The 112112-nt window shown below is 72.8% G+C and carries 102 protein-coding genes (1 of these 102 only partly in view); 51 read left to right on the top strand and 51 right to left on the bottom strand.

What is annotated here, in order from left to right:
• Both Cs7R123_RS34030 and Cs7R123_RS34025 read right to left on the bottom strand, forming a co-directional pair.
• Positions 1–146: the 5' portion of a hypothetical protein gene (locus Cs7R123_RS34030; protein WP_212832698.1), read on the bottom strand. The gene continues 211 nt to the left of window position 1, outside the view; the window shows 146 of its 357 coding nt (coding positions 1–146); the start codon lies at positions 144–146; the stop codon falls past the left edge of the window.
• Between the two features lie 145 nt (positions 147–291).
• On the bottom strand, positions 292–1848 hold the full coding sequence (locus Cs7R123_RS34025) for an aldehyde dehydrogenase family protein (RefSeq protein ID WP_212832697.1): 1557 nt from the start codon (positions 1846–1848) through the stop codon (positions 292–294).
• 375 nt (positions 1849–2223) lie between these two features.
• Between Cs7R123_RS34025 and Cs7R123_RS34020 the strand changes: the two genes are divergently transcribed.
• Complete coding sequence (locus Cs7R123_RS34020; RefSeq protein WP_212832696.1) at positions 2224–3144, top strand: polysaccharide deacetylase family protein; 921 nt, start codon at positions 2224–2226, stop codon at positions 3142–3144.
• Between the two features lie 71 nt (positions 3145–3215).
• On the opposite strand, the gene Cs7R123_RS34015 is transcribed toward Cs7R123_RS34020, so the two are convergent.
• Positions 3216–3407, bottom strand: coding sequence for a hypothetical protein (locus Cs7R123_RS34015; protein ID WP_212832695.1), 192 nt, complete (start codon positions 3405–3407; stop codon positions 3216–3218).
• A 14-nt stretch (positions 3408–3421) separates the two neighbouring features.
• The gene (bioB, locus tag Cs7R123_RS34010) at positions 3422–4429 is read right to left on the bottom strand and encodes a biotin synthase BioB (protein WP_212832694.1); all 1008 of its coding nucleotides are present in this window, start codon (positions 4427–4429) and stop codon (positions 3422–3424) included.
• Between the two features lie 70 nt (positions 4430–4499).
• Between bioB and Cs7R123_RS34005 the strand changes: the two genes are divergently transcribed.
• Positions 4500–5636 carry an 8-amino-7-oxononanoate synthase gene (locus Cs7R123_RS34005; protein ID WP_212832693.1) on the top strand — a complete coding sequence of 379 codons (1137 nt, stop codon included), beginning with the start codon at positions 4500–4502 and terminating at the stop codon, positions 5634–5636.
• Positions 5633–6370, top strand: a complete 738-nt coding sequence (gene bioD / locus Cs7R123_RS34000) for a dethiobiotin synthase (protein WP_212832691.1) — start codon at positions 5633–5635, stop codon at positions 6368–6370. The genes Cs7R123_RS34005 and bioD overlap by 4 nt, the downstream gene beginning before the upstream one ends.
• 12 nt (positions 6371–6382) lie before the next feature.
• Here bioD and Cs7R123_RS33995 read toward each other — a convergent pair whose 3' ends face one another.
• A complete protein-coding gene (locus Cs7R123_RS33995) occupies positions 6383–7567 on the bottom strand; it encodes a cytochrome P450 (RefSeq protein WP_374707052.1) in 1185 nt (394 codons plus the stop codon).
• Between the two features lie 164 nt (positions 7568–7731).
• Here Cs7R123_RS33995 and Cs7R123_RS33990 point away from each other — a divergent pair, with 164 nt between their 5' ends.
• Together Cs7R123_RS33990 and Cs7R123_RS33985 are read left to right on the top strand one after the other, a co-directional pair.
• Positions 7732–8061, top strand: coding sequence for an immunoglobulin domain-containing protein (locus Cs7R123_RS33990; RefSeq protein ID WP_212832687.1), 330 nt, complete (start codon positions 7732–7734; stop codon positions 8059–8061).
• A gap of 126 nt (positions 8062–8187) precedes the next feature.
• On the top strand, positions 8188–8517 hold the full coding sequence (locus Cs7R123_RS33985) for a hypothetical protein (protein ID WP_212832685.1): 330 nt from the start codon (positions 8188–8190) through the stop codon (positions 8515–8517).
• 50 nt (positions 8518–8567) lie between these two features.
• On the opposite strand, the gene Cs7R123_RS33980 is transcribed toward Cs7R123_RS33985, so the two are convergent.
• Positions 8568–9614, bottom strand: coding sequence for a zinc-dependent alcohol dehydrogenase family protein (locus Cs7R123_RS33980; protein WP_212832683.1), 1047 nt, complete (start codon positions 9612–9614; stop codon positions 8568–8570).
• 64 nt (positions 9615–9678) lie between these two features.
• Positions 9679–11178: a beta-N-acetylhexosaminidase gene (locus Cs7R123_RS33975; protein ID WP_212832682.1), complete on the bottom strand. Its 1500-nt coding sequence runs from the start codon at positions 11176–11178 to the stop codon at positions 9679–9681.
• Positions 11179–11399: 221 nt separating this feature from the next.
• Between Cs7R123_RS33975 and Cs7R123_RS33970 the strand changes: the two genes are divergently transcribed.
• Positions 11400–12437, top strand: coding sequence for a LacI family DNA-binding transcriptional regulator (locus tag Cs7R123_RS33970; protein WP_212832680.1), 1038 nt, complete (start codon positions 11400–11402; stop codon positions 12435–12437).
• A 50-nt stretch (positions 12438–12487) separates the two neighbouring features.
• On the opposite strand, the gene Cs7R123_RS33965 is transcribed toward Cs7R123_RS33970, so the two are convergent.
• Positions 12488–13804, bottom strand: coding sequence for a peptidoglycan DD-metalloendopeptidase family protein (locus Cs7R123_RS33965; RefSeq protein WP_212832678.1), 1317 nt, complete (start codon positions 13802–13804; stop codon positions 12488–12490).
• A gap of 92 nt (positions 13805–13896) precedes the next feature.
• The gene (locus tag Cs7R123_RS33960; RefSeq protein WP_212832676.1) at positions 13897–15960 is read right to left on the bottom strand and encodes a S9 family peptidase; all 2064 of its coding nucleotides are present in this window, start codon (positions 15958–15960) and stop codon (positions 13897–13899) included.
• Between the two features lie 50 nt (positions 15961–16010).
• Between Cs7R123_RS33960 and Cs7R123_RS33955 the strand changes: the two genes are divergently transcribed.
• The 5 genes from Cs7R123_RS33955 to Cs7R123_RS33935 are packed head-to-tail and all read left to right on the top strand — an operon-like array spanning position 16011 to position 21835.
• On the top strand, positions 16011–17906 hold the full coding sequence (locus Cs7R123_RS33955) for an ABC transporter substrate-binding protein (protein ID WP_212832674.1): 1896 nt from the start codon (positions 16011–16013) through the stop codon (positions 17904–17906).
• Positions 17903–18916, top strand: a complete 1014-nt coding sequence (locus Cs7R123_RS33950; RefSeq protein ID WP_212832672.1) for an ABC transporter permease — start codon at positions 17903–17905, stop codon at positions 18914–18916. Before Cs7R123_RS33955 ends, Cs7R123_RS33950 begins: the two co-directional genes overlap by 4 nt.
• Positions 18913–19782 (top strand): ABC transporter permease, encoded by an 870-nt coding sequence (locus Cs7R123_RS33945; RefSeq protein WP_212832671.1) that lies wholly within the window; start codon positions 18913–18915, stop codon positions 19780–19782. Before Cs7R123_RS33950 ends, Cs7R123_RS33945 begins: the two co-directional genes overlap by 4 nt.
• Complete coding sequence (locus Cs7R123_RS33940) at positions 19782–20753, top strand: ABC transporter ATP-binding protein (protein WP_212832670.1); 972 nt, start codon at positions 19782–19784, stop codon at positions 20751–20753. Before Cs7R123_RS33945 ends, Cs7R123_RS33940 begins: the two co-directional genes overlap by 1 nt.
• Positions 20750–21835 carry an ABC transporter ATP-binding protein gene (locus Cs7R123_RS33935; RefSeq protein ID WP_212832664.1) on the top strand — a complete coding sequence of 362 codons (1086 nt, stop codon included), beginning with the start codon at positions 20750–20752 and terminating at the stop codon, positions 21833–21835. Before Cs7R123_RS33940 ends, Cs7R123_RS33935 begins: the two co-directional genes overlap by 4 nt.
• Before the next feature lie 223 nt (positions 21836–22058).
• On the opposite strand, the gene Cs7R123_RS33930 is transcribed toward Cs7R123_RS33935, so the two are convergent.
• The 4 genes from Cs7R123_RS33930 to Cs7R123_RS33915 all read right to left on the bottom strand — a co-directional run bounded on the left by Cs7R123_RS33930 (position 22059) and on the right by Cs7R123_RS33915 (position 27000).
• On the bottom strand, positions 22059–22526 hold the full coding sequence (locus tag Cs7R123_RS33930) for a hypothetical protein (protein WP_212832662.1): 468 nt from the start codon (positions 22524–22526) through the stop codon (positions 22059–22061).
• Between the two features lie 76 nt (positions 22527–22602).
• Complete coding sequence (locus tag Cs7R123_RS33925; RefSeq protein WP_212832659.1) at positions 22603–23628, bottom strand: aspartate-semialdehyde dehydrogenase; 1026 nt, start codon at positions 23626–23628, stop codon at positions 22603–22605.
• A gap of 175 nt (positions 23629–23803) precedes the next feature.
• On the bottom strand, positions 23804–25432 hold the full coding sequence (locus Cs7R123_RS33920; protein WP_212832657.1) for a glycoside hydrolase family 13 protein: 1629 nt from the start codon (positions 25430–25432) through the stop codon (positions 23804–23806).
• A gap of 467 nt (positions 25433–25899) precedes the next feature.
• Complete coding sequence (locus Cs7R123_RS33915) at positions 25900–27000, bottom strand: P1 family peptidase (RefSeq protein WP_212832655.1); 1101 nt, start codon at positions 26998–27000, stop codon at positions 25900–25902.
• A 75-nt stretch (positions 27001–27075) separates the two neighbouring features.
• On the opposite strand from Cs7R123_RS33915, the gene Cs7R123_RS33910 reads away from it, so the two are divergent.
• A complete protein-coding gene (locus tag Cs7R123_RS33910) occupies positions 27076–28140 on the top strand; it encodes a hypothetical protein (protein WP_212832653.1) in 1065 nt (354 codons plus the stop codon).
• 217 nt (positions 28141–28357) lie between these two features.
• On the opposite strand, the gene Cs7R123_RS33905 is transcribed toward Cs7R123_RS33910, so the two are convergent.
• From Cs7R123_RS33905 to Cs7R123_RS33895, 3 genes are all read right to left on the bottom strand, one after another.
• Positions 28358–28960, bottom strand: coding sequence for a TetR/AcrR family transcriptional regulator (locus Cs7R123_RS33905; RefSeq protein ID WP_212832651.1), 603 nt, complete (start codon positions 28958–28960; stop codon positions 28358–28360).
• Between the two features lie 53 nt (positions 28961–29013).
• Entirely contained in the window at positions 29014–30285 is a 1272-nt protein-coding gene (locus Cs7R123_RS33900) for an MFS transporter (protein WP_212832649.1), read from the bottom strand.
• A 361-nt stretch (positions 30286–30646) separates the two neighbouring features.
• Positions 30647–31240, bottom strand: coding sequence for a TetR/AcrR family transcriptional regulator (locus Cs7R123_RS33895; RefSeq protein WP_212832647.1), 594 nt, complete (start codon positions 31238–31240; stop codon positions 30647–30649).
• Positions 31241–31310: 70 nt separating this feature from the next.
• Between Cs7R123_RS33895 and Cs7R123_RS33890 the strand changes: the two genes are divergently transcribed.
• From Cs7R123_RS33890 to Cs7R123_RS33855, 8 genes are all read left to right on the top strand, one after another.
• Positions 31311–32360: a hypothetical protein gene (locus Cs7R123_RS33890; RefSeq protein ID WP_212832645.1), complete on the top strand. Its 1050-nt coding sequence runs from the start codon at positions 31311–31313 to the stop codon at positions 32358–32360.
• Positions 32361–32481: 121 nt separating this feature from the next.
• Positions 32482–33393, top strand: a complete 912-nt coding sequence (locus tag Cs7R123_RS33885; RefSeq protein WP_212834847.1) for a proteasome assembly chaperone family protein — start codon at positions 32482–32484, stop codon at positions 33391–33393.
• A gap of 98 nt (positions 33394–33491) precedes the next feature.
• Positions 33492–35081 (top strand): hypothetical protein, encoded by a 1590-nt coding sequence (locus tag Cs7R123_RS33880; RefSeq protein WP_212832643.1) that lies wholly within the window; start codon positions 33492–33494, stop codon positions 35079–35081.
• Positions 35082–35178: 97 nt separating this feature from the next.
• Positions 35179–36729, top strand: coding sequence for an AMP-binding protein (locus Cs7R123_RS33875; RefSeq protein ID WP_212832641.1), 1551 nt, complete (start codon positions 35179–35181; stop codon positions 36727–36729).
• Between the two features lie 120 nt (positions 36730–36849).
• Positions 36850–37785, top strand: a complete 936-nt coding sequence (locus Cs7R123_RS33870; RefSeq protein ID WP_212832639.1) for an AEC family transporter — start codon at positions 36850–36852, stop codon at positions 37783–37785.
• A gap of 175 nt (positions 37786–37960) precedes the next feature.
• Positions 37961–39577, top strand: coding sequence for a hypothetical protein (locus tag Cs7R123_RS33865; protein WP_212832637.1), 1617 nt, complete (start codon positions 37961–37963; stop codon positions 39575–39577).
• A gap of 54 nt (positions 39578–39631) precedes the next feature.
• Positions 39632–40108, top strand: a complete 477-nt coding sequence (locus Cs7R123_RS33860) for a peroxiredoxin (protein ID WP_212832635.1) — start codon at positions 39632–39634, stop codon at positions 40106–40108.
• Between the two features lie 133 nt (positions 40109–40241).
• Positions 40242–42005, top strand: coding sequence for an ABC transporter ATP-binding protein (locus Cs7R123_RS33855; protein ID WP_212832633.1), 1764 nt, complete (start codon positions 40242–40244; stop codon positions 42003–42005).
• Here the strand turns inward: Cs7R123_RS33855 and Cs7R123_RS33850 are convergent.
• From Cs7R123_RS33850 to Cs7R123_RS33830, 5 genes are all read right to left on the bottom strand, one after another.
• A complete protein-coding gene (locus Cs7R123_RS33850; RefSeq protein WP_212832632.1) occupies positions 42002–44245 on the bottom strand; it encodes a PQQ-dependent sugar dehydrogenase in 2244 nt (747 codons plus the stop codon). The genes Cs7R123_RS33855 and Cs7R123_RS33850 overlap by 4 nt on opposite strands.
• Before the next feature lie 102 nt (positions 44246–44347).
• Complete coding sequence (locus Cs7R123_RS33845) at positions 44348–44764, bottom strand: hypothetical protein (RefSeq protein WP_212832631.1); 417 nt, start codon at positions 44762–44764, stop codon at positions 44348–44350.
• A gap of 19 nt (positions 44765–44783) precedes the next feature.
• A complete protein-coding gene (locus tag Cs7R123_RS33840) occupies positions 44784–46130 on the bottom strand; it encodes an NAD(P)/FAD-dependent oxidoreductase (RefSeq protein WP_212832630.1) in 1347 nt (448 codons plus the stop codon).
• A 23-nt stretch (positions 46131–46153) separates the two neighbouring features.
• Positions 46154–47164, bottom strand: coding sequence for a LacI family DNA-binding transcriptional regulator (locus Cs7R123_RS33835; RefSeq protein WP_212832629.1), 1011 nt, complete (start codon positions 47162–47164; stop codon positions 46154–46156).
• Positions 47165–47362: 198 nt separating this feature from the next.
• Complete coding sequence (locus Cs7R123_RS33830; RefSeq protein ID WP_212832628.1) at positions 47363–47893, bottom strand: PaaI family thioesterase; 531 nt, start codon at positions 47891–47893, stop codon at positions 47363–47365.
• A 55-nt stretch (positions 47894–47948) separates the two neighbouring features.
• Between Cs7R123_RS33830 and Cs7R123_RS33825 the strand changes: the two genes are divergently transcribed.
• The gene (locus Cs7R123_RS33825; RefSeq protein WP_212832627.1) at positions 47949–48422 is read left to right on the top strand and encodes a helix-turn-helix domain-containing protein; all 474 of its coding nucleotides are present in this window, start codon (positions 47949–47951) and stop codon (positions 48420–48422) included.
• Between the two features lie 168 nt (positions 48423–48590).
• Positions 48591–49394 carry an ATP-grasp domain-containing protein gene (locus Cs7R123_RS33820; RefSeq protein WP_244872316.1) on the top strand — a complete coding sequence of 268 codons (804 nt, stop codon included), beginning with the start codon at positions 48591–48593 and terminating at the stop codon, positions 49392–49394.
• Positions 49395–49677: 283 nt separating this feature from the next.
• On the opposite strand, the gene Cs7R123_RS33815 is transcribed toward Cs7R123_RS33820, so the two are convergent.
• The gene (locus tag Cs7R123_RS33815) at positions 49678–50643 is read right to left on the bottom strand and encodes a LysR family transcriptional regulator (protein WP_212832626.1); all 966 of its coding nucleotides are present in this window, start codon (positions 50641–50643) and stop codon (positions 49678–49680) included.
• A 125-nt stretch (positions 50644–50768) separates the two neighbouring features.
• Here Cs7R123_RS33815 and Cs7R123_RS33810 point away from each other — a divergent pair, with 125 nt between their 5' ends.
• Positions 50769–52397 carry an MFS transporter gene (locus Cs7R123_RS33810; protein ID WP_212832624.1) on the top strand — a complete coding sequence of 543 codons (1629 nt, stop codon included), beginning with the start codon at positions 50769–50771 and terminating at the stop codon, positions 52395–52397.
• Here Cs7R123_RS33810 and Cs7R123_RS33805 read toward each other — a convergent pair.
• Entirely contained in the window at positions 52358–52933 is a 576-nt protein-coding gene (locus Cs7R123_RS33805) for a TIGR03086 family metal-binding protein (protein ID WP_212832622.1), read from the bottom strand. The two genes, Cs7R123_RS33810 and Cs7R123_RS33805, sit on opposite strands and share 40 nt — an antisense overlap.
• 206 nt (positions 52934–53139) lie before the next feature.
• Between Cs7R123_RS33805 and Cs7R123_RS33800 the strand changes: the two genes are divergently transcribed.
• Both Cs7R123_RS33800 and Cs7R123_RS33795 read left to right on the top strand, forming a co-directional pair.
• Complete coding sequence (locus Cs7R123_RS33800) at positions 53140–54393, top strand: SGNH/GDSL hydrolase family protein (RefSeq protein WP_212832620.1); 1254 nt, start codon at positions 53140–53142, stop codon at positions 54391–54393.
• Positions 54394–54684: 291 nt separating this feature from the next.
• Positions 54685–55962, top strand: coding sequence for an acetyl-CoA carboxylase biotin carboxylase subunit family protein (locus tag Cs7R123_RS33795; protein ID WP_212832618.1), 1278 nt, complete (start codon positions 54685–54687; stop codon positions 55960–55962).
• A gap of 3 nt (positions 55963–55965) precedes the next feature.
• Here the strand turns inward: Cs7R123_RS33795 and Cs7R123_RS33790 are convergent, their stop codons facing one another.
• From Cs7R123_RS33790 to polX, 4 genes are all read right to left on the bottom strand, one after another.
• Positions 55966–56829 carry a sulfotransferase domain-containing protein gene (locus tag Cs7R123_RS33790; RefSeq protein WP_212832616.1) on the bottom strand — a complete coding sequence of 288 codons (864 nt, stop codon included), beginning with the start codon at positions 56827–56829 and terminating at the stop codon, positions 55966–55968.
• A 127-nt stretch (positions 56830–56956) separates the two neighbouring features.
• Positions 56957–57475, bottom strand: coding sequence for a peptide deformylase (gene def, locus Cs7R123_RS33785; protein WP_212832614.1), 519 nt, complete (start codon positions 57473–57475; stop codon positions 56957–56959).
• Positions 57472–58131, bottom strand: a complete 660-nt coding sequence (locus tag Cs7R123_RS33780) for a DUF3105 domain-containing protein (protein ID WP_212832612.1) — start codon at positions 58129–58131, stop codon at positions 57472–57474. The genes def and Cs7R123_RS33780 overlap by 4 nt, the downstream gene beginning before the upstream one ends.
• 213 nt (positions 58132–58344) lie before the next feature.
• Positions 58345–60075 carry a DNA polymerase/3'-5' exonuclease PolX gene (gene polX, locus Cs7R123_RS33775; protein ID WP_212832610.1) on the bottom strand — a complete coding sequence of 577 codons (1731 nt, stop codon included), beginning with the start codon at positions 60073–60075 and terminating at the stop codon, positions 58345–58347.
• Positions 60076–60098: 23 nt separating this feature from the next.
• Here polX and Cs7R123_RS33770 point away from each other — a divergent pair, with 23 nt between their 5' ends.
• Positions 60099–60374 carry an acylphosphatase gene (locus Cs7R123_RS33770; RefSeq protein WP_212832608.1) on the top strand — a complete coding sequence of 92 codons (276 nt, stop codon included), beginning with the start codon at positions 60099–60101 and terminating at the stop codon, positions 60372–60374.
• A gap of 1 nt (position 60375) precedes the next feature.
• On the opposite strand, the gene Cs7R123_RS33765 is transcribed toward Cs7R123_RS33770, so the two are convergent.
• The 3 genes from Cs7R123_RS33765 to Cs7R123_RS33755 form a co-directional block, all read right to left on the bottom strand.
• Positions 60376–61299, bottom strand: a complete 924-nt coding sequence (locus tag Cs7R123_RS33765) for a dienelactone hydrolase family protein (protein ID WP_212832606.1) — start codon at positions 61297–61299, stop codon at positions 60376–60378.
• Positions 61300–61560: 261 nt separating this feature from the next.
• Complete coding sequence (locus tag Cs7R123_RS33760) at positions 61561–62637, bottom strand: hypothetical protein (protein WP_212832604.1); 1077 nt, start codon at positions 62635–62637, stop codon at positions 61561–61563.
• Positions 62634–63200, bottom strand: a complete 567-nt coding sequence (locus Cs7R123_RS33755) for an RNA polymerase sigma factor (protein ID WP_212832602.1) — start codon at positions 63198–63200, stop codon at positions 62634–62636. The genes Cs7R123_RS33760 and Cs7R123_RS33755 overlap by 4 nt, the downstream gene beginning before the upstream one ends.
• A gap of 104 nt (positions 63201–63304) precedes the next feature.
• On the opposite strand from Cs7R123_RS33755, the gene Cs7R123_RS33750 reads away from it, so the two are divergent.
• From Cs7R123_RS33750 to Cs7R123_RS33740, 3 genes are all read left to right on the top strand, one after another.
• Positions 63305–64570 carry an NAD(P)/FAD-dependent oxidoreductase gene (locus tag Cs7R123_RS33750; protein ID WP_212832600.1) on the top strand — a complete coding sequence of 422 codons (1266 nt, stop codon included), beginning with the start codon at positions 63305–63307 and terminating at the stop codon, positions 64568–64570.
• A gap of 310 nt (positions 64571–64880) precedes the next feature.
• Positions 64881–65735 (top strand): helix-turn-helix transcriptional regulator, encoded by an 855-nt coding sequence (locus Cs7R123_RS33745; protein WP_212832598.1) that lies wholly within the window; start codon positions 64881–64883, stop codon positions 65733–65735.
• 19 nt (positions 65736–65754) lie between these two features.
• The gene (locus tag Cs7R123_RS33740; RefSeq protein WP_212832596.1) at positions 65755–65955 is read left to right on the top strand and encodes a DUF397 domain-containing protein; all 201 of its coding nucleotides are present in this window, start codon (positions 65755–65757) and stop codon (positions 65953–65955) included.
• 140 nt (positions 65956–66095) lie between these two features.
• Here Cs7R123_RS33740 and Cs7R123_RS33735 read toward each other — a convergent pair whose 3' ends face one another.
• Together Cs7R123_RS33735 and Cs7R123_RS33730 are read right to left on the bottom strand one after the other, a co-directional pair.
• Complete coding sequence (locus tag Cs7R123_RS33735; RefSeq protein ID WP_212832594.1) at positions 66096–69098, bottom strand: carbohydrate-binding protein; 3003 nt, start codon at positions 69096–69098, stop codon at positions 66096–66098.
• Positions 69099–69188: 90 nt separating this feature from the next.
• Positions 69189–70256, bottom strand: a complete 1068-nt coding sequence (locus Cs7R123_RS33730) for a LacI family DNA-binding transcriptional regulator (RefSeq protein WP_244872315.1) — start codon at positions 70254–70256, stop codon at positions 69189–69191.
• A 192-nt stretch (positions 70257–70448) separates the two neighbouring features.
• On the opposite strand from Cs7R123_RS33730, the gene Cs7R123_RS33725 reads away from it, so the two are divergent.
• From Cs7R123_RS33725 to Cs7R123_RS40930, 4 genes are all read left to right on the top strand, one after another.
• Positions 70449–71738, top strand: coding sequence for an extracellular solute-binding protein (locus Cs7R123_RS33725; RefSeq protein WP_212832592.1), 1290 nt, complete (start codon positions 70449–70451; stop codon positions 71736–71738).
• A 77-nt stretch (positions 71739–71815) separates the two neighbouring features.
• A complete protein-coding gene (locus tag Cs7R123_RS33720; protein ID WP_212832590.1) occupies positions 71816–72715 on the top strand; it encodes a carbohydrate ABC transporter permease in 900 nt (299 codons plus the stop codon).
• Positions 72716–72725: 10 nt separating this feature from the next.
• A complete protein-coding gene (locus Cs7R123_RS33715; RefSeq protein WP_212832588.1) occupies positions 72726–73607 on the top strand; it encodes a carbohydrate ABC transporter permease in 882 nt (293 codons plus the stop codon).
• Complete coding sequence (locus tag Cs7R123_RS40930; protein WP_212832587.1) at positions 73604–75208, top strand: glycoside hydrolase family 43 protein; 1605 nt, start codon at positions 73604–73606, stop codon at positions 75206–75208. The genes Cs7R123_RS33715 and Cs7R123_RS40930 overlap by 4 nt, the downstream gene beginning before the upstream one ends.
• A 71-nt stretch (positions 75209–75279) precedes the next feature.
• On the opposite strand, the gene Cs7R123_RS33705 is transcribed toward Cs7R123_RS40930, so the two are convergent.
• The 6 genes from Cs7R123_RS33705 to Cs7R123_RS33680 all read right to left on the bottom strand — a co-directional run bounded on the left by Cs7R123_RS33705 (position 75280) and on the right by Cs7R123_RS33680 (position 78743).
• A complete protein-coding gene (locus Cs7R123_RS33705; RefSeq protein WP_212832586.1) occupies positions 75280–76515 on the bottom strand; it encodes an RNA polymerase sigma factor in 1236 nt (411 codons plus the stop codon).
• Positions 76512–76874, bottom strand: coding sequence for a YciI family protein (locus tag Cs7R123_RS33700; RefSeq protein ID WP_212832585.1), 363 nt, complete (start codon positions 76872–76874; stop codon positions 76512–76514). Before Cs7R123_RS33700 ends, Cs7R123_RS33705 begins: the two co-directional genes overlap by 4 nt.
• Positions 76875–76978: 104 nt before the next feature.
• A complete protein-coding gene (locus Cs7R123_RS33695; RefSeq protein ID WP_212832584.1) occupies positions 76979–77407 on the bottom strand; it encodes a VOC family protein in 429 nt (142 codons plus the stop codon).
• A 22-nt stretch (positions 77408–77429) separates the two neighbouring features.
• Positions 77430–77915, bottom strand: a complete 486-nt coding sequence (locus Cs7R123_RS33690) for a helix-turn-helix transcriptional regulator (protein ID WP_212832583.1) — start codon at positions 77913–77915, stop codon at positions 77430–77432.
• Between the two features lie 39 nt (positions 77916–77954).
• On the bottom strand, positions 77955–78455 hold the full coding sequence (locus Cs7R123_RS33685; protein ID WP_212832582.1) for an O-acetyl-ADP-ribose deacetylase: 501 nt from the start codon (positions 78453–78455) through the stop codon (positions 77955–77957).
• A gap of 42 nt (positions 78456–78497) precedes the next feature.
• The gene (locus tag Cs7R123_RS33680) at positions 78498–78743 is read right to left on the bottom strand and encodes a DUF5522 domain-containing protein (protein WP_244872314.1); all 246 of its coding nucleotides are present in this window, start codon (positions 78741–78743) and stop codon (positions 78498–78500) included.
• 78 nt (positions 78744–78821) lie between these two features.
• Here Cs7R123_RS33680 and Cs7R123_RS33675 point away from each other — a divergent pair, with 78 nt between their 5' ends.
• Complete coding sequence (locus tag Cs7R123_RS33675) at positions 78822–79301, top strand: GNAT family N-acetyltransferase (RefSeq protein ID WP_244872313.1); 480 nt, start codon at positions 78822–78824, stop codon at positions 79299–79301.
• Positions 79302–79520: 219 nt separating this feature from the next.
• Here Cs7R123_RS33675 and Cs7R123_RS33670 read toward each other — a convergent pair whose 3' ends face one another.
• Positions 79521–80315, bottom strand: coding sequence for a hypothetical protein (locus tag Cs7R123_RS33670; RefSeq protein WP_212832581.1), 795 nt, complete (start codon positions 80313–80315; stop codon positions 79521–79523).
• Positions 80316–80464: 149 nt separating this feature from the next.
• On the opposite strand from Cs7R123_RS33670, the gene Cs7R123_RS33665 reads away from it, so the two are divergent.
• Positions 80465–80698, top strand: a complete 234-nt coding sequence (locus Cs7R123_RS33665; protein WP_212832578.1) for a hypothetical protein — start codon at positions 80465–80467, stop codon at positions 80696–80698.
• Positions 80699–80709: 11 nt separating this feature from the next.
• Here Cs7R123_RS33665 and Cs7R123_RS33660 read toward each other — a convergent pair whose 3' ends face one another.
• On the bottom strand, positions 80710–81975 hold the full coding sequence (locus Cs7R123_RS33660) for a cytochrome P450 (protein ID WP_212832576.1): 1266 nt from the start codon (positions 81973–81975) through the stop codon (positions 80710–80712).
• A gap of 706 nt (positions 81976–82681) precedes the next feature.
• On the opposite strand from Cs7R123_RS33660, the gene Cs7R123_RS33655 reads away from it, so the two are divergent.
• Positions 82682–82915, top strand: coding sequence for a LuxR C-terminal-related transcriptional regulator (locus Cs7R123_RS33655; RefSeq protein WP_212832574.1), 234 nt, complete (start codon positions 82682–82684; stop codon positions 82913–82915).
• Here Cs7R123_RS33655 and Cs7R123_RS33650 read toward each other — a convergent pair.
• On the bottom strand, positions 82896–83147 hold the full coding sequence (locus Cs7R123_RS33650; protein ID WP_212832572.1) for a DUF6158 family protein: 252 nt from the start codon (positions 83145–83147) through the stop codon (positions 82896–82898). The genes Cs7R123_RS33655 and Cs7R123_RS33650 overlap by 20 nt on opposite strands.
• Positions 83148–83282: 135 nt before the next feature.
• Between Cs7R123_RS33650 and Cs7R123_RS33645 the strand changes: the two genes are divergently transcribed.
• The 4 genes from Cs7R123_RS33645 (at position 83283) to Cs7R123_RS33630 (ending at position 85847) form a co-directional block, all read left to right on the top strand.
• Positions 83283–84014 (top strand): CBS domain-containing protein, encoded by a 732-nt coding sequence (locus Cs7R123_RS33645; protein ID WP_212832570.1) that lies wholly within the window; start codon positions 83283–83285, stop codon positions 84012–84014.
• A gap of 23 nt (positions 84015–84037) precedes the next feature.
• A complete protein-coding gene (locus Cs7R123_RS33640; protein ID WP_212832568.1) occupies positions 84038–84226 on the top strand; it encodes a hypothetical protein in 189 nt (62 codons plus the stop codon).
• A complete protein-coding gene (locus tag Cs7R123_RS33635; protein ID WP_212832566.1) occupies positions 84223–84798 on the top strand; it encodes an N-acetyltransferase in 576 nt (191 codons plus the stop codon). The genes Cs7R123_RS33640 and Cs7R123_RS33635 overlap by 4 nt, the downstream gene beginning before the upstream one ends.
• A gap of 62 nt (positions 84799–84860) precedes the next feature.
• Positions 84861–85847 (top strand): aldo/keto reductase, encoded by a 987-nt coding sequence (locus Cs7R123_RS33630; RefSeq protein ID WP_212832564.1) that lies wholly within the window; start codon positions 84861–84863, stop codon positions 85845–85847.
• A 136-nt stretch (positions 85848–85983) separates the two neighbouring features.
• On the opposite strand, the gene Cs7R123_RS40925 is transcribed toward Cs7R123_RS33630, so the two are convergent.
• The gene (locus tag Cs7R123_RS40925) at positions 85984–86532 is read right to left on the bottom strand and encodes a hypothetical protein (protein ID WP_212832562.1); all 549 of its coding nucleotides are present in this window, start codon (positions 86530–86532) and stop codon (positions 85984–85986) included.
• Positions 86533–86930: 398 nt separating this feature from the next.
• Between Cs7R123_RS40925 and Cs7R123_RS41160 the strand changes: the two genes are divergently transcribed.
• Positions 86931–89228, top strand: a complete 2298-nt coding sequence (locus Cs7R123_RS41160; protein ID WP_212832560.1) for a fibronectin type III domain-containing protein — start codon at positions 86931–86933, stop codon at positions 89226–89228.
• A 163-nt stretch (positions 89229–89391) separates the two neighbouring features.
• On the opposite strand, the gene Cs7R123_RS33615 is transcribed toward Cs7R123_RS41160, so the two are convergent.
• A complete protein-coding gene (locus Cs7R123_RS33615; protein ID WP_212832559.1) occupies positions 89392–89577 on the bottom strand; it encodes a hypothetical protein in 186 nt (61 codons plus the stop codon).
• Positions 89578–89894: 317 nt separating this feature from the next.
• On the opposite strand from Cs7R123_RS33615, the gene Cs7R123_RS33610 reads away from it, so the two are divergent.
• The 5 genes from Cs7R123_RS33610 to Cs7R123_RS33590 all read left to right on the top strand — a co-directional run bounded on the left by Cs7R123_RS33610 (position 89895) and on the right by Cs7R123_RS33590 (position 96981).
• Positions 89895–91160, top strand: a complete 1266-nt coding sequence (locus Cs7R123_RS33610; protein ID WP_280517343.1) for a glutamate-cysteine ligase family protein — start codon at positions 89895–89897, stop codon at positions 91158–91160.
• A complete protein-coding gene (gene egtB / locus Cs7R123_RS33605) occupies positions 91157–92473 on the top strand; it encodes an ergothioneine biosynthesis protein EgtB (RefSeq protein WP_212832557.1) in 1317 nt (438 codons plus the stop codon). Before Cs7R123_RS33610 ends, egtB begins: the two co-directional genes overlap by 4 nt.
• Positions 92473–93207 carry an ergothioneine biosynthesis protein EgtC gene (gene egtC / locus Cs7R123_RS33600; RefSeq protein WP_212832556.1) on the top strand — a complete coding sequence of 245 codons (735 nt, stop codon included), beginning with the start codon at positions 92473–92475 and terminating at the stop codon, positions 93205–93207. Before egtB ends, egtC begins: the two co-directional genes overlap by 1 nt.
• On the top strand, positions 93204–94184 hold the full coding sequence (gene egtD / locus Cs7R123_RS33595) for an L-histidine N(alpha)-methyltransferase (RefSeq protein WP_212832555.1): 981 nt from the start codon (positions 93204–93206) through the stop codon (positions 94182–94184). The genes egtC and egtD overlap by 4 nt, the downstream gene beginning before the upstream one ends.
• A 100-nt stretch (positions 94185–94284) precedes the next feature.
• Positions 94285–96981 (top strand): PEP/pyruvate-binding domain-containing protein, encoded by a 2697-nt coding sequence (locus tag Cs7R123_RS33590; protein ID WP_212832554.1) that lies wholly within the window; start codon positions 94285–94287, stop codon positions 96979–96981.
• Here Cs7R123_RS33590 and Cs7R123_RS33585 read toward each other — a convergent pair.
• The 5 genes from Cs7R123_RS33585 to Cs7R123_RS33565 form a co-directional block, all read right to left on the bottom strand.
• Positions 96970–97467, bottom strand: coding sequence for a DUF6232 family protein (locus Cs7R123_RS33585; protein ID WP_212832553.1), 498 nt, complete (start codon positions 97465–97467; stop codon positions 96970–96972). The two genes, Cs7R123_RS33590 and Cs7R123_RS33585, sit on opposite strands and share 12 nt — an antisense overlap.
• 65 nt (positions 97468–97532) lie before the next feature.
• The gene (locus Cs7R123_RS33580) at positions 97533–99827 is read right to left on the bottom strand and encodes a bifunctional diguanylate cyclase/phosphodiesterase (RefSeq protein ID WP_212832551.1); all 2295 of its coding nucleotides are present in this window, start codon (positions 99825–99827) and stop codon (positions 97533–97535) included.
• Between the two features lie 7 nt (positions 99828–99834).
• Positions 99835–101049, bottom strand: a complete 1215-nt coding sequence (locus tag Cs7R123_RS33575) for an FIST signal transduction protein (protein WP_212832549.1) — start codon at positions 101047–101049, stop codon at positions 99835–99837.
• Between the two features lie 112 nt (positions 101050–101161).
• Entirely contained in the window at positions 101162–101650 is a 489-nt protein-coding gene (locus tag Cs7R123_RS33570) for a hypothetical protein (protein WP_212832547.1), read from the bottom strand.
• Between the two features lie 35 nt (positions 101651–101685).
• Positions 101686–103434 (bottom strand): VWA domain-containing protein, encoded by a 1749-nt coding sequence (locus Cs7R123_RS33565; RefSeq protein ID WP_244872312.1) that lies wholly within the window; start codon positions 103432–103434, stop codon positions 101686–101688.
• 216 nt (positions 103435–103650) lie between these two features.
• On the opposite strand from Cs7R123_RS33565, the gene Cs7R123_RS33560 reads away from it, so the two are divergent.
• The gene (locus Cs7R123_RS33560) at positions 103651–104217 is read left to right on the top strand and encodes a hypothetical protein (protein WP_212832545.1); all 567 of its coding nucleotides are present in this window, start codon (positions 103651–103653) and stop codon (positions 104215–104217) included.
• A gap of 109 nt (positions 104218–104326) precedes the next feature.
• Here Cs7R123_RS33560 and Cs7R123_RS33555 read toward each other — a convergent pair whose 3' ends face one another.
• Positions 104327–104728 carry a helix-turn-helix domain-containing protein gene (locus Cs7R123_RS33555; RefSeq protein WP_212832543.1) on the bottom strand — a complete coding sequence of 134 codons (402 nt, stop codon included), beginning with the start codon at positions 104726–104728 and terminating at the stop codon, positions 104327–104329.
• 89 nt (positions 104729–104817) lie between these two features.
• Between Cs7R123_RS33555 and Cs7R123_RS33550 the strand changes: the two genes are divergently transcribed.
• Complete coding sequence (locus tag Cs7R123_RS33550; protein WP_212832541.1) at positions 104818–105669, top strand: SDR family oxidoreductase; 852 nt, start codon at positions 104818–104820, stop codon at positions 105667–105669.
• Positions 105670–105727: 58 nt separating this feature from the next.
• On the opposite strand, the gene Cs7R123_RS33545 is transcribed toward Cs7R123_RS33550, so the two are convergent.
• On the bottom strand, positions 105728–107164 hold the full coding sequence (locus Cs7R123_RS33545; protein ID WP_212832539.1) for a hypothetical protein: 1437 nt from the start codon (positions 107162–107164) through the stop codon (positions 105728–105730).
• Between the two features lie 143 nt (positions 107165–107307).
• Here Cs7R123_RS33545 and Cs7R123_RS33540 point away from each other — a divergent pair, with 143 nt between their 5' ends.
• From Cs7R123_RS33540 to Cs7R123_RS33530, 3 genes are all read left to right on the top strand, one after another.
• Positions 107308–107568, top strand: a complete 261-nt coding sequence (locus tag Cs7R123_RS33540) for a Prokaryotic metallothionein (protein ID WP_212832537.1) — start codon at positions 107308–107310, stop codon at positions 107566–107568.
• A 143-nt stretch (positions 107569–107711) separates the two neighbouring features.
• Positions 107712–107912: a hypothetical protein gene (locus Cs7R123_RS33535; RefSeq protein ID WP_212832535.1), complete on the top strand. Its 201-nt coding sequence runs from the start codon at positions 107712–107714 to the stop codon at positions 107910–107912.
• A gap of 146 nt (positions 107913–108058) precedes the next feature.
• Positions 108059–110857 carry an AAA family ATPase gene (locus Cs7R123_RS33530; RefSeq protein WP_212832533.1) on the top strand — a complete coding sequence of 933 codons (2799 nt, stop codon included), beginning with the start codon at positions 108059–108061 and terminating at the stop codon, positions 110855–110857.
• 13 nt (positions 110858–110870) lie between these two features.
• On the opposite strand, the gene Cs7R123_RS33525 is transcribed toward Cs7R123_RS33530, so the two are convergent.
• On the bottom strand, positions 110871–112067 hold the full coding sequence (locus Cs7R123_RS33525; protein ID WP_212832531.1) for a cytochrome P450: 1197 nt from the start codon (positions 112065–112067) through the stop codon (positions 110871–110873).
• Positions 112068–112112 lie beyond the last annotated feature (45 nt).

The raw sequence follows: 112112 nt of genomic DNA, 5'->3' as shown, positions 1-112112 counted from the left end.
GTGAACGCGGCCGCCAGGCCGCTGTCGGTGTCGCCCACGGAACCTGCGGCGCTCGCATACTCGGCCGCGACGTCCGGCAGGTTCGTCTTGGCCATCGTGTAGAGCCGGAACAGATCAGCTCCGAGATCACGCCCGCTGTCGGGCATGCGCATCCCCTCCCCGCGTTTCGATCTCCCCGACCGAATGCGCTCACGTTAGTTGATGCGGCACGTTCGCACCGACCGCGTGGCGCAGCGGGGGCGCACGGGCGGTGCCCCGCCCCTGGTCGCGGCGCCAGGGGCAGGGCACGGCTCACACGCTGGGCGGCAGCGCCGTCCAATCCGGAAAGTTGCCGTAGAGGCGCTCGTCGGGGCCGCCGACGGTGACGGCCTGCACCAGCAGGTCGCCGCCGACGAACGCGCCCTTCCAGGAGGCGCCGCGGCCGCCGAACGGCTCCTCGCGGTCGCCGCGCGAGCGGGGCCGGTTCACCCCGACCTTGAACGCCTGCAGGTCCCCGGCGAGCTTGCCCGCCAGCTCCTCGTCGTCGCAGGCCAGGCTCGCGACCAGGGCGCCGTTGGAGGCGTTCATCGCCGCGAGCAGCTCCTCCTCGGTGTCGACGACCACGATCGTGTCGACCGGCCCGAACGGCTCGGCGTGCATCAGCCGGGACCGGCCGGGCGGGGCGAGCAGCGCGGTGGGGGCGGCGTACGCGGAAGTGTCCTGGCCGTCGAGGAAGCGGCCGTGCGACAGCCTGCCCCGGTGCAGCGGGACCGCGCCCGCCCGGACCGCCTCCTCCACCTTGCGGTGCAGCTCCTCGGCCTTGGCGGCGCTGATCAGCGGGCCGAAGTCGAGCTCGGGCAGCGGGTCGCCGGCCGACGCCACGGCCAGCGGGTGCCCGAACCGGACCGCCTTGACCACGGGCAGGTAGACGTCGAGGAACTCGTCGACCAGATCGCGCTGCACCACGAACCGGGGGTACGCGGTGCACCGCTGCTTGCCGTACTCGAAACCTTTGCGCAGGTGCCCGGCGAGCAGCTCCCACTGGGAGAACTCCCACACGCCCCAGGCGTTGAGGCCCTCCTGCTCGATCATGTGGCGTTTGTCCGTGTCCAGGAGCGCGGCCGCGACCTTGCCGCCGTTGGAGCGGCCGCCGACGAAGGCGACCGCGCCGATCTCGGGCGCGCGGACCAGCACCTCCGACAGCTCCTCGCCGCTGCCGGACAGCAGCGTGACGGGCAGTCCGGCCCGGTGCATCAGCGCGTGCGCGACGGTGAGGCAGATCGCGCCGCCCTGCGACGGGGTCTTGGCGATGACCGCGTTGCCCGCCAGCAGCTGCACCAGCTCGGCGTGGACCAGCACGGACATGGGGTAGTTCCAGGAGGCGATGTTGCTGACCGGGCCGGGCAGCGGCTCCCGCCCGGCCGTCTGGCGGTCGATCTGGTCCGCGTACCAGCGCACGCCGTCCAGGGCGCGGTCGACGTCGGCGCAGGCGAGCCGCCACGGCTTGCCGATCTCCCAGACCAGCAGCATGGCCAGCAGGTCGCGGTGTGCGGTGAGGGCGTCCACGGCGGCCGCGACGCGGGCCTTGCGCTCGGGCAGCGGGGTCGCGGCCCAGTCGCGGTGGGCGGCGGCCGCGTGGCGTACGGCGGCCAGGGCGGTCTCGGCGTCCAGGCGCGACAGGTTCGCCAGGGTGGTCCCGTCGACGCCGGTGGTGAGCGGGCTGGGGCGGCCGATCGGCCGCCAGTCGCCCTGGATCAGGTTGCGCAGGGTGGCCGAGCCCGCTGCGGGGTCGAACGCCTCGGGTGTGGCGGCGACGGCGCGGGCGAGAGTCGTGCTCCAGTCGGTGCCGTGGGCGAGCTGCGGTGCCATCCGGTCCTCCTCGTTGAGCCGCGGCACCGGCCGGGCCGCGAGTTGGTCGGTACTCTGCCGCCGCCCGAGCGGCGCGGGCAATGAGAAATTCCTCTCCCGCGATCCGGTGCACTCCGTCGACCTGCGCCGATGTCTGAGGGCGGTGACAAACCTCTCGGATTCCTACCGCTCGGTAACATGTGGCCGCGACCAGCGGCTCCGGGCCGTACCCCCTGGTCCTGCCCTTGCCATGGATCTTTCGGGGCGAGTCGGGCGGATCACTTCGGTGCCATCGGGCGGCTGTGCTGCGCGACCGGATGGTCTATGGTCGGGGCACGCTGCACCCCCGCACCACAGCTTCACCCCTTTTGCACCCCCGCTCATTGGAGTCCCGCCATGCGTCGTCGCATCGCGGTGTCCGCCGTCGTGGTCCTGCTCGGCCTTGCCGGGTGCACCTCGACCAAGGACCCGGTCGCCTCGCCGAGCGCCACGGCTCCGTCCGTCTCCGTGGCCCCCTCGCCCTCCGACTCCGCGTCGCCGTCACCCACGCCGACACCCAGTGCCTCGCCGAGCCCGTCGCCGTCCCCGACGCGCGGGCCGAGCCCGAAGCCGACCCAGAGCACCACGCCCGCCGGCGGCCCGATCTCCTGTACGGGCAAGGCCACCCTCAACCGCCCCCAGGCCACCGGCACCGGCCCCGCCGGCTCGATCCTGCGGACCGGCACCGACGCCGTCGCGCTGACCTTCGACGACGGGCCGGACCCGATCAACACGCCGAAGATCCTCGACATGCTCAAGCAGTGCGGGGTCAAGGCGACGTTCTGCCTGGTCGGCTTCCGGGCCCGGGACCGGCCGGACCTGGTCCGCCGGATCTACGCGGAGGGGCACACCCTCTGCAACCACTCGTGGCAGCACCTGACCGACCTGGGCAAGCGCACCCACAAGGCGATCGTCGACGACCTCACGGGCACCAACAAGGCGATCCACGCCATCGTGCCCGACGCCAAGATCGCGTATTTCCGCGCGCCGGGCGGGAACTTCACCGCCGAGATGGTGCAGATCGCCAAGGACCTGGGCATGGCCTCGATCTACTGGCACGTCGACCCGCGCGACTGGGACTCCTCGGCGTTCGGCAAGGGCTCGAAGATGGTGAACCACGTCATCTCTGCCGTCGAGGGCAACGTCCGGCCGGGTTCGATCATCCTGTCCCACGACAACGGCAAGCCGGACACGATCACGGCCTACCGCACGCTGCTTCCCTGGCTGGCGGCCCGCTTCGACCTGATCGCGCTCCCCGTGGACGCCCCACTCCCGTAGGGCCACGACCGGAAGAAGGGCACCTTCTCGTCGCCATGCGATGGAGAAGGTGCCCTTCTTGACGTCGAACCTCAGGCGGGGGAGCCGTGCACGGAGCAGGCGGCAGACCAGCCGGTCGGGACCACCTGGACCTTCATCCGGCGGCGGCAGTGCGCGCAGTAGCGCGGCGGCTCCAGCTCCCGCGCCGCCCGGCACGCCGTATGGTCGGCTGCGGCGGCGTCCTCACCACAGCGGTCGCAGTACGTCACCGTCGTCTCGGTCACGGTCGCTCCCCGGGCTACAGCGTCGCCGACAGGGCCTTGACCGGCATCTTCAGCTCGGTCAGCAGGTCCAGGTCAGCGGTTGCCGGGCGGCCCAGCGTGGTCAGGTAGTTGCCGACGATCACCGCGTTGATGCCGCCGAGCAGGCCGTCGCGGGTGCCCAGGTCGCCGAGGGTGATCTCGCGGCCGCCCGCGTACCGCAGGATGGTGCGCGGCAGCGCGAGCCGGAACGCCGCGATCGCCCGCAGCGCGTCCTTGGGGTCCATCACGGGCTGGTCGCCCAGCGGGGTGCCCGGCCGCGGGTTCAGGAAGTTCAGCGGCACCTCGTCCGGCTCCAGCTCGGCCAGCTGCGCGGCGAACTCGGCCCGCTGCTCCAGGGTCTCGCCCAGGCCGATGATGCCGCCGCAGCAGACCTCCATGCCGGAGTCGCGCACCATCTTCAGGGTGCCCCAGCGCTCCTCCCACGAGTGGGTGGTGACCACGTTCGGGAAGTAAGACCGGCAGGTCTCCAGGTTGTGGTTGTACCGGTGCACGCCCATGTCGACCAGCTCGTCGACCTGCTCCTGGGTCAGCATGCCCAGGCTCGCGGCGACGTTGATGTCCACGGCGGCCTTGATCGCGGCGACGCCGTCACGCATCTGCGTCATCAGCTTCGCGTCCGGGCCGCGCACGGCGGCGACGATGCAGAACTCGCTCGCGCCGGTGGCCGCGGTCTGCCGGGCCGCCTCCACCAGCGACGGGATGTCCAGCCACACCGAGCGCACCGGTGAGGAGAACAGGCCCGACTGGGAGCAGAAGTGGCAGTCCTCGGGGCAGCCGCCGGTCTTCAGCGACACGATCCCCTCGACCTCGACCTCGGGGCCGCACCAGCGCATGCGCACCTCGTGGGCGAGCTGGAGCGCGGCGGGGATGTCCTCGTCGGGCAGCTGGAGGACGGCGAGGATGTCCGCCTCCTCCAATCCGAGCCCCTGTTCGAGGACACGGATGCGGGCGCGGTCGAGCACGGATGAAGAGCTGGTGGACATGGGCGTACCCTACCAACGCGGCCAGGGCGGGTCTGCCGAAGGCCGAGCGATACGTGGATGAGTTGGGTTGATGGGCGACTGGCTGAGCACCCTGCGCCGCAAGGCGGAGCTGCGCGAACGCGCCGGACTGCGGCGCGAGTTGCGCCCGCGCGACGGCGGCGACGCGATGACCGACCTCGCGGGCAACGACTACCTGGGCCTGTCCCGGCACCCCGAGGTGGTGGCCGCCGCCGCCCGCGCCCTCACCGAGTACGGCCTCGGCGCCACCGGTTCCCGCCTGGTGCGGGGCAGCACCGACGCGCACACCGCGCTGGAGGACGCGCTCGCGCACCGGCTCGGCACCGACCGGGCGCTGGTGTACTCCAGCGGCTACCTGGCCAACCTCGGCGTCGTCCGGGCGCTGTCCCGGCCGCGTACGCTGCTGGTCTCCGACGCGCACTGCCACGCCTCGCTGATCGACGGGTGCCGCCTGGCCGGGGTCGAGACGATCGTGTTCGCGCACGCCGACCCCGACGCCGCCGCCGCGGTGCTGGCCGCCCACCCCGGCCGCCCCGCCGTCGTGCTCACCGAGTCGGTCTTCTCCGTCGACGGCGACCTGGCCCCGCTGCCCGAACTGCACGCCGTCGCCCGCGCCCACGGGGCACTGCTGCTGGTCGACGACGCGCACGGCCTCGGCGTGATCGGCCCTTCCGGCTCCGGGGGCGTGGTCGCCGCCGGGATCGCGGGCGAACCCGACGTCGTGGTCACTGCCACCCTGTCCAAGGCGCTGGGCGGCGCGGGCGGCGTGGTGGCAGGCCCGGAAGCGCTGGTCAGGCACCTGATCGACACGGGCCGTACCTTCATCTTCGACACCGCCCTGCCCCCGGCCGTGACCGCCGGGGTCGCCGCCGCGCTGGAGCTGTCCACCGTCCGCGACGATCTGCGGGTTACGCTGCACGAGCGTGCCCGGCAGATCCGTGACACCCTGCGCACCGCCGGGCTGGAGGTCACCGACCCCGCCGGTGGCGTGGTCTCGGCGACCGCCGACTCGGCCGAGCAGGCGTGGGCCTGGGCCGGGGCCTGCCGGGACAAGGGCGTGGCCGTGGGCTGCTTCCGCCCGCCGTCCACCCCGGACCAGCGGTCGCGGCTGCGGCTGACGGTCAACGCGGGGGTGCCGGCGGCGGAGTTCGCGCGGGCTTTGGAGATCATCGTGGAGGTACGGCCGTGAGCACGGCGCTACGGGGAATCGTGCTGGTCACCGGCACCGACACCGGGGTCGGCAAGACCATCGTCACCGCGGCGGTGGCCGCCGCCGCCAGCGCGGCCGGACTGCGCGTCGCCGTGGTCAAACCGGCGCAGACCGGCGTCGATCCGGCCTACGGCGAGGTCTCCGACATGGAGATAGTCCACCGCCTGGCCGCCCCGGCCACGGTCGAGACGCTGCACGAGTTCCCCGACCCGCTCGCCCCGACGGCCGCCGCCCGGGTCGCGCAGGTCGACCCGCCGGACATGTTCGACGTCATCGACCAGGTCAAGGGCATCGCCGCCGAGCACGAGCTGACCCTGGTCGAGGGCGCGGGCGGGCTGCTGGTGCCGATGGGCGTGCATCCCGGCGGCTCCCAGTGGACGCTGGCCGACCTCGCGGTGGCGCTGTCGGCGCCCGCGATCGTGGTGGCGCGGGCCGGGCTGGGCACGCTCAACCACACCGCGCTGACGCTGGAGGCGATGAACCGCCGCAGCATCCCGGCGTACCCGGTGCTCGGCGCCTGGCCGTCGCGCCCCGAGCTGGTCCACTACACCAACCTGGCCGACCTGCCCGACGACCTGTACGGCCTGCTGCCCGACGGCGCCGGCGACATCGATCCGGGCGTCTTCCGCCGCAGCGCCCCCGAGTGGCTCCACCCCGCCCTCCACGGCACCTGCGACGACCCCCGCCTGCTCGCCGAACCCGACGAGGACTGACCCGCCGCCCGGTCAGGGGCGGTGGATGGTGAAGGTGTCGGGCATGCGGAAGCTGAGGTTGTCGGGGCACCAGGGGGCGCGCAGGACCTCGGCGCCGCGTAGGAGCGGGGCGGTCTCCGCGACGACGACGGCGGCTTCCATGCGGGACAGCTGGGCGCCGACGCAGCGGTGGGCGCCCGCGCCGAAGGCCAGGTGGCGGCGGGAGCCGCGCTGGCCGGGCACGAGGTCGTGCGGGTGCTGCACCACGTGGTGACCGGCGCGGGCCAGCCACAGCACGATGCTGCGGCCGCGCGGCACGGGCAGGCCGTCGAGCTCGGTGTCGCGGGCGGTGACCCGGCGCCAGGTCGGGATCGGCGGCTCCAGCCGCAGCCCCTCCTCGACCACGTCCTCGACGCCGTACGTGCCCCGGACCAGCCCGTCCAGCACGGCGGGTGCGGTGGTGAGCCGGTGCAGCAGCAGCGTCAGGAACTGCGAGGTGGTCTCCTGCCCGGCTACGAGCAGGAAGAACAGCGCCCCGACCGGGGTGTCCCGGTGCAGGCCGTGGGAGGTCGTGTATTCGCGCAGCTCACCGACCATCCCCCCGGCGGTGGCGGCGAAGTCGCGCAGCATGGCGTGGAACCGCCCGACCGTGTCGGCCAGCGCGAGCTGGCGTGGGGCGTCCAGCGGCGCCCAGAACAGTTCGAGCGCGGCCCGGGAGAACTCCTTGACCACGGCGGCGTCGGCTGAGGGCAGCTCGACGAGCCGGGCCAGGACCAGCAGCGGCAGGTCGGCGGCGAGGTCGGCGTACAGGTCGACGGGCTCGCCCGCGCGCAGCCGGGCGGCGAGGGCGGCGACCCGGCGGCGCACCAGGCCGGTGAGCCACGGCTGCTGCTCGGCCACGCGAGCGGGGTGCAGGGCCCGCGCGGTGATCTCGCGGATGGCGGGGTGGCTGGCGCCGCCGTTGTTGGCCAGGGTCGGCGGCAGGCGGAAGCCGTACGACGTGAGCACCCGCATCACGCTCACCGGCATCGGTGTGATCGCGTCGAGCGCGTTGTCGGGGCGGAACGTGTCGGGGTCGCCCAGCACCTGCTTGATCACTTCAGGTCGGGTCACCACCACGTGGCGTACGCCGACGTGGTCGCTCACCTCGACGGTGGCGTCACCCGCCCCGTGGAGCGGCTGGTCCCAGGTCCGGAACAGCACCCGATCACCGTACAAGGCGCCGCCGCCCCGGTCCGGGGGAGGTCGCGCCGGGTGCGACTTCCCACACCCGGGCTCACTGCTGTCGAAACATTTACATTGTGCTATTTAACGGGAGACTCTTGATATTCGATACACGGTGCGCCGGAAGATCTCCGGCGCGAGTTTCACCTGGAGGACCCATGCGCATCTCTTCCGCTGCCGTCCGGGCCGGCCTGACCGTGGCCGTCGTCGGCGCGGCGCTGGCTGTTCCCACCGCGGCCCACGCGACCAGTACCGTGAGCTGCGAGTCCGGCTACAGCACCATCGAGTGCGGGGTGAGCGGCGGCCCGGTCGACAGTGTGCAGTGGACCAGGAACGGGACCTACATCCCGAGCTGGGACAACCAGATGACGATCACCACCGCGTGCACCAGTGGCCAGTGGTACACCTTCCAGGCCACGGTGACGGTCGGCGGCGTGGTCGAGACGCCTGTTCGCAGCATCCTGTGCTGGCGGGGCGCCTGGCGCTGACGCCTGACGCGCCCCGAACCGAGGGCTTGTCAAACATTTACATGTGAGCATGGATTGGCGCCTGGAGCTGCCTGATACTGGGCGGGCCGGAGATCCCGGCGCGATGAAATCCACCGTGGAGGATCGATGCGCACCTCTTCTGCCGTGCTCGGGGCGGGCGTGGCCCTGGCGGCCTTCGGCGCGACGCTGTTCGGCGCCGCACCGGCGCTGGCCGCGACCCACACCGTCGGCTGCGAGTCGGGCTACAGCAACATCGCCTGCGACCTGTACGGTCCGGCCGCCGACAGCGTGAAGTGGAGCATGAACGGGGTGTACATCCCGAGCTGGGACAACAAGCTGAGCGTCTCGACCGCCTGCACGGTCGGTCAGCGCTACTCGTTCAAGGCGACGGTGACCACCGGCGGCGTGGTCGAGACGCCGGTCTACAACGTCGTCTGCCGCCGCGTCCCCGTCTGATCCGGTGCCTGGCGAGCGCCGTCACCCGGGTCGGGTGGCGGCGCTCGCGCTCACTCCGGGCGCTGCGGCTCGATGACGGTGATGCCGGTCGGCGGGCGCTCGCCCATCGCGGCCAGCGCGGCCGGGACCGCCGAGAGCCCGATCCGGGCGGTGACCAGCGAGTCGGGGCGGATGCGGTCGAGCACCAGCGCCAGCAGGTCCGGGTAGTCGGCGGGGGACAGGCCGTGGCTGCCCAGGATCTCCAGCTCGTGGCCGATCACCCGGCTCATCGGCAGCGCCGGGTCGCCGACCGCCGACGGCAGCAGCCCGACCTGGACGTGCCGCCCCCGGCGGCGCAGGCTGAGGATCGCGGCGGTGGCGGTGACCGAGCTGCCCAGCGCGTCCACGGTCAGGTGGGCGCCGCTGCCGGTGATCTCGCGGATCGCCTCGACCGGGTCGTGCTCGGCACTGTTGACCAGGGCGACCGCGCCGTGGGAGTGGGCCAGGGCCAGTGCGCCGGGGGAGACGTCGACGGCGATCACGCGGGCGCCGTACGCGGTGGCGATCATGATGGCGGACAGGCCGACGCCGCCGCAGCCGTACACGGCGACCCATTCGCCCGGCGCGACCCGCCCCTGCGCCGTGACCGCCCGGTACGCCGTGGCGAAGCGGCAGCCCAGCGCCGCCGCGGCCCCGTACGACAGCTCCGGCGGCAGCGCGACCAGGTTCAGGTCGGCATGGTGGATCACGGTGTACTGCGCGAACGAGCCCCAGTGGGTGAACCCGGGCTGCGTCTGCCGCTCGCACACCTGGTGGTCCCCGGCCCGGCAGGTGGCGCACGAGCCGCACCCGCACACGAACGGCACGGTCACCCGGGCGCCGGGCTGCCAGCGCCGCACCCCGTCGCCGACGGCGTGCACCACCCCGGCCAGCTCGTGGCCGGGCACGTGCGGGAAGGTCGCGATGTCGGGGTCGTGGCCCATCCAGCCGTGCCAGTCGCTGCGGCACAACCCGGTCGCCTCGACCCGGATCACCGCCCCGGCGGGCGGCGCCACCGGATCGGGCACCTCCCGGACCTGCGGCATCGCACCGAACCGGTCGTAGACCACCGCACGCATGAAGCCATCCTCCCCCGCTGGGCACCGCACCGGGACCGGCGCGGTGTCCAGCAGGATATGTCGATCAGTCGAGCGGGCGGTAGGTCACGCCCATGGCGTCGAACCGGGCCAGCGCCCCCGCCAGCCGCTGCCGGAACTCGGCGAGCTCGCCCGCGGTGCCCCAGCCGACCTCGGCCACCGCGCACAGGCGCGGCAGCAGGTTGTACTCGGCCCGGGTCGGGTTCGGCAGGTACTCGGTCCACAGGTTGCCCTGGACGCCGAGCACCCGGTGGCCGTTGCGCGGGTCGTCGGCGGGTTCGGGGTCGTAGCCGTACACGGTCGACAGCGGGGTGGGGCCGGAGCCGATCGACGGCGGCTCGCCCTCGGCCATCGACTCGTTGTAGTCCAGGTAGACGTGGCTGGACGGGGTCGCGATCACGTCGTGGCCGTCGTGCAGGGCCGCGGTGACCCGGTCCACGCCGCGCCACGCCATGATCAGCGCGTCGGCGGGCACGCCCCGGCCGACCAGCTCGTCCCAGACCACGACCCGGCGGCCGTGCCCGCGCAGGTGGTCGGCGAGCTGGTTGATCCACCAGCCGAGCAGGTCCTCGGGGTCGGTGAGGCCGAGCTCGGCCATGCGGGCCCGCCCGCTCTCGCCCTCGACCCACTCCTTCGGCGGCACCTCGTCGCCGCCGAGGTGGATCAGCTCGCCCGGGAACACCGCGACCAGCTCGTCCAGCACGTCGCGCATGACCTGGACGGTGGCGTCGTCGCAGTTGAGCACCCGGTCGTGGATGCCCCAGCGGGTCGCGGTCTCGTGCCGCGCCTCGGGGAAGTTGCCCAGCTCCGGGTAGGCGGCCACCACCGCGACGGTGTGGCCGGGCAGGTCGATCTCGGGGACGACGGTGACGCCGCGCCGGGCCGCGTACGCGACCAGCCCGCGCAGCTCGTCCTGGGTGTAGAAGCCGCCGTGCGGGGCGCCGTCGGTCTGCTTGTCGCGCTCGTGCCCGGCCGGGGACGCGCTGCGCCAGGCGCCGACCGAGGTCAGCCTCGGGTGGCGGTGCGACTCGAAGCGCCAGCCCTGGTCGTCGGTCAGGTGCAGGTGCAGCGTGTTCATCCGGTGGATCGCCAGCAGGTCGACCACGGTGTGCAGCCACGGCAGCGGCTGGTGCCAGCGGGCCACGTCGATCATGATGCCGCGCCACGGGTAGCGGGGGCGGTCGGTGATCTCGGCGTACGGCAGGGTCCAGGCGGTGCCGGGCCCGGGCTGGGCCGCGTACGCCGCGACGGGCAGCAGCTGGCGCAGCGTCTGCACCGCCCAGCGCAGCCCGGCGAGCGTGGCGGCGGTGGCGCGCGCGCCCGACCCGTCCACGGTCAGCGTGTAACCCTCGGCGCCCAGGTCCGCGGCCGGGTCGACGGTGAACACCAGACCGCCGGGGCCGTCCGGCAGGGGCAGGCCGGTGGCCGGGGTGAGCAGCTCGCGCAGCAGCGCGGCGATCTCGGCGGGCGCCTCGACGGCCGTGCCGGCGGTCAGCGTCCACGCACCGGGGTGCGACACGTACGACGTGGGCTGGGGGATCAGCACGGCGGCTCCTTCTCGGACCCGCGCGGTGGCAGGTCGACGTGAAAACGGTTCCGATAGCCAGGCGCACCGCAGTACGCCGTCTTAACAGTAGCCAGGTCCACCGGTGTCGAGGCGGCGCGGTCGGGCGCGGTCGGGCGTGGACAGGCCCGTCGGCGCAGGGGTAGCGTAAACGCTTTCTCTGGCTGTTTCCGCTGCTCGTCCTGTACCGACTGGGGTTGGTGATGACCGCCAAGCGACCCACCATCCGCGACGTCGCGGCGCTCGCCGGAGTGTCGGTGGCCACGGTGTCGCGCGTGCTCTCCGGCGACTACCCGGTCGCCGGCCCCACCCGGACCCGCGTGCAGCGCGCCGTCCGCGACCTCGACTACGTCGTCAACGCGCACGCCCGCGCCCTGTCCGGCGCCACCTCCAAGGTCGTCGCCCTCGTCCTGTTCGACGTGACCACGCCGTTCTACGCGCACATCGCCGCGGGTGTCGAGGCCCAGGCCGCCGAGACCGGCCGCCTCTGCCTGGTCTGCACCACCGGCGGCGACCCCGACCGCGAGCTGGAGATCGTCAAGCTGATGCGGGAGCAGCACGCCGACGCGGTGATCCTGGTCGGCGGCGTCACCATGACCGACGACTACCGCGAACGGATGCGGCGCTACGCCAAGGCCCTGGAGGACGGCGGCAGCCGCCTGGTCCTGTGCGGCCGCCCGGCGCCGGCACCCGACTTCCCGGCGGTCACCGTCGAGTACGACAACACCGGCGGCGCCTTCGCCGCCACCAGCCACCTGCTGTCGGCGGGCCACCGCCGCATCGCCTTCCTCGGCGGCGCCGTCGGCAACACCACCTTCGACGGCCGCGACACCGGCTACCGCGCGGCGATGGCCGCGTTCGGGGCCGCGGTCGACCCGGCCCTGGTCAGCCACAGTCCCCGCCTCAGCCCCGACTACGGCGCCGACCGCGTCAACGAGCTGCTGGCCGCCGGGACGGACTTCACCGCGATCTTCGCCGCCAACGACCACGTGGCCGCCGGTGCGATGCGCGCCCTGCGCGCGGCGGGCAGGCGCGTCCCCGACGACGTCTCGATCATCGGGTACGACGACGCCCCGTTCGCCCAGGACCTGTCCACCCCGCTGACCAGCGTGCACCTGCCGCACGACGAGCTGGGGCGCACGGCGGTGCGGCTGGCGTTGCAGCGCACCGGTCCGGCCCGCCGGCACGTCATGCTCGGCACCCACATCACCATCCGCGACTCGGTCCGCCCGCTGGTCTGACCGGTCCGCCGCCGGTCCGCCGAGCGCGGACCGGCGGCGGGAGCGGCGGATCACATGACGAACTTGAAGGTGCCCCAGCCGTTGCCGATCTGCACCGGCGCGGACAGCCCGGCGCCGTTGTGCGGGTAGTACCAGAGGTCGCCGTCGGCGTCGACGCCGAGCACGTCGGCGGCCCCGTCGCCGCTGTAGTCCACCGCGTTGACCTGCTTGAAAGTGGCCCAGCCGGTGCCGATCTGAACGGGTGCGGACAGCGCCAGCCCGTTGTTGGGGTAGTAGAGCAGGTTGCCCGCGGCGTTCACGCCGAGCACGTCGGCATGCCCGTCACCGCTGTAGTCGGCGGCTGTGACCTGGAGGAAGCCACCCCAGCCGTTGCCGATCTGCACCGGTGCGGACAGCCCGGCGCCGTTGTGGGGGTAGTACCAGAGGTCGCCGTCGGCGTCGACACCCAGCACGTCGGCCGCCCCGTCGCCGCTGTAGTCGGCGGCCATGACGTGCTTGAAGGTGCCCCAGCCGTTGCCGATCTTCACGCGGGCGGACAGGGCCAGGCCGTTGTTGGGGTAGTACCAGAGGTCGCCGGCGGCGTCGACGCCGAGCACGTCGGCGGCGCCGTCGCCGCTGTAGTCGGCGGCCATGACGAACTTGAAGGTGCCCCAGCCGTTGCCGATCTGAACGGGCGCGGACAGCGCCAGCCCGTTGTTGGCGTAGTAGAGCAGGTTCCCGGCGGCGTTGACGCCGAGCACGTCGGCGTGGCCGTCGCCGCTGAAGTCGCCGACATGGTCGTGCGGGGCGGAGCGGCCGCAGTTGGCGCTGGTGGCGTTGCGGGCCGCCGACACCGGGCCGTTGACGTAGATCGGGCCGGTCGACGCGCTGCCGTCGGAGGTGATGCCCGACGGGGAGCCGTTGAAGTAGGCCTCGGTCTTGCCGCCGTCGCGGCCCACCTCGTAGTGCAGGTGCGGGCCGGTCGAGTTGCCGGTGCTGCCGACCCGGCCGAGCTGCTGGCCCTGGGCCACGGACTGCCCCGAGCGGACCATCGGAGTCTCGATCATGTGCATGTACGTGCTGCGCCAGCCGCCGCCGTGATCGACGATGACGTAGTTGCCGCCACCGCTGCCCCACCCCGCGAACGCGACCGTGCCCGCGGCCGAGGCCAGGATGGCACGCCCGCTGCTGGCGCCCCCGGTGTACGTCATGTCGATGTCGTAGTCGTCGTGACCGGCGTACGTCGCCATCCGCCAGGTCTCTCCGCAGGGGAAAGGCAGCTGGAAGTACGGCATCGGGCCGGCCGCACCGGCCGGGGCCGCCGCGACCGCCACGGCCCACAGCATGAGGCAGGCGCCCGCCAGGGCGCGCGAGATCTTTCCGGACAAGGGCGTTTCCCATCAGGAGAACGACATCGGCCGGGCGAGCATAGAAGTATCGACATATACGGCAGCGGATACGTTTCTGTTGCGGGCGGAGGTCAGGTGGTGCGGAGGTGGGTGAGGAGGAAGGCGGCGATCTCGGCTTCGTAGCGGGCGTGGGCGTAGCGGCCCGCGGGGCCCGTGTGGGCGCCTGCCCCCAGCTCCGTACGCAGGTAGACCGGCCCGTCGCCGGGGGCGGCGGTGGCGCGCAGCCGGGCCACCCACTTGGCCGGCTCGTGCACCATCACCCGGGGGTCGTGCAGCGCCGCCGTGGCCAGCAGCGGCGGCCGGGGCCCGGCGGGCGGGTTCTCATACGGCGAGTACGCCCACAGCCACGCGAACTCCTCGGCCCGCCGCGGGTCGCCCCACTCGTCCCACTCGTTGACGGTCAGCGGGATGTCGGGGTCGAGCATGGTGGTGACCACGTCCACGAACGCCACCTCGGCCACGACCGCGGCCCAGCGCTCGGGCCGCATCGAGTACACCGCGCCCTGGAGCAGCCCGCCCGCCGACAGCCCGCGCGTGCCCAGCCGGGTGCCGTCGGCGATGCCGTCGGCGAGCCAGTCGGCCACGGCGAGGTGGTCGGTGAACGTGCTGGCCTTGGCGGCCAGGCGGCCGCCGTGCCACCAGGCGCGGCCGTTCTCGCCGCCGCCGCGCGGGTGGGTCAGCGCGTAGACCACGCCCCGGTCGAGCAGGCTGGGCAGCACCGGGTCGAACTCGGGGTCCAGGCACGCCTCGTAGGCGCCGTACCCGTAGAGCAGGGCGGGGGCGGTGCCGTCGAGCGGGGTGCCGGCGCGCCAGGCCAGCGTGACGGGGACGGCGGTGCCGTCGGGAGCGGTGGCGTGGCGCCGCTGCGTGCGGTACGCGGCCGGGTCGTAGCCGGGCACCTCGTGGCGCTTGCGCAGCTCGCGGGCGCCGGTGCGCAGGTCTACGCAGTACCAGGCGGGCGGGTCGATCAGGGACTCGACGCGCACGGTGACGGCGGTGTCGTCGTACTCGATGGGGGTGGCCAGGACGACGCTGCCCGCCGCCAGGCCGGAGCCGATCTCCAGCTCGGCGCCGGTGGCCCGGTCGATCGTGCGCAGCAGCGGGAACCCGTCGCGGCGCAGCTCGCACAGCCAGTGGGTGCGCAGCGCGTGGCAGGCGACCAGGCGCTCGCCGGGCCGGGCGGCCAGCAGCGGCGTCCAGTGCCCGGGACCGGGGGTCCCGACCGGGGCGGTGACGACCCGGAACTCGGGGGCGCCGTCGTCGGTGGTGACGACCAGCTGCCCGTCGGCGTGGTCGATCCGGTATTCGACGCCGCGCCGCCGGGGGGCGACCAGGCTGGGGGCCGCGTGCGGCTCGTGCGCGGGGACCAGGTGCCATTCGCTGGTGTCGCGGCTGCGCGACTCGATCATGATCCAGTGCAGGTCCCGGCTGGCCCGTACGGTCAGCTCGTGGCGCGCGTCGTCCTCCTGGAGCACGAGCACGTCGGCGTCGGCGGGGGTGCCGATCGTGTGCCGCCACACCTGGTGCGGGCGGAACAGCTCGTCGTGCACGGTGTAGAAGAACGTGCCGGAGTCGGCGCTCCACGCCCCGGTGTAGTACGTGCGGGGCAGCTCCTCCGAAAGGTCCGTCAACGTCGCCAACTGGCGGAACCGCAGTCGATAGACCTCGTCGCCGGTGGTATCCACGGAGTACGCCAGGAGCGTGTTGTCGGGGCTCAGCTCCCGCAGCCCGATCTCGGCGAACCCGTCCGTACCCGCCAGAAGGGCGCCGTCCAGCAGCACCCGGTCGGCGTCGCCGTCATGACCGGCTTGTAAGAACTGCTCGTACTCACTTCCGGCGACGGTCCGGGTGTAGTAGAAACGTGAACCATGTCTCCAACTGACTGAGTCATCAGTCGGGAGGAGGCGTTGCTCCACCTCGTGGAACACCTCGGTCCGGGTGCGTTCACAGCGATCGGCGGCGGCATCGTGGTACTCGCGCTCGGCGCGCAGGTAGGCGAGAAGCCGCGGGTCGCCGTGGTCGCGCATCCATCCGTACTCGTCGGTCCACCGGCGTCCGTGCAGCTCACGCTCGTGCGGCTCGGTCGGGGCGACCGGCGGGACGGTGGCGTCGTGATCGTCTCGATCGTGCGGCATGACCGGGGACCTTACCCCCCACGCCCCCGGGCACCAAGGGAGAGAACCTGATGAGCAGCACCCCACCTGCTCCCAAATCCTGGCTGACCAATCAGTCAGTACGCGGAGTTCGCGCCCGGGTGGCCATGGTGGCCGCCGTCGCGCTGGCCGCGCTCGGGGCGCTGGCCGCCCCGGCCGCCGCGGACGAGTCGCCCTCGCCCGGTGCCGCCAACCCGCCGCGGAGCAAGACGAGCTTCGTCATCGGCGTCAAGCAGGACATCGACTCGCTGAACCCGTACGTCGGCGTGGTCGCGGCCGCGTTCGACATGTACCAGCTGATGTACGACTACCTCACCGTCTCCTCCGCCAAGGACTTCTCGCCCGAGCCCTCGCTCGCGCAGAGCTGGGAGACCTCGGCCGACGGCAAGACCTGGACCTACCACCTGCACCCGGGCGTGAAGTGGTCCGACGGCACCGACCTGACCGCCAAGGACGTCGTCTACACGTTCAAGCGGGCCAAGACCGACGAGACGGCCAACGGGCAGTACAGCAGCTACGTCGACAACATCACCGACATCACCGCGCCCGACGACGCGACCGTGGTCATGACCACGGAGAAACCCAGCCCGATCATGCTGCGCCTGGCCGTGCCGATCCTGCCCGAGCACGTCTGGTCGAAGGTCAGCGCCAAGGACGCGGGCACCTTCGCCAACGACAAGGATGTGGTGGGTTCGGGGCCGTTCCGGCTGGCCGAGGCGAAGAAGGGGCAGTTCTACCGGTTCACCGCCAACAAGTCGTACTTCGACGGGGCGCCGAAGATCGACGAGCTGGTGTTCACGGTCTTCGCCGACGACTCCGCGCTGGCCCAGGCGCTGCGCCAGGGCGAGATCGACATGGCGCAGGAACTGCCCGCCGCGATCGCGGACACCCTGGTCGGCAAGCCCGGCATCACCGTCAACGACGCCAAGTACTACGGCTTCAACGAGATCGGCTACAACCTCGGCGCCGCCACCGTCGACGGCAAGGCCATCGGCGACGGGCACCCGGCGCTGAAGGACAAGCAGGTCCGGCTGGCCATCGACACCGCCATCGACCGCAAGACCCTGGTCGACAAGGTGCTCAACGGCCACGGCAGCCCCGCCTCCGGCGTGATCCCGCCGATCTACGCCGACATGCACTGGAACCCCGGCGCCGACGCCCGCGCGTTCGACCCGGCCAAGGCGAACGCGATCCTCGACGCCGCGGGCTACGCCAAGGGCGCCGACGGCGTACGCGCCAAGGACGGCAGGAAGCTGGAGCTCCGCCTGTTCGGCCGCGACTCCTCGGAATACTCCAAGCAGTCCGCCGAGTACGTGCGCTCCTGGCTCAAGGACGTCGGCATCAAGGTCACCGTCTCGATCATGAGCGAGGACAACCTCACCAGCGTGCTGGGCAAGGGCGAGTTCGACCTGTTCGAGTGGGGCTGGGTCGTCGAGCCCGACCCCGACTTCCAGCTGTCGGTGATGACCTGCGACCAGCGCTCGTACGAGGAGGACGGCGAGATCGCGGCGGGCTGGTCGGACAGCTTCTACTGCAACCCCGAGTTCGACAAGCTGTACCGGCAGCAGCAGACCATGATCGACCCGAAGGCGCGGGCCGAGGTGGTCAAGGCGGCCCAGAAGCTGCTGTACGACGACGTCGCGTACTCGCTGACGTACTACTACAACCAGTCCGAGGCGTACCGGTCGGACCGGTTCACCGGGTTCGTCCCGCAGCCCAGCAACGGCGGCATCCTCGCCTTCCAGTACGGCACGCACAGCTACCGCCACATCCAGCCGGTCACCTCGGCGGCCCCCGCCGGCAACGACAGCCTGTCCACGGTGCTGGTCGTGCTGATCGTCGCCGGGGCGGTGGTGCTGCTCGCGCTGATCGTCATGGTGATCGTGCTGGTCAGCCGCCGTCGCAAGAACGCGGACGACCGGGAGTGAGCGGCGTCGGCGACGGGGCCGGTGCGGCGACGCACCGGCCCCGCCGGACCCTCTCCGCCGGGTACGTCCTGCGCAAGCTGCTCTCGGCGCTGGCCATGCTGCTGTTCGTCACGGTCGTCAACTTCTTCCTGTTCCGGGTGCTGCCCGGCGACCCGGCCAAGGCGTTCGCCCCGCGCGGGCGCAACGCCGACCCCGAGGCGCTGCGGGAACTGCGCGACCGGCTCGGGCTCACCGACCCGTGGTACACGGCGTTCGGCAAGTACCTGCGCGCGCTGCTCCAGGGCGATCTGGGCGTCTCGTTCAGCCAGCACGCCAAGGTCGTCGACGTGATCGGCGAGCGCATCCTGCCGACCGTCCTGCTGTCGGGCACCGCGCTGGTCCTGGCCGCCGGGATCGGCGTATGGCTGGGCGCGCGCAGCGGCTGGCGCCACGGCAGCCGGTTCGACCGGGTCGCCTCCAGCCTCGCCGTCACCTTCTACTCGGTGCCGGAGTGGCTGCTCGGCCTGGTGCTGCTGGTGCTGCTCAACAAGTACGGCGTCTTCCCGGCCCGGGGCATGAGCGACCCGCGCACCACCCTGCCCGCCGTCGTGGACACCCTGTGGCACATGGTGCTGCCGGTCACCGTCCTCACCGTCGTCTACGTCGCCGAGTACTCCCTGATCATGCGGTCGTCGATGCTGGACGAGCGGCGCGCCGACTACCTGGCCACGGCGCGGGCCAAGGGCCTGCGCGACGACCTGGTGATGCGGCGCCACGCGCTGCCCAACGCGCTGCTGCCGTCGATGACCCTGTTCTTCCTCAGCATGGGCTTCGTGGTGGCCGGGGCGATCACGGTGGAGACGGTGTTCTCCTGGCCGGGGCTGGGCCTGCTGACCTTCGACGCGCTGCGCGGACCGGACATCCCGCTGCTGCAGGGCCTGTTCCTGTTCTTCTCGGCCGGAGTGATCGTCATGAACCTCGTCGCCGACCTGCTCATGCCGGTGCTGGACCCCCGGGTGCGTGCGTCATGACGATCACTGCCCTGCGTGTCCCGACCTGGCGGCGCTTCCTGCGCGACCGCGAGGGCCGGTCCGGCCTGATCGTGCTGGTGCTGTTCGCGCTGGTCGCGATCTTCGCGGACCTGCTGGCCGACCCGGTCGGCCTGGAGATCACCAAGGCGCCCGGCCGCCCGCTCCAACCGCCGAGCTGGGCGTTCCCGCTCGGCACCGACAACGCGGGCCGCTCGGTGCTCACCATGGTCGTCCACGGCAGCCAGATCACGCTGCTGGTCGGGCTGGCCGCCACGGTGATCTCGATGGTGCTGGGCACCCTGGTCGGCATCACCTCCGGCCATTTCAGCGGCCTGCTCGGCGGCACGCTCAACCGGCTCACCGAGTGGTTCCTGGTCATCCCGTACCTGCCGCTGGCGATCGTGCTGGCCACGGTGTTCCCGCCGGCGGTGCCCAAGCTCGTCGCCGTGGTCATCGTGATCGGCGTGACGTCGTGGTCCGGCACCGCCCGGCTGGTGCGGGCGCAGACCATGGCCATCGAGGCGCGGCCGTACCTGGAACGGGCCCGCGCCCTGGGCGGCGGCCACTGGCACCAGATGACCCGGCACGTGCTGCCCAACGTGATGCCGCTGGTGCTGGCCAACACCACGCTGACCGTCTCCGTCGCGATCATCGCCGAGACCACGCTGTCGTTCCTCGGCCTCGGCGACCCGCTGCGGGTCTCCTGGGGCCGCATCCTGGAGCAGGCGTACGACCTCGGCGCGATCGACCTCGACGCCTGGTGGTGGGTGCTCGCCCCCGGCCTGTCGGTGGTGCTGGTGGTCCGCGCGTTCAACATGTGCGGCCGGGCGCTGGAGCGCATCCTCGACCCACGGCTGGAGATGTGATGGCACCCCTGCTGGAGATATCGGATCTGCGGGTGTCCTACCGCGACCGCGGCGTCGGAGTCCCCGCCGTGCGCGGCGTGGACCTGTCCCTGGACGCCGGGCAGACGCTCGGCCTGGCCGGGGAGTCCGGCTGCGGCAAGTCGACCCTGGCCGGGGCGATCCTGCGGCTGCTGCCGGGCACCGCCGAGGTGTCCGGGCGGATCGCACTCGACGGCGCCGACGTGCTCACCATGAGCTGGGGCCAGCTGCGCGCCGTACGCTGGAACGACGCCTCGATCGTGTTCCAGGGCGCGATGCACGCCCTCAACCCGGTGCGCACCGTCGGCCGCCAGATCGCCGAACCGATCCTGCTGCACGCGCCGAGGACCTCGGCCCGTACGGCGGCCGCCCGGGTCGCCGACCTGCTGGAACAGGTCGGGGTGCCCGCGTGGCGGGCCGACTCCTACCCGCACGAGCTGTCCGGCGGGCAGAAGCAGCGCGTCATGATCGCGATGGCGCTGGCCTGCGAGCCGCGGCTCATCATCGCCGACGAGCCGACCACCGCGCTGGACGTGATGGTGCAGGCCCAGGTGCTGACGCTGCTCACGGACCTGGTCCGGGAGCGGGGACTGGGCCTGATCCTGATCAGCCACGACCTGTCGGTGCTCGCCTCCACCTGCCACCGCGTCGCCGTCATGTACGCCGGCCGCGTGGTCGAGCACGGTCCCGGCCACGAGCTGTTCGCCGCCGCCGCGCACCCGTACGCGCGGGCGCTGGCGGCGGCGTTCCCGGTCATCGGCGACCCGGCCTCCCGCCGCGCCCCGCGCGGGCTGCCCGGCGACCCGCCCGACCCGCGCGACCTCGACGGCGGCTGCGCCTTCGCGCCGCGCTGCCCGGTGGCGCTGGGCGAATGCGCCGAGCACGACATCGCGCTGCGCCGCGTCGACGACGCCCGCAGCGCCGCCTGCGTCCACGTGGGAGGTCCGTCATGAGTGAGCAGGTCGCACGGCCCGGGGCGGCGGCCGGAGCCGCCGGCGCGGACCGGTTCTCGGTGCATCCGGTGATCGAGGCGCGAGGGCTGAAGGTCGGGTTCGGGGCGCCGGTCAAGGGGGTGCCGCCGATCCGGGCCGTCGACGGGGTCGAGCTGTCGGTCGACCGGGGCGAGATCGTGGCCCTGGCCGGGGAGTCCGGCAGCGGCAAGACCACGCTGGCCCGCGCGCTGCTGGGGCTCCAGCGGCCGTACGCGGGCCAGGTGCTGCACCACGGCCGGCCGCTGGACTACCGCTCGGCCGGGCTCAAGGCGCTGCGCCGCCGGGTGCAGCTGGTGCTCCAGGACCCGACCGGCGCCCTCAACCCGCGCCGCACCGTGTACGAGGCCGTCGCCGAGGGCCTGCGCATCCACAAGGTGCCCGGCGACGAGAAGGCACTGGTCGCCCGAGCGCTCTCGCAGGCGGGGCTGCGCCCGGCGGAGCGATTCTTCGGGCGGTACCCGCACGAGCTGTCCGGCGGGCAGCGTCAGCGGGTCGTGATCGCGGGTGCGCTGGTGCTCGAACCGGAGCTGATCATCGCGGACGAGCCGGTCGCGTCGCTGGACGCCTCGGTGCGCGGCGAGATCCTGGCCCTGCTGCTGTCCCTGCGCGACGAGCTGGGCCTGTCGGTGCTGGTCGTGACGCATGACCTCGGGCTGGCGTGGAACATCGCCGACCGGCTCGCGGTGATGTACCTCGGGCGCATCGTCGAGGTGGGGCGGACCGAGCAGGTGCTGGCGGTGCCGAAGCATCCGTACACGTCGGCGCTGATCTCGGTGCTGCCGGAGGCGGGGCGGGAGCCGATCGTGCTGGCGGGGGAGTCGCCGGACCCGTCGCGGATACCGGCCGGGTGCCGGTTCCATCCGCGCTGCCCCGCGGTGGCCGACGGCACTGCCCAGCGGGCCGGGATCGCGGCGCGCTGCGCGGGCGAGGCACTGCCGGTGCTGCCGCTGCACGGCGGCCACCAGGCGGCCTGCCTGCTGCCCCACGTGGGCGACGGCATCGCCGCCGCCGCGAACGGCACCCCGACCGGCCCCACCGCTTGACCTGCCCTGTCCCACCCCGCCCAGACCCCGCCTGATCCCGCCCCGACCCCGCCACCACGCCCGCCGCCCGCCCGTTTTTCATAAACGTTGGCCTATGTCGTCGAGTTCGATCTCGCTGGAGTCGATGAGATAGGCCAACGTTTATGAAAAACGGGAGCTGGGCGGAGGTGGGGGCGGTCGCCGTGAGTGATGGGGGTCGGGGGGCGGGGTCGGGTCGGGCCAGTCAGGAGGTGCTGCGCTCGAAGAAGCAGACGTCCTGGACGTCCGGGTCGCCCAGCAGCACCACGATCTCGTCGTCGCCCGCCTGCCAGCCCCAGCCCGCCCCGCTGTCGAACTCCAGCCACAGGTCCTGGTACGGGTCCAGCCGCTCCGGCGGCCCCAGCGTCCACCGCCCCGTGCCGCCGTCGGGCAGGTCGGCCATGTCGTGGCCGTGGTAGCGGCTGTTGTCGTTGTCGGCGCATCCGTGCAGGCGGTCGGCGTCGAAGGTGCCGTCCGAGTGCAGCACCAGCCGGGCCCCGCTCTCGCCGGTCCAGGTGTCCACCAGGTCCACGGGTTCGAGGTCGGGGGCGAAGCCGATCGGCCCGATCGAGCCGCAGCAGCACGCGCAGCCGCCGGTGAAGATCAGCAGTGCGGTCCAGGCGGCCGCCGCCCGCAGGCTCAGCCGTCGCGATACGCGGAAGAAGTCACGCACAGGTTCATGCAACCACCCGGATGCCGTGAAGGGCCGGTGCGTGCACCGGCCCTTCACACGATCCACACAGGCCGGATCAGCCCAGCTCGGCCAGCAGCAGCTCGGCGATCTGCACCGCGTTCAGGGCCGCGCCCTTGCGCAGGTTGTCGCTGGAGCAGAACAGCGACAGTCCGTTCGCGACGGTCTCGTCGGCGCGGATGCGCCCGACGTACGTCGGGTCCTGGCCGGCGGCCTGGAGCGGGGTCGGCACGTCGACCAGTCGCACGCCGGGCGCATCGGCCAGCAGCTCGCGGGCCCGGTCGGGGCTGATCGGGCGGGCGAAGCGGGCGTTGATCTGGAGCGAGTGGCCGGTGAAGACCGGCACCCGGACGCAGGTGCCGGAGACCGGCAGGTCCGGGATGCCGAGGATCTTGCGGCTCTCGTTGCGCAGCTTCTGCTCCTCGTCGGTCTCGCCGGAGCCGTCGGCGACCAGCGCGCCCGCCAGCGGCAGCACGTTGAACGCGATCGGGTGGGCGTACACCTTCGGGGCCGGGTAGTCGACGGCGCGGCCGTCGTGGGCGAGGCCGCGAGCTTCGCCGATCACGGCGCTGGCCTGCTCGTGCAGCTCGTCCACGCCGGTGAGGCCGGTGCCGGACACCGCCTGGTACGTGGTGGCGATCAGCCCGGTCAGCTGCGCCTCGTCGTGCAGCGGCCGCAGCACCGGCATCGCCGCCATGGTGGTGCAGTTCGGGTTGGCGATGATGCCCTTGGGGCGCTGCTTGGCCGCCAGCGGGTTGACCTCGGAAACGACCAGCGGCACGTCCGGGTCCAGGCGCCAGCCCGACGAGTTGTCGATCACGACGGCGCCGGCCTCGGCCACCTTCGGCGCCAGCGCCAGCGACGTGGTCTTGCCCGCCGAGAACAGCACGATGTCGAGTCCGCGGTAGTCGGCGGTGGCGGCGTCCTCCACCGTGATCTCGGTGTCGGCCCACGGCAGCGTCCTGCCGGCCGAGCGGGCCGAGGCGAACAGCCTCAGCTCGTCCACCGGGAACTTGCGCTCCGCCAGCACACGGCGCATGACGCCGCCGACCTGACCCGTTGCTCCGACGATGCCGATTCTCATGCGCCCAGGGTAACGACCGGCCTGGTCACGCGAGCTTCCCGTCTCGGAATTCGGGCTGGTGGGGCAGCTCAGCGGCCCTTCGCCGGGCGTGATCCCGGACACGGCCGCGCCGCGGGCGCCTGGTTCGGCCGTGTCCGAGCATCACTGCGGGGGGTCGTCCGCGGTGTCGGGCCGCTCAGACCAGCCGCAGCCAGACCGCGCTGTCCGGGGCGACCTTGAGCTCCTGTAGCGGGTCGCTGGCCAGCAGCAGGTAGCCGTGCGGCGGCAGCGGCACCGGCTCGGCGGACAGGTTGACCAGGCAGGCGAAGCCGTCGCCGCGCCGGAAGTACAGCACGCCGTGGGCGGCCGGGCCCGCGCCGTCGAGCCAGGTGAGGGTGCCGTCGCCGAGGTCGGGCTCGGTGCGCCGCAGGTGCAGGGCGCGCCGGTACAGCTCCAGCATGGACGGGCGGCTGCCCGCCTGGGCCTGCGCGCTCAGCGCCGCCCACGCCTCCGGCTGCGGCAGCCACGGGTCGGCGGTGGCCCAGTCGGGGCTGAAGCCGTACGGCTTGGCAGTGCCCGACCAGGGCAGCGGCACCCGGCAGCCGTCGCGGCCCCGGTCGGTGAAGCCCGACCGCAGCCAGCGCGGGTCCTGCAACAGCTCGGCCGCAATGTCCTGGACCTCGGGCAGACCCAGCTCCTCGCCCTGGTAGACGTACGCGCTGCCGGGCAGGGCGAGGCTGAGCAGCGCCGCCGCCCGCGCCCGCCGGGTGCCCAGGGCCAGGTCGGCGGTCTGCGTCATCGCGTCGGGGGCGAAGCTGTGCGAGGTGTCGGCGCGGCCGTAGCGCGTCACGTGGCGTACGACATCGTGGTTGGACAGCACCCACGTCGCCGGCGCACCGACCAGCGCGTGCGTGCCCAGCGTCTCGTCGATCACCGCCCGGAACGCCAGCGCGTCCCAGGGGCAGGCCAGGAACGCGAAGTTGAACCCGGTGTGCAGCTCGTCGGGGCGCAGGTAGCGGGTGAACCGGTCGGCGTTCGGTTCCCAGAGCTCACCGACGAACACCGCCTGCTGGGGGTACGTGTCGGCGATGGCGCGCCAGCTCCGGAAGATCTCGTGCACCCCGTCCTGGTCGCGCCACGGCCGGATCGCGGCGGGGTCGAGAGTGGACTGGTCGGGCAGCGCCGGGTCCTTGACCAGGTGGTCGGCGACGTCGATGCGGAAACCGTCCACGCCCCGGTCGAGCCAGAACCGCAGCGTGGTCTCGAAGTCGGCGCGCACCGCGGGGTGGTCCCAGTTCCAGTCGGGCTGCTCGGGGGCGAACATGTGCAGGTACCAGTCGCCGTCGTCGACCCGCGTCCAGGCCGGGCCGCCGAAGTGCGAGCGCCAGTCGTTGGGCGGCTGGTCGCCGTGCTCGCCCCGGCCGGGCCGGAACCAGAACAGGTCCCGCTCCGGGGCGCCGGGCGCGGCCGCCAGTGCCGCCGCGAACGCCGGGTGCCGGTCGGAGCAGTGGTTGGGCACGATGTCGACGATGACGCGCAGATCCAGGGCGTGCGCCTCGGCGAGGAACGCCTCGGCGTGGGCCAGGGAGCCGAACCGCGGGTCGATGTCGCGGTAGTCGGCGACGTCGTAGCCGGCGTCGGCCATGGGGGAGACGTACCAGGGGCTGAGCCAGATCGCGTCGATGCCGAGGTCACGCAGGTAGGGGAGGCGGTCGCGCAGGCCGTTGACGTCACCGATCCCGTCGCCGTCCCCGTCGGCGAAGCTGCGCGGGTAGACCTGGTAGATGACGGCGTCGCGCCACCACGGTCGGGAGTGCCTGCTCATGGGGTCTCCGGAGTTCGGCGTACGGAAACGGCATGGAAACCGCTTTCTGTATCGGATTCGAACCTTACTAGGCGGGTCTGGGCTGGGTCAATGGTTGCGGAAAGCGCTTTCCAGTCGTGATCGGAGACGCTACCCGGCTGCCGCTCGGGCGCGCTACCGCTTGGCGCTGCCGCGTGGGGCGCTGCCGCGGGTGGGTCGCGTGGAGATCGCCGTCTGCGGTCGAAACATGCGCTGCATCCGCACCATGCGACCGCAGACGGCGATCACCCACGGCGCCAATGTAGACGCTGGCCTATTACGTCGACTGAGGCAAGGTCAAAGTCCACGTAATAGGCCAGCGTCAATAAAAGACGGGGCGGGGCGGCGCAGGGGCAGGGCAGGGCAGGGCGGGGCGGGGCAGGGCGGGGGAGGGCGGGGTGGGACGCGGCGGAGCTGGGTGGGGCGGTGTGGTGTGGGGCGGTGTGGGGTCAGGGGTGGTGGAGGAGGGGGGTGAGCTGGTCGATCGGGAGGCCTTCGGAGGTGTTGCCGTTGCGGCCGGTGACCGTCGGGGCGTTGAGCAGGCTGTTCAGGACGCTCTCCTCCGTGGCCTCGACGACGGCCGCGAAGTACGGATCCAGTGCCCGGCCCTGCAGGGCCGTCCGCTCGCTCAGGCCGCCGCGCGGTGCCCGCAGCCCGGTGGCCAGGGCGAGGAAGATCTCGCCGCTGGCGTGGTGGGCGGTGGAGCCGGTACGGGCCAGGCCGAGCCCGGCGCGGGCCGCCAGCCGCCGGCAGCCGGCGGGGTCGATCGGCGCGTCGGTGACGATCACGACGACGCAGGACCCGGCCGGGGGCGCGGTCGGGGCGGCGGCCCCGGGCAGCAGCCGTCCGGCCGGTACGCCCGCCACCGTCAGCCGCTCGCGCTCGCCGAAGTTCGTCATCGCCAGCACGCCGACGGTGTGGCCGCTGGGCACGACCCGGGACGCGGTGCCGATGCCGCCCTTGAAGCCCAGGCAGCTCATGCCGGTGCCGGAGCCGACCGCGCCCTCGGCGGGCGGCTGCGGGACGCGCCCGGCGGCCCGGTCGGCGTCGGCGGCGGCCGCACCGGCGCGGGCGGCGGCCAGCGCGGCGGCGACGTCGTCGCGGGTGACCTGCATGCGGCGTGACTCGCTGAGGAAGCTGTCGTCGCACTCGGCGACCACGGGGATGATCACGTCGTCGTCGCCGATCGCGGGTTCCTCGGCCATCAGCAGTTCGCAGGCGGCGTCGTACACGCGGCCGAGTTGCATGGTGGAGGTGAGGAAGATCGGGCTCTCGACCAGCCCCCATTCCTGCGCGGACAGCAGGCCGGTACATTCGCCCGCGCCGTTGAGCACCGAGCCGCCCGCCGGGATCGGGGCGTGGAAGCCGCTGCCGCCGAGGTCGATGACGGTCACCCCGGTGCGCGCCGCGCCGCGCCCCAGCGGTGGCGGCTGCTCGTCGCGCCAGACGGTGGCGTGGCCGACGCCGACGCCGGGCACGTCGACGATGGAGCGGCTGGGGCCGCTGGGCAGGGAACCGATGGTGATACCGAGGTCAGTCACGCGGGGCATGGGCGGGAGCCTAGCTGAGTCTCGACTCAGTAACGACCCCTGTGAGGAGCCGATGAAGGCTGGCATCATGCCGGGATGGCGAAGCAGTTGGACCTGCCCGTGGTGTGGAGCGACGACGTGCTGCGGCACGTTCCCGACGCCGAGATCTGGATCGGCGTACGCACGCCCGGCACCGAACTCCCCGAACGCGCCACGGTGCTGCGCGCGGCGCTGACCGGCGCGGGCGCGCGGCTGGTCCAGGCCCGCCCGCTCGCCGACGACCTGCTCGTACAGGCACACGACCCGGCCCTGGTGGCGCACTTGGAGAACATCTATCGCGAGTGGTGCGAAGGCGGCTACCTGGACCACCAGAACCGCGTGGTGCCGTACGTCTTCCCGACTCCGGCGATGCTCGAAGGGCTGCCGGTGCGCCGCCCGACGGCCGTGCACGCGCGCGCCGGGCAGTTCTGCTACGACACGATGACGCTGGTCGGGCCGGGGACCTGGCCCGCCGCCCAGGCCGCCGCGCACGCCGCGGCGACCGCGGCCGACCTGGTCGCCGCGGGGGAGCGGGCCGCGTACGCCCTCTGCCGCCCGCCCGGCCACCACGCCACCCGCACCGGCTTCGGCGGCTCGTGCTACCTGAACAACGCCGCCGTCGCGGCGCTGGCGCTGCGCCGGGCCGGAGTCGCCCGGGTGGCCGTGATCGACGTCGACGCCCACCACGGCAACGGCACCCAGTCGATCTTCTACGACCGTGCCGACGTGCTCTACACCTCGGTGCACGTGGACCCGGGCGCGGGCTGGTTCCCGCACTACGCCGGGTTCGGCGACGAGGCCGGCACCGGCGCGGGCGAGGGGGCCAACCTCAACATCCCGATCGCGCCGGGCAGCGGCGACCAGACCTGGCTTGCGGGCGTACGCCGGATGGCCGAGTTCGTCGCGGGCCGCGCCGACGCCATCGTGCTCTCCCTCGGCGTGGACGCGGCCGCCGCCGACCCGGAGAGCCCGCTCCAGGTCACCGAACAGGGCTACCACGACACCGGCGCCATCCTCGCCGACCTGGGCCTACCGGCCGTAGCCGTCCACGAGGGCGGCTACCACCTCCCGACCCTCGGCGCCCTGACGGTCGCGACCCTCCAAGGCCTCACCACCCGCTGAACCCCACGCGGGTCTCGCACGCTCGCCGGCGGCGTCTGGACTGAGGAGCGTGACCGAGCCGAAGGCTCGGCAGCGACGAGGGAAGACGCCGCCTGAAAGGCGAGCGTGCCGCGCCCGCGGAGGCGGGCGCCAGCGGCAGAGCGAGCGTGCCGCGCCCGCGGAGGCGGGCGCCAGCGGCAGAGCGAGCGTGCCGCGCCCGCGGAGCGGGCGCCAGCAGTCAAGCGAGGTCGGCGGGATCTATGCCGACCTCGCGAGCAGTCACCATGCGCATCCATTCGAAGGCTTGTTTGCGGGAGATGGCCTTCTCGTGGACGGTGAGCTGGACGGCGAGACCGTCGATGATGGCGTTGATGCGCCAGGCGGCACCGGCCGGGTCGTCGCAGGTGAAGGAGCCGTCGGCGACCCCGGCCGCGATGACCTCGGTCAGCCCCTCCTTCCAGCGCAGATCCATCTTCCGGGACACCTTCTCCAGCTCCGGGGTGCGCAGCGCCTCGGACCAGCCGTCGATCCACATCAGCCACGACTTGGACCGCCCGGCCGGGGCGAGCAGCTTCACCAGCCGCTTCAGCTTCTCGGTGGATGTGGCGTTGGATTCGATGACCGCGTGCAGCCGGGCCACGTCCTGCTCGGCCGCATACGCGAAAGCCTGCGCCAGCAGGGCGTCCTTGCTGGTGAAGTGGTAGAACACCAGCGCCTGGCTGACTCCGGCGGCCTTGGCGACGTCGGCCGTGCGCGTGTTGGCGAACCCGCGCTCGACGATCACGTCGACGGCGGTGCGCAGCAGCGCATCGAGGCGCACTTCGGCAGTTCGTCGGGCCACGCGCCAAACCCTAACGCACAATCGACCATGGCGAGCATCGGCTGAGTCGCTGATCAGGCCCGTACCGGTGTGTCCGATGCGGCCGCGACCCCGCGGGCGGCGTCGGCGCCGATGCGCCCGCGCCCGGTCAGCGCCAGCAGCGCACCGAGCCCGACCATGGCGGTGGCGACGAGGATGACGCTGGTCAGCGCGGTGCCGCGGGAGATCAGCACGCCCGACAGCGACGACCCGGCGGCGAAACCGACATAGATCCCCGTCCCTACCAGCGTGAACGCCTCCGTGCTGCGCCCGGCCGGGGCGATGTCGGTGACGAGCGCGCACTCGACCGCTGTTGTCGGGGATATGACCATTCCGCCGAGGAAGAGGATCAGCGCCAGGCTCGGCAGGCCGTGGGCCAGCAGCATCGCGGCGAACCCGAGGGTGTTGAGGCACAGCAGCAGAGCGAACAGCCTGGCTTGACTAAGCCGCGGATTCATGCCTGAGAACCAGATGCCGCCGGTGATGGATCCGGCGCTCCACGCGGCGACCACCGCCCCGGCGAACTGGGGCGTGCCCAGGTCGGCGGCGTAGGCGGGGATGGCGACTTCCATCACGCCGTACGCGGCGGCTTCGAGGGCGCCGACGATGAGCACGATCACCATGCTGAGCAGGAGCAGCCGGGTGCGGTCGCGCCGGGCCGGGGCCGCGGTGCCCGCCCCGGTGTGGATCTCGCGGTAGCGGGCGGTGAGGCCCGGCGCGGCGGCCAGGCCCAGCGAGCCCGCGGTGGCCAGCAGCGCGGTCAGCACCACCGCCAGGTACGGGTTGGCCAGCGCGGTCACCAGCGCGATCAGCATCGGCCCGAGCACGTACGTCAGCTCGACCGTGATCGCGTCGAAGGCGTACGCGGTCTTGGCGTGGGCGGGCGCGAGCCCCGGCAGCACCACCCGGGTGACCGCGCCGACGGGCGGGTTGGCGGCCCCGGCGGCGGCCGCCAGCGCGACGACCAGCCACACCGGGTCGTGCCGCCACAGCACCACCACCATCGCGGTCAGCAGGGCGGCATAGAGCACGCCGGTGCTCCGCAGCACCGCGACGGCGTGGCCGCGGTCGCACAGGCGGCCCAGCCACGGGGCGGTGAACGCGGTGACGGCCGAGTGCGCGCCGGTGGCGATGCCGGCGACGGCGTACGAGCCGGTGCCGTGCTGCACGGCGAGCACGAAGACCAGGGTCGCCATGCCGTAGGGCAGGCGGCCGATCAGGGAGGGCACCGCGACCCTGGCGACACCCGGGCTGGCGATGAGGGCACGGTAACGGCGGGCAGCGGTGACGACCGCGAGGCCGGACATGGGAAGAGCTCCAAGCTGAGGAGAGAGGGAAGGGCGTTCGGTGTCGGAGTGCGTCCGGCACTCAACCGAACTGCCGCGCCGCCCGACGGCTCCAGCAGCGCTTGACGACGACCTGCTCCCGGACCTGCGTGCTCGTTCCCGTGGCCCGCGTGGCCATCAGACATCCCTCCCGGCTTCCCTGCCAGGCTATCCACTGACTGAGTCATCAGTCAATTAACGGCACCCGCCGAGCCCTTGATCAGGGAGGACGGAACCCCTCGCCGAGTTGCCGGGCAATCGGGCGAAAGAGCGGCCGCGATACGCCCGATTGCCCGGCAACTCGGCGAGGGGTTCCGGCGGCGGGTGGTGGGTCAGTGGTGGGTCAGCGGGTGGTGAGGAGGGTGTGCAGGCCCGCGATGTAGGTGTCGACGTCCGGTTCGCCGAGCAGCACGCGTTGCAGGGCGTAGCCGGGGATGAGGCTGAACAGCACGGTGCCGACGGCGTGGGGGTCGGCGCCGGGGGGCAGGTGGCCGGCGGCGATCTGGCGGCGGGCCAGGTCGTCGAAGTGGTGGCGGACGGTGCCGTACACCCGCCGCACGAACTCGGCCAGCTGCGGGTTGCGCAGCGACTCGGCCCAGACCTGGAGCGCCATCGGGAACACGCCGTCGGGGCCGAGCTGCGGTTCGACGGCACGCAGCACCCGGCTCATCGCCTCGGCCAGCGGCGGCACGGGCTCGTCCGTGCGGACCTGGTCCAGGATCTCGCCGATCATGCCGATGACGTCCTCGGCGATCGCCGAGATCAGCTCCTCCTTGCTGCGGAAGTAGCGGTAGAAGGCGCCGACGGACAGCCCGGCCTCGCTGATCACGTCCTGCATCGAGGTGGCGTGGAAGCCGTTGCGGGAGAAGCAGGCGCGGGCGGCGTCGATGATCTGGCGACGGCGGGCGGCGAGGTGGGCTTCCGAGACGCGGGGCATGTCCCAGATCATAAAACGAACGATCGTTCTTGACAGGCGGAAGCGGTACGGCACACTCTTCCGTAAGAGAATGAGCGTTCGTTTTAAGGAGTCGCTGATGCGCCGCACCCCACCCCCGGCGGCCCTGGCCCTGATCATCGCCGCGGCGGTGATGGCCCTGCAGTCGCTGCTGCTGCCGCTGTTCGCGGCCCCTGCGGCCAACCTCGGGCCGCGTGACCTGCCCGTCGTCGTGACCGGTCCGGCCCCGGCGGTCGCGGCGTTCACCGCCCGGATCACCGCGGCGGACCCCGACGCGTTCGAGGTCACCGAGGTCGCCGACGCGGCGGCGGCCGACGCGGCGGTACGCGGGCGGGAGGCGTACGCGGCCTTCGTCCTCGGGCCGCAGGGCGCGCAGCTGCACGTCGCCTCGGCCGCCGCACCCGCCGTGGCCAGCCTGCTGACCGTGGCCGCCCAGCAGCTCGGCGCGGGCGGGCCGCCGGTCGCCGTCACCGACCTGGCGCCGCTGCCCGCCGACGACCCGCACGGCGGCGGCTTCGCCTCCGGCTTCTTCCCGCTGGTCATCACCTCGATCCTGGCCGCCGTCGCGCTGTTCTTCGCGGTGCCGCGCTTCGGCGCCCGGATCGCCGGGCTGCTCGCCTTCGCCGCCCTGTCCGGCACCATCGGCGCCACCGTGCTGCAGGGCTGGCTCGGCGTGGTCGGCGGCGAGTGGCTGCCGGTCGCGGGCGTGATCGCGCTGATCACCCTGGCGATCAGCGCCACGGTCAACGGGCTGGCCAGCGTCGCCGGGCCGCGCGGCATCGGGCTGGGCGCGGCGCTGGTGCTGCTGGTCGGCAACGCGCTCGGCGCGGTGGGCGCCGCCCCCGAGCTGCTGCCGCAGCCGTGGGGGCAGTTCGGGCAGTGGCTGCCCATCGGCGCCGGGGCGACCCTGCTGCGCTCGGTCGCCTGGTTCGACGGCGCGGGCGGCACCCCTGCGGTATGGGTCCTGTCCGCCTGGGCCGCCGTCGGCCTGGCTCTGGTCGGCCTCGGCTGGCTGGGCCGCAAGGAGGACGCGCCGCAGGACGCGCCCGGGGCGGAGGCGCACGAGGCCGCCCGGCGCCTCGGCGCTACCGTGGCAGGCTGAGGCCCACGCCGGATCGCCGGACGCGCCCGCGTGTCCGGCAATCCGGCGGTAGCGCGCAGGAATGCCCACGGCGGCGGCGGTGTTGGCCTCGGTGGAAGTCCATCTGCAGGAGGCGAACGACGTGCTCGACCCACAGGAGCTGTACCAGCTGGCCGACGAACTGCCCGAGCTGGGCCGCCCGGTCCTGCTGCACGCGCTGTCGGGGTTCGTCGACGCCGGTTCGGCCGGGCGGCTGGCCCGGGAGCACCTGCTGGACACCCTCGACTCGCAGCTGGTCGCCACGTTCGATCTGGACCAGCTGCTCGACTACCGGTCCCGGCGGCCGCTGATGCACTTCGCGGCCGACCATTGGGAGTCCTACGACGAGCCCGCGCTGGAGCTGCACGCGCTGCGCGACCACGACGACACCCCGTTCCTGCTGCTCACCGGCCCGGAGCCGGACCTGCAGTGGGAGCGGTTCGTGGCCGCGTTCAAGCTGCTGGTCGACCGGCTCCAGGTGCGGCTGACCATCGGCGTCCACGCGATCCCGATGTCGGTGCCGCACACCCGGCCCGCCGGGGTCACCGCCCACGGCACCCGGCCCGAGCTGACGGTGGGCCACGAGCCGTGGATCGCCAACGTGCAGGTGCCCGCGAGCATGACCAACCTGCTGGAGTTCCGCCTCGGCCAGGCCGGGCACGACGCGATGGGCTTCGCCGCCCACGTGCCGCACTACCTGGCCGACAGCGAGTACCCGCCCGCCGCCGAACTGCTGCTGACCTCGGTGTCGCGCGCCACCGGCCTGCTGCTGCCGACCGAGGACCTGCGCGAGGCGGGCGAGCGGGTGCGGGCCGAGATCGAGCGCCAGCTCGTCGACAACCAGCAGGCCGCCGCGGTGGTCCGCGCGCTGGAGGAGCAGTACGACGCGTTCACCCGCGGCCGCGCCAGCAACCTGCTCACCGAGCCGACCCCGCTGCCGACGGCCGACGAACTCGGCGCGGAGCTGGAGCGCTTCCTCGCCGAGCACCACAACAAGGACAACCCCAAGGACTGACGGGCGCCGAGAAGGGCACCGTCCCACCGCTGTGCGGGTGGACGGTGCCCTTCTCGGCGCCCGGCGCGAGGTTGTGCGCGGCTGCGATCCTGGGGCGCATGTCGGACGGGGTGGGTATCGATGAGGGTCGGCGCGACGGGCTGGGGCGGGCGCTGGCCTGGCTGGCCCATCCGGTCAGCGTGGGCGGCCTGGTCCTGCTGCTGCTCAACGACCATCTGCTGAAGGCCTGGTATCCCGGCCAGGTCACCGGCAAGCTCAGCGACCTGGCCGGGATGCTGATGTTCCCGCCGCTGCTGGCGTGCCTCGCGGCGCTGGCGCCCCGGCTGCCCGAGCGCGTGGCCGGCCCGCTGGCCCTCGCCCTCACCGCGGCGGGCTTCACCGCGGTCAAGGCAGTCGAACCCGGCGCCCGGCTGGCGTCGCAGGCGTGGTCGGTGCTGCACGGGCCGTCGGTGGTCCGCGCCGACGCGACCGACCTGCTGGTCCTGCCCGCCCTGGCCCTGTCCTGGTGGGCCTGGCGCCGGGCCGGGCACGCGCGACGGCCTGCCGGGCGCACGCTGCGGACGGTCCGGGCTCTGGTCCTGGTCCCTGCCGCGCTGCTGGCGACCGTGGCCACCAGCGCACCGATGTGGCCCGAGACGAACTGGGTGGGCACGGACGAGGCGGGCGCGATCCTCGTCGAGACCGTCAACGGCTACCACGACAGTCCCTTCGGATACGTACGCAGCACCGACGGCGGCGCCACCTTCACCCCGGTGCCGCTGCAGGAGCAACCGGACGAGCGTCCGCAGGACGGACGGCGTGAGGACTGCCTCGGCCAGGTCTGCTACCGCGCGGTCGAGGGCGAGCTGCACGTGCAGTCCAGCCAGGACGGCGGCCGGACCTGGACCACCGCGTGGCAGGTGCGGGGCCGCCAGCTCGCGGCACTCGTCGACTGGTACGAGCCGAAGGGCTTTTTCAGCGACTCCGGCGAGACGGACCACCTCAGCTCGCAATCGCTGCGGGTGTTCCCGTCCGGCAGCGGGCACGTCGTGATCGTCGCCAACGGGCCCGACGGCATCTTGCGGCGTGACGTCGACGGCACCTGGACTCGGCTCGGCATCTGGACCTTCGACCGGTGGGACCCGGTACCGCCGCTGGCCGACGTCTGGGAGCCGACCATCGGCGCCCGGGTCACGGCGGCGCTGTTCACCGCTGGGGCGATCGGCCTGCTCGTGCTGCTCGTCGCGGCCGCGGCGGCCCGGACGTACGGACCCGGCGGCGGCGACCGCCGGTTCGTGCTGCTCGGTGCGCCGATCCTCGGCGGCACCGTGTTCCTCGTCGACACCCTGTACGCCTCGACGCCCGGCCCGGAGGGCGCCGGCGTCGTAGCCGGCCTGCTGCTCGCGGTGCTGAACCTGGCCGCGCTCGCGCTGGCCGGGTGGGCGCTGGCGCGGGCCCTGCGCCGGGGGCTGCTGCCGCCGGGACGGCTGGTGCCGGTGCTGCTCGCGGCGGTCGCCGCGATCGGGCTCACGGCGTGGTGGCATGACGGGGCCGTGGTGACCGAGCTCGACAGCCGGGCGCCGTCGGTGGCGCTGCACGTCCTCGCGGGGCTGGCCGCCACCGGTGTGGCGCTGGCGGCGGTGCGGCTGCGGCGGCCCGTACCGCCCGTACCGCCCGAACCGCCCGAACCGCGCGAGGAGGAGGGCTGAGCAGTTTGGAGGGATGTGAGCGCCGCCGGGTATTGCCCAGCGCGGCGACAGCTTGCATGCTGACCTGACTCTGTACGCGTACGAGAGTGAGGCGACGATGCCCTTCCGCAGTCCCATGGCCGACGTCGAGATCCCGCAGGTCTCCGTCACCGAGCTCGTCCTGGGCGGCGCCACGGCGCGCGGGGACCATCCCGCGCTGATCGACGGCCGCACCGGACAGACGATGACGTACGCGCAGCTCGCGCACAGCGTCGACCGGCTCGCGGCCGGGCTGGCCGCCGCGGGGCTGCGCCCAGGGCACGTGCTCGCCGTGTTCAGCCCGAACTCGCTGCTCTACCCGGTGGTCTTCCACGCCGCGATCGCCGCCGGGGCCACCGTGACCACGGTCAACGCGCTGGCCACGGTGAAGGACCTGCGGGCCCAGCTCGCCGACTCGGGCTCCGTCATCCTGGTGACGATCTCGGCGTTCCTGGACCGGGCCGCGGCGGCGGCCGACCAGGTGCAGGAGATCCTGGTCTGCGACGGGGCGGACGGATACCGCTCGGTCACCGAGCTGATGGCCACGGCCGACCCGGCGCCGCAGGTGGCGGTGGACCCGGCCGCGACGCTGGCGGTGCTGCCGTACTCCAGCGGCACCACCGGGGTGGCCAAGGGCGTCATGCTCACCCACGACAACCTGGTCGCCAACGTGGTCCAGTCGCAGCAGGTGGTCAAGTACGAACCCGCCGACCGGGTCATGGCCGTGCTGCCGTTCTTCCACATCTACGGCCTGACCGTGCTGATGAACATGGCGCTGTCGGCCGGGGCGACGCTGGTGGTGCTGCCCCGCTTCGACCTGGCCGAGTTCCTGGGCGCGCTCCAGGACCAGAAGGTGACCCGGGCGTTCGTCGCCCCGCCGATCGTGCTGGCGCTGGCCAAGCACCCGATGGTCGCCGAATACGACCTGTCCGCGCTGGAGGTCGTGTTCTCCGGCGCCGCCCCGCTGGACGGGGAGCTGGCGCAGGCGTGCGCGGACCGGCTGGGCTGCGTGGTCAAGCAGGGCTACGGCATGACCGAGCTGTCGCCGGTGTCGCACGCCCAGGTGCAGGGCGACCCCCGGGTCAAGCCGGGCACGGTCGGCCCGCTGATCCCGAACACGCTGGCCCGGGTGGTGGACGTGGCCACCGGCGACGACCTGGGGACGGGCCAGGCGGGCGAGATCTGGATCAAGGGCCCGCAGGTGATGCGCGGCTACCTGGGCCGCCAGTCGGACACCGACGCGACCGTCGACGCCGACGGCTGGCTGCACACCGGCGACGTGGGCCTGGTCGACGCCGAGGGCGACTGGTTCATCGTCGACCGGGTCAAGGAGCTGATCAAGTACAAGGGGTACCAGGTGCCGCCCGCCGAGCTGGAGGCGGTGCTGCTCGGGCACCCGGGCATCGCCGACGCGGCCGTGGTGGCCGGGCGCGACGCCGACGGCGAGGAGATCCCGCACGCGTTCGTGGCCGTGGCCCCCGGCGTGGAGCTGTCGGCGCAGGACGTGCAGGACTTCGTCGCCGAGCGGGTCGCGCCGTACAAGCGGGTGCGGGCGGTGACGTTCGTGCCGGCCATCCCCAAGAGCGCCGCCGGGAAGATCCTGCGCAAGGACCTGCGGGCGCAGCTTTAGAGCGTTACCCGATCGTGCGCGTCCCTCCTCCGCGCGCGAGTTGCCGGGCAATCGGGCGTTTCCGGACCTCCGGTCACCCCGATTGCCCGGCAATACCACGTCGGGGACTAGCGTGAGCTGGTGCTGGCCGCCTTCGCTCCGATCTGGATGATCACCGCGCTGGGGTGGGGGACGATCCGCTTCGGCGTGCTGACCCGGGCCACCCAGCAGGCGCTGGCGGCGTTCACGTTCCTGGTGGCGATCCCGGCGGTGCTGTTCACCACGCTGGCCAAGACGCCGCTGGGCGGGCTGCCGCTACGGCCGCTGGCCGCGTTCGCCCTCAGCACGCTGGCGATCGGGCTGCTGGCGTACATGCTGGCCCGGCGGCTGCTGCCCGGCCGCAACGGCGACCGGGTGATCGCGGCCATGTCGGCGGCGTACGTCAACTCCGGCAACCTGGGCATCCCCGTCGCCGTGTACGTGCTGCGCGACGTCTCCCTGATCACCGCCGTGCTGGTCTTCCAGACCATGCTGGTCACCCCGCTGATCGTGGGCCTGCTCGACGCCGACGCCAACGGCGGCCAGGGGCGGTGGCGGCGGATCGCGCTGCTGCCGCTGCGTACGCCGGTGATCCTGGGCTCGCTGTTCGGCGTGCTGGCCAGCGCGAGCGGCTGGCACCCGCCGGACTGGCTGCTGCACCCGCTGGAGCTGCTGGGCGGCGCGGCGGTCCCGGCGGCGCTGTTCGCCCTGGGCATGTCGCTGCACCGCGACCCGGCGGCGCCGGACGCGGAACCCGTGGCGGGCGCCGGGCGCGGCGCCGGGGTGGGCGTCGCCGTGGTGCTGAAGGTGCTGGCGCAGCCGCTGGCGGCGTACCTGGCGGGCCGGTTCCTGTTCCACCTCGGCCCGGCCGAGCTGGTCGCGGTCACGGTCGTGGCGGGCCTGCCCACCGCGCAGAACACCTTCGTCTACGCCACCGAGTACCGGGCGGGCGCCGACTTCAGCCGGGACGCGATCCTCGTCTCCAGCCTGCTGTCCATGGCCACACTGACCGCGATCCTGTACCTGACCAGCGGCTGAGCCCGGTGAGGGGTTGTTAGCTGTTGCTGACGGAGTGCGCATGACGGTTTATGCATGTATACGAGTGGATGTTATGGTCCGCTCGTGGTGGTCGGGACGTCGGTGTCGTTGGGTGCCTGCTGGTGCGGTCGCGGCTCGACAGGCAGCGGTGGCGGGCAAGCTGTAGCGGCTGGGCATGGCTGATCTGCGTTCGATCGCCGCACCGTTTGTGGCGTCCGGTCCGTCCGGCGTGGCGGTACGGGATCGGCTCAAAGGCCTGACCGGCGAGGACGAGCGGGTGCTGCGGCTGGTGGGCGTACATCTGGGTTCCCTCGCAGGTGGTGACCTTAGGCGGCGGTGTGCTGACGGCCTGTCCCATGACAGCACCCGGTGGGCAGAGCGTAAGCGGGGTCTTACAGCGGTGTCGTCGTCGCGGTGGGCTGGGTCGATCACGAAAGCGACCCACGATCAGTGGGCGCTAGCGCGGCGTGGTCTGGCCGCGCACATTCAGGGTCTGCGGGCGGGTATCGACATGCTCCGCCACCGGCTGGCCCAACCAGTGGGAGCGAAGGGAACCAAACGGACGCCGGGTGGCTACCGTTCGAAGAAGGAGTGGCACGCCAAGTCCCGCCGTTTGGCATGTCTGGTCGACCGGCACGCCGCGGCAGGCGCGGATTGGGACAGCGGCCGGGTCCGGGTGGTCCGCGGTGGCGGCCGGCTGCTCAACACCCGCCAGCACCTGGAGCGGGCGCAGCTGACGCAGGATCAGTGGCGGCAGCGCTGGACGGCCGCGCGTTGGTTCCTGTCCGCCGACGGCGAGTCCGGTAAACGGTTCAGCAACGAAACGATCCGCGTCACCCCCGACGGCCAGCTGTCCATCAAACTGCCGACGCCGCTTGCCCACTTGGCCAACGCGCCGCACGGCCGGTACCAGTTGGCCTGCCGGGTCGCGTTCGCCCACCGCGGCCCCGAGTGGGCCGACCGTGTCGCCGCCGACCGGGCCGTGGCGTACCGCATCAGCTACGACCCGCAGCGCGACCGCTGGTATGTGACCGCGTCCTGGCAGCACCCACCCGCACCCACGATCCCCCTTGCTGCGGCCCTGGTATCGGGGTGTATCGGGGTGGACATGAACGCCGACCACCTGGCCGCCTGGCGCCTCGATGCCCATGGCAACCCCGTCGGCGCACCGCACCGGTTCGGCTACGACCTTTCCGGCAACGCGGAGCACCGCGACGCGCAGGTCCGCCACGCCCTCACCCGACTGCTGCACTGGGCCACCACCTGCGGCGTCACCGCGATCGCCGTTGAGGACCTCGACTTCACCGCCGACACCACCCGGGAGAAGCACGGCCGGCGCAGTCGCTTCCGCAAGCTGATCTCCGGCATGCCTACCGCACGGCTGCGCGCCCGGCTGACCTCCATGGCCGACCAGACCGGCATCACGATCATCGCGGTCGACCCGGCCTACACGTCCAAGTGGGGTGCGCAGCACTGGCAGCAGCCGCTGCACACCCCCGCCTGCAAAACCACCCGTCACGACGCGGCTGCCGTCGTGATCGGTAGACGCGCCCAGGGCCACAAAGCCCGGCGACGGACGCCACCGCCCCGACACGACCGGAGTGATCGTGTTGGGCATCGGAGCGCCCAGGCCGGACCAAGTGCCGCTGGGTGTGAGGGACCCCGCCGCCGCGTTCCCGGACCGCGCACACGATGCCCGTCACCGGACTGCGGACTGAAAGCGGGCGACCAGTGTGCCCAACACCGTTCGGGGCACGCGGCTGAGCATGCACAACTCATGCACAGTCCATAGGAACGGTGACCGTTCAACCATCCGGTTGGTAGGCTTCGGCCGGGAGGTTCGATCATGGCCAAGAACACCGGACCGCAGGCGGGCGACATCGCGCCCGATTTCACGCTCACCTCGAACTCGGGCGAGTCGGTGACGCTCAGCGACTTCCGCGGCAAGCAGACCGTGGTGCTCTACTTCTACCCCAAGGACAACACGCCCGGCTGCACCGCCGAGGCGTGCTCGTTCCGCGACAGCTACGAGGTCTTCAGCGAGGCCGGTGCGCGGGTCATCGGGATAAGCTCCGACTCGGTCGACTCGCACGAGGGCTTCGCCAGCAAGTACAAGCTGCCGTTCCTGCTGCTCTCGGACGCCGGCGGCGAGGTGCGCAAGGCGTACGACGTCCAGGCGTCCCTGTTCGGGCTGCTGCCCGGCCGGGTCACCTACGTGATCGACCGGGAGGGTGTCGTTCGCCACGTCTTCCAGTCGATGAGCAACATCGGCAAGCACGTCAACGGTGCTCTCGAAGTGGTACAGCAGCTCAACGCCGCCTGACCGACCCGTGGTCGACCGGCCGGGTGGTACCGCACACCTCCGGCCGGTCGTTAGGCTCGCGGCGGACTTCGACGGCGAAGGGCTGCGCCCGTGTGTGCCGGCCCTGGGCAGAGCACACGGCAAGGAGCGCGAGATGGCGCTGGCGCAGCATCCCCTCGACCACCGATACCAGGGCGAGCATCCCGTCCGGACCGTCGCCTATCTGCTGCGCGAGGACCGGTGGCGGCTCGGGCTCGGCGTCTTCGCGTTCGCGGTCAAGCACAGCCCGACCTGGCTGCTGCCGCTGGTGACCGCCAACGTCATCGACGTGGTGGTGCAGCACGGCCCGGTGGCGCGGCTGTGGGTCAACGCGCTGCTGCTGCTGGCGATGCTCAGCCTCAACTACCCGTTCCACGTGCTGTTCGTGCGCTGCCACAGCGGGGCGGTGCGCCGGATGGGCACCCGGCTGCGCACCTCGCTGGTGCGCCGCATGCAGGAGCTGTCGATCGGCTACCACTCCCGGGCCAGCGCCGCGGTGCTCCAGTCGAAGGTGATCCGCGACGTCGAGGCCATCGAGCAGATGGTGCAGCAGGCCGGCGACGTCGGCACCGGCGCGACGATGATGCTGCTCGGCGGCCTGATCGTCATCGCGGTGCGGGCTCCCGCGTTCCTGCCGGTCTTCGCGGTGCTGGTGCCGGTCGCGTCGCTGCTGGTGATGAAGCTGCGCTCGCGGATGCGCACCGACAACGAGACGTTCCGGCACGAGGTGGAGCGGCTGTCGTCGCGGGTGGCCGAGATGACCGCGCTGATCCCGATCACCCGGGCGCACGGGCTGGAGCGGGTCGCGGTGCGCCGCGTCGACGGCTCGCTGGACCGGGTGCTGCGCGCCGGGCTGCGGCTGGACCTGCTCAACGGCCGTTTCGGCGCGCTGGCCTGGACCTCGCTCCAGGTGCTGGGCGTGAGCTGCCTGGCCGGGTCGGCGCTGGCGGCGTACTACGGCTGGGTGCCGATCACCGCCGGTGACGTGGTCATGCTGAGCGCCTTCTTCACCACCCTGACCGCGTCGGTGACCACCCTGCTCGCCCTCGGGCCGATCATCATCAAGGGGCTGGAGTCGGTGCGCTCGGTCGGCGAGGTGCTCCAGGCCCCCGACCTGGAGGACAACGCGGGCAAGGCGCAGGTCGGGCAGGTGCGCGGCGCGGTCGAGTTCCAGGACGTGACCTTCCGGTACGACGAGGGGGCCGACGCCGTCACCGACTTCAACCTGAAGGTGGCCCCCGGCGAGAAGATCGCGCTGGTCGGCGCCTCGGGCGCGGGCAAGTCCACGGTGCTCAACCTGGTCATCGGCTTCCTGCGCCCCACCCACGGGCGCATCCTGCTCGACGGGCAGGACATGCAGGACCTCGACCTGCGCAGCTACCGGCAGTTCGTGTCGGTGGTGCCGCAGGAGCCGATCCTGTTCGAGGGCAGCATCCACGAGAACGTCACGTACGGCATGACCGACGTGCCGCTGGAGCAGGTGCGCCGGGCGCTGGCCGACGCGAACGCGCTGGAGTTCGTCGACCAGCTCTCCGACGGGATGAACACCGTCGTCGGCGAGCGCGGCGCCCGGCTGTCGGGCGGCCAGCGGCAGCGGCTGGCGATCGCGCGGGCGCTGATCCGCGACCCGCGCGTGCTCATCCTCGACGAGGCGACCTCGGCGCTGGACACCCGCTCGGAGGCGCTGATCCAGCAGGCGCTGGCCCGGCTGGTCGCGGGGCGGACCGTGTTCACGGTGGCGCACCGGCTGTCGACCATCCGCAACGCCGACCGGATCGTGGTCATGCACGCCGGCCGGATCGAGGAGGTCGGCTCGCACGACGAGCTGCTGGACCGGCGCGGGACGTACGCCCACCTCCAGGCGGGCCAGCTCGCCTAACGGCCGTCCTGCTTCGCGAAGACGGCGGTGAACGTGCGCCCGCCCGCGGGCGCCTTCACCACGTGGGTGGCCCGGCCCTTGTCCGACCAGGAGCGCCAGGCGTACGTGTCGCCGCCGTCGCCCTGCGGGCTGCCCGCCGAGACCGTGGTGCTCGCTCCCTGGATCATCTCCCGGGTGAACGGCGTGCGGCCCGTGTACGACCCGACCGTCAGCTCCAGCCCCGCCGGCTCGGTCCGGAAGTCGAGCTCGACGGCCTTCGGGTCCAGGCGCCGCACCACGGTGCTGCTCAGCCCGTCGGCGTCGGTGGCGGTGAGGGCCAGCTCCAGGTATGACGGGTACTCGTGGTCCGGCCCCTCGATCGTGCCCTCGGCTACCCCGGTGACATCGCTGACGACGTGGGTGTGGCAGCCGCCGCCGTCGGCGCAGTGCTGCAACCGCAGCTGCCAGGTCAGCGCCGAGGCGGGCAGCCTGCCCTGGTCGGGGTCGGTGGCGTGGCCGCCGAAGGTCAGCTTCTCGCCGACGCCCCAGGTCCGCCCGGCCTTCGGCGAGTCGATGACCGCGACCGGGGCCGAACCTCCGGCCCGGATCGACACGGTGTGCTCGTCGTAGGCGCCCAGGGCGTCGGTGACCCGCAGCTTCGCCGCGAACCGGCCCGCCTGCGGGTACGTGTGGCGCACCGACCTGCCGTCGGCGTCCCAGCTCCCGTCGCTGGTGAAGTCCCACCGGTAGGTCAGCCCGGCGGCGTCGAAGGCGTCGGTGTCGCTGGAGGTGCCCGCGTCGAACTCGACGGTCAGCGGCACCGGGCCCGAGGTCGGGCGCGCGGTGAAGTACGCGGTCGGCGCCTCGTTGCCGTCGCGGTGCCGGATGCGGTGCACGCTGCCGGTGCGCGAGGTGAAGTAGACGTCGCCGTCCGGGCCCAGCGCCAGGTCGGTCACCGAGGTGGTGCCGCGCAGCAGCACCTGGATGCCGTCGGTCGAGGGGGTGTCGCCGGGGTCGTCGGCGAGCATCGCCCACACGCAGTCGCGCGGGTAGTCGGCGAACAGCAGCGCACCGCGGTACTCGTCGGGCCAGCTGCCGCCCTTGGCCGGGTAGAACAGCTCGGCCCCGGCCGCGCCCCCGGCGCTGGTGCCGCAGCCGTCGCCCGGGGTGACCGGCGCGGTGTGCGAGTACGCGAAGAACGGCGCCCTGGCGTCGCCGGAGGCGTACAGGGACTCGCAGATCGGCAGGTCGGCGTTGTCGTAGCTGCGCATCCGGTCCGGGCCCTCGTAGCAGGGCCAGCCGAAGTTCGCGAGCTTGTCGGTGGGCTTCTTCAGCCGGTTGATCTCCTCGTAGCCGTTCCAGCCGACATCGGAGATCCACAGCTCGTCGGTGCCGGGCCGGGCGGTGAACCGGAACGGGTTGCGCAGGCCGTACGCGACGATGCGCCGCGCGATCTCGTCGTCGGCGTCGTCGTCGGGGTTGCCCTTGGCACCCTTGCCGGTCTGCGGGTCCAGCCTCAGCACGGTGCCGTGCAGGCCGACCGGGTCGCCGCCGGTGCGCAGGTCCTGGGCGCGCAGCGCGCCGCCCTCGCGGTCGGGGTCGCCGCACGGGTCGGCGGGCTTGCCGAGCTGCCCGTAGTCGACCGCGGTGAAGCTCGCGCCGTCGCCGCCGGAGACGTACAGCTTGCCGTCGCGGCCGAACTTCAGGTCGCCGACGGAGTGGCTGGGGAACTGCTGGCACCAGCCGCTCAGCAGCACCTCCTCCTGGCCCGTCATCACGTCGCCGGAGGCTCTGAGCCGGGACAGGCGCGAGGTCACCAGGCAGGTGCCGTCGTTGGCCTGGCGGCACACGTCATGCCAGTACGGCGCGGTCCTGCCGGGCGGGGCGTCGTAGGTGTAGAGCACGTAGACCCAGGGGTCGTCCGGGAAGTCGGGGGACAGGGCCAGGCCGAGCAGGCCCCGGTCCCACTGGTGGTGCACCTGGGCGCTCAGGTCGGCGAAGACGGTGGGGGTGGGGTCGCTGAGGCTGTCGTACACCTTGACGACGCCGCGCTTCTCGGCCACGAACACGCGGCCGTCCCGGGCGAACTCCAGGTTGGTCGGCTGCGACAGCCCGCTGAGCACGACCTGGTCGACGAACCCGGTCGACTGCGCGGCCAGCGCGGCCGGGGCCGGTGGCTGTGCGGCCGCGGGTGACGTCAGTGCCGCTCCGAACGCGAGGAGCCCGGTGACGGCAGCGGCAAGACGGCGGTGGACCCGCATGGGCGCGCTCTCCTCAGCTGGTGACCGAGGGGCGGTGTGCTCCAGCTTAAGATCAGCGGCCGCGCGGCGGCCGGACCCGGGCCGCGTGTCCGCGTCCCGAGGTCATTGCCGGTCCGGCGGCAGCAGCGCCAGCCCGGCCAGCGGCAGCAGCACCCCGCCCGCCAGGATCGCGAGGCTGGCCAGCAGCGGGCCGTCGCCGAGCGTGCCGTGCCGGGCGGTGTGGAACACCAGGTGCAGCGTGTCGAAGACGAGCACGCCCAGCAGCGCCAGCCGCGCCACGGACCGCCGGTAGCGCACCGCGGGCGCGGCCAGCAGCACCGCCAGGGTCAGGAACGTGGCCCCCAGATCACTGGTCAGGTGCTCGTTGAACGGCGGGTACGCCGCCGTCCAGTGCTGCCCGAACCCGGGGAACACCGCGAAGAAGTGCGCCGGTGAGGCGTACGCCCAGAGGCCCCACCACGCCAGCACCGCCGCACCCGCCGCAAGCCCCGCCCGTGCCCAGCCCACCGGTATCCGCATGCCCCGCAGTCTGCCCGACTCAGTCCAGCCGGTGCACCGCGTCCTCGATGGCCCGGTGGAACGTCGGGTACGCGTAGATCATGTGCCGCAGCATCTCCAGCGGCACCTGGGCGTGCACGGCGACCGTCAGCGCGCCCAGCACCTCGCCGCCGGTCGGCCCGGCCGAGGTCGCGCCGACCAGGATGTCGCGGTCGGCGTCGGCGACCAGCTTGATGAAGCCGTCGTTGCCCGCCTTGTGGATGAAGCCGCGGCTCGACTCCGGCAGCGGGCTCACCGCCGTCTTCACATGGATGCCCTGGTGGCGGGCTTGAGCCTCGGTCAGGCCGACCGCGCCGATCTCCGGGTCGGTGAAGGTGACCCGGGGCAGCGCCTTGTAGTCGGCGGGCGGGCCGGGCTGGCCGAGGATGTCGCGGATGGCGATCGCGGCCTGGTACATCGACATGTGCGTGAACGCCCCGTGCCCGGTCACGTCGCCGACGGCCCAGATCCCGTCGGCGGCCCGCATGTGCCCGTCGACCGGGATGGACCGGCCGGCCGGGTCCAGCCCGACCGTCTCCAGCCCGAGCTGCCCCAGCTGCGAGGTGCGCCCGGTGGCGACCAGCAGCTTCTCCGAGGTGATCGCGGTGCCGTCGGCCAGGTGCACGGTCATGCCGTCGACCCGCACCGCCCGCGCGCCCTTGTGGATGTCGCCGCCGTCGCGCAGCAGCACCTGCTCGACCAGCTTCGACGCCTCCGGTTCCTCCATCGACAGCAGCCGTTCGCCCGACTCGATCACGCAGACGCGTACGCCGAACCGGGCGAACATCTGCGCCAGCTCGACCCCGATCGCGCCGCCGCCGAGCACGGTCAGCGACTTCGGCAGCGTGTCGGCCTCGATCGCCTCCCGGTTGGTCCAGAACGGCGTGTCGCCCAGCCCCGGGATCGGCGGGATCACCGGCGCGGTGCCGGTGGCCACGACCACGCCCCGGCTCGCCCGGTACGCCTTCCCGTCGACCTCGACCTGCCCCGGCCCGGTCAGCCGCCCCGTGCCGCGCAGGAACGTGCCGCCGCGCTTGGTGAACCGGTCGACGGCGACCTGATCGTTCCAGGAGTCGGTGGCCTCGTCGCGGATGCGCAGCGCGACGGGGGCCCAGTCGGGCGCGATCTCGGCGTGCCCGGCCATGCCGTCGATGCGCCGCCCCTCGGCGAGCAGCCCCGACGCGCGGATCATCATCTTGCTGGGGATGCACCCCCAGTACGGGCACTCGCCGCCGACCAGCCGGTTCTCGATGCCGAGCACGCGCAGCCCGGCGTCGGCCAGCCTGCCGCCGACCTCCTCGCCGCCGACGCCCAGCCCGAGCACGATTATGTCGAATTCCTCAGCCATGGTCCACGTATACCCGACTTCGGTTAAGCGGAAGCGCGTACCACGAGTTCGGTGGGCAGGATGGTGGCTGGGGCGGCCTCCTGGCCGGCGATCGCGCGCAGCAGCTGGCGGGCCAGCTCGCGGCCCAGGTCCAGGATCGGCTGCCGTACGGTCGTCAGCGGCGGGTCGCTGTAGCGCGAGAGCTCGAAGTCGTCGAAGCCGACCACGGCCACGTCCTGCGGCACCCGGCGGCCCATCGCCCGCAGCGTGGCCAGGGCGCCGTGCGCCATCAGGTCCGAGGCGGCGAACACCGCGTCCAGCAGCGGGTCGTCCTCCAGCAGCTGGCGCATGGCCAGCTGCCCGGACTCGCGGGTGAAGTCGCCGACGGCGACGATCGAGCGCCGGTCCGACCCGGCCAGCTCGGCCCGGTATCCGGCGAGCCGGTCGATCCCGGCGATCATGTCCTGCGGCCCGGCGATGGTGGCGATGCGGGTGCGCCCGGAGTCGAGCAGGTGCCGCACCGCGGCCCGTACGCCGCCGACGTGGTCGACGTCCACATAGGGCACCGGGGAGCGCCCCAAGGGCCGGCCGGTGACCACGACCGGGATGCCCAGGCGGGCGAGCTGCCCCGGCAGCGGGTCGGCGCCGTGTGTGGAGGCGAACAGCACCCCGTCGACGTGGCGGGCGGTGGTGTAGCGCTCGACCCGCTCGTACCCGGCGACGGTGTTGGTCATCATCAGCACGAGCTGCTTGTCGGCGGCGTCGAGCTCCTGGCTGACCCCGTGGATGATGCTCGGGAAGAACGGGTCGTCGGAGAAGACCCGGCCCGCGCTCTCCGGCAGCACCAGCGCCACCGAGTCGGTGCGCTGGGTGACCAGGCTGCGGGCGGCGGGGTTCGGGATGTAGCCGAGCTCGTCGACGGCCCGCTGCACGGCGGCGCGGATCGGTTCGGCGACCTTGGGGGAGCCGTTGACCACGCGCGACACCGTCGCCCGCGACACGCCGGCCACCCGGGCCACGGCTTCCAGGGTGGGGCGCTCGCGTGTGGGTTGCATGCCGCTTCCTTCGCCTGTCGGGTGCCCGCCGCCGTCGACCATACCGGGCACAGGGGCCCGACCGACGCTAGCGGTGAGAGCGCTTTCAATCCGAGAGCGCCCGGCACGGCCGGATAACACGACGATAATCGGCAGTTAACATCGTGCACAAGCGATAGAGGCGGTCATGCGAGAGCGCTCTCTGCCATGATCGCGCGATCAGGCCCCCGCCGGCAGATCGAAGATCAGGCACGTCGAGGTGGCGTGCGCGAGCAGGCGGCCCCGCTCGTCGGTCAGCTGGGCCTGCGCCAGCGCGGTCCGTCGCCCGCGCGAGATCACCGTGCCCTCGCAGCGCAGCATCCCGGACTCGACCGTGGCGGGCCGCAGGAACTTGCTGTTGAGGTCCAGCGAGGTGTAGCCGGTGCGCGCGGGCAGCGTGGTGTGCACCGCGCAGGCCGCCGCCGTGTCCAGCAGCGTGGACAGGATGCCGCCGTGCACGCTGCCCAGCGGGTTGTAGTGGAACTCCTGCGCCCGCATGGTCACCACGATCCGCCCCTCCTCGGCCTCGATCCCTTCCATGCCGAGCAGGTGCATCACCGGCGGGGCGGGCACCTCGCCGCGGCCCATCGCCTGCAGCAGCTCCAGGCCGCTGCGCCCGTCCAGCGCGGGCAGGCCGACCGCCGGGTCCTCCCAGGTGAAGGTGCGGCTGCGGGTGGTGCCGGCGGCGGACGGGTACTGGGTCTGCGTCATGGTCTGAGCCTCGCCCGGACTGGCTGAGTCTGTCAACAAGACTTAGCCTGGTGGGGTGAGACCTTCCGCACTCGACTGGTCGACGGAGAACTGCACCGTCGGCCGGGCCCTGGCCGTGCTCGGCGAACGCTGGACCCTGGTGGTGCTCCGCGAGGTCTTCAACGGGGTGCGGCGGTTCGACGACATGCGCGCGCACACCGACATCCCGCGCCAGGTGCTGGCCGACCGGCTGGCCCGGCTCGTCGGCGAGGGCATCCTGCGGCGGGTGCCCTACCGCGAGCCCGGCGAGCGCGAACGCCACGAGTACCGGCTCACCGAGAAGGGGTTCGACCTCTACCCGGTGCTGGTCGCGGTGCGCGAGTGGGGCGACCGGTACCTCGCCGACCCCGCCGGCCCGCCGGTCGAGATGGTCCACCGCGACTGCGGCGCGCTGGTCCACACGTCCCTGACCTGCGCCGACGGCCACCCGCTGGACTCACCCCGCCGGATCGCCACCCGCCCCGGCCCCGGCGCCATCCCCCGCGCCTGACGCGCTGTGCGCGGCGTCGCTCGTGCAGCGGCGTCGTTGGGTGCAGTTTCGGGGAAAGTGCTGGAATCTTGGCCGCCGTTCGCGCACTTTCCCCGAAACTGCACCGATGACGCCGCCCGATGGAAAGCGGGCGGCGCGGGGTGGGGGCGGCGTGGCAGCATGCTGGGCGTGACGGGGGTACTGGTGCTGGCGCCTCGGGTGACCGAGAGCGGCCTGGCGTACGCGGATGCCGCACGGCGGCGGGGGATGAGAGTCGAGACACTGCGCGAGTGGCGTGTCCCGGCGGAACTGGCGCAGGCGGAGGGGACGCACCTCTACGCGGGGCCGCTGTTCGCCGACGCGGTCGGCGCCGAACTCGGGCTCGGGCTGCTCGAACCCGACCAGGACTGGCTGGCCCGGCTGCCGCGCGAGGTGACCCGCCGCGGCATCGTCTTCACCACGCTCGCCCACGCCCGCGGGCTGCGGCGCGCGGCGTTCGTGAAGCCGCCGGACGACAAGAGCTTCCCCGCCAAGGTGTATCGCGACGGCACCGCCCTGCCCGGCCCCGACGTCGCCGACGGCGACAGCCCGGTGCTGGTCAGCGACGTCGTGCTGTTCCTGGCCGAGTTCCGCCTGTTCGTGCTCGACGGCACCGTGGTGGCGGCCACCCGGTACGCGGTCGCGGGCGAGGTGGACGCCGCGGCCGACGACCCGCGCTGCGCCGAGGCGATCGAGTTCGCGGCGGCGCTGTTCACGCCCGGGATGCCCGCGCTGCCCAGCGCGGTGGTGGTCGACGTCGGGCTGCTCGCCGACCCGGAGACCGGCCGTCCGGAGTGGGCGGTGATCGAGGCCAACGCGGCCTGGGCGAGCGGTCACTACGCCGCCGACCCCGACCGCGCGCTGGAGACGGTGCTGCGCTCGGGCGGCCCCCGGGCGCTGGTCCGGGCCGAGGACGAGCGCTACCTGCGCGGCCTGCCCGAAGTGGTCCGCTGACAGGGTCTGTGGCGGGGTGGACGGCCGACGGCCGACCACCCCTTCCCCATGCTCCCTCCGAACCGGCCTGGATCATGTGCCGGTCCACCCCGAGGGACGCTGCGCCGTACGTGGAGCGGCACGCGGTGCGGCACGGCAGAGGGGTCGCCGCCGCACCCGCGTCCCGCTACCGGACGGGTCACCACGGATGGCAGAGGTGACATCGGGAACGCTAACCGGGCCGCATTCGCCTCCGGCAGCTGTCGACGGGGTCCTACCGTCGCGATAGGACCCGGTGCGCGGGTCAGCGGTCGGGGGTGGGCTGGCTGGTGAGCCAGGCCTGGTAGCGGGGGCTGAGCAGGATCGCGTCGTCGTACGCCTCGGTGGCGTACCGGATGAGCTTGGCCGCGACCTGGGCGGCCGGGGCATCGGGATGCCAGCCGATCAGGTGCCGCCAGCGCAGCGGCGTGCCCGCCAGCGGCACCGCGCGCACCCCGGCGACCTCGCGGAACGTGGGCTGGCACAGGGCGACCACGTCACCGCCGCGGACCAGGTCGGTGACGCCGCCGACGTCGTTCTCGTGGATCGGGCTGGGCGTGAACCCGGCCCGGGTGCAGGCGGCGGCGAAGCAGTCGGCCAGGCAGCCGTCGCCGGGCGTGGCCGCCCACCGTGCCCCGGCCAGGTCGGCCAGCGCGACCTCGGTGGCGCCGGCGTACGGGTGGTCGCCGGGCAGCAGCACGAACACGGGCGCGACGGCGACGGTGTGCCAGGCCAGGCGGTTGTCGGGCGGCTGGGCCTCGCCGCAGGTGCCGATGAGCGCGAAGTCGAGCCGGCCGTCCCCGAGCATGCCCGCGAGCTCCGCCGCCGACCAGGACGGGTGCGTGTTGAGCTGCGCCTGCGGCTGGGCCGCGACCAGGCGCCGGACGACGCCGCCGATCAGCGGCCCGTTGACGGCGCCGATGCGGTAGCTGCCGAGCCCGTCGGCGGCCGGGACGCCCACCGCCCCGGCGAACTGCGCGGCCTCGTCCTGCAGCCCCTGCATCGCGGGCAGCAGCACCCGGGCGCGGGCCAGCACCAGTTCGCCCAGCGGGGTCGGGTGGGCGCCCCGGCGGTCGCGGACGAACAGCTGGCCGCCGAGCGCGCGCTCGATGCGCTGCAACTGGGTGGTCAGCGCGGGCGCGGCCAGGCCCAGCGACGCGGCAGCCTTGGTGACGCTGCCCGCGTCGGCTATCGCGCACACGACCCGCAGGTGCCGCAGCTCCAACCTCACCCGGTGATGCTAAGGCGACGAGCGTTGTCGCAAAAGCGTCGGCGATCGGCCGGAACGCACGATGGATCGTGATCGAACCGGTCGGTAGGGTGGCGCTGCGACCGGGCGACGAGGCGGAGGTGGCCATGGGGCGTAAAGCCGCACTCTTCGGCCTGCTGGGCGCCGAGCTGGTCTCCTCGATCGGCTCCCGGATGTCCTTCCTGGCCATTCCGTGGCTCGTGCTGGTGACCACGAACGATCCGACCCTCGTCGGCGTCGTCGCGTTCGCCGAGGCGGTGCCGTACATCCTGGCCGGGATCTTCGGCACCCCGCTGGCGGACCGCTACGGCGTGCGCCAGGTGTCGATCCTGGTGGATCTGGGCAGCGCGCTGACCGTGGGCGGTATCGCGGCGTTCGGCGGCAGCAACTTCGCGGTGCTGGTCACGCTGATCGCGGTCACCGGGGCGCTGCGCGGGGTGGGCGACAAGTCCAAGCGGGTGCTGCTGCCGCCGGTGGTGGAGGCGTCGGGCACGCCGATGGCGCGGGTCACCGCGGTGTTCGCCGCGCTGAGCCGGGTCGCGATGCTGATCGGCGCGGCCGTGGCGGGCGTGCTCATCGCCTGGCTGGGCCCGGTCGGGGCGATCTGGGCCGACGCGGCCACGTTCGCCGCCTGCGCCGGGGTGGTCACGGTGCTGGTGCGGCTGACCGCCGAGCAGAACAAGCCCGCGGCGGAGAAGGAGTCGTACTTCGCGAGCCTGCGCGCCGGGTGGGAGTTCGTCCGGCAGGAGCGCCTGGTGCGCAGCCTGGTCGGGATGATGTTCGTGACCAACCTGTTCAACCAGGCCAGCTCGGTGGTGTTCGTGCCGATGTGGGTGCGCGAGCACCTGGACTCGCCGGTGGCGCTGGGCTGGATCGGCGGGGCGTTCGCGCTGGGCGCGATCGCGGGCGGGGCGATGTTCGCGGCGCTGGTGACCCGGCTGCCCCGGTACGCGACGCTGGTGCTCGGCTACTTCATCGGCGGCTCGCCGCGGTTCCTGGTGCTGGCGCTCAGCGACGACCTGCGCGTGGCGCTGGTGGTGACGTTCGTGGCGGGCGTGGCCATGAGCTCGATCAACCCGACGTACGGCCTGCTGATGTTCGAGCGGGTGCCGCGCGGGATGCAGGCGCGCGTGTTCGGGCTGACCGGCGCGATCACGTTCGGCGGCATCCCGCTGGGCGGGGCGGTGGGCGCCTGGGCGGTGGAGACGTTCGGGCTGCGCGGCGGCCTGCTGCTGGGCACGGCGGCGTACTTCACCGCGACGCTGACCCCGATCGTCGGCTGGCGGCTGTGGCGCGGGCTGAACGACCTGCCCGCCACCCGCCCCGGCACCGAGCTGCCGCCGCCCCCGCTGTGGCAGGAGTACGCGGTGGAGATCGGCCGCCGGATCGGGCTGACCGACACCGGCCCGGCGGTGCCGGTGTCGGTGACGCTGGCCTACGCCGGGGGCGGCTGGACGGTGACGGCCCGGCGCGGCATGCGCAAGCTGGCCCCGCCGTATCCGATCACCCCGGCGGAGGCGCTCAAGCACGTGTCGGCACTGGACGTGCCCGCGGTGAGCGAGGCGGTGGAGCAGGTGCACCAGGCCGAGCGCGACGCCGTGGCGCGGCGCGCGGCCCTGGTGCGGGCCAACCTCACCGCGCTCGAACACACGATGGCGGATCTGGACGAGGCGACCGGGCCGGTGCCCGGCCCGCGTCAGCTGCCGCCGGGCCAGTCGGGGCGCCTGCCCAGGTAGGCGACGAGCTGGTCGCCGACGGGGGCGTCGGCGTCGGGCTCGACCATCAGCCCGAACGCCTTGCTGGGCCGGGTGGTGGGCCAGCGCCGGGCGACCGTCATGGCGGACGCGGCCAGCTCGGGGTCGAGGGTGCCGGGGGCGCCGACGGCGCGGGCGACGTCCCAGCCGTGCACGAGGAAGTCGACGAAGTGCATGCCGAGCACGGTGGCGGCGGTGAAGGTGCCGTAGCCGTACACCTCGATCTTGCGTTCGAGCAGGGTGCGCGAGCCGAACGCCTTGGTGACCTGGGCCACCGACTCCGTGTAGGCCCGGCGGGGGTCGGCGGGCGGGGTCAGGTCGTCCCAGACCTCGGCGCCGACCGGCCTGCCCGCGGCCGCCGCGGCGAAGCCGCGGTTGTGGCCGATCATGTGTCCGAGCAGCTCTCCCAGGGTCCAGTCCCCGCACGGGGTGGGCCGGCTGAGGTCAGCCCGCTTCACCCGGGCGATGGCGGCACCGGCTGCGGCCAGGGCGCGCCGATCCAGGTCACGAAGGTCCATGTATCGCACCTTATTCCGGCGTTCCGCTCCCGCACACCCCTGGCAGCCATTTCTTTCATGTATGTGTGAGCACATAGGACGGTCCAATAAGCTGACTGATCAGATGTTGACTGATGCAAACGCCTCTACGTACGTTGATTCGCCATGCTCTCTGGGCCAATCACGACGGGCGCGCCGGTGCGACGGGGCGCCCAAGGAGGTAACAAGTGAGACACCCCTCCCCGCGGCGGGCGCTGGTCGCCGCCGCCTCGCTGGCCGCCACCCTGTTCCTGCTGGCCGGCCCGGGTGGCGAAGCGACCGCCAAGCCGAAGGGCGAATGGGTCGGGACCTGGGCGGCGGCACCGACCGCGGCCGGCGGCGGCCAGTCCGGTGCGGGCTTCACCGACCAGACCATCCGCATGATCGTGCACACCTCGGTCGGCGGCGACGCGATCCGGATCCGCCTGTCGAACACCTTCGGCACCGCGCCCCTGACCGTCGGCCACGCCACCCTGGCCCGTCCCGACGCGAGCACCGCCACCCTCACCGACATCCTGCCCGCCTCGCTGAACGAGCTGACGTTCAACGGCGACGCCGCGGTGACCGTCCCCAAGGGCGGCCAGGTGCTCAGCGACCCGCTGACGCTGCCGGTCGCCGAGCTGTCGGACCTGGTGGTCAGCATCTACCTGCCGGTCGCCACCGGCCCGGCCACGTTCCACCTGACCGCGCGCCAGTCCACCTGGTTCGGCAGCGGTGACACCGCCGCCGAGGCGACCGGGGCGACGCTGACCCTCACCCGCAACTCGTGGTTCTACCTCAGCGGCGTGGACGTGCTCAGCCGCAAGGCCTCGGGTTCGGTGGTGGTCATCGGCGACTCGATCACCGACGGCACCCAGTCGACGCTGAACGGCAACGCCCGCTGGACCGACCGGCTGGCCGCCCGCACCCTCGCGCAGCACTCGTCGCACAGCGAGTGGGGCGTGCTCAACGAGGGTCTGGCCGGCAACACCCTGGTCCACGACGGCGCCGAGATCGGCTTCCCGGAGCTCGGCCTCAACGCGCTGGCCCGGGTGCAGCGCGACGTGCTGAGCCAGACCGGCGCGCAGACCGCGGTGGTGCTGCTGGGCGTCAACGACCTGCAGATCCACAACGAGTCGTCCGACCGCATCCTGGACGGCCTGCGCCAGCTCACCACGCAGATCGGCGAGACCGGCATCGACGTGGTCGTCTGCACGATCATGCCGTTCGAGGGCTACCCGTCGTGGACGCCGGAGAAGGAGGCCAACCGGCAGGCGGTCAACGCGTGGCTGCGGGCGCACGCGAACGACTACGCCGGTCTGATCGACTTCGACGCGCTGCTGCGCGACCCGGCCGCTCCGTCGAAGCTGCGGGCCGAGTGGGACAGCGGTGACCACATCCACCCCAACGACACCGGTTACCAGGCAATGGCCGACTTCGTACCGCTGTGGATGCTTTCCTGAGCAAGGAATGATATCGAAACATGCAATCGCTTGACACTCCGAGAGTGCGCACGTGAGGCTATGTCTACGGTCCCACCTGATGGAAGGAGTTCGTCATGGAGGTTGCGCAGCGTGAGGTCGCCCGTGAGGTGGCCCGAGAGGTCGCCCGCGAGGTCGCTCGTGAGGTCGCGCGTGAGGTTGCTCGCTGAGCTGGGCGTGCGCCCTTAGAGCTTGACCGGGTGAGCCCCGCCGTGGATTCCACGGCGGGGCTCACCGCTATCCGGACATCAATCGAATAAGAGGAGTGCATCGATGCAGACCGACGACCGGCCCCTTCTGCTCGTGGTACGCAGCGGCAACAAGGAGCTCCGGGAGTACCTGCTGCGCTCCTTGACGCGGGAATACCGCGTGCACATGTTCGTCACCGGCCAGGCCACCTGGGAGCACGAGTACGTCCAGGGCGTGACCGAGTTCGGCCCCATGTTCGACGTGGCGCCCCTGGTCGAGGCCGCCCGCGAGATCATCGCGCGCGAGCCCGTGGCGGGCGTGATGACCTGGGACGAGGCGCGCACCCCGCAGGCTGCCGAGCTGGCCCGCGAGCTCGGGCTGATCGGCGACCCGGCCGCGATCGCCCGCTGCCGGGACAAGCACCAGACGCGGCTCGCGCTCGCGGCCGCCGGCGTGGCCCAGCCCCAGTCGCAGCCGGTGGCCAGCCTGGCCGAGGCGGCGGAGGTCGCGGCACGGTTCGGGTATCCGGTGATCCTCAAGCCGAGCGAGCTGGCGCTCAGCGCCGGCGTGATCAAGGTGGAGCGCCCCGAGGACCTGCCCGCCGCGTACGAGTTCACCAACGGCCAGCGCCACGGCGCCCTGCCCGACTGGCGCCCGGTGGTGCTGCTGGAGGAGTACGTCGACGGCGAGGAGATCAGCGTCGACGCGGTGTCACACCGGGGCGAGCTGACGCCGCTGTGCCTGGCCCGCAAGGAGATCGGCTACCCGCCGTACTGCATCGAGGTGGGGCACTACGTGCACGGCGACGACCCGCTGCTGCACGACCCGGAGATCCTCGACCTGCTGCGCGGGGCGCACGCGGCGCTGGGCTTCACCGACGGGGTGACCCATACCGAGATCAAGCTTTCCTCGCGCGGGCCGCGCATCATCGAGGTCAACGGGCGGCTGGGCGGGGACATGATCCCGTACCTGGGCCTGCGGGCCACCGGAGTCGACGTGGGGCTGGCGGCCGCCGCGGCGGCGACCGGCCGTGCGCCGGAGACCGCCCCCGACCGCAAGCTGGTCGCGGCGGTGCGCTTCTTCTACCCCGAGCAGGACGGCACCCGGATCGAGTCGATCGGGTTCGACCGGGCCGGGCTGCCGGCCGCCGTCGACCTGACCGGGCTGCTCGCCGCGCCCGGCGACGTGCGCTCGGCGCCCCCGGCCGGCACGGTCAACGGCCGGGTCGCGTTCGCCACGGCGGTGGGGCAGACCGCGCAGGAGTGCCGCGACGCCCTCGACGCCGCGGCGGCCGCCCTGCGTGTCAACGGGGCAGCCGCCCAGCATGTCAACGGGGCAGCCGCCCAGCGGGTCGACCGCTGAGGTTCACCACTCGTAGCCGAGGCGCTCGACCAGGTCGCCGTAGCGCTTGCGGAACGCGGCGAGGTGGTCGTCGTTGAGGTGGTTGCGCCAGTCGCCGGCCACCCCGCGGCGGTAGTGGCTGTGCACGTCCTCCTGGCCGCGCTCGCGCCCCTTGGCCAGCTTGGCGAAGGAGAAGCGCGCGTTGGTGTCGGCCACATACGCTCCGGGCAGGCGCTGGAGCGGGATGCGGGGCAGGACCGTCCGGGGGTACGACATCAGCTTCGGCGCGCCGCGCCGGGCGGCGAGATTCCACCGCACCGCCGCCATCCGGGCCTTCTCCTCGCCGGAGCCGTCCGGGGTGAGCAGTTCCAGGTGGCCGAGGATGTTGGACCACATCTTCACCGGGTCGGAGGTGATGTCCTCCATCCGGGTCTCCAGCACGCCGGGGCGCTGGTAGTTCCAGCCCGCCATCGGGTCCAGGAACATCGAGCTGAACTCGATCTCGGCGAGCATGCCGCCGGCCTGGTCGAGCGTGCGCAGGTTGCGCCGGTGCTCGACCAGCTCCGGCCACGGGATGCCGCCGACCACCTCGGGGTGGCTGTTGAGGTGGCTGAAGTAGCCGGACACGACGATGTCGCGCGGGTCGCGGATCAGGTGGAACGCCCGCATCTCGGGCAGCGTGTCCACCCACTCCGGCATCGCGTTCGTCATGATCAGGATGTCGGGCTTCGTGGCGCGGACGTAGTCGCCGACGCTGGGGTACGGCGCCCACTGCTCCGGCACGTGGATCGTCACGATGTCGAGGTTCAGCGCGAACGCCGCCTCGTGCAGGATGGTCCGCGCCCAGGTGGACGCGGACTTGTGGCGGGCGAAATACGCACGCAGCAAGGCAGGCTCCGCTTCGGTTCCGAATGATGTGAATCGTCTGCCGCAGGGCCCCCTGAACCTGCGTTAACAAGAAATACATCTATTCAGGTTGGCGGAAAACTGTCAAGGATAGATCATCGACAGGTGGTCAGGAATGGGGCAGACCGGCCGCGGCCAGCATCTTCTCGCGTTCTTTAGTGGGCAATCTGTCCACATAGACTGTTCCGTCGAGATGGTCGCATTCGTGTTGAAGGCAGCGGGCGATCAATCCGGCCCCCTCGATGCGCACCGGCTCGCCGTGCATGTCGAATCCGGTGACCACCGCAGTGCCGGCCCGGGACAGTTCGGCGCGCTGGCCGGGCACCGACAGGCAGCCCTCGGCCCGGAGCAGCAGCGCGTGCGGCGGCTCGGGCAGCTCCAGCACCGGGTTGACCACGTGCGCCACCAGGTTGGCGCCGCCCTCGCTGTCGGGGCAGTCCATCACGAACACGCGCGCGTCGACGCCGATCTGGTTGGCGGCCAGGCCCACGCCGTTGGCGGCGTACATGCTGGCGAACATGTCGGCGATCAGCGCGTGCAGTTCGGGGCCGAACCCGGTCACCAGGGCGGTGGGCCGGTGGAGCACGGGGGTGCCGTACAGGGTGATGTCGCGGGCCGCGCCGCTCACTTGAGCGGTCCCGTCTCGGTGGTGCCGCCCGCGCACGGGGCGCCCGGCTCGGGACCGGCGTTGATGCGCGCCGCGGTGACGAACGCGTCGATGCGCGGGTCGTCGACCGAGTCGACCTTGAGCTGGTAGCCCCAGGCCTGCACCGACACCGCCGCGTCCAGGCCCGGGTATGGGCTCATCAGCATGTAGTCGTGCCCGGCGACCCGGTCCGACAGCTTCTTCACCTGCGCCGCGTCCAGGTCCGGCCGGTAGGCGATCCACACCGCGCCGTGCTCCAGGCTGTGCACCGCCCGCGCGTTCGGCAGCGGCGCCGAGTAGACCGTGCCCTGGCAGTTCTGCCACACGTCGGCGTGGTCACCGCCCACCGGCGGCGACTGCGGGTAGGTGGCGGCGTCCTCGGCCACGTGCTTGCGCGACAGCGCGCCCGGCGTGTACGCCTGCACCCCGCTGATCCCGGCGAGCTGCTCCTGCCACGGCACCGCCGGGTCACCGCCGCCCGGGGTGCCGGTGGCGGAGGCGCCGTGCTCGGCCTTGTCCCGCAGGGCCACGAAGCCGATCACGCCGGCGACCCCGCACAGGCACAGCAGCAGCACCAGCGCGCCGACCACGTAGGCCCACACCGGCACCGGCGACTTGCGGGGCGCGTTCTCCACCATGATCAGCCCACCCTGAACTCGGCTCACATCGACACGCCGATCCTATCCAGCCCCGCGCCGCCGATGCCCCGCCCCGGCCACCCGCTTTCCACAGACGTTGGCCTATCTCATCGAGTTCGATCTCGAATCAGTCGACGTAATAGGCCAGCGTCTATGAAAATCGGGGCGGCCGGGGCGGCCGGGGTGGGCGATGTTGGGGTGCCGGGGGGTGGATCAGGCTAGTTTGCGGCGTTTGTCGGCGATGAACTTGCGCAGGCGGGTCAGGGGCCAGGTGTTGATGACGTCGGCGGGGGTGAGCCAGCCGCGCTGGGCGATGCCGATGCCGAAGCGCAGGTTGGCCAGGTGCACGGTGGAGTGGGCGTCGGAGTCGACGGCGAACTTCACGCCCTTGGCGCGGGCCCGCCAGATCAGCTCGTCGTCCAGGTCCAGCCGGTCCGGGAACGAGTTGACCTCCATTGCGGTGCCGGTGTCGGCCGCGGCGTCGAAGACGGCGTCCCAGTCCGGCTCGATCGCGGGGCGGCGGCCGATCTGGCGGGTGGTCGGGTGGCCGATGATGTTGACGTACGGGTTCCGGCACGCCGCCACGAACCGCGCCGTCAGCTCCGCCGGGGTCTGCGTGAAGTGCGAGTGCACCGAGGCGACGCAGACGTCGAACCCGGCCAGGAAGTCGGCGTCCCAGTCCACCGCCCCGTCCGGGTCGATGTTCAGCTCCGTGCCGTGCAGCAGCGCCATCCGGCCCTGGTCGCCGAGTTCGCGCAGCTTGCGGCGCTGGGCCAGCATCTTGGCGTCGGTCATCCGCTGCATCGGCATGTTCTTGGCGTGGTCGGTGACCGCGTAGTAGCGGTAGCCGCGCTCGCGGGCCGTCGCCAGCATCTGCGCCAGCGTCGACACGCCGTCGGTGAGGTCGGTGTGGGTGTGCAGGTCGCCCTTGATGTCGGCCTCGGTGACCAGCTCCGGCAGCGTGCCCGCGCGGGCGGCGGCCACCTCGCCCCGGTCCTCGCGCAGCGTCGGCGGGATCCAGGGCAGGCCGAGCTGCTGGTAGACCTCCTCCTCGGTCCGCGACACGATCAGCGTGTCGTCCTCGGCGCGGAACAGGCCGTACTCGGAGAGTTTGAAGCCCTTGCGGACGGCCAGCTCGCGGACCCGGATGTTGTGCGCCTTGGAACCGGTGAAGTACTGGAGCGCCGCGCCCCACGAGTCCGGCGGCACCACCCGCAGATCCACCTGGAGGCCGCCCGCGGTGCGGATCGAGGTCTTCGTCGGGCCGCTCGCGATCACCTCGCCGACCAGCGGCAGCTGCGCGAACGCCGCCATCAGCGGGGCGCTGCCGACCGCCGCGGCCAGGATGTCGACGTCGCCGATGCTGTCGCGGTGCCGCCGCAGCGAACCCGCGTACGTGCAGTCCACGCAGCCGGGCACCTCGCGCAGGGCCGCCACCACCTGCTCGGCGGTCTCCAGCGCGGTCGAGATCAGCACCCGCCCCGCGCCCCGGCGCAGCACGTCGACGCCGTGGCGGATGTTCTCGGCCGTCTTGGCGCCGAAGCCGCGCAGGCCGGACAGCCGCCCGGCGTCGATGGCGTGCAGCAGCTCGTCCACCGAGTCCACGCCCAGCTCCCGGTGCAGCGCCATCGCCTTGGCGGGGCCGAGGCCCGGGATGTCCATCAGCTCGCGTACGCCCGCGGGGACCTTCGCGCGCAGCTCCTCCAGGGCGGTGATGCGGCCGTCGGCGCGATACTCGATGATCTTGTCGGCGATGGACTTCCCCACGCCGGGGATCTGCGCCAGCCCCTTGGCGTCGAGGGTGGACAGGTCGGCGCCGTGCCCGGCGACGCCGCGCGCCGCCTTCTCGTACGTCCGGGCCCGGAACGCGTCCCCGCCGGTGATCGAGATCAGGTCCGCGTACTCCTGTAGCAGCGACGCGACCACCTCGTTGGACCGGGCCATGCCGCCCAGTCTACGGTCTGCACATGATCCGTAAACGCGTTGTGATCACCGGTGAGGTGCAGGGCGTCTACTACCGTGACACCTGCCGGCGCGTGGCGCGGGCCGCCGGGGTGGCGGGCTGGGTGCGCAACCGGCCGGATCGCAGCGTCGAGGCGGTGTTCGAGGGCCCGGCCGAGGCGGTCGCCGACCTGGTGGGCTGGACCCGGGTCGGCCCTGAACTGGCCATCGTCGACCGCGTCGACGTCCACGACGAGCCCGTCGAGGGCCTGACCGGCTTCGACATCCGCCCCACCGGCTGAGTCAGCCGCCCAGGTGCTCGGTGAACCAGCCGATGAGCTGCGTGTACGCCTGCGCCGCGGCCGCCGGGTCGTAGCGCGGCCCGGTGTCGTTGAAGAACGCGTGGTCGGCGCCCGGGTAGGTGACCACCCGGTGGGTCAGTCCCGCCGCGCGCAGCGCCTGCTCGGCCTGGTCGCGGGTGGCGTTGACGCGGGCGTCGCGCTCGCCGTACACCGCGAGCACCGCCGCGTGCGGCGACCCGGCCAGGTCCGCGCCCTCCGGGAACGGGCCGTAGAACGGCGCCGCCGCGTACAGCCTGGGCTCGCCGGAGGCCAGCAGCGACCACACCATCCCGCCGCCGAAGCAGAACCCGACCGCGCCGGGCTTGCGCCCCGGCTCGCGCCGCAGCAGCTCGGTGACGCCCGCTTTGAGGTCGCCGAGCTTGCGCTCCATCGGTGCGGCGTTGAGCGCCGCCGTCGCCTGGGCCGGGTCGGTGAACGACGCGGTGCCGCCCTCCTCGGACAGCAGGTCGATCGCCAGCGCGGAGAACCCGCTGGCCGCCAGTCGCCCGGCCACCGAGGCGATGTGCGGGGTCAGGCCCTTGTTCTCGTGGATCACCAGGACCGTCCCCTGCGGCCGCGCGGCGGCGGCCCAGGCGCCCTTGAGCTGCCGGCCGTCCGGTCCGGCGAACGTGACCTCCTGCGTGGGCAGCGGCGACGGCCCGGCTGGCGACGCGGTCGGCGCGGCCACGGGGGTCGCGCTCACCGCGGCGGGGCCGGGATCGCCCGCCGCGCCCCGCTGGGCGTCGCACGCGGCCAGCAGGGGCGCCGCCACCGCGACGCCGACCCCGAGCAGGCCCAGCCGCCGCAGCGCCTCCCGCCGGTCGATCAGCCCGTCGGCGTAGTCCGCCACGACCTCGCCCCGCAGATACCCCTCAAACCCGGTCATCGCCACCTCCACCCCGAGTGTCTCGCGAACCAACACCATCCACACGGCACCACCCCGCCGCTCCACCCCACCCCCACCTCAACCCCGCCCCCGCCCCACCCCGCCCCACCCCGCCCCACCCCGTTTGAATAGACGTTGGCCTATGACGTCGAAGATGATCTACGTGAGACCATCGTCATGGGCCAACGTCTATCAAGGGGCGGAGTGGGGACGGCGCCGCACCGCGGCCGAGCGACCTGAGCCGGCGATCTGGGGCGGGAGTCAGTGGGAGTCGGTGTCCGGGACGATCGTCTGGGTCCAGGTGGCGTGGTAGTTGACCAGGGGGTCGAAGGCCGGGCCGGAGTCCGGCGCGGTCAGGGCCACGGTGCCGGGGCCCACGACCGTGCGGCGGCCCACCGCCCACGCGGTGACCGGGTCGAATAGGATCTCGTACCCCGTGTCCTGGTCGGTCTGGCGGATGGCGATCAGGCGGGTGCCGTCGAGGTAGACCTCCCCGGCGGTCAGCCCGTCCATCCCGGTGAACGCCCGCAGCAGCGCCGCCCGCAGCTGCGGGCTGAGCAGGATGTCGCACTCGGAGTAGAACTGCGACAGGTTGTCCCAGAGCTGGTGGTCGACGGTCCACGCCTTGCCGACCTCCGTCTCGGCGCGCAGGCGGGCCAGCAGCTGGGCCGGGTCGGTGGGCAGCGACGCCAGCCACTGCGGGGTCGGCTGGGCCAGGCTCGGCCCGTGCTCGGCCAGGAGCTGCCGCTCCTGCGCGCGCTCGGCCTCGGCGTTGCTGCGCGATCCGGCGTCGAGATCCCGGTCGCCCGCCAGCAGCTTGAGCGTGATCATGCCTGCCGGGTCGAGCCATACGCTGCGCGGCTGGTAGGTGACGCTGCCCGAGCCGCCGCTGAGCCGGGCGGCCCAGCCCGCGGTGTCGACGTGGATGAGCTGGCCGGGGCTGAGCGTGACCACGGCGGTGCTCTGCTCGGCGGTGTGGGCCAGCGCCTCCAGGGCCGCGACCGCCTCCGGGGTGGTCCGGGTCAGGCTGGGCTCATGCGTGGCGTGCTCGGTGGGTAGCGGCTGGTGGGAGGCGCTGATCAGGTCGATCTGCGGCGCGGCGAAGTCGGCGCCGCCGCCGCTGGTCCAGTTGATCGCGCTGATGGTCACCACGCCGACGAGCGCGGCGGCGGCGATCGGCACCAGCAGCCGCAGCAGCGGGCGGCGGCTGCCGCCCTGCGCGGCGGTCTGCCGGGCCGACAGCAGGTACCAGGTGCGGGTGACCGAGGCGTCGGTGGGCTCGGCAAGGCCGGGCGGCAGGTCGCGCACGGCGGTCAGGTCGGGGTCGGTGCGGTTCATCGGGTGCCTCCGGCGGCGAGAGCCTTCTTGATGCGGGTACGGGCCCGGTGCAGCGCGGACTGCACCGATCCCAGCGGGATGCCGAGCGCGGCGGCGATCTCGGCGTACTCCAGTTCGGCGACGGCGAACAGCAGCAGCACGTCGCGCTGGCGCCGGGGCAGGGCCGCCAGCGCGTGGGCCACCCGGGCCACCGAGCGCTGCGCGTCGACCCGTTCGGAGCCGCGGGCGTCGGGACCGTCCACGTGCTCGGGGTGCGCGCCCGCGGCGGCGGCCAGGGCGCGCAGGTGGCGCAGCTCGGTGCGGCGCTGGCGGCGCAGCAGGTTGGTGCAGATGCCGTACAGCCAGGGCAGCAGCTCACCCCGGTCGGGGTCGAAGCGGTGCCGCTGCTCGTACGCGGTGAGGAACGTCTGGGCGACCACGTCCTCAGCCGCCTGCTCGCCGACCCGTCGGGTGGCGTAGCGCAGCAGGTCCCGGGCATACCGGTCGAACACCGCCCCGATGTCGTCGGGGTCGGGCGGTGCCTGCGCCACCTCGGGCGGCCCGGCATCGGTCAGCACATTCATACCCCTTCTTGCCCGCCGGTGCCCGCCGTGTTCCCGTCGCGGCGCCGGCCGGAGAGCACGTGTTCGGGTGGCCCGTCGGGCTCCGGTGCGTCAGGCTGGAGAGCATGACAGCGGACGAGCGGGTATTCGTCATCGTCGGCGCCTCGCTGGCCGGGGCCAAGGCGGCCGAGGCGCTGCGGACCGAGGGTTTCACGGGCCGGGTGCTGCTGATCGGGCAGGAGCACGAGCCGCCGTACGAGCGGCCGCCGCTGTCCAAGGGCTACCTGCTCGGCGACGCCCCGCGCGAGCAGGCGTACGTCCACGAACCCGCCTGGTACGACGAGCAGCGCATCGAGCTGATGACCGGCCGCCGGGTGGCGGCCCTGCACCCGCAGGCGCACACGGTGACCCTCGACGGCGGCGAGCAGCTCCGCTACGACCGGCTGCTGCTGGCCACCGGTTCGGTCGTGCGCACCCTGGACACCCCGGGCGGCGACGAGGACGGCGTGCTGTACCTGCGCAGCATGGGCGAGTCCGACACGCTGCGTGCCGCGTTCACCGCCGACCCGCCGCCGCAGGTGCTGGTGGTCGGGGCGGGCTGGATCGGGCTGGAGGTGGCCGCCGCCGCGCGCCGGCACGGCTGCCCGGTCGCCGTGGTGGAGAACGACAGCGCGCCGCTGCGCCGGGTGCTCGGCGACGAGCTGGCCGCCCTGTTCCGCGACCTGCACGCCGCCAACGGCGTCGAGTTCCACTTCGGCACCGGGGTGCGCGAGTTCGGCACCCTGGACGGCCGGGTCCGCAGCGCGGTCCTGGACGACGGCACCGAGCTGGGCACCGACCTGGTCGCGGTCGGGGTCGGCATCCGCCCGCGCACCGAGCTGGCCGAGCACGCGGGCCTGGCCGTCGACAACGGCGTGGTCGTGGACGCCTCGCTGCGCACCAGCGATCCGGACGTGTTCGCCTGCGGCGACGTGGCCAGCTCGTACCACCCGATGCTGGACCGCCGGCTGCGCGTGGAGCACTGGTCCAACGCGATCGACGGCGGGCAGGCCGCGGCGAAGGCGATGCTCGGCCAGGAGGTCTCCTACGACCCCGTCCCGTACTTCTTCACCGACCAGTACGACCTGGGCATGGAGTACTGCGGCTGGGCCGGGCCCGGCGGCTACGACCGGGTGGTGTTCCGCGGCGACCCGGCGGTCGTGGACGGCAAGGCCCCGGAGACCATCGCGTTCTGGCTGCGCGGCGGCTGCGTGGTGGCCGCGATGAACATCAACGTGTGGGACGTCCAGGACGACCTGAAGGCCCTGGTCCGGGCGGGGTGGAGCGGGCACGCCGTCGATCCCGCGCGGCTCACCGACCCCGAGGTCCCCCTCGGCACCCTGCTCGCCTGAGCCCACAGCGGAGAAGGCCGGCCTCTGTCCTGGATGGCCGGTCGGGCTGATGCGTGCCCCTTGCCCGCACCGCGCCGACCGGCCGCGCGACGGGAGCCGTATCCCGGCGCTACCCCGCGTCGCCAACGGCTTCGTCGCCAGCAGTCGCCGCAGGGGTTCGTCCTGGCCGCCCCGAACCGCGGAACGGCTCGAACATCCACATTGTTGATTGGCGTCGTGCGGTTTGGCAACATTCCAATTCGAAGTTGGCCGATCATTTGACTTGGGTTTGGACTGTCGCGGCACGAGACTGGAGTGCGGAGGGATGCCCATGGTCAGCGCCAAGAGCCCCACCGTCCGCCGCCGGCGGCTGTGCGGCGAGCTGCGCCGCCTGCGCGAGGCGGCCCGGATGACCTGCGACGAGGTCGGGCGGGAGCTGGGCTGCACCGGCAGCCGGATCAGCCGGATCGAGAGCGGGCGGCTGGGCATCCGCCCCGGCGACGTGCGCGAGCTGCTGGACGTGTACAGGGTGACCGGCCCCGAGGCCGACCGGCTGGTGCAGCTGGCCCGCGACGCCCGCCAGCGCGGCTGGTGGTACGCCTACAACGACGTGGTCTCCGAGACGATGAAGACCTTCGTCGGGCTGGAGGCGGAGGCGAGCTCGATCCAGAACTACGAGGCGCACTTCGTGCCCGGCCTGCTACAGGCGGAGCCGTACGCGCGGGAGCTCTTCGAAGGGGTCCGCCCGACGCTGGATGCCGAGACGGTGCAGCGCAGGCTCGCCCTCAGGATGGCGCGCCAGCAGGTGCTGCACCGCGCCGACCCGCCCGACGCGTGGTTCATCCTCGACGAGGCGGCGCTGCGGCACCGGGTCGGCGGGGCGGGCGTGATGCGGGCCCAGCTGGACCACCTGCTGGAGATCGGCGAGCTGCCCAACGTCACGGTGCAGGTGATCCCGTTCGCGGCCGGGGTGCACTTCGGCATGGGTTCCGGCTTCGTGGTCTTCGACTTCCCGGATCCGCTGGACACCTCGGTGGCGCACACGGAGAACCTGGTCGGCGCGGTCTTCTGGGAGGAGCAGTCCGAGGTGGACCGGTGCCGGGTGGCCTTCAACCATCTGCGCTCGGCCGCGTTGAGCGACGTCGGTTCCCGGGTATTCATCGGCGACATGGCCAAGGAAATCTGAACAGGGTTGGAGGCGGGACGTGTCTGAGCTGTCCCATGCTGTCTGGCGCAAGAGCAGCCGCAGCGATCATCAGAACAACTGCGTGGAGGTCGCGCTCACCGCGGCGGCGGTGGGCGTGCGCGACTCCAAGGACACCACCGGGCCGGTGCTGGTGTTCGAGGCCGAGACCTGGACCGCCTTCCTGGCGCACCTGAAGTCCGGCCGCCTCGACCGGCCGTAGAAGCGACCGGCCTCCCGGCCGATGATCGCTGTCCGAGGTCAGAACCTTTGCAATGACGCAGGATTCCGACCGCAGATGGCGATCATCGGCCGGGAGGCCGGGAGGCCGAGAGGCCGAGAGGCCGGGGGCCGGGGACGGGGTCAGCAGCGGGAGCGGAAGTTTCCGCCGGTCAGGCCCGCGCAGAAGGTGGTGCGGGCGTTGGTGTACTGGGTGAGGCGGCCGTCGGCGAACCAGGTCGAGTTGACCGGGAAGTCGAAGGTGCCGTCGTTGACGCCGTCCCAGCCGTACCGGAAGTCCAGGTTGATGTAGGTGACCGCCTGGATGACGTTGGACAGGTCGTAGGTGCCGGACAGGTTGGGGATCGGGCCGTTGTAGGACAGCAGGCTGAACAGGCGCTGCATCCACAGGCTGCCCGCGACCGGCTCCAGGCCGGAGGTGTCCGAGCCGTCGGCGGTGAAGTTCATCATCCCGCTCTCCGACACGATCATCGGCTTGGCGTGGTCCTTGGCGAACTTCATCATCTTGAGCACGTTGCCGTCGTGGTTGAAGCTGGTCCAGACCGCGGTGTCGTTGCCGTTGGCGTCCTTGGCGATGTACGCGTTGCGGCACTGCGACGTGCTGGTGTCGTAGTTCTGCGGCGGGGTGCCGTTGTACAGGTAGCCGTTGTCGTAGATCGGCATGCACAGCTCGTGCGCGAAGATCGAGACCCCGACCCAGTCGACGGCCGCGTCACCGGGGTAGAGCGCCTCGAACTCGCCGCGCACCGGGTGGTAGACGAAGCGGACGTTGCCCGCGGGGACCTGGCTCGCGATGGTGCTGCGGATCTTGCTGAAGGCGTTCTTGTACGAGGCGCAGCTGCTGTCGGTGCAGTGGTAGAAGCTGCTGACCTCGTAGTCGACGCGCAGGTAGAACGTCGCCGCCGGATACTGCCTGATGAAGTCGACCAGGGTGGTGAACTGCGAGGCGTACTGCCCGTTCGCCAGCTCCTGGGTCACCGCCCGCGAGCGGGCCGCCTTGGCGTTCTCGTCGCCGCCGGTGAAGCCGGGCGGGTTGTCCTTCCAGCTCACGCCGACCTGGATGGCCTGGCCGCGCTGGGCCAGCTGGGTGGCGTAGTCGCGGTGGTTGGTGTTGACCCAGGTGCCGGACTTGACCTCGTAGTAGACCGAGCCGCCGCCGGGGGTGTCCACGACGCTGTCCATGTCGGCGTACGACCCGGAGGTCGACTGCCCGGCCAGCAGCAGCCGCTGGCCCGTGCCGCCGGTGCCGGTGGGGCTCGGCGACGGGTTCGCGGTGGAGGCGGACGGCGACGGGACCGGCGATGGGCTGGTGGTGGCCGAGCCGCCCGTGCCGACGAAGGTCACGTAGTCCAGGTCGGCGACGGGGTTGCCGTCACCGGCCTTGAACACCACCGAGATGCTGTTCACGCCGGTCGGGGCGTTGCTGAGGTTGTAGGTGAGGTCGGCGTACGTGGTCCACGAGCCGGTGCCGAGCACGCCGGGGGAGGCGATGACCGGGCCGGTCGGGGAGCCCGAGTGCACCTCGATGGTGAACGCCGAGTTGGTGGCCCGGTTCGACGAGTAGTGGAACTTGAGCTGCGTCGGGGCGGGCGCGCCGAGGTTGAGGTTGGTCCAGGTCAGCGAGGCGTTGTTGGTGTTGCCGCGGGCCTTGGCCCCGCCGCTGGCGCTCGCGTCGGTCACGACGGTCGCGCTGGACAGGGTGTTCGCCGACTCGGCCTGGAGCAGGCCGTACGGGTTGCCGCCGGTGCCGCCGCCGGTGGGGCTGGGGGACGGACTGGGCGACGGGCTGGGCGACGGTGACGTGGACGGCTGCGCCGACGGGCTCGGCGAGGCCGACGGGCTCGGGCTCGGTGGGTTCGGGGAGCTGGACGGGGCCGGGGACGTGGTGCCGCCGCCGGTGCCGTTGACCCAGCGGGCGTTGCGCAGCTCGGCCAGGAACCGGGACTTGACGGTCGCGTCGGCCTGGATGCGCGAGTCGCCCCAGTAGCCGTTGGCGCAGCCCGCGGTGCCCGCGCTGCCGGTGCACTGCCACATCGTCTGGCTGTCCCAGTTGGTGTTGATGTAGGCGACGGCCCGGATCACGTCGGCGTTGGCGGCGATGTAGCCGAAGTAGTCGGCGTACCAGGTGTTCCAGATGGTGTCGGCGCTGACCGCGGCCGGGGCCTTGTTCAGGATGCAGCTGGCCGTCTTGGCACCGGTGGTGAAGCCCTGCGGCGACGACTCGGCGATCATGACGGGCTTGCTGTGGGCGCGGGCGAAGGCCAGCACCCGGTCCTGCACCGCGCGCGGCGAGGTGTCCACGCCCCGGCAGGACCACTGGTAGGCGGCGTAGGTGCTGCCGTAGAAGGCCGACATGCCGACCCAGTCGACCACGTCGTCACCCGGATACCACACGTCGTAGTGGTTGGCCGCAGTGATGACGTAGTTCCACTCTGGATGATCAACATGTTCGTTCAAAGGCCAAGCTGCCGACTGCCACACCGTGGCGACCTTGGTGGCGCCGAGGGCGTCGATGCGGCCCTTGATGTAGCGGAAGGCCTGCTTGTAGAAGTCGGCGCTGTAGCAGTTCCACGGGCCGTCGAACTCGTAGCCGATGCGCAGGAAGACCTCGCGCCCGGTGTTCTTGAACCAGGTGACCAGCTCGTCGACCTTGGCCCGGTACTGCGGGGTCAGCGAGACGACGTCGGTGTCGCCGGTGCCCGCGATGGCGCGCAGCGGCTGGTTGTAGCAGCCGGTCTTGGTGTCGGACAGGTACAGGCCGACCGCGAGCGCGGCGCCCGGGTACTGCCCCAGCGTGGCGTTGAAGTCGACCAGGCCCGAGCCGTAGTCGACGCCGGTGTAGACGCCGGCCAGGGCGTCCGGGAAGACGATGTTGGTGTACAGGGTCACGCCGCCGGGACGCGGCGCCGTCGTGTCGGTGTCGAGCACCTGCGACTTGTACTCGGCCAGCGTGGTGCTGTCCTGGCCCATGAAGAAGCGGATCTGCCCGTTGGCCGGGAGGTTGCGGCCGGAGACCGCGGCGTTGGCCGCGGTCGGCGCGACCAGCAACCCGGCGGTCAGCGCCAGTGCCGCGGCCGCACCGGATGCGATCGCGGCCAGGCCCCGGCGGGGGAGCGGGATGCCCATGTGTGCCATGCCTTTCGAAGGGGGCGAAAGGATCGGTCGGCAGCCGGAGGCTGTCGGCCGAGGTGTCGATGGCTGGGCACGCTAGCTCTGTTACGAAGTCGTGTCGCCGACTTTCGAAACATTCGCCGGGGGTTGCGCGGTGCTGTTTCGGATCACCAGCTCGGTGGCCAGCTCGATCCGGGGCGCCTCCAGGTGCTCGCCGTTGACCAGGCGCAGCAGCAGGCGGGCGGCGGAGACGCCCATCTCGTGCAGCGGCTGGCGCACCGTGGTCAGCGGCGGCGCGGTCCACTGCGCGTAGTGCAGGTCGTCGAAGCCGACCACGCTCAGGTCGTCGGGGATCTGGCGGCCGGTCAGCCGGGCCGCCTCGTAGACGCCGGTCGCCTGCTGGTCGCTGCCCGCGAAGATCGCCGTCGGCGGCTCGGCCAGGGCAAGCAGTTGCTGGGCCGCGCGCAGGCCGCCGACGTGCTGGAAGTTGCCGTATCGGACCAGCTCGCGGTCGGCGGACAGCCCGGCCGACTCCAGCGCGGCCCGGTAGCCCGCGATCCGGGCCCGGCTGCACAGCATCTGCTCCGGCCCGCCGATGGCGCCGATGCGGCGGTGCCCCAGCCTGATCAGGTGATCGGCGGCGGCGTACCCGCCGGTGAAGTTGGTCGCCCCGACGCTGGGCACGTCCGGCGGCGGCTGGCTGACCCCGTCCACCACGACGAACGGCAGCGTACGGCGGTGCAGCTCGGCGCGCTGCTCGTCGGACAGGTCCGACAGCACCAGGATCGCGCCCTGCGAGCCGCGCGAGATCAGCCCCTCCAGCCAGCGCCGGGTCAGGCTGGCGCGGTTGTGCACCGCCGACACGACCAGGCCCAGCCCGGCGGCCTCGGCGACCTGCTCGACCCCGGTCAGGATCTCCAGACCCCAGGCGCTGTCGAGTTCGTTGATGACCAGGTCGATCAGATCGCCCCGCTGGCTCTTGCGGCGCGGCGCGCGGGGGCGCTGGTAGCCGTACCGGGTGAGCAGGGCCTCGATGCGGCGTCGGGTCTGGGCGGAGATGTCGCTGTGGCCGTTGAGGACCTTCGACACCGTCGGCACCGAGACGTTGGCCTCACGCGCGATGGTGCTCAGGGTCGGGCGCGGTTTCGCCTGGCCGGGCTGGGTCACTGGCACCCCGACAGTTTCGCAAGAACCTCGGCCGTTCGCCCCATCAGTTTCGAAACTTGTTTCTTCCAGGTTTCGGTCGCCCCTAGTTTGCTGTCACCGCGCCGCCACCGAAGCCCCCGGGCTGACCGCAGCGCGGCGCTCTTCCCACGTGACATCCACTCCCGGGCCCCCGCGGGCCCGTTCATCGAGGAGGAACGCATGTCCAGCGCCTTCGCCCGCAAGGGCGCGTGCCTGGCGGCCGGGCTCGTGGTCGCCGCGCTCGCGGTGACCGGCTGCAGCAGCACCGACGACGGCAAGAGCGGTGACAAGATCACCCTCACCGTGGCCACCTTCAGCGACTTCGGCTACGAGCCGCTGATCAAGGAGTACCTGGCCAGCCACCCGAACATCGAGGTCAAGACCCGGGTCACCGAGTTCGACCAGCACCACAAGCAGCTCGCCACGCGCCTGGGTGCGGGCGCGGGCACCGCCGACATCGAGGCGGTCGAGGAGGGCTACCTGCCCCAGTTCCGCCAGTCTAAGGACAAGTTCTACAACCTGGCCGACTACGGCGCCAAGGACCTCTCGGCGCAGTGGCTGCCCTGGAAGTGGCAGCAGAGCCTGGCCGACAACGGCAACTTCGTGATGGGCCTGGGCACCGACATGGGCGGCCTGGCCCTGTGCTACCGCTCCGACCTGTTCAAGGCGGCCGGCCTGCCGACCACCCGCGACGAGGTCTCGGCGCTGTGGACCAGCTGGGACGACTACTTCTCGGTCGGCAACCGGTTCACCGCCGCCGGCACCAAGGCCAAGTGGTTCGACGGCGTCGGCAACATCTACACCGCGATGCTGAACCAGGTGCCGTTCGCGTACTTCGACACCGCCGACGCGTACGTCGGCGACACCAACGCGAACGTGAAGAACGCGTTCGACAAGGTGGCGGCCGCGGCCGCGAACCCGGGCATGTCGGCCAAGCTCGACCCGTTCAGCCAGCAGTGGACCGTCGGCTTCAAGCAGGGCACCTTCGCCACGCTGCCGTGCCCGAGCTGGATGCTCGGCCTGATCAAGGACGGCTCCGGCCCGGAGAACGCCGGCAAGTGGGACATCGCCAAGATCCCCGGTGGCGGCGGCAACTGGGGCGGGTCGTTCCTGACCGTCCCCAAGCAGGGCAAGCACCCCAAGGAGGCGTACGAGCTGGCGAAGTTCCTCACCTCGCCGGACTCCGAGGCCAAGATCTTCCAGAACGTGGGCAGCCTGCCCTCGCAGCCGGAGACCCTGAAGAACCCGGCCGTGCTCGGTTTCAAGAACGAGTACTTCACCAACGCGCCGGTGGGTGAGATCTACGCCAAGTCGGGTGAGTCGCTCCAGCCGAACTACCGCGGCACCCGCGACGCCGACGTGCGGCCGGTCTTCGGCCGGGCGCTGGCCCGCGTCGAGCAGGGCAAGCAGAACCCCGCCGACGCCTGGGCGCAGGCCGTGTCCGAGGCCGCCAAGGCCCTCGCCAAGTGATCCCCGGGCGGCACGGCGTGGCCCCGCCACGCCGTGCCGCCCTCGTCCACCTCCCGAAATCCCTCACAGGAGCCGACATGCGCGGGCGTCTCGACCGGCATCTCACGCCATACCTGTTCGTCGCACCCTTCTTCGCCGTGTTCGCCGTGTTCGGCGCGTACCCGCTGCTCATGACGCTGTGGATGTCGCTGCACAACTGGCACCTGATCAACGGGGCCGGCGACTGGACCGGCCTGGACAACTACCGCGAGCTGTTCACCGACCCCGACTTCTGGAACGCGCTGGGCAACACGCTCAGCCTGTTCGTCATCTCGACCGTGCCGCAGCTGATCCTGGCCCTGTTCCTGGCCGCGCTGCTCAACACCAAGCTGCGCGGGCGCACCTTCTGGCGCGCGGGCGTGCTGGTGCCGAACGTGGTGTCGGTGGTCGCCGTGGCGCTGGTGTTCGCGCAGGTGTTCGGCCGCGACTTCGGCATCGTCAACTGGCTGCTCGGACTGGTCGGCGTCGACCCGATCGACTGGCCCGCCAGCGTGTGGTCCTCGCACCTGGCCATCGCGCTCATCGTGACCTGGCGCTGGACCGGCTACAACGCGCTGATCTACCTGGCCGCGATGCAGGCCGTCCCCAACGACCTGTACGAGTCGGCCCGCCTGGACGGCGCCAGCAACTGGCGCGCCTTCTGGACCGTCACCGTGCCGATGATCCGCCCGACGATCCTGTTCACCACGGTCGTGTCCACCATCGGCGGCCTCCAGCTGTTCGCCGAGCCGCTGCTGTTCGAGTCCAAGGGCGCCTCGACCGGCACCGGCGGCTCCGACCGGCAGTACCAGACGATCACCATGTACCTCTACGAGAAGGGCTTCACCCTGTTCGACGCCGGCTACGCCGCGACGATCGCGTGGGTGCTGTTCCTGGTGGTCGCCATCATCGCCCTGGTCAACTTCGCGCTGGTACGGCGCGCCGTCGCGAGCCGCTGAGGAGGCCGCCATGACGACCACCGCCATCCCCCAGACGCACCGCCGGCGCACCGGGGCGCCGTCGACCGGTCTGCGCACCGGCCGCCTTCGGCCCTTCGTCTACCTGCTGCTGACGGCGATCATCGCCGCGTCGGCGTTCCCGCTCTACTGGACCTTCGTCGTCGCCAGCTCCGACAACAGCGCCATCGGCGAGGCCACGCCGCCGCTGGTGCCCGGCGGCAACCTGTTCGACAACATCAGCCGGGTCTTCGACAGCTCCGAGTTCGGGCTGGCCCTGACCAACTCCGCGATCGTCGCCACCACCGTCGCCGTCGGCAACGTGCTGTTCGCGTCGATGGCCGGGTTCGCCTTCGCCCGGCTGAAGTTCCGCGGCCGCAACGCGCTGCTGGTGACCGTCATCGGCACCATGATGGTGCCGACCCAGCTCGGCATCATCCCGCTCTACCTGCTCACCACCGACCTCGGCTGGACCGGCCACCTCCAGGCGCTGATCGTGCCCGCGCTGGTGTCGGCGTTCGGCGTGTTCTGGATGCGCCAGGCCGTCGAGGAGGCGGTGCCCAAGGAGCTGGTCGAGGCGGCGTTCGTCGACGGCTGCTCGCTGGTGCGGGTGTACTGGCACGTCGCGTTGCCCGCGATCCGCCCGGCCGCGGCCGTGCTGGGCCTGTTCATGTTCATGGGCGCCTGGAACGACTTCTTCTGGCCCCTGGTCGTGCTCAACCCGGAGAACCCCACCGTGCAGGTGGCGCTGTCGGTGCTGGCCAGCGGCTACTACACCGACTACGCGCTGATGCTGACCGGCGCGCTGCTCGGCGTGCTGCCGGTGCTCGGCGTGTTCCTGCTGCTGGCCCGCCAGATCGTCGGCGGCATCATGGCCGGTGCGGTGAAGGGATGATCCGCAATCCGGTGCTGCCCGGCTTCCACCCCGACCCGTCGCTGCTGCGCGTGGGCGAGGACTACTACCTGGCCACGTCGACGTTCGAGTGGATGCCCGGGGTGCGCCTGCACCACTCACGCGACCTGGTCCACTGGCGGCCGCTGGGCGGCGTGCTCGACTCCGGCCGGCTGCTCGACCTGACCGGCACCCCCGACTCCGGCGGCGTGTGGGCGCCCTGCCTGTCGTACGCCGACGGGGTGTTCTACCTGGTCTACACCAACGTCGCCAGCTACGCGGGCGGCTTCTGGGACGTGCCGAACTACGTGGTGACCGCGACCTCGATCGAGGGGCCGTGGTCGGACCCGGTGCCGCTGCACGCGCGGGGGTTCGACCCGTCGCTGTTCCACGACGCCGACGGGCGCAGCTGGCTGCTCAGCAACGACCTCGACTGGCGGCCGGGGCACCACTGGTCGGCCGGGATCATCGCGCAGGAGTTCGACCGGGGCACCGGCAAGCTGCTCGGCGAGCCGGTGAACATCTTCGGCGGGACGGGCGCCAACTTCACCGAGGGGCCGCACCTCTACCGCCGCGACGGCTGGTACGTGCTGGTCACCGCCGAGGGCGGCACGTCCTGGGGGCACCAGGTGACCGTCGCCCGGTCCCGCACGCTGCTCGGGCCGTACGAGGTGGACCCGGTCACGCCGCTGCTGACCGCCGACGACCCGGCACTGCCGTTGCAGAAGGCGGGCCACGGCAGCCTCGTCGACACCCCGGCCGGGCAGTGGTACCTGGCCTTCCTGGTCGGGCGGCCGCTGGGCGAGCGCGACGAGTGCATCCTGGGCCGGGAGACCGCGTTCGCGCCGGTGACCTGGACCGCGGACGGCTGGCCGCGCGTCGAGGGGGCACGGCCCCGGTTGGAGATCCCGGCGCCGGACCTGCCCGCCCACCCGTGGCCGGCGCAGGCCGAGACCGACGACTTCGACGACGCCGCACTCGGCCCGCACTGGGCCACGCTGCGGCGGCCGTTCGGGCCGGACTGGGGGTCGCTGCACGAGCGGCCGGGGCACCTGCGGCTGCGCGGCGGCCGGTCGCCGTCGTCGAAGGTCGACCAGAGCCTGGTCGCGCGGCGGGTCACCGCCGGGCGGTGCGAGTTCACCGCCTCCGTGCAGGCCGACCCGCGCAACGTGCAGCAGCTGGCCGGGATCACCGCGTTCTACAACACCCGCAACTGGTACTACGCGTACCTGACCTGGCGGGAGGGGGTCGGGCGGAGCCTGGAGCTGCTGGCCTGCGACCGGGGGCGGCTGCACCGGCCGGCGCACGAGCCGGTGCCGGTGCCCGGGGACGGGCCGGTGCTGCTGCGGGTCGAGTTCGACGGCGGGCAGCAGCTGCGGTTCGCGTACGCCCAGGAGCCGTCGGCGTGGCGGCCGCTGGGCGCGACCCTGGACGCGCGGATGCTGTCCGACGAGCACGCGGCCGAGGTGGACGCCGAGGGCGTCTACCACGTCTGGGGCTTCACCGGGGCGTTCGTCGGCCTGTGGGCGCACGACCTGACCGGTGGCACCATGGCAGCAGACTTCGACTTCGCCCGCTACTCCGAGCCGGGGGACGGGGCATAGAGACGGCCGTGGGGGCTGGTGGGAAGGGCGCTTACGTGACGCGGTGCGTCAGGTGGGCGCCCTTCCTGCGTTCACCGGCGGACGGCGCGCGACTCCAGGTAGCGCTGCTCGGGCACGCTGGTGGTGGCGCGGGCGGCGCGGCGGTACTGCTCGCGGGCCGCGTCCCGGTCCCCGGCCAGCTCCAGCAGGTGGGCGCGGACGGCGTACAGCCGGTGGTGGCGGGCCAGGCGCTCGTCGGCGTCCAGCGTGCCCAGCAGCGCCAGCCCCGCCCGCGGGCCGTGCACCATCGCCTCGGCGACCGCCTGGTTCAGCGTCACCATCGGGTTGGGGAACAGGCGCGACAGCACCCGGTACAGCGACAGGATCTGGCGCCAGTCGGTGTCGGCGGTCGTGGCGGCCTCGGCGTGCACCGCCGCTATCGCGGCCTGCAACTGGTACGGCCCCAGCTCCGCCCGCCGCAGCGTGTCCGTGATCAGCTCGACGCCCTCGGCGATCGCCATCGTCTGCCAGCGGCTGCGGTCCTGGTCGGCCAGCGGGACCAGCTCGCCGTCCGGTCCGGTGCGGGCGGCCCGGCGCGCGTCGGTGAGCAGCATCAGCGCCAGCAGCCCGGCCACCTCGCCGTCGCCGGGGCGCAGCCGCCGCAGCTCGCGGGCCAGCCGGATCGCCTCGGCGGTGAGCTCGGTGCGCTGAAGGCACGGGCCGGAGCTGGCCGTGTAGCCCTCGTTGAAGATCAGGTACAGCACGTGCAGCACGGCGCTCATGCGCTCGGGCAGCTCGCCGGGCGGCGGCGCCGCGAACACGGCGCCGGTGGCCCTGATCCGCTGCTTGGCCCGGCTGATCCGCTGCGCCATCGACGCCTGCGGCACCAGGAACGCGTGCGCGATCTCGGCGGTGGACAGGCCGCCGACCGCGCGCAGCGTGAGCGCCACCTGGGACGGGGCCGTCAGGGCCGGATGGCAGCACAGCAGCAGCAGGATCAGCGTGTCATCGGCGGCGGGTCCGGTCCGCTCGCCGGGTGCCGGGGCGAACAGCTCGTCGGCGGGCGTCGCCGCGTACGCCGACTCCTCGCGGCGGCGGCGGGCCGTGTCGCTGCGCAACTGGTCGGTCAGCCGCCGGGTGGCGACCGTGACCAGCCACGCCCGGGGGTGGTCGGGCAGGCCCTGCCCGGGCCACTGGGTCGCGGCGGCCAGCAGCGCCTCCTGCACCGCGTCCTCGCACTCGGCGAAGCCGCCGTGGCGGCGCACCAGCACCCCGAGGACCTGCGGCGCGAGGTCGCGCAGCAGGTCCTCGATGCGGGCACCGGTCACATCTCCATCCCGGAGTAGTTCATCACCGGGCGCACCTCGATCGCGAAGTACCGCGCGTCCGGGATCTGCCCGGCCAGCTCGTACGCCCGCTCCGGGGTCTCGGTCTCGATCGCGTAGTAGCCCGCCAGCCACTCCTTGGCCTCCAGGTACGGCCCGTCGGTGACGGCCGGCTCGCCCTCGCGCACCCGCACGGTCCGGGTCTGCGACGGGTCGGCCAGCGCGGCGAATCCCAGCAGCTCGCCGCTGGCGGTCAGCTCCTTGATGAACTCGCCGTGGCCCGCCATGACCTCCTCGCGGACGTCGGCGGGCAGGGCCTCCCAGTTGGCCGGGTTCATGTGGATGATCAGCAGGTACTTCATCGCCGGACTCCTTCACCGAGCGCGGCCCGGTCGGCCGCCTTCGAGAGTGGGTCGGAGCCGCCCGCACCGTCTCGACATACCCCCGCGAGATTCTCCCCGGGCGGTCAGGCGAGGTCGTCGGGGGTGAAGTCGCGGGGTTCGACCAGGACGAGCCAGTTGCCGGAGTTGTCGCGCATGACCGCCTCGACGCCGTACGGGCGGTCGGCGGGCTCCTGGAGGAACGTCACGCCCTTGGCGGCCAGCTCGGTGTACGTGCGGCGGCAGTCGTCGACGCGCAGGCCGAGCCCGCCCATCTTGCCCTGCTCCAGCTGGCGGCGGACGAAGCCGGCCGCCTCGGCGTCCAGCGGCGGGCCGGGCAGCATCAGGGTGACCTCCAGCTCCGGCTGGCTCGGGTGGCTCAGGGTCACCCAGCGGAAGTCCTCGCCCATGGTGACGTCGGTGCGCGCGACGAACCCCAGCACATCCACGTAGAAGTCGCGCGCCTTGTCCTGGTCGAGGCAGTACACCGTGACCAGTGAAATGTTAGTGATCATGTGGATGACCCTAAGCTCCAGCTCAGCAGCCTTGCTTCTCCGAGATTGCGCCGGGCGCGTTGGGCCGGCCCGTGGTGCCCGCCAGATCCACCACCCCGCGCATGAACAGGTAGCAGCCCGGCACGTGCGGGCCGCCCCGCGCCGCCCACCGGTCCCGGTAGGCCGTCGGCGTCTCGCCGGTGAGCTGCGCGAACCGCGACGAGAACGAGCCCAGGCTGGCGAAGCCGACCATCATGCAGATCTCGGTCACGGTCAGGTTCGCGCTGCGCAGCAGGTCCTGAGCCCGCTCGATCCGGCGCCGGGTCAGGTAGCGGATCGGGGTCTCGCCGTAGGTCGCCTCGAAGCTGCGCACGAAGTGGAACTTCGACACCCCGGCCACCCGGGCCAGCGCGTCCAGCGCCAGCGGCTCGGCGTAGTGCCGGTCGATGTGGTCGCGCGAGCGGCGCAGGTGCGCCAGCAGCTCGACCGGCACCCTCCGGCTGTTCCTGGCCCCGGCATCGCGCGACATGCCGCCAGCGTATGACCGCCCCCCGACCGTTCGGGCCGATCAGCCCAGCGCGGCGGTGAGCAGGTCGTAGGTCTCGCGGTCGAACGCGACCAGGCGGATCTCGGCCACCTCGGTCGGGGTGGCGCGCAGGGTGGCCACGGCGATGCGGGCGGCGCGCTCGGGCGGGAAGCCGTACAGCCCCGTGGCGATGGCGGGGAAGGCGACGCTGCGGGCGCCGAGCTCGTCGGCGACGGCCAGGCTGCGGCGGTAGCAGGAGGCGAGGGTCTCGTCCTCGCCGTACTCGCCGCCCTCCCAGACCGGGCCGACGGTGTGGATCACGTGGCGGACCGGCGGGTCCAGGTCGAACGCCGGGGTGGCCATGGCGTCGCCCGGCTCGCACGGGCCGATGCGGCCGCCCGCCCGCGCCAGGCCCGGCCCCGCGGCGCGGTGGATCGCGCCGTCGACGCCGCCCCCGCCGAGCAGCGACTCGTTGGCGGCGGTCACGATCGCATCCACCTGGGCCTCGGTGATGTCACCGTGAACGACTTCGATGCTCGGCATGCCCCGCATTCTGCCAGCGCGGCCCGCGCCCGCGCCGCCCCGTCAGTCCACGTACGGGCAGTGGCGGCAGCCCCGGTCGCAGCAGAAGCCGCGTTTGGCCAGGAAGGCGGCGCTCAGCACGAACAGCCCGTTGGCCGGGTCGAGATACCCCGGGTGCCCGGTCGACAGCGCCTCGCCGTGGCGGCGCAGGACCTCCTCGCGCTGCGGGTGGTCCTCGCTCAGCCTGGTCGGATGCGGCTCGTCGAGCCCGCGCGGGGCCAACGTACGTCGATGCCGGGGTGCGCGCACGCGGTGACGATACCGCGTGCCGGGCGGCCTGCTCGCCGGGGCGGCAGGCGGGCGGCGGCTCGGGTAGCGTCCGCGTACGTGATCGGGGTGAGGCGGGCGGTGGCCGCCGACGCGGCCGAGCTGGTGCGGCTGCGGACGGTGATGCTCGGTGCCATGGCGGGCGAGCCGGTGCCGGACGGCCCGTGGCAGGAGCAGGTGGCCGCCCACGCGCGGCGGCTGCTCGCCGACCCCGACGGCGACTTCGCGGCGTACGTGGCGGACCGGCCGGACGGCCCGGGGCTGGCCGCGTGCGCGGTCGGCGCGATCGACGTGCGGCTGGGCGGCCCGTGGGATCCGAGCGGGCGCAGCGGGTACGTCTTCAACGTGGTGACCGACGAGGCATACCGCCGCCGCGGCCTGTCCCGGGCCTGCCTGGCCGCGCTGCTGGAGTGGTTCGCCGCGCACGGGGTGGCCAGTGTCGACCTGCGGGCGACCGACGACGGCGCGCCGCTCTACCGCGAGCTGGGCTTTCATCCCAGCAGCCACCTGGGGATGCGGCTGGCGGCCGAGCGCCGCTGAGCGATGCGGCCGCCCGCACGGCCAGACATGCACGGTCGGCTATGGCGGCAGGGCGGACCGGCTGTGATGATGTCGCCATCGGACGTCACTGGCGTTGTCCGAGGGTTGTCCGCGTCGAGGCTCACGAAGTGCTCGCACGGCGCACCCGAACGGGGCACGACCTTGTGGGTGACAGACGGGACCTGCTTCTGCATGGTGAGGCAGGTCCCTCGCTGTCTGTCAGCCGTCGGGACGCCGCGGCTGGCGCAGCGTGATCCGGTGGCGGATCCGGCGCAGCAGCGCGCGGGCCGGTCCCGGCCGGCGGGGCAGGTCGCCGGGGTGCAGGTTGAGCCGCCCGGTGAGCACGCCGAGGCCGTTGACGACGCTGCCCGGGACGGGCGGGCCGGCCAGTCCGGCGCTGCCCGCGGCGAGGTCGAGCTCGATGCCGGGCCGGGCGCGGACCCGCAGCCAGTGGAACGGCAGGCCGGTCAGCGAGTTGGTGCGCACCTCGGCCCGGGTGACGGTGGCGGTGAAGCCGACCCGCGCGGTGGGCGCCCAGCCGGCCGGGGCCGCGGGCGGCGGGCGCAGGTCGTGGCTGAGCAGGTGGCCGCGGTCCAGGTCCGCGCCGGTCTTCGCCTGGTATGACGGCAGGTCCGCGTGCGCCTCGATCCGGTCGGCCAGCACGGACAGGACCACCTGTCCGCGCGCCAGGCGCCCGCCGGCCAGCCGGAGCAGCGAGTGGTCCTCCAGCTCCGCCGCCACGGCGCAGATCAGGCCGCCGTCGGTCTCGTCGAGCAGGTCCAGAGTGGCCGTGCGGTCGTCGATCAGCCGGATTCCGGCGCAGGCCACGGCGGGTGCGGTGCCCGCCAGGCCGGTGAACACGTTCTCGATGACGCCGCCGCGTGCCTGCACCACGACCCGGGCGGCGGACGGATCGGTCCACACGTGATCGCACCGTTCCCGGTCGACCTGCACCGGATCGGCGGCGGAGACGATGGCGGCGATGAGGTCTCGCAGCTGGTCCTGGCTTCGCACGTCGACACCGATAGACGAAAATCGACTCGTCACCACGCCCTCCCCGGTGAGGCCGGCCGGCCTCAACCGTACCCCTCCAACCGAGGGCTGCCGGTGTAACGGCGTCAGGGTACGGTGGGCAACTGGCGTACGCGGGAGACGGAGGAGACATGTTCTGGAGGAGGCGAAAGCCGGCGGGCCAGTGGGTTGTCGTGGTCAGCCGCATTCGTCCGTTGGATCCCAATGGCGGCGGGCGGGACGAGCTGCGTTGGCCGGAGCAGCGGGACGCCGTGCACAGCCTGGATTCCCGTTCGGCCGCAGACGACATGGCGGGTCGCCTGCGGTCCGACAATTCAGTCCAAAACGGGCGGCAGCGGATCAAGGTGCTCTTCACCGGCCACTGAGTCCGGCGGGCTCAGCGCGCGAGCGACCCCGCCGGTTGCGCGGCGGGGGCGCCTGCCTCCAGGCCTACCCACAGCTGCTCGTGGCCGCGCAGCATGAGCTGGTGCGGCACCGGCGGCTCGACGGCCAGCCGGATGCCGGGGAACCGGTCGAGCAGGGCGGTGAAGCCGCGCTCACCCTCCATCTTGGCCAGCGCGGCGCCCAGGCAGTAGTGCGCGCCGCTGCTGAAGGCCAGGTGGGGCCGCTGCGGCCGGTCCGGGTCGAACCGGTCGGGGTCGACGAAGCGGGACGGGTCGCGGTTGGCGGCCGACAGCAGCACCAGCACCTCGCTCTCCGCCGGGATCGGCGTGCCGCAGACCTCCACGTCGGTGACCGCCTTGCGCACCACGAAGTGGGTCGGCCCCTGGCACCGCAGGATCTCGTCGATGTACGACGGCAGCACCGACCGGTCGGCCAGCACCCGCTCGAACAGCTCCGGCCGTTCCAGCAGCAGCGTCAGCCCGTTGCCGAGCAGGTGCACCGTGGTGACGAAGCCCGCGTTGAACACCACGACCAGGTTCGACAGCAGCTCCCGGTCGGTGAGCTGGTCCTGCTCGGCCGCCTGGGCCTGGACCAGCGCCGTGATCAGGTCGTCGGTCGGCCGGGCCCGGCGCCGCGCCACCATCTCGGCGAAGTAGTCGGTCAGCTCCTCCGACGCCCGGTCGGCCCGGCGCATGTTCTCCTCGGTGCCGCCGCCGAGCTCGATCACCTTGGCCAGCTCGGCCGCGCGCGGCCGGTACCAGGGCAGATCCTCGTCGGGCACGCCCAGCAGGCGGCCCAGCACCGCGGCCGGCATCGGGAACGCGTAGTCGCGCATGAAGTCGACCGGCTCGCCCGCCGCGGCCCGCCGGGCCATCGCGTCGAGCAGGCCCGTGGAGATCTCGTCGATCTGCGGCTCCAGGTCCATGATCCGGCGCGGGGTGAAGGTGTGCGCGAACAGCCGCCGCATCAGGGTCTGCCGGGGCGGGTTGGTGAACATCATGGAGTGGCAGAAGACGGCATGGGTGCGGCGCTGCTCCCAGGACGGGGGCACCGTCATCATCGTGCCGTCCAGCACCTGGAAGGCGGGGTCGCGCAGCGCCTGGCTGGCGGCGTCGAAGCCGCACAGGAGGTACTGGTAGCGCGCGGGCTGCTCGATCTCCAGGACCGGGGCGCCCAGCTCGTGCAGCGAGCGGTAGTACGCGAACGGGTCGTGGCGTACCTGTGCGGAGAAGAGGGGGTCCAGGGAAACGGTAGGCATGTCAGTCGGAAATCAATCGAAGATCATGAATGTAATAGCGGACATGGCTGCGACTCCACAAAGCGTGACAAATCGACATCGAGAAATCCGCATACCGAAATCACGGAATGGCCCCTGGCCTGGGGACCACCGGCTCGAAGCGGGGGTCGGACGACCAAAGGCTAGGACCGGTCGCGTCGGGCTCGGAAGTGGCGGAACGGAAGTTGGCGCCAAAACGCCAACACACCTGGTGATCCCACTCATCCCCGTACGGCGGCGGCGCTGGGCCGCGTACGTAACAACACGGTCAAGGTGGCATCGACGATGTTCACCCGAACGGGTTGAGGTCGGTATCGTTGTCCACATGGTTGGTCCTAGTTGGCCGGACGGGCCAGCCGGATTGCCTGAACCGGCGATCGGCAGGCAGCGGACGGCGAGCGCCCCCGCTGGTGCCGCCCGTCGCCGAAAGCGCGCGAGAGCGTCGGCGATCGATCTATCGACGGCTGTCGTGAGGGCGTCAGATACCGGTGCCGGGCAGTCGGCCTCACCTGATAGCGTGCACGTACTCGCAGCTCAGCCCCCCGGCCATAATCCTGGCAATCGGCTGGGAATCGTCGGCGCGGCAAGGGCGCCACTTGACGTCGGAAGTAGACGGTCGGAAGATTCAAGCCGACTTGTGTCGCCTAGCGGGAGGGCGACGAACCTGGGGTGGACTGGGAGGGGCGCGGTGGACGCATCGGCCATCTCGACAGAAGAGCGGCTGATGGTCGAAATGATCATCACTGACCACGGCGACGAGCAGATCGCCTCCCAGCTCAACGTGGCGGTGCGCACGATGCAGCGGCACCTGCGGGCGCTGATGGACCGGGTGGGCGCGCCCAACCGCGGCGCCCTGTGCGCGATCGCGACCTTCTACGGGTGGATCGACATGGCCGCGATCCTCATGAACGAACTGAAATAGGGCCGGACGGCCGCAGCCGCCTCGGGTCGGGATCGCGGCCCGGGAATCGGCGCAGGTATTCGCCCTCCAGTTCCCGGCTGCGCTCGTCATGGTTGGCCAGCGCGCTGTCCGACCCGTGCACGAAGGTGTCGTGCCGGGTGCGGTGCAGCGAGGCCAGCTCGCGGGACAGTTCGTGGTCGCTGAGCTCGCCGGCGGGGATGCCGCTGGGATTCTCGGTGTGCATCGTCGTCATGTCATACCTCGGGTAATTTGATCCGTCATAGCTGGTTATGCCGGACTCGGTACGATCACAGGTGTCATGTACCCACCGGCGCGGCGGACCATGCCTGGCCGTCACGCGACAGCCCCGAGGGGAGGGGTGCGCCGGATGGCCACCCGAACCGTGGCGGACGTGATGACGGCGCCCGTGATCAGCGTCGCGCCGCAGACGTCGTACCGGGAGATCATCGATCTGCTGGCCGAGCACGGCATCAGCGCGATGCCGGTGGTCGACGCCGACGGGACGGTCCTCGGCGTGGTCTCCGAGGCCGACCTGCTGCACAAGCTGGCGCTGACCGGCGAGGAGCCGCAGCGGCGGCTGTTCGAGCGCCGCCGCCGCGCCGTCGTGCGGGCCAAGGCCGCCGGGGACACCGCCGCCGACCTGATGACCACCCCGGCCGTGGTGGTGCGGCCGGGCGCCACCGTCGTCGAAGCGGCTCGGATCATGGAGAACGAGCAGGTCAAGCGGATGCCGGTGGTGGCCGGCGGGCGGCTGGTCGGGGTGGTGTCGCGGCGTGACCTGCTGCGCACGTACCGGCGCACGGACGAGGCGATCCGGCACGACGTCGTGCACGACGTCATCGAGGGGATGCTGTTCGTACGGCCGCCCCAGGTCGACGCGCAGGTGGCCGACGGCATCGTCACGCTGACCGGCAGCACCGGCCGCCGCAGCACCGCGCAGATCGCCGAGCACCTGGTGCGTACGGTGCCCGGCGTCGTCGACGTCGTCAACGAGCTGACCTCCGAGCGGGACGACACCGGCCGAGAGCGGCGGCACGACTTCGACGCCGAGGTCGACGGCCCCGAACGCCCCCGCGACGGCACCCTCGACATCGTCTGACCCTTCACCGACCGGGAGTGACCATGCCCATCCAGCGTGAGATGCGCAGCAAGCTGCGATACACCTCGACCGAGACCAAGGAGCAGCTGCTGGACGCCGCCAAGCGGCTCAACATCAGCGGCCGCTGGCAGATGACCAAGGCCGAGCTGGCCCGCGCCATCGAGAACGCCGGTGCCGGGCCGGTGCGGCGCAACCGGCGAGAGACCCGGTGAGGGGCGACCGGACCTGGCCGCTGCGCCAGACGGCGCCGTCACCGCCGCCCCGGCGGCCGCGTATCTTCGCCCTGGTGCTCACCGCCCTCGCCCCGACCGACCTGGTGCCCGGCTCGCCCCTGGCCGCCGAGCTGCACTCGCTGTACGCCGGAAACGCCGCCTACCACCGCCTCAGCGGCGAGTTCGGCCCCGACCCGACCGAGCGGGAGGTGCTGGACTCGATCACCGAGGACCTGGCCACGCCGGGCGTGGAGGTGTTCGCGGTCCGCGACGACCGCGGGAACCTGGTCGGGGTGACGGACACCCTGGCCGAGCACCCGAAGGACGGCCTGCCCTGGATCGGCCTGCTCATGATCGACGGCAGCCGCCAGGGGACGGGCCTGGGCACCGCGACCGTGCACGAGGTGCACGAGCTGCTGCGCTCGCGCGGCCATGCGGCGGTGCGGCTGGCGGTGCTGGAGAACAACCCGGCCGGGTACGCGTTCTGGAGCTCGGTCGGCTACACCGAGGTGGACCGGCGCCCTGACCTGCGGTACGGCCGCCCCTGCATCGTGATGCACCGGCCGCTGTAAGTTTCACGGGCGCGTCCGGCTCCCGTGCCGCGCCGACCGGCGCCACCACTAGGCTTGCCGATGTGGAGCAGCGGATTCTGGGCCGTACCGGCCGCAGCGTGGGCGTGATCGGACTCGGCGCGTGGCAGCTCGGCGCCGACTGGGGCACCGTCAGCGACGACGACGCGTTCGAGGTGCTGGACGAGGCGGTCGACCGCGGCGTCGACTTCATCGACACCGCCGACGTGTACGGCGACGGCCGCAGCGAGCAGCTCATCGCGCGCTGGCGGCGGCAGCTCGCGACCGATCCGGGCGTCACCGTCGCCACGAAGATGGGGCGCCGGGTGCCGCAGGAGCCCTCGGCGTACACGCTGGACAACTTCCGGGCCTGGAACGACCGGTCGCGCCGCAACCTGGGCGTGGACCGCCTCGACCTGGTGCAGCTGCACTGCCCGCCCACCGCCGTCTACGGCGACGACGCCGTCTTCGACGCGCTGGACACCCTGGTCGCCGAGGAGCGCATCGCCGCGTACGGCGTCAGCGTCGAGACCTGTGACGAGGCGCTGGCCGCGATCGCCCGCCCGCACGTGGCCACGGTCCAGATCATCCTCAACGCGCTGCGGCTGAAGCCGCTGGAGCGGGTGCTGCCCGCCGCGGCGGCAGCCGGGGTCGGCATCATCGCCCGGGTGCCGCTGGCCAGCGGCCTGCTGTCGGGGCGCTACGACGAGAACACGGTGTTCCCGGCCGACGACCACCGCAACTACAACCGGCACGGCGAGGCGTTCGACGTCGGCGAGACGTTCTCGGGCGTCGACTTCGCGACCGGGCTGGCCGCTGTACGGCGGCTGGCGCCGCTGGTGCCCGACGGCGCGACGATGGCCCAGTTCGCGCTGCGCTGGATCGTGGACCAGCCCGGCGTCAGCGTCGTGATCCCCGGCGCGCGCAACGCCGCGCAGGCGGGCGCGAACGTCGCCGCCGCCGAGTTGGCACCCCTGCCGGAGTCGGCCCTGCGCACCGTCGCCGACGTCTACGACGACCTCATCCGCCCCCAGATCCACCACCGCTGGTAGCGGCCGCGCACCCTGGCGTGTGTTCGTGCAGTTTCGGGGAAAGTGCTGGAATCGCGCTCAAGATTCGTGCACTTTCCCCGAAACTGCACGCAGTCCCCGCCCGGTGAGGGTGGGGACTGCGGGAGCGTGCGGCGGGTCAGCGGCGACGGCGGCGCAGGCCCGTCAGGACGGGGCCCTCGTTGCGGCGGGTGAGCAGGGCGGCCAGCCAGAGCGCGCCCGCCCCGCCGAGCACCACCGTCGAACCCAGCGCGACCAGCGTGCCGGTCGAGGGGCCGGTGCCGCCGGTACGGGGCAGCTCGTCGTGGTCGTGGTGATCGCTGTCGTGGTGGTCGCTGTCGTGGCCGTTGTCGTCATCGTCGTCATCGCCGCCGCCGTTGCTGCGCGGCGTCTCCGAGGGTGAGCCCCACGGGCTGGGCGACAGGCTGGGGGACGGGCTTTCGGGGCCCTGCGGCGAGAGTGACGGCGACGGGGAGTGGCCGGCGGGCGACGGGGACGGCGAGTGCGGCCGCCGCGAGGGGGTGGGCGAGGGCGAGTGGGAGGAGCCGTAGCCGTGGTGCCTGCCGCGCTCGGCGGCGTGGCCGCTGCCGGGGGAGAGCAGGCCGAGCACGGCCGTGGCCAGCAGCACGGCGGCAGGGGTGGCCACCGCGGCGAGGGCGGCGCGGCGGACCGGCGTAGTGATACCCATCAGTCGTCCTTCGTCTCGTTCCCGTGGCCGGATGGCGGCACCACTCTCGTCAACGCGACGACGCTGGTCCGGATACGGGACCAGTGATGGTATAGCGGCATCAAACGGACAAAACGTCCGGATTCCTCCTGGCCAACGCATGGGGCCTGACTTCAGTGACGGCTATCTGACTCTCGTCCGGTTTTGTCCCCCGTCCGCGTGCACCGTCGCGCGCCGCCGCCGTTGCCGCCCGGCCTCCGGCGGGGACGGTCGCAAAGGGATGCAACGGGTCTGAGCAGCGTGAATCCAGATTGTGTGGTCGGCATGAAACTGGTATGGACATTAACAGTTAAGTCTATTAATAATTAGGCCCACCATCGACGCCCGTGACCGAGGTCACCGGGCCGGGAGGAGGGCCCGTGCACATCAGATCCCGTCTGCTCGCCGTCGCCGCCGCGCTGCTCGTCACGACCGGAGTGCTCGCGGTCGCCAGCCCGGCGTCCGCGGCGAACCTGCTCGGCAACCCCGGATTCGAGTCCGGCACCCTGTCGCCGTGGTCGTGCAGCCTCGGCAGCGTCGTCTCGACCCCCGTCCGCAGCGGCACCAAGGCGCTGCAGGGCGCGGCGTCCAGCTCGGACAACGCCCAGTGCACCCAGACCGTCGCGGTGCAGCCCAACACGGCGTACGTGCTGACCGCCTGGGTGCGCGGCGCCTACGTCTACCTCGGCGTCACCGGCGGCGCGTCCACGTGGACCCCGTCGGCCACGGCCTTCACGCAGCTGACCGTCAACTTCACCACCGGCGCCTCGCAGACCAGCGCGCAGGTCTACCTGCACGGCTGGTACGGCCAGGGCACCTACTACGCCGACGACGTCAGCCTCGACGGCCCCGGCGGCACCGGCGTGCCCGGCGTCCCCGGCAACCCCGTCGTCGGCACGGTCACCAACAACTCGATCGCCCTGAGCTGGGCCGCCTCGACGGGCACCGTCACCGGCTACCGCGTCTACGAGGGCAGCACGGTCGTCGCGACGGTCACCGGCACCTCGGCGACGGTCTCCGGCCTGGCGACGTGCTCGGCGCACTCGTACAGCGTGGCGGCGTACAACGCCACCGGCGAGTCGGCCAAGAGCGGCGCGGTCAGCGCGACGACGACGGGCTGCACCAGCGTCCCGCCGACGCCGTCCGGTCTGGCCGTCACCGGCACCACCGGCAGCTCCGTCTCGCTGTCGTGGAACGCCTCCTCCGGCGCCACCGGTTACCGGGTGTACGAGGGCAGCACCGTCGTGGCCACCGTCGCCGGCACCACCGCGACCGTCTCCAGCCTGGCGACCTGCTCGGCGCACTCGTACACCGTGGCGGCGTACAACAGCAGCGGTGAGTCGGCCAAGAGCGGCGCGGTCAGCGCGACCACGACGGGCTGCACCACCGTCCCGCCGACCCCGTCGGGCCTGACCGTCACCGGCACCGCCAACACGACGGTGTCGCTGTCCTGGAACGCCTCCTCGGGCGCCACCGGCTACCGCGTGTACGAGGGCACCACGGTCAAGGCCACCGTCACCGGCACCACGGCGACGATCAGCGGGCTCACCTCGTGCACGGCCTACTCGTACACGGTCGCGGCGTACAACAGCAGCGGTGAGTCGGCCAAGAGCGGCGCGGTCAGCGCGACCACGACCGGCTGCGTCAACACGGGCCTGCCCAAGCACGCGCTCATCGGCTACCTGCACGCCAGCTTCGCCAACGGCTCGGGCTACCTGCGCATGTCCGACGTCCCGGCCGCCTGGGACATCATCAACCTGTCCTTCGCCGAGCCGACCTCGGTCACCTCGGGTGACGTGCGGTTCAAGCAGTGCCCGGTGGCCGAGTGCCCCAACGTGGAGTCCGAAGCGGACTTCATCGCCGCCATCCGCGCCAAGCAGGCCCAGGGCAAGAAGGTGCTCATCTCCATCGGCGGCGCCAACGGGCAGGTGCAGCTCACCAGCACCGCCGCCCGGGACACGTTCGTCAGCTCGGTCAGCGCCATCATCGACAAGTACGGCCTGAACGGCCTCGACATCGACTTCGAGGGACACTCGCTGTACTTCAACGCCGGTGACAGCGACTTCAAGAACCCGACCACCCCGGTCATCGTCAACCTGATCTCGGCGCTGAAGACCCTCAAGGCGCGCTACGGGGCCGGGTTCGTGCTGACCATGGCACCGGAGACGTTCTTCGTCCAGCTCGGCTACCAGTTCTACGGCGGCACCTGCTCCGGCTGCGACACCCGGGCCGGGTCGTACCTGCCGGTGATCTACGCGATGCGCAACGACATCACCGTGCTGCACGTGCAGGACTACAACTCGGGTCCGATCATGGGCCTGGACAACCAGTACCACAACATGGGCGCCGCGGACTTCCACATCGCGATGACCGACATGCTGTCGGCCGGGTTCCCGGTGGCGGGCAACACCGCCAACATGTTCCCGGCGCTGCGCGACGACCAGATCGGTTTCGGCACCCCGGCCGCCGTCAGCGCAGGCAACGGGTACGTCGGCCCGGCGGTGGTCCAGCAGGCGGTCAACTGCCTGGTGAAGAACCAGAACTGCGGCGGGTACACCCTGCGCGGCGGCACCATGCCGGACTTCCGCGGCCTGATGACCTGGTCCATCAACTGGGACAAGTACTACGGCTGGGAGTTCCAGAACAACCACGAGCCGTTCCTCAACGCCCTCCCGTAACCCCCTCCGTCCCCACCCGCGGCCGCGCCACCCCTCCCGGGGCGGCGCGGCCGCTCCTATGTGCGCGGGAGGGTGCAGTTTCGGGGAAAGTGCTGGAATCTTGGGCCGGATACGTGCAGTTTCCCCGAAACTGCACGTTCGACGGCGCGGCGGGACGGCGCGGTCAGTCGAGCAGGCGGGTGCGTTTCATGTCCATGCCGCCCAGGCCGAGTGGGATGTCGGGATCGGAGTGGGCGTCGGCGCCGGCGCACACCGCGTCCGAGGTGCTGGTACGCGAGTGCTCGCTCGCGAAGTCGGGCTCGTCGTCGGTCCCGGCCACGATGGGCTCTAGTCGCGATTGCGGCTGCATACGGCAATTGTCCGCGTCGGCGCGGCGCCGCAGGCCGCTTCGGCGACCCGTCACCCGACCGCCCTGATTCCCCCATTCACCTCACGTGACTCATCCATGCCCGCCTGTCCGCCTCGCCCCGAACCTCGTCGATCAGGAAGTCGTGCCGCCGACACGCCGTCGAACCGTGTCATAAGTTCATGATCGACGCGGATGAGGGTAAGGGGGGTGTGCGTGAGTGAGGAGGAGAAGGGGTGAAAAGGGGGTGAAGGGGTAGGGGGGAGGGTAGTTTTGCGGGTCCGTGGGGTATCCATATACGTCGAGGGGGGTGGATGGGTGTGAAGCAGGATGTGCTGGCTGCGGGGGCTGGGGCTCCGGCGGTCGTTGACAGGGCGCAGGCGGAAGGTTACGTCGCCAAGGTCTGCTTCAAGACCGGGCCGCCGCAGGGCACCGGGGTGGAACTGGAGTGGACGGTGCACCACCGGGGCGAACCGGCTCGGGCGGTGCAGGCAGTGACCCTGGCGCAGGCGCTGGGGGAGCACGCGCCGCGGGCGCTGGTGGCCGACAGCCCGCAGGCGCCACTGGGCCGGGGCGGAGCGGTGACGCTGGAGCCCGGCGGGCAGGTGGAGATCTCGTCGCCGCCGTCGGACTCGCTGGCGGCGCTGCTGGACGACACGGCCGCCGACCAGCGGCAGCTGGCGGGGTTGCTGGACCGGGCCGGGCTGGTCCTGGCCGGGCGCGGGTGCGACGAGCACCGGGCCGGGCAGCGGGTCCTTGACACGCCCCGGTATTCGGCGATGGAAACGGTATTCGACCGTTTCGGCCCGTACGGGCGGATGTGGATGTGCGGCACCGCGAGCGTGCAGGTCTGCCTGGACGCCGGACTGCCCGGCCGGGCGGGTCCCCGCTGGCACGCGCTGCACGCGATCGGACCGGCCCTGGTGGCCGCGTTCGCGAACTCGTCCCGGCAGGCGGGGGTGGACACCGGCTGGGCCTCGGCCCGGTTGCGGGCCTGCCTGGCCGCCGACCCGGTGCGCAACGGCCCGCCGACCGAACCGGACGGATCCGCCGCGACCGAGGACGAGCTGATCGCCGCCTGGACCAGGCGGGTGCTGGACACGCCGGTGCTGTGCGTACGCCGCCCGGCCGGCTCGTGGGAGGTCCCGCCCGGGATCACCTTCGCCGACTGGATCTCCGGCGCGCTCACCCCCGCCCCGACCCTCGACGACCTGGACTACCACCTCAGCACGATGTTCCCGCCGGTGCGGGCGCGCGGCTACTACGAGGTGCGCTACCTGGACATGCAGTCCGACCACGACGGCGGCGACCCCGGCACGGGCTGGACGGTGCCGGTGGCCGTGGTGGCGGCGCTGTTCGCCCGCGAGGACACCGTCGACACCGCGGCCGCGCTGGCCGCGCCCGCGGCGGGGCGCTGGACGCAGGCGGCCCGGCACGGGCTGGCCGACCCGGCGATCGCGGCAGTGGCGCCGCGGCTGCTGGACCTGGCCTGCGCGGCCCTCGACGACACCGATCTGCCGCCCGGCACCGTACGGGCGGTGCGCGACGCGGTCCACCACCGGTTGCAGCAGGGAGGCATCCGATGACGCAGGCACAGGTACGCCCCGACCGGCTGCGCGAGCACGCCGCGGCCGGGCTGGAACGCGCGCGGGCCCGCAGCACCGCGCTCACCGACGCGGTCGACGACGACGACCTGGTGCGCCAGCACTCGCCGCTGATGTCGCCGCTGGTGTGGGATCTGGCGCACGTGGGCAACCAGGAGGAGCTCTGGCTGGTGCGCGACGTGGGCGGCCGCGAGCCGATCCGCGCCGACATCGACAACCTGTACGACGCCTTCAAGCACCCCCGCGGCGACCGCCCCGCGCTGCCGCTGCTCGGCCCGGCCGAGGCCCGCGCCTACGTGCGCTCGGTGCGCGGCGCGGTGCTGGACCTGCTGGACCGGGTGGACCTGGAGGGCCGCCCGCTGGTGGAGCAGGGCTTCGCCTTCGGGATGATCATCCAGCACGAGCAGCAGCACGACGAGACCATGCTGGCCACGCACCAGTTGCGCGCGGGTGACCCGGTGCTGGTGGCGGTGCCCCCGCCGCCGTCGGCCGGGCCGGTCGCGGGCGAGGTGGCGGTGCCCGGCGGCCCGTTCACCATGGGCACGTCGCTGGAGGCGTGGGCGCTGGACAACGAGCGCCCCGCGCACACCGTCGACGTGGCCGCGTTCTTCATCGACCGGGCGCCGGTGACCAACGCGCAGTACCAGGCGTTCATCGACGCGGGCGGGTACGACAACCCGCGCTGGTGGAGCCCGGCGGGCTGGGAGCACCGGCGCGAGGCGGGGCTGGCCCGGCCGATGCACTGGCACGTGGACGGCACGTACACCCGGTTCGGGCACCGCGAGCCGATCGTGCCCGACGAGCCGGTGGTGCACGTGTGCTGGTACGAGGCGCAGGCGTACGCGGCCTGGGCCGGGCGGCGGCTGCCGACCGAGGCGGAGTGGGAGAAGGCGGCCCGGTTCGACCCGGCCACCGGGCGCTCGCGCCGCTACCCGTGGGGCGACGAGGACCCCGACGAGCAGCACGCCAACCTGGGGCAGCGGCACCTCGCCCCCGCGCCGGCCGGCGCCTACCCGGCCGGGGCGTCCCCGCTCGGGGTGCACCAGCTCATCGGCGACGTGTGGGAGTGGACGTCCTCGGTGTTCCGCGGCTACCCGGGCTTCACGCCGTTCCCGTACCGGGAGTACTCCGAGGTGTTCTTCGGGGACGCGTACCGGGTGCTGCGGGGCGGGTCGTTCGGGACCGACGCGGCCGCGTGCCGGGGGACGTTCCGCAACTGGGACTACCCGATCCGGCGGCAGATCTTCAGCGGCTTCCGCACCGCCCGCGACGCCCGGCCGGAGGAGATCGCCTGATGTGCCGCCACCTGGTCTACCTCGGCCCGCCGGTGCCGCTGGCGGCGCTGCTGGTCGAGCCCCCGTACGGCCTGGTGCACCAGTCCTGGGCGCCGCGCGACATGCGCGGCGGCGGGACCATCAACGTGGACGGCTTCGGGGTCGGCTGGTACGCCCCGAGCGGGCCGGTCCGCTACCGCCGGGCGGTGCCGATCTGGGGTGACCAGAACTTCGGCGCCGTCGCCCGGCAGACCACGGTGACCGCGGCGCTGGCCGCCGTGCGCTCGGCCACCCCCGGCATGGTCGTCAACGACCAGGCCTGCGCGCCGTTCGGCGGCGAGGGCTGGTGGTTCAGCCTCAACGGCTACGTGGCGGGCTGGCCCGACAGCGTGACCAAGCTGGCCGAGCGCCTGCCGGTCACCGACCTGATGACCATGGACGCCCCGACCGACGCGGCCTTCGTGTGGGTGCTGCTGCGCCAGCGCCTGCGCCTGGGCTACACGCCCGCCGAGGCGGTGACGGCGACCGTGGCGGACCTGGCCGCCAGCGCCGCCGGATCACGGCTGAACCTGCTGCTCACCGACGGCGAATGGGCGTACGCGACCACGTACGGCCACGCGCTGTCGGTGCGCCACGACCCCGGACGGGTGATCGTGGCCTCGGAACCGTTCGACGACGACTCCGGCTGGGTAGGGGTACCCGACCGCCGACTGGTGGTCGCGCACCCGGCCTCGTACACGGTGGAGGAGCTATGAGGATCGACGTACACCTGACCCCGGAAGACCTGACCGAGGGGCTGCGTGCCGACGCCCGAGCCGGGCTCACCGCGACGCCGAAGTCGCTGCCCCCGAAGTACTTCTACGACGCGTACGGCAGCGATCTGTTCGAACGCATCACCGACCTGCCCGAGTACTACCCGACCCGGGCCGAGCGGGAGATCCTGACCGCGCACGCGGCCGACATCGCCCGCGACACCGGGGTGAAAACGCTGGTGGAGCTGGGTTCGGGTTCGTCGGACAAGACCCGGCTGCTGCTCGACGCCCTGCACGCGCAGGGCACCCTGGGCCGGTTCGTCCCGCTGGACGTGTCGCAGCCGGCCCTGGCCGCCGCGACCGAGGCGATCGCCAAGGACTACCCCGACATCGAGGTGCACGCGATCGTCGGCGACTTCACCCGCGACCTGGACCGCATCCCGGGCGGGGGCGGGCGGATGGTCGCCTTCCTGGGCAGCACCATCGGCAACCTGGAGCCCGGCGAGCGGGCGGCGTTCCTGCGCGAGCTGCGCGGGGCGCTGGAGCCGGGGGAGTGGCTGCTGCTCGGCACCGACCTGGTCAAGGACGCCGAGACGCTGGTCGCGGCGTACGACGACGCGCAGGGCATCACCGCCGAGTTCAACGTCAACGTGCTGCGGGTGCTCAACCGCTCGCTGGGCGCCGACTTCGACCTGACCGCGTTCGAGCACGTGGCGCTGTGGGACGCCCAGCACCGCTGGATCGAGATGCGGCTGCGGGCCCAGCGCGAGATGCTCGTGCACCTGCCCGCGCTGGACCTGTCGGTGGAGTTCCGGCCCGGTGAGGAGATGCGCACCGAGGTCTCGGCCAAGTTCGACCGGCAGACGGTGGCCACCGAACTGGCCGCCGCCGGGTTCGCCCTGCGGCAGTGGTGGACGGACTCGCACGACCGCTTCGGCCTGACCCTGGCCCAGGCCACCGACCGCCCCACCCGCCGCTGACAGCTGAGGGAAGGGCACCTGGAGGTGCCCTTCCCAACCTCGTTCACGCGGATATCATCGAGTGTTGACTTCTTGTTCGCCGGCGGCGGGAGACACCTCGATGAGCGCGACGCTGACCCCCGCCACCGACCTGGTGCTCGACTTCACCGACATCGACGGCGGCATGCTCGCCGCGGTCGGCGGCAAGGCGGCCAACCTGGGCGAGCTGACCCGGGCCGGGCTGCCGGTGCCGCCCGGCTTGTGCCTGACCACGGAGGCGTACCGGCAGGCCACCGCGGCCGCCGACCTCGACGAGGTGCTCGCCGGGCTCGAACGCACTCCGTCCGGCGACGTCGCGGCGCTGACCGCGTTGGCCGGGCGGGCGCGCGCGGCGGTGCTGGCCGCGCCGGTCCCGGCCGGGATCGCCGCGGCGGTGGCCGAGGGCTACGCCCGGCTCGGCGCGGACGCGCCGGTGGCGGTGCGCTCGTCGGCGACCGCCGAGGACCTGCCGTTCGCCAGTTTCGCCGGGCAGCAGGACACCTACCTCAACGTGGTCGGCGAAGCGGCGGTGCTGGACGCGGTGCGGCGCTGCTGGGCCTCGCTGTGGACCGACCGGGCCGTGGTCTACCGGGCCGCCAACGGCATCGACGCCCGGGCCGTGCGGCTGGCCGTGGTGGTGCAGCGCATGGTCGACGCGGCCGTGGCCGGGGTGCTGTTCACCGCGAACCCGGTCACCGGCCGGCGCCGCCAGGCGGTCGTCGACGCCAGCCCCGGCCTGGGCGAGGCCGTCGTCTCCGGCGCGGTCAACCCGGACCACTTCGTGGTCGACACCGCGAGCGGGACCATCCTCGACCGGCGCCTGGGCGACAAGCGGCTCGCCGTGCGCCCGCTGCCCGGCGGCGGCACCGAGCAGGTCGCGCTGGAGCCGGGGGCCGACACCGCCTGCCTCACCGACGCGCAGGTGGTGGCGCTGGCCCGGCTCGGCGACCGGGTCGAGGCGCACTACGGCGCGCCGCAGGACACCGAGTGGGCCGTGGCCGCCGACGGCACGCTGTGGCTGACGCAGGCCCGTCCGGTCACGACGCTGTTCCCGCTGCCGGACGGGGCTCCCGGGCCCGGCGCCGACCCGCGGGTGTACTTCTGCTTCAGCGTCGCCCAGGGCGTGTTCCGCCCGATCACCCCGGCGGGCATGGCCGCGTTCCGGCTGATCGGGTCGGGGGCGTCGCGGCTGTTCGGGTTCCCGGTCGCCGATCCGCTCGCCGGGCCGCCGCTGTTCACCGAGGCCGGGCGGCGCGTGTTCCTCGACGTGACGACGGCGGTGCGCAGCCGGGTCGGGCAGGCGCTCATCCCGAGGGTGCTGGGCGTGATGGAGGCCCGGTCGGCGGTGGTGTTCCGCGAGCTGTTCACCGACCCGCGCCTGTCGGTCACCCGGCCGTCCCGGCTGCCGTTCCTGCGCCGGGTCGGGCGGGTGGCGCTGCGGTACAAGGTTCCGCCGTACCTGGTGCACGCGCTGGTCAAGCCGGACGCGGCCCGCGCCCGGATGGCGCGGATCGGCGAGCGGCTGGACACGCGGCTGGCCGCGCCCGCCGAGCTGACCCCGCCGGAGCGGCTGGACTGGATCGAGCGGCTGCTGCGGGACGAGGTCGCGCCGATGCTGCCCGGGATCCTGCCGGTCGCCGCGGCCGGTTTCGTCGCGCTCGGGCTGGCCGACCGGCTGCTCGGCCCCGACGCCGCCGTCGGCGAGGTGCAGGCGGTGCTGCGCGGCATCCCGCACAACGTCACCACCGAGATGGATCTGGCGCTGTGGCAGATCGCGGTGCGGCTGCGGGCCGACGGGGAGTCGGCGCGGGTGCTGCGTACCGGGGACTCCGAGGAGCTGGGCCGCCGGTGGGCCGCCGGCGAGCTGCCGGAGCCGGTGCACCGCGAGCTCGCGGACTTCTTCCACCGGTACGGCCACCGCGCCGTCGCCGAGATCGACCTCGGCATGCCCCGCTGGTCCGACGACCCGCGCTACCTGCTCGGGGTGCTCGCCAACTACCTGCGGATGAGCCCGGAGGACAGCGCCCAGCTCGCCCCGGACCGGCTGTTCGCGCAGGGCGACGCCGAGGCGAGGGCGATGGTCGAGACACTGGCGGGCCGGGCCGCCCGGCGCGGCCGGTGGCGCGGCCGGGCGGTGCGCACGCTGCTCGGCCGGGCGCGGGCGCTGGCGGGCGTACGCGAGCTGCCGAAGTTCTACCTGGTCCGGATCATCGCCGCCGCCCGCGCCCAGCTCGGGCTGGTGGGGGCGGAGCTGGCCCGGCAGGGACGCATCGCGCGGCCGGACGACGTGTACTTCCTGGACCTGCGCCAGGCGCGGGCGGGGCTGGCCGGCGCCGACCTGCACGAGCCGGTCGAGCGGGCCCGCCAGGGCTACGGCGACGAGCTGCGGCGCCGCCACATCCCGCGCGTGCTGCTGTCCGACGGCACCGAGCCCGAGGCGGGGCTGCGTACGGCGGCGCCCGACGGCGCGCTGGTCGGCACGCCCGCCTCGGCGGGCACCGTGACCGGCACCGCCCGGGTGATCCTCGACCCGGTCGGGGCGCACCTGGAGCCGGGCGAGATCCTGGTCTGCCCGTCCACCGACCCCGGCTGGACGCCGCTGTTCCTCACCGCGGGCGGCCTGGTGATGGAGATGGGCGGCGCCAACTCCCACGGCGCCGTGGTGGCCCGCGAGTACGGCATCCCCGCCGTCGTCGGCGTCCCCGACGCGGTCGCCACCGTCACCACGGGCGCCCGGCTCACCGTCGACGGCACCGCGGGCACGGTCCTACTGGTCTAGGGCGCGTTCGAGGGCTCGGTAGATCTTGCCGAAGCGGGTGGCGTCGTCGAGGCGCAGCAGCATGATCTGCCCGGCGGCGGTCTGCGCCCAGATCTCGTGGATCGCGTCGCCCCGGTCGTAGCTGTCGTCGACGCGGTGCAGCATCCACTCCCAGACGGCGGGGACGGCGCCCAGCGCGACGAGCACCGCCGCGAGCAGCAGCAGCGTGTTGCGGGGGACGTGCAGGCGGCCGACGGCCGACGAGAGCTGCGACTCGCCGTACGCGGCGGCGGCGAAGGCCACCAGCAGCACGAACCCGGCGAAGACCGACAGGATCATCAGCAGGTTGAGGATGCCGCGCCGGGCGGTGCGGCTGCGCACCCGCCAGTCGGGCCGGACCTGCTGGTGCCACACGTAGCGCAGTTCGTCCAGGCGGAGGCGGCGGTCGCCGATGTGGACGTACGACGAGGTCACGAGCACCGTGTCGTCGCGGTAGTAGGTGATCACATACGCCTCCGCACCGGGGTGTCCCTACAGCGTGGCGCATGGCGGCTACGACGATCGTGAATGAATCAGGCGGGCGGCCGGGCGGCTCCGGTGTACGCCGGGGGCGCCGGCAGGCGCGGCTGGAGCAGCCGCGCGGCGGCGTCGGGCGGCAGCGGCCGCGACAGCAGGTAGCCCTGGCCCAGGCGGCAGCCCAGCCGCCGCAGCGCCGCGCCCTGCTCCTCGGTCTCGATGCCCTCGGCGATGGCGACCAGGCCCAGCGAGTCGGCGATGGCCAGGATCGCCCGGACGATGCTCAGGTCCAGCTCGCCGCCGACCACGCCGCTGACGAACGACTTGTCGATCTTCAGGATCTCGATCGGCAGCCGCTTGAGGTAGCTCAGGTTCGAGTACGCCGTGCCGAAGTCGTCGAGCACCAGGTGCACCCCGGCCACCCCGAGCGAGGTGACGTAGTCGGTGACGTCGTGGCGCAGGTAGCTGTGCTCGGTGATCTCCAGCCAGATGTCGTTGGGATGCAGCCCGGAGGCCCGGATGATGTCCAGCGTCCGCTCGGCGGCCTGCGGCTGGTGCAGCTGCACCGGCGACAGGTTCACGCTCATGCCGATGCCGCGCCCCTCGGGGAGCTGGTGCCAGGCGCGCAGCTGGGCGCAGGCGCGCGCCAGCACCCACTCGCCGATCGCGGTGATCTGCCCGGAGTCCTCCGCCATCGGGATGAACACCTCCGGCGACACCGTCCCGTGGTAGGGGTGGGTCCAGCGCAGCAGCGCCTCGAACGCCACGATCCGGTGCGTGTCCAGCGTGAAGATCGGCTGGTAGACCAGGTGGAGCTGATCGCGGTCGAGCGCGTGCAGCAGCTCCGAGCGCAGGTCCAGCCGGTCGCGGGAGCGGTGCGAGGCGTCCTCGTCGAACACCTCGACCTGGCCGCGGCCGCGGGCCTTGGCGACGTACATGGCCGCGTCGGCGTCGCGCAGCATCGCCGTGGGCGTGGTCTGGCCCCGGATGCCGAGCACGCCGCCGACGCTGGCCGACACCCGCACCTGCTCGCCGGCGACGACGTACAGGTCGCCGAGGTCCGCGCAGACCCGGGCGCCGACCTCGGCCACCTCGGCGAGCTGGCGGATGCCGTCGAGCACGATGACGAACTCGTCGCCGCCGAAGCGGGCCAGCAGGTCGTCGGGGCGGATGCTGCCGCGCAGCCGCTCGGCGACCTGGAGCAGCAGCTCGTCCCCGGCCTCGTGCCCGAGCAGGTCGTTGACGGCCTTGAACCCGTCCAGGTCGCAGAAGAGCAGGCCGACCCGGGTCAGCTCGGGCCGGTTCAGCACCGCCTCCAGGTGGGTCACCAGGGCGCTGCGGTTGGCCAGGCCGGTCAGCGGGTCGCGCGTGGCCCGCTGCTTGAGCGCGTGGTAGAGCTCGGCGTTGGTCATCGCCACGCCGAGGTGGTTGGCGAAGATCGTCATGATCTCGGCGGTACCCGGAGGGAAGCGCTCGCCGCGGTCGCGGGCGGCGTACAGCAGCGCCAGCGGGCCGTCCTCGCGCGGCACCGCCACGCTGAGCACCCCCGACTCCGACTCCGATCCCGGCGGGCCGTCCACCCCGAACGGGTGCGGCCAGCCCGCGATCTCGTCGGCGAGCAGGCCGCGGTGCGCGCGCAGATGCGCCTGGCCGTCCTCGACCACCTCCACCCAGGTCCGGTCGGCCGAGGTGAGCAGCAGCAGCTGCGCGGCCGCCTCGTCGAGCAGCGGCTCCAGCCGCAGGTGCCGGGTGAGCAGATGGCCGTGGTGGGCCAGCCGCTCGATGACGGCGTTGCGCTCGCGTTCGCGCAGGGTCAGGCACAGCCGGGACGCCACCGAGTTGAGGATCGGCACGTCGGAGGCGGCGAACGGGATCGGGCTGGACCGGAACAGGATGATCAGGCTGTCGGTGTACCCGAACACCGGCACCCAGGCCGCCGAGCGGATCCGCAGCGGCGCCAGCGTGCCCGGCACGTCGGCGGCGGACAGGGCCACGTCGGTCTCGCCGTCGCCCCGGGTCACCGTGCGGCCCTCGGCCAGCGCGTGCCGGGCCGCGGGCCCGGCGGGCCAGCTGCTCGTGTACGCCGGATCGTCCTCCGGCAGCCCGCACGAGGCCGTCACCGCCAGCCGGTCGCCCTCGCGGCGCACCATGCACACCACGTCGGCGAAGAAGACGTCCGACAGGACCGTGAGCAGCCGCTCGGTCATGTCCTCGGCGCTGGCGGGCTGGCCCAGCACCGACAGCAGCCGGATCAGCCGGGTGGTGTCGCGGTAGGCGTCGCGGGCGGCGTCGGCCGCCTGGGCGAGCTTGCGCCGCAGCTGCTCGATCTCGGTCTCGGGGTGCCAGTCCATGCCCGCCTCACAGCGCGATCGCGGTCAGGGTGGCGTTGTGGAAGCCGGCGACCCGGGTCGTGCGGGCGAACTCGCCGTACGTGTAGATGCCGAACGTGGTCATCTTCCCGGCCGCCTCCTGGATCAGCGCGGCCTCGACCGGCCCCTGGTCGGCCAGCACGTCCAGCCGGGCCACGCAGCTGAACGCGAGCAGCACCGACGCCTCGCGCCCGTCCACCGCCTCGCGCACCACGTCGTCGATGACGCCGAGCAGGTCGGCCGAGGTGCACGAGACGATCTGCACCGCCGCGTACGGCGGCAGCGGGGTGAACGTGCGCAGCCGCCCGTCGCCGTCGAGGTAGGCGCCGCGGATGACCTGGGTGCCGTCCGGCTCGATCAGCCCGAACCCGTACGCCGACAGGTAGCCGGGCGCGGGGCGGACCAGGCCGGGCGGGCGCTGGGGCGCGTGGGGGTCGAAGTGCTCGCGGAACACGTCGGCCGCGGGACGGCCGCCGATCTCGCACACCACGTGCCCGTCGGTCCTGGTGATCAGCAGCGGCAGGCTGACCGCCTCCCAGCCGTGGTCGGCCACCACGTTCAGCGGCCAGGGCGAGTCGACCCAGACCGCGGCCGCGCCGCCGTCGGTGAGCAGCCGGTCGCCGTCGAAGACGCAGGTGCGCGCCAGCAGCCGGTCGTCGCCGGCGCTGCCGCCGACCACGGGCACCTTCGCGCCGACCACCCGGTGCACGCCGTTGAGCAGCTCCTGCTGGTGACCGGAGAGGCCGGTGGCGAGCAGGATCATGGCCGCGTCGCGGTCGTGGCGGGGCCCGGCGGCGGCGCGGGCCGCGCGGGCGAGCTGCTGACCGGCCTGGACGGCGTGCTCGCGGATGCCGGTGACCGAGGCGGTGCCGAAGCGGTAGTCGCCCGCGGTCAGCGCGAGCACCGACACGCCGGAGCCGGGGATGGTGAGGACGCCGTCCTGGAAGTGGCCGCTGGACGTGGCGCCGACCAGCGGGGTGGGCGCGGTCAGCCGGCGCACCGTGTGCAGCAGCACGGCCAGGTCGTAGCGGATCGAGGCGTACATGATGATCAGTGCGGGCTCCCCGCCGCCGAGCCCCGCCAGGGCGGCGGTGGCGGCTTCGGTGCCCGCCTCGACGCTGTCAGGCGCCTGGCTGGTGCCGACCGACGCGCGCACCCGGCTCGCCGCACTCACGCCGCCCATCGCGGGCGGCGTCACGGGCATGCGGGCACCTCGCACCGCACCGGCGCTCGGAGCGGCGTGCAGCGGAACATCACATAGCGACCATAACGCGCGTACCGGGCTGCCCACCACGGATCGGTGCCGGTCAGCGCGGCTAGGGCATCTCCTCGGTCTCGGACCGGAACACCTCGGCGAACGCCGCCGTCAGGTACGGCTCCAGCGGCTCGCCCGCTCCGGCCAGCAGGTGCGCGAGCAGCAGGATCGCGTGCCGGTCGAGCAGCTTCGGGTCCGGTTTGCGCGGGGTGTCGCCCGGCTCGTGCACGCCCAGCGCCCCGACCAGCACCGTCACCAGCGTGTCCACGTCCAGGTCGGTCCAGGCCAGGGCGTCGCGGGCGCACTGCTCGAAGACCGCCTGGACGTCCTCGCCGGACAGGCCGTCCGGGTGCAGCCGCTCGATCAGCAGCCGCACCGCCTCGCCCAGCACCACGCCGACCTGCGCCTGGTCGCACCCGGCCAGCCGGGCCGCGGCCGCGTCCAGCTCCTCGTCGTCGCGGGCGCGGGCCGCGGCGACCGCGTCGGCGGTGGCCTGGGCGATCGCGCGGGCCGGGGCGGGCAGGCGGCGCCAGGGCGTGCTCACGGTCATACCGGATGCTCTCACGCCCTGGCGCCCGCCGCCGGTCAGGAGGCCGGGGCGGCCGAGCGCAGCGAGATCGCCTGGAGGAAGATCTCGCCGATCTTGGCCGGGTCCTTGGCCTGGAACACGCCGCCGCCGGTGAGCTTGGTGATCTGCTGGAGCGGCGCCGGGTTGATCTTGTCGCCGATGGCGAGGATCACCACCTGGATCGGCCGGTTCGGGTCGGCCAGCTCCTTCAGCTTCGCCTGGAGCTGCTCCAGCGAGACGCCGTTGTCGTCGTCGTTGTCGCCGTCGGTCATCATCACCACGGAGTTGACCCGGCCCGGATCCCAGTCCCGCTGCACCGTCTCGTACGCGGCGAGGATGGTGTCGTAGAGGCCGGTGTCGCCGTCGGGCTTCGGGGTGATCGTGCCCAGCGTCGCCAGCATCTGGTTGCGCTGCTGCGACAGCGGGCCGATCGGCAGCAGCTGCTTGTAGTCCCGGTCGCCCTGCAACTTCGTCGAGAACGTCCACAGGCCGACCGCCCACGAGTCGTCGAACAGCCCCAGGCCGCGCCGGGCCGCCTCCAGCGTCACCTGCGCCCGCGTCGCGCCGCCCGCGGTGGCGACCCGCTCCAGCATCGAGCCGGACACGTCGATCACGGCCAGCATCCGGGCGGGCAGCGTCACCGCCACCCAGGTGGACAGGGCCCGGTCGACCGCCGCCACCGTCGCGGCGGGGCTCGGCGTGGCCGCCGGGTTCGGCGACGCGGCGGCCGGAGCGCCCTTCGGCGTCGCCAGCGCCGAGCCGTACGTGCCGTCGGCGGCGCGCAGCCCGAGCGCGGCCAGCCGGTCCCGGAAGGCGGGCTGGCGCACCTCGTCGAGTAGCCGCTGCGCCACCCCGGCCTTGGTGGTGGGCAGGCCGGGCATCACCGCGTACGGGAAGGTCAGGGCGGTCGGGGCGGGCTCCAGGTACAGCGCGGCCAGCGGCACCGGCGGCTTGGTCGCGTTGTAGTGGATCACGGCCTGCTCCGACAGCGACGCCGCGCTCAGCGCCGACTTCAGCGCCGCCGGGTCCTTGCTGCGGGGAAAGCGTGCGAGCAGGTCGTCGCGCAGCACCGACCGGCCCGAGGCGAGCGCACGCAGCGCCCCGGTGGCGGCGGCCTGGGAGTTCGCGCCGGTCCCGGCCGCGGCGGCGCCCAGGGCCAGCAGCCCGGACAGGCCGGCCGCGTCGCGGGTCGGCTCGACGATGCCCACCCGCAGGCCGGTGCCCGAGGTCATCGCCCCCAGCAGCGCGGTCCAGCTCGGGGTCTTGGCGGGCCAGCCCAGGGTGGCGGCGATCGGCTCGGGCATGGCGACCACGACCGGGCTGCGCGCGATCGAGGGCGCCTGCGCCACCTGGAACGCCGGGGCGGCGGTGGTCAGCCGGGCCAGCCAGGTCGCGGAGTCGGGCACCCATACGTCGGGGATCTGGGTGTTGCCGCTGGGCTGGCCGATGCCGGTCAGCGACACGCTGTTGAGGTCGGCCAGCGCGGCCGTCATGTCGGCGGGCTCGACCATGGTCACCTGGATCGCGACGCACTTGCCGTCGACGGCGACCTTCTGCTGGTTCAGCGAGTCGGCGGTCGCCCGCAGCGCGTCGACGATGTCGGCGGAGGCGGCCACGCTCAGCGGCGCCTCGCCCTCGCACGACGACGTGGCGTTCAGCTGCCGGTAGACCAGGAAGGAACCGGCCAGTACCAAGGCCGCCGCGGCGATGGCGGCGGTGGCTCGCAGGGCGGTGTTACGTCGGGGATCACGATGACGACCAGGCACAAGACCCTATGTTTCGGGACCGTGACGTGCTCCCGCCACATACGTTCGGCCAGATGTTACTCGTCAGGAAACAAAGAGTTTCCATATATGCCCCGCGTACGAAGGTGGGCCGGAACACTCCGAACGGCCTAACCCACAGGGGTGCTTGCGCGTTGTGTCCGGTGACGGGACCGGCTGTCCGGTTCCGCTCCCCCGACCACGCCAGGAGGTGCGCCGATGTGGGCGTCACTGCGTACCCCGACCCGCCGCGAGCGCGGCCGTGCCGGCCGCGGCCCGACCGTCGCGGACCTGCCCGCACCGGTCGCGGCGTCGACCGCCGACGATGGTGAGTTCGGCCACGCTACCGACGAGTGCGAGCCCGGGACGGCACCGGCGGAGGTCCCGGGGCCGCGCACCGTCGCGCGGCTGCTCAGCTTCACCCCGCACCCGCCCAAGCAGGACCGGCTGTGTGTCGACACCGCCGCGCTGCTGCGGCCGCTGATGCGCGCCGGGGTGATCGACTCGTGGGCCACCGACCACACCTACCCGACCCACCGGGCGTGGCGGCTGATCCCGTCCCGGCTGGCCGCCACCGGCCAGCTCCCGCTCGACGGATACGTCGAACCCGACGGCGGCATCACCCTGTTCCCGCTGGACAGCACCTTCGGCCAGCCGCCGCTGAGCATGCTCGACTGGATCCTCGACTGGACCAGCGGCGGCCGCCTGGCCAGCCACTGGTGGACCACCGCCGTCCACGTCACCGCCGCGACGGGACTCCCCGCCACCGGCACCCTCCGCGCCTGACCCGCCCCGCCCTGGGTGCCGTGTCCGCTGGGCAGGGTGCAGTTTCGGGGAACTGCTGGAGTTCCGGCAGGTATTCCGACAGTTTCCCCGAAAGTGCAAGTCGATCGGGTCAGCGGGATGCTCTGGCCTCGTCGTAGCGGGCGCGGGCGGCCGCGACGTCGTCCATGCGCGCCTGGGTCCACATCCCGAGCGCGCGGACCTGCGCGGCGGCCTCGCGGCCCAGCTCGGTGAGGGAGTAGTCGACGCGCGGCGGGATCACCGGCTTCGCATCGCGCAGCACCATGCCGTCGCGCTCCAGGGTCTGCAGCGTCTGGGTGAGCATCTTCTCGCTGACCCGGCCGACGGCGCGGCGCAGCTCGCTGAACCGGCGCGTGCCCTCCAGCAGCTCGATCAGCACCAGGACGCCCCAGCGGCTGGTGACGTGCTCCAGCACCAGCCGGTACGGGCACAGGCTCTCCGCCGAGCTGGGCGACCACTCCGCCGAGCGGGGCGACTCCGCACTTACCGACATGCCAGTACCTTACTTCAAAGTGGGTACTGATCAAACGGTGAGCTAGCGCCTAGGCTGGGGAAGAACCGTTTGACAAGGAGTTTTCCGATATGGGCATCATCGTCACCGGAGCCACCGGGCAGCTGGGCCGCCTCGTCGTGGACGGGCTGCTGGAGCAGGTCCCGGCCGACCAGGTCACCGCCGTCGTCCGCAGTCCCGAGAAGGCCGCCGCGCTCGCGGCGCGCGGGGTCCGGCTTCACACCGCCGACTACGACACGCCGGAGTCCTTCGCGGGCCTGTTCTCGGCGGGGGACCGGGTGCTGCTCATCTCCGGCAGCGAGGTCGGCAAGGACCGGGTGGCCCAGCACCGCACCGTGATCGAGGCGGCGCGTACGGCGGGGGTGGGGCTGCTGGCGTACACGAGTGCGCCGGGGAGCCTGACGGCGGCGCTGGCCGACGACCACCGGGCCACCGAGCAGCTGGTGCTGGCGTCCGGGCTGCCGTACACGCTGCTGCGCAACAACTGGTACCACGAGGTGTACACGGGCAACCTGGCGCCGGTGCTGGCGCACGACGCCGTGGTCGCCGCGGCGGGCCCGGGGCGGGTCGCCTCCGCGGCTCGCGCGGACTACGCGGCGGCGGCCGTGGCGGTGCTGACCGGCACGGGTCACGAGGGCCGGACGTACGAGCTCGGCGGCGACACCGCATGGAGCTTCGCCGAGTACGCGGCCGAGCTGAGCCGCCAGACCGGCCGCGAGATCGCCTACACCTCGGTGACGCCGGACGCGTACCGGGGCATCCTGATCGGGGCCGGTCTGCCCGAGCACTTCGCGACGATCCTGGCCGACGTCGACGTGGCCGTCGAGAAGGGCGAGCTGGCCGTGACCACCGGCGAGCTGGCCCGCCTCATCGGCCGCCCGACCACGCCCCTGGCCGACGCCGTCGCGGCGGCGCTGCGCTGACGCGTGCCCGTCCCGGCCCGCTCGCGGTTCGACGCGCGGCCGGGACGGCGGGACGCCCTCAGCCGACGGGTGCGGCTTCAGGGCCGGCGTCGGCGGTCGCGGCGGCGCGGGCCTGGGCGACCAGGTCGGTGCGCAGCCGGTGCATCGCCCGGCCTACGCCGAACACGGCCACCAGCACGGCGGCGGTGACCGCGGCGAGCACCGGTACGGCGACCGGCAGCTCGCCGTACCCCCGATGGTCCTCGGCGTGCCAGATCACCGGGCCGAGGGCCTGGGCGCACAGCAGCAGCGCCGCGAAGCCCAGCCCCAGCGATCCGGCGACCCGGGCCGGTCCGCCCTCGGCTGTGCGCAGGGTGCGGACGCTGCCCGCGCCCAGGGCCAGACCGAGCCCGGCTCCCAGCAGCAGGCTGGACAGAGTCCACCAGTCCGGCGTCTGGCGGTACGCGACGAGCCCGGCCAGGACCCCCGGCGCCGTCAGGGCGAGCCCGACCGCCTCCCAGGCGAACCAGCGGTCGGCGTAGCGGACCAGCAGCGCCCCGACCGCCGCGCTCACGGCGGCGACCAGCAGCAGTGGGAGGTAGCCGGCCAGGTCCACCCGGTCGCGCACGCCGTCGATCGAGTACGCCAGCGGCCCGGCCGCCCCGAACGACAGCACCACCCAGCGGGCCAGGTCGGTGCGGCCGCGGCGGGCGGCGTACCAGGTGAGCAGCGTCGCGATGAGCACCGCGAGCACGATCGGGCCGAAGTAGCCCAGGTTCTCGACGAACTCCATCCGCCGCAGCGAGGCGAGGTTGTCGACGCTGACCCGCAGCGACTCGTACAGCACGCGCAGCGTCAGCGTGCCCGCGCCCAGCAGGAACACGGCCGCGCCGAGGACGGCGTACAGGCCGCCGGTGCCCGCCGCCGTCGGCTGCGGCTGCGGCCGGGGCGGGTCGGCGAGCGCGGCGACGACGACCAGCAGCAGGACGATCACGGGCAGCAGCAGGTCGGCCAGGTCGCGGGGCAGGTCGACACCGGACAGGATGAGGCTGCTCAGGTACCAGACGAGCGGGCCTGCGGCCAGGCCGGTGGCGAGCCCGGCCGCGATCGCCGGGCGCCGGGTGCCGCCCGCTCCGGCGGCGGCGCCGAGCACGCCGAGCAGGGCCGCGCCCATGGCGAGGCTCATCGCCGACCACAGCAGCAGCCCGGCCACCCCGCCGGAGGCCGAAGGCGCCAGCGTCCCCACGGCGAGCAGGACGACCAGGGCCGCCGCGGACACCGGCCAGCCGCTGAACCGGTGCCGTTGCGGTAGCGCGAGCATCGCCACGGCGGCGGCCACGACCAGGGTGCCCAGCAGGACGGCGAGGAAGCCCTCGGTCTCCAGGCGGGGGTAGCGGTCGACCGTGACGGCCCGCTGCACGCACAGGACGGTGAAGAAGATGCCCACGGCGGCGGCGGCGAGCGCGCCGGTGACCGCGGCCAGGGGCGTGTTTCTCGGCAGGGGTTCCCCGTTCATGTCCGGCATGCTCGCAGAGCGGCACGCGCCGCGCTGCCCCTCGGTCTGTCCGAGGCGGGACACCCTCTTCTACGCAAAACGACAAGAAGGCGCCCTTCCTTCGCTGAGACTGGTGACGGCTGCTGGAAGCAACGGGAGGCGTGATGGGTACCTGCGAGGTCTGCAAGAACGAGTACTGGCTGTCCTTCGAGGTGCACACGGCAGGTGGCAACGTGCACGTGTTTGACAGCTTCGAGTGCGCGGTGCAGCGGCTGGCGCCGGTGTGCGAGCACTGCGCCTGCAAGATCATCGGACATGGCGTGGAGGTGTCGGGCCACTTCTACTGCTGCGCCCACTGCGCCCGGTCCGCCGACGCCCGCGAGGGCTTCAAGATCCGCGACGCGGTGGGGGTGCACCCCGGTTAGGCAACGTCGCGAACAGGTCGTCCGGGTACCGGCAGGGGACAGATCCCCTGCCGGTACCCGCGAGGTGGCGGATGTTCCGGGCCGCCCGATGCCGGATCGTGGACAGGGCAAGGCGCCCCGCGTACGGAACGGAGACCCATCGGATGTATCTCGCCGCAGACCACACGCTGACCCTGATCGACCAGGCCGTGGCCCGGTCGGACAGCGCGACCCTGCGCGCCGCCATCCGTGCGGCCTTCGTCGGCAACGCGCCGGTGGAGCACATCGCCACCCGCGCGCGGACCACCATCGCGGGCGTGCTCGCCGTCATCGACGAGATGTACGCCGAGCCCGCCGCCTGCTGAGAAGGAACCCCGCGGTCCGCGTTTCGCGCCCACTGGCGCCGCCTCCCCGGCGTGCGGACCGGCAACACCCATCCCAACGCCGCCTGGCTCGGGCCTGGTCCGGGTAACGCCCCTGGTGGGGCGATGCCCGCGGCTAGGCTGGGGCCATGGCGGCGCCCGTCTTCGTGGGCCGCGCGAGTGAGATCGAGCGGCTGGACGCGCTGGCCCGGGACGCGGCCGCCGGCCACGGCGCGGCCGTGGTGCTGGAGGGCGAGCCGGGCATCGGCAAGACCACCCTGCTCGACCACACCGCCGCGACCTGCGCGCGGCTGAACATGCGGGTCCTGCGCGGCACCGCCGAGGACATCGAGCAGCAGTTGCCGTTCGCGACCGCCGCCGCCTGCCTGCACCTGCGCGAGTCCGCCGCCGACCCGGCCGTGGCGCGGGTGCTGCGGCTGCTGCGCGGCGAGGGCGCGCTCGCCGAGAGCGCCGGGGCCGCCAACCACCAGCTCGCCATTACCGAGGCCATGCTCGACCTGGTGGACCTGTGGTGCGCCCAGGGACCGGTCGCGGTGATCGTCGACGACGCGCAGTGGGCCGACGCCGAGAGCATGGTGGTGCTGCACCGGCTCGGTCGCGGCATCGAGGAGTATCCGCTGCTGCTGGTGCTCGCCGCCCGTGCGCCCGTACGCGGCGAGCTGGCCGGGCTGGTCCGCAGCCTGCACGCGCGCGGTGCGCGGGAGCTGCGCCTGTCCCCGCTGGCGCCCGAGGACGCGGCCGACCTGGCCGCCGGGGCGCTGGGCGCGGCGCCGGGACCGCGCCTGGCCGCCCTGATCGCCGGGGCGGGCGGCCACCCCTTCTACCTGACCGAGCTGGTCGCGGCCCTGCAACGGGAGGGCGGCATCCGGCTGTCGGGCGGGCGGGCCGAGATCGAGGCCGCCGACGGGCGCATGCCGCCGTCGCTGCTGGCCACGATCCTGAGCCGGCTGGACTACCTGCCCGCCCGGCAGCGGGAGATCCTGCAGCAGGCCGCGGTGCTGGGCCGCGCCATCGACGTGGGCGAGCTGGCCACGGTCCTGGACGAGCCGGTGCTGGGCCTGTCGGAGCTGCTGTCGGCCGCGATCGAGGTCGGCATCCTGGTCGACGCGGGGCCGTACCTGGAGTTCCGGCACGCGCTGATCCGGCAGGCCCTGGTCGAGGGGGTGCCCGAGCAGCTGCGCGCGGCGCTGCACCTGCGCGCGGGCCAGGTCCTGATCGGAGCCGGGGGCAGCGTGGACCGGGTGGCCGAGCACCTGGTCGCCGGGTCGGTGCTGGACCCGGCGACGCTGGCCTGGCTGTCGCGCTCGGCCGAGGAGCTGATCACGCGGGCGCCGGGCACGGCGGTGCGGCTGCTGCGGCGGGCGCTGGCGTCGGTCACCGGCGACCGGTCGTACGACCTGCGCCACCAGCTGGTCCGGGCGCTGATCTGGGCGGGCGAGGTGGACGAGGCCGAGCGCGCCGCCCGCGGGGCGCTGGCCCGCGACCCCGACCCGCGCCGCCGCGCAGAGCTGTACTGGCTGCTCATGGACGCCTGCTTCCGGCAGGGCCGCCAGGCCGAGGCGGTGCGGGTGGCCGGTCTGGCCCTGGACTCCGGGCTGCCGCCGGAGCTGGTCGGCCGCTTCCACGGCTTCTGCGCCAAGTGCCTGTTCTTCCTGCGCCGCCACGACGACAGCGCCGCCGCGGCACGGCGCGCCGTCGACGACGGCACCGCCGCACGCGACTACTACGCCGTCGGCCTGGGCCACCTGGTGCAGGGGGTGCTTCGCCTCATCGAGGGCGACGTGCCGCCCGGACTCGACCTGGCCGAGCAGGCCATCGCGGACCTGGGCGCGGGCATGCTGCCCGACATGCCCGCCGGGCAGTACGTGCTGCGCGGCTACTGCCTGCTCATGCTGGACCGCCTGGACGAGGCCGAGCAGGCGCTGGCGTACGCGCTGGACGGCAACGAGCGCTACGGCGGGCCGTACCTGACGCTGATCCACGCGCTGCGGGCGCAACTGTGCTTCCTCACCGGCCGCTGGGACGACGCGCTGACCGAGATCGGCTCGGGGCGGGAGTATCCCGATCCGCTGGGCGACCTGCCCTGGCTGCAAGGGCTGGACGCGCTGATCGCGCTGCACCGGGGCGTGCCGCTGCGCGAGGCCGGGGTGGTGTCGCAGACCGCGCGGGGCGAGACCGAGGCGCAGTACGCGTACCTGTCGAGCTGGGCGCGGGCACTGGGGGAGCAGGGGCGGCCGCAGCACGCGGTCGCGCTGCTGTACCCGTACTGGGAGCACGCCCGCGCCGCCGACCACCTGCCGCGCCGGCTGATCTACCAGCTCTGCCCCGACCTGGCCCGGCTGGCCGCCGCGGCCGGGGACGCCGCGCGCGGCCGGGCGCTGGCCGACAGCCTCGCGGCCCTGGCCGCCGCCGAGCCGGACGTGGGAAGCCTCGCCGCGACGGCGGCGCTGTGCGGGGCGCTGGCCGACGGCGACCCGGACCGGGCGCTGGACGCCGCGCGGGGCTTCGGCGCCTGCGGCTGGCGCCTGCACGAGGCCCAGGCGTACGAGGACGCCGCCGCGCTGCTGGCGGCCCGCGAGGAGGGCGAGCGGGCCCGGGAGGCCCTGTCCCGGGCGGTGGAGGGCTACGGCGCCTGTGACGCCGCCTGGGACGTGTCGCGGGCCGAGGCACGGCTGCGCCAGGCGGGGGTGCGCCGGGGGCGGGCGGGGCCGCGCAAGCGCCCCAAGCACGGCTGGGCGGCGCTCACCGAGACCGAGCACCGGATCGCGCAGCTGGTCGCCAGCGGCATGTCCAATCCGGAGATCGCCGAGCAGCTGTTCCTGTCCCGGCGTACGGTCCAGTCCCACGTCTCCAGCATCCTGGCCAAACTCGGCGTCGCCTCCCGCGTCGAACTGGCCGTCTCGGCCCACCAGCGCGCCGCCCACTGACCGCGGCGAGGGATCAGATCCAGGTGGTGGTGAGGGGCAGGACGCGGGCGCCGGTCATCATGCGGGGGTCGTAGAACTCGGCGCCGTCGGCGATCTCGATGTCGCGGCAGCGCTCCAGCAGGATGGTCGTGGCCAGCCGGGCCTCCAGCCGGGCCAGCGGGGCGCCGATGCAGAAGTGGATGCCGTGGCCGAAGGCCAGGTGCTGATTGGGGTTGCGGTCGGGGTCGAACCGGTCGGCGTGCGGGAACTGCCGCTCGTCGCGGTTGCCCGAGGCGATCCAGGGCATGAGGATCTTCCCGGCGGCGATGCGCTGCCCGCCGACGGTCGCCTCGGTGGTGGTCAGCCGGGCCAGCCGCGGGAACGGCGACCGGAACCGCAGCACCTCCTCCAGCATCGCCGGGATCTTCGAGGGGTCGCGCCGCACCGCCGCGGCGGCGTCGCGGTGGGTGTCCAGGCACCACACCGCGTTGGTGAGCAGCGTCGTCGTGGTGATGTGCCCCGCGATGAGCAGCACGCCGAGGAAGCCCACGATCTCCTCGTCGGTCAGGTGCTCGCCGTCGACCTCCGCCGCGATCAGCGTGGTGGTGAGGTCGGCGGCGGGGTGCGCGCGGCGCTGTCGGATGTGCGCCAGCAGGTAGTCGATCATCGCCCGCATCCGCTCGCCGGCCTGGTTCAGCCGCTCCTGGTCGGGGATGACCTTCTCCGGCAGCTGCGCGTTGAGCAGCGAGTCGGCCCAGCGGCGGAACTCGGCGCGGTCGGCGGCGGGCACGCCGATCAGCTCGGCGATCACGGTCACCGGCAGCGGGTACGCCAGGGTCTGCACCAGGTCGAAGCCGGGGTCGCCCGCGACGTCGTCGAGCAGCTCGTCGGTGATGGTGGTGATGCGCGGGGCCAGCTCGGCCACGACCCGGGGAGTGAACGCCTTGCTCACGAGCCGCCGCAGCTTGTCGTGGCGGGGCGGGTCCATCCGGACGAAGTTGCCCCGGCTGAACAGTTCGAGCTCCGCCTGCGGCGGCATCAGGCCGGTCAGGTCGGAGGAGAAGGTCGCCGGGTCGGACAGGACCGCCTGGATGTCGTCGTAGCCGAAGACGTGGTAGGCGCCGTACTGCTCGTCCCAGCTGACCGGATCGTGGGCACGCATGCGCGCGTACCAGTCGACGACGCCCTCGAACGTCGCAGGTTGATTGACCAGCCCAGTTCCGGTGCCCACTGCCGCCACCACGACCACCCCCGTCGATTGATCTTCACCATCCTA

Origin of the sequence: Catellatospora sp. TT07R-123, from assembly GCF_018327705.1 — a bacterium.
Classification (GTDB): Bacteria; Actinomycetota; Actinomycetes; order Mycobacteriales; family Micromonosporaceae; genus Catellatospora.
This window is presented reverse-complemented; position numbering and strand designations above follow the sequence as displayed.

What these genes read in the sequence shown, in the direction of transcription:
- Cs7R123_RS33970 (WP_212832680.1), top strand. Translation starts at nt 11,400, where the DNA reads ATGACCGCCAAGCGACCCACCATCCGCGACGTCGCGGCGCTCGCCGGA.
- Cs7R123_RS33805 (WP_212832622.1), bottom strand. Translation starts at nt 52,933, where the DNA reads ATGGACCTTCGTGACCTGGATCGGCGCGCCCTGGCCGCAGCCGGTGCC.
- Cs7R123_RS33865 (WP_212832637.1), top strand. Translation starts at nt 37,961, where the DNA reads ATGGCTGATCTGCGTTCGATCGCCGCACCGTTTGTGGCGTCCGGTCCG.
- Cs7R123_RS33835 (WP_212832629.1), bottom strand. Translation starts at nt 47,164, where the DNA reads ATGCAACCCACACGCGAGCGCCCCACCCTGGAAGCCGTGGCCCGGGTG.
- Cs7R123_RS33845 (WP_212832631.1), bottom strand. Translation starts at nt 44,764, where the DNA reads ATGCGGATACCGGTGGGCTGGGCACGGGCGGGGCTTGCGGCGGGTGCG.
- Cs7R123_RS33660 (WP_212832576.1), bottom strand. Translation starts at nt 81,975, where the DNA reads ATGCCTACCGTTTCCCTGGACCCCCTCTTCTCCGCACAGGTACGCCAC.
- egtD (WP_212832555.1), top strand. Translation starts at nt 93,204, where the DNA reads ATGAGGATCGACGTACACCTGACCCCGGAAGACCTGACCGAGGGGCTG.
- Cs7R123_RS33895 (WP_212832647.1), bottom strand. Translation starts at nt 31,240, where the DNA reads ATGCCCCGCGTCTCGGAAGCCCACCTCGCCGCCCGCCGTCGCCAGATC.
- Cs7R123_RS33685 (WP_212832582.1), bottom strand. Translation starts at nt 78,455, where the DNA reads ATGCCGAGCATCGAAGTCGTTCACGGTGACATCACCGAGGCCCAGGTG.
- Cs7R123_RS33765 (WP_212832606.1), bottom strand. Translation starts at nt 61,299, where the DNA reads ATGACCGGGTTTGAGGGGTATCTGCGGGGCGAGGTCGTGGCGGACTAC.
- Cs7R123_RS33810 (WP_212832624.1), top strand. Translation starts at nt 50,769, where the DNA reads ATGGGGCGTAAAGCCGCACTCTTCGGCCTGCTGGGCGCCGAGCTGGTC.
- Cs7R123_RS33720 (WP_212832590.1), top strand. Translation starts at nt 71,816, where the DNA reads ATGCGCGGGCGTCTCGACCGGCATCTCACGCCATACCTGTTCGTCGCA.
- Cs7R123_RS33725 (WP_212832592.1), top strand. Translation starts at nt 70,449, where the DNA reads ATGTCCAGCGCCTTCGCCCGCAAGGGCGCGTGCCTGGCGGCCGGGCTC.
- Cs7R123_RS33560 (WP_212832545.1), top strand. Translation starts at nt 103,651, where the DNA reads ATGTGGGCGTCACTGCGTACCCCGACCCGCCGCGAGCGCGGCCGTGCC.
- Cs7R123_RS33650 (WP_212832572.1), bottom strand. Translation starts at nt 83,147, where the DNA reads ATGACGACGATGCACACCGAGAATCCCAGCGGCATCCCCGCCGGCGAG.
- Cs7R123_RS33990 (WP_212832687.1), top strand. Translation starts at nt 7,732, where the DNA reads ATGCGCATCTCTTCCGCTGCCGTCCGGGCCGGCCTGACCGTGGCCGTC.
- Cs7R123_RS33985 (WP_212832685.1), top strand. Translation starts at nt 8,188, where the DNA reads ATGCGCACCTCTTCTGCCGTGCTCGGGGCGGGCGTGGCCCTGGCGGCC.
- Cs7R123_RS33695 (WP_212832584.1), bottom strand. Translation starts at nt 77,407, where the DNA reads ATGATCACTAACATTTCACTGGTCACGGTGTACTGCCTCGACCAGGAC.
- Cs7R123_RS33860 (WP_212832635.1), top strand. Translation starts at nt 39,632, where the DNA reads ATGGCCAAGAACACCGGACCGCAGGCGGGCGACATCGCGCCCGATTTC.
- Cs7R123_RS33840 (WP_212832630.1), bottom strand. Translation starts at nt 46,130, where the DNA reads ATGGCTGAGGAATTCGACATAATCGTGCTCGGGCTGGGCGTCGGCGGC.
- Cs7R123_RS33750 (WP_212832600.1), top strand. Translation starts at nt 63,305, where the DNA reads ATGACAGCGGACGAGCGGGTATTCGTCATCGTCGGCGCCTCGCTGGCC.
- egtB (WP_212832557.1), top strand. Translation starts at nt 91,157, where the DNA reads ATGACGCAGGCACAGGTACGCCCCGACCGGCTGCGCGAGCACGCCGCG.
- Cs7R123_RS33795 (WP_212832618.1), top strand. Translation starts at nt 54,685, where the DNA reads ATGCAGACCGACGACCGGCCCCTTCTGCTCGTGGTACGCAGCGGCAAC.
- Cs7R123_RS33955 (WP_212832674.1), top strand. Translation starts at nt 16,011, where the DNA reads ATGAGCAGCACCCCACCTGCTCCCAAATCCTGGCTGACCAATCAGTCA.
- Cs7R123_RS33640 (WP_212832568.1), top strand. Translation starts at nt 84,038, where the DNA reads ATGCCCATCCAGCGTGAGATGCGCAGCAAGCTGCGATACACCTCGACC.
- Cs7R123_RS33980 (WP_212832683.1), bottom strand. Translation starts at nt 9,614, where the DNA reads ATGCGTGCGGTGGTCTACGACCGGTTCGGTGCGATGCCGCAGGTCCGG.
- Cs7R123_RS40930 (WP_212832587.1), top strand. Translation starts at nt 73,604, where the DNA reads ATGATCCGCAATCCGGTGCTGCCCGGCTTCCACCCCGACCCGTCGCTG.
- Cs7R123_RS33615 (WP_212832559.1), bottom strand. Translation starts at nt 89,577, where the DNA reads ATGCAGCCGCAATCGCGACTAGAGCCCATCGTGGCCGGGACCGACGAC.
- Cs7R123_RS33920 (WP_212832657.1), bottom strand. Translation starts at nt 25,432, where the DNA reads ATGAGCAGGCACTCCCGACCGTGGTGGCGCGACGCCGTCATCTACCAG.
- Cs7R123_RS33855 (WP_212832633.1), top strand. Translation starts at nt 40,242, where the DNA reads ATGGCGCTGGCGCAGCATCCCCTCGACCACCGATACCAGGGCGAGCAT.
- Cs7R123_RS33570 (WP_212832547.1), bottom strand. Translation starts at nt 101,650, where the DNA reads ATGACCGTGAGCACGCCCTGGCGCCGCCTGCCCGCCCCGGCCCGCGCG.
- Cs7R123_RS33780 (WP_212832612.1), bottom strand. Translation starts at nt 58,131, where the DNA reads ATGGTGGAGAACGCGCCCCGCAAGTCGCCGGTGCCGGTGTGGGCCTAC.
- Cs7R123_RS33745 (WP_212832598.1), top strand. Translation starts at nt 64,881, where the DNA reads ATGGTCAGCGCCAAGAGCCCCACCGTCCGCCGCCGGCGGCTGTGCGGC.
- Cs7R123_RS33945 (WP_212832671.1), top strand. Translation starts at nt 18,913, where the DNA reads ATGACGATCACTGCCCTGCGTGTCCCGACCTGGCGGCGCTTCCTGCGC.
- Cs7R123_RS33890 (WP_212832645.1), top strand. Translation starts at nt 31,311, where the DNA reads ATGAGCGTTCGTTTTAAGGAGTCGCTGATGCGCCGCACCCCACCCCCG.
- Cs7R123_RS33850 (WP_212832632.1), bottom strand. Translation starts at nt 44,245, where the DNA reads ATGCGGGTCCACCGCCGTCTTGCCGCTGCCGTCACCGGGCTCCTCGCG.
- Cs7R123_RS33690 (WP_212832583.1), bottom strand. Translation starts at nt 77,915, where the DNA reads ATGTCGCGCGATGCCGGGGCCAGGAACAGCCGGAGGGTGCCGGTCGAG.
- Cs7R123_RS33935 (WP_212832664.1), top strand. Translation starts at nt 20,750, where the DNA reads ATGAGTGAGCAGGTCGCACGGCCCGGGGCGGCGGCCGGAGCCGCCGGC.
- Cs7R123_RS33540 (WP_212832537.1), top strand. Translation starts at nt 107,308, where the DNA reads ATGGGTACCTGCGAGGTCTGCAAGAACGAGTACTGGCTGTCCTTCGAG.
- Cs7R123_RS33555 (WP_212832543.1), bottom strand. Translation starts at nt 104,728, where the DNA reads ATGTCGGTAAGTGCGGAGTCGCCCCGCTCGGCGGAGTGGTCGCCCAGC.
- Cs7R123_RS33715 (WP_212832588.1), top strand. Translation starts at nt 72,726, where the DNA reads ATGACGACCACCGCCATCCCCCAGACGCACCGCCGGCGCACCGGGGCG.
- Cs7R123_RS33755 (WP_212832602.1), bottom strand. Translation starts at nt 63,200, where the DNA reads ATGAATGTGCTGACCGATGCCGGGCCGCCCGAGGTGGCGCAGGCACCG.
- Cs7R123_RS33580 (WP_212832551.1), bottom strand. Translation starts at nt 99,827, where the DNA reads ATGGACTGGCACCCCGAGACCGAGATCGAGCAGCTGCGGCGCAAGCTC.
- egtC (WP_212832556.1), top strand. Translation starts at nt 92,473, where the DNA reads ATGTGCCGCCACCTGGTCTACCTCGGCCCGCCGGTGCCGCTGGCGGCG.
- Cs7R123_RS33760 (WP_212832604.1), bottom strand. Translation starts at nt 62,637, where the DNA reads ATGAACCGCACCGACCCCGACCTGACCGCCGTGCGCGACCTGCCGCCC.
- Cs7R123_RS33590 (WP_212832554.1), top strand. Translation starts at nt 94,285, where the DNA reads ATGAGCGCGACGCTGACCCCCGCCACCGACCTGGTGCTCGACTTCACC.
- Cs7R123_RS40925 (WP_212832562.1), bottom strand. Translation starts at nt 86,532, where the DNA reads ATGGGTATCACTACGCCGGTCCGCCGCGCCGCCCTCGCCGCGGTGGCC.
- Cs7R123_RS33960 (WP_212832676.1), bottom strand. Translation starts at nt 15,960, where the DNA reads ATGCCGCACGATCGAGACGATCACGACGCCACCGTCCCGCCGGTCGCC.
- Cs7R123_RS33875 (WP_212832641.1), top strand. Translation starts at nt 35,179, where the DNA reads ATGCCCTTCCGCAGTCCCATGGCCGACGTCGAGATCCCGCAGGTCTCC.
- polX (WP_212832610.1), bottom strand. Translation starts at nt 60,075, where the DNA reads ATGGCCCGGTCCAACGAGGTGGTCGCGTCGCTGCTACAGGAGTACGCG.
- Cs7R123_RS33700 (WP_212832585.1), bottom strand. Translation starts at nt 76,874, where the DNA reads ATGAAGTACCTGCTGATCATCCACATGAACCCGGCCAACTGGGAGGCC.
- Cs7R123_RS33550 (WP_212832541.1), top strand. Translation starts at nt 104,818, where the DNA reads ATGGGCATCATCGTCACCGGAGCCACCGGGCAGCTGGGCCGCCTCGTC.
- Cs7R123_RS34020 (WP_212832696.1), top strand. Translation starts at nt 2,224, where the DNA reads ATGCGTCGTCGCATCGCGGTGTCCGCCGTCGTGGTCCTGCTCGGCCTT.
- Cs7R123_RS33645 (WP_212832570.1), top strand. Translation starts at nt 83,283, where the DNA reads ATGGCCACCCGAACCGTGGCGGACGTGATGACGGCGCCCGTGATCAGC.
- Cs7R123_RS33530 (WP_212832533.1), top strand. Translation starts at nt 108,059, where the DNA reads ATGGCGGCGCCCGTCTTCGTGGGCCGCGCGAGTGAGATCGAGCGGCTG.
- Cs7R123_RS33770 (WP_212832608.1), top strand. Translation starts at nt 60,099, where the DNA reads ATGATCCGTAAACGCGTTGTGATCACCGGTGAGGTGCAGGGCGTCTAC.
- Cs7R123_RS34025 (WP_212832697.1), bottom strand. Translation starts at nt 1,848, where the DNA reads ATGGCACCGCAGCTCGCCCACGGCACCGACTGGAGCACGACTCTCGCC.
- Cs7R123_RS33880 (WP_212832643.1), top strand. Translation starts at nt 33,492, where the DNA reads ATGTCGGACGGGGTGGGTATCGATGAGGGTCGGCGCGACGGGCTGGGG.
- Cs7R123_RS33830 (WP_212832628.1), bottom strand. Translation starts at nt 47,893, where the DNA reads ATGACGCAGACCCAGTACCCGTCCGCCGCCGGCACCACCCGCAGCCGC.
- Cs7R123_RS33925 (WP_212832659.1), bottom strand. Translation starts at nt 23,628, where the DNA reads ATGAGAATCGGCATCGTCGGAGCAACGGGTCAGGTCGGCGGCGTCATG.
- Cs7R123_RS33545 (WP_212832539.1), bottom strand. Translation starts at nt 107,164, where the DNA reads ATGAACGGGGAACCCCTGCCGAGAAACACGCCCCTGGCCGCGGTCACC.
- Cs7R123_RS34005 (WP_212832693.1), top strand. Translation starts at nt 4,500, where the DNA reads ATGGGCGACTGGCTGAGCACCCTGCGCCGCAAGGCGGAGCTGCGCGAA.
- Cs7R123_RS33575 (WP_212832549.1), bottom strand. Translation starts at nt 101,049, where the DNA reads ATGCCCGTGACGCCGCCCGCGATGGGCGGCGTGAGTGCGGCGAGCCGG.
- Cs7R123_RS33910 (WP_212832653.1), top strand. Translation starts at nt 27,076, where the DNA reads ATGGCGAAGCAGTTGGACCTGCCCGTGGTGTGGAGCGACGACGTGCTG.
- Cs7R123_RS33535 (WP_212832535.1), top strand. Translation starts at nt 107,712, where the DNA reads ATGTATCTCGCCGCAGACCACACGCTGACCCTGATCGACCAGGCCGTG.
- Cs7R123_RS33940 (WP_212832670.1), top strand. Translation starts at nt 19,782, where the DNA reads ATGGCACCCCTGCTGGAGATATCGGATCTGCGGGTGTCCTACCGCGAC.
- Cs7R123_RS33900 (WP_212832649.1), bottom strand. Translation starts at nt 30,285, where the DNA reads ATGTCCGGCCTCGCGGTCGTCACCGCTGCCCGCCGTTACCGTGCCCTC.
- bioB (WP_212832694.1), bottom strand. Translation starts at nt 4,429, where the DNA reads ATGTCCACCAGCTCTTCATCCGTGCTCGACCGCGCCCGCATCCGTGTC.
- Cs7R123_RS33735 (WP_212832594.1), bottom strand. Translation starts at nt 69,098, where the DNA reads ATGGGCATCCCGCTCCCCCGCCGGGGCCTGGCCGCGATCGCATCCGGT.
- Cs7R123_RS33665 (WP_212832578.1), top strand. Translation starts at nt 80,465, where the DNA reads ATGTTCTGGAGGAGGCGAAAGCCGGCGGGCCAGTGGGTTGTCGTGGTC.
- Cs7R123_RS33915 (WP_212832655.1), bottom strand. Translation starts at nt 27,000, where the DNA reads ATGCCCCGCGTGACTGACCTCGGTATCACCATCGGTTCCCTGCCCAGC.